Below are 115343 nucleotides of genomic sequence, written 5' to 3' on the forward strand. Positions count from 1 at the left end.
TCTCGCACGCCGTGTCGGCGGGCGGGTACACCCTCGTGCCGTTGAAGCTCTACTTCTCGGACGGCCGGGCCAAGGTGGAGATCGCGGTCGCGAAGGGCAAGCGCGAGTACGACAAGCGCCAGACGCTTCGCGAGCGTCAGGACAAGCGCGAGGCCGAGCGGGCGATGCGCACGAAGAACCGCCTCGGCGACTGAGCGTCAGCGACGCGGCGCGTCAGCTCGCGGGCCCGTGACTCGCGTCGCACAGCGTCTGCACGCGCGAGACGAGGTCGGCCGGCACGAACGGCTTCGTGAGGACGTCGTCGTAGCCGGTCGCGCGCGCGAGGGCGTGGTCGGCGGGGTTGCTCCTCGCCGTGAGCATGAGCAGCTTGGTGTCGTGGATGTCGATCGCGGCGCGCACCGCGCGGGCGAGCTCGATGCCGTCCATGCCCGGCATCATCCAGTCGACGACCGCGACCTCAGGGTGGTTCGCGTGGATGGCGGAGAGCCCGCTGGCGCCGTCGGAACGCGAGTCGACGTCGAAGCCGGCGCGGGCGAGTCTGATCGTGAGCAGGCGGGCGATGTCCTGATCGTCGTCGATGACGAGAACGTGGGTCATGGGACACCTGCAATCATGACGGGGGATCCGTCGGCTCATCGCAAGTGTACGCGGGCCGCTATCGTGGCACCCGATGTCTCGCCCCAGCATGATCGTCCGGATCCGCAGGCTCCCGGTCGGCCCGCGCCTTCTCACGGTGATCGCGCTGCTCGGTCTGAGCCTGGCGCTCGGCGTCGTGTTCGCGACCGCGCAGTCGGGTGCGAACGCGATGGCGTGGTGGTGGCCGGCCGCGGGGATCGGTGCCGTCGCCGCTCTGTGCGCGCCGCGCGACCAGGCGGGGTGGGTGATCGGAGTGGCCGCGTTGCTCACCGGTGCGGCCTCGACGCTCGCCGGCCGGCCTGCCGTCGTGATCGTCGCGGGCGTCGTCGGCACGGTCATCGAGATGGCGGTCGTGGTGTGGGGGCTCTCCCGTCGCGGCGATCCCCTGCCGCAGCTGCAGTCGACGCGCGACGTCGGCAGGCTCCTGCTCGTCATGACGCTGGCCGCCGCGGCGATCGGGCTGCTGTCCGGTGCCGCGGCCTCGGTCGTCGGCGGGGACTTCTTCGCGAGGCTCGTCGCCGTCACCGCATCCCACCTCTCCGCCCTGCTGCTGCTCGTCCCCCTTGCGCTCGTGCCGCTTCCCCGCGTCAGCGGCGTCATCCTCGGAAGAGCGGTGATCCTCGCCGTCGCTGTGTTCGGGTCGGTCTTCGTCGCGTTCGGACCCTGGCTGATGGCACCGCTCGCCTTCCTGCCGGTGCCGTTGCTGGCGTGGGCGGCGTTCTCCGCGTCGACTCTCGCGGCGCTGGCCCATGTGCTGCTGGCCGTCACGACGGCGGGGGTGCTGACGGCGGTCGGATGGGGGCCGTTCGCGCACCAGACGGGGGTCATCACGACGGGCGCGCTGCTGCAGATCTACGCCATCGCGATCGGCGTCACCTGCCTGTTGATCTCGGCGGAGCGCTCGGAGCGGCGGCGTCTTCAAGACCGGCATCAGGCGTTCACGCTGTTGCTCAGAGACTCGTTCGAACGCTCGCGCAACGGCGTCGTCATCGTGCAGGAGTCCGCTCCCGGCAGCTGGGGGGTGTGGGAGATAAACGCCGCGGCCGTGTCGTTGCTCGACCCCGACTTCCGCCCGGACGAGCAGGGGCGCTGGCAGCTGGACCCGAGGTCGCGTCTGAGCACGAGGCTGTCCGAGGTCGGTGACGTCGCGTCGCGCTTCGACGGCGATGAGCTCGGTGAGGGGCGGCCGCCGACGTCGATCTCGGTCGAGCCGGTGCGCAATGACGAACTCGGCCGTGTGCTGCTGCTGTCGGTCGAAGACCTGCGACCGGTGCGAGAGGCCGAGGCCGCGATGCGGGAGCAGCTCGATCGGGAGCGGCGCATCAGCGAGGCGCTGCGTGCGCTCAACGACCAGCAGGATGCGTTCGTGGCCAGCGTGTCGCACGAACTGCGGACCCCGATCACCTCCATCGTCGGGTACGCGCAGGAGCTGGAGTTCGAACTCGAGGATCCGCATCTGCGTGAGTACGCCGAAGTGATCACGCGGAACGCCGATCGCCTGACCGGGCTGGTCGACAACGTGCTGCGGGCGGCGACGATGCCCTCCTCGACGGCGTCGGGCGGCGTAGCGGTCGAGATGGACCTCGCGGACCTCGTTACCCGATGCGTCGCCGACCTGCGCTACCGCACCGCGGAGCGTTCGCTGCAGACGGTCGTGCGAGCGGAGCCGGGAATCGTGGTGCGCGTGGACGAGGCGGAGCTGGCACGCGTGCTCACGAATCTGCTGACCAACGCGATCAAGTTCTCGCCGGTCGGTGCCGCCATCGACGTCGAGGTGTCGACGGATGCGGATGCGGCCGTCGTTCGTATCGCGGACGAGGGCCCCGGCATCCCCGAGGGCGACCGGGAGCGCATCTTCGAGCGCTTCTACCGCAGTCCGCAGGCGGTTCGGGACGGGATTCCCGGCACCGGCATCGGCCTGTCGATCGCCCAGCAGCTCATGGTGACGATGGGCGGCTCGATCCTGCTGGAGCCGCGGCAGCCGCACGGCACGGTCGCCGTCGTGCGCCTGCCGCTCGCGGAGGCGTAGGCAGGCCAGTGACGCTCACCCGAGGAGCGTCTGCTCGACGAGGGTGAGGAACGCATCCTGTCCGCTGGGCGAGCCGAAGGTCATCTCGATGTCGTAGCCGTGGATCCGGTCCTCCTGCACGAACGGCAGGCTCGTCCAGAGGGCGTTCTGCTGCAGAGCAGCGTCCTGCTCCACGACCACGGCGCCGTCGCGCTGAACCGAGAACACGACGTCGATGCCGTCCAGCCGGCCGAGCTGTTCGGTGCTCAGGGGCGTGGCGTCACCCGATGGCAGACCGTCCTCGCCCGCGTTCGTGATCGGTGCGATGCGCAGGCCCAGGTCGGCGAAGACGAGGCACGGCACGCCGCGGTACTGCGCGGTCGCTTGGCTCTCGTACCAGGCGAGGTCGGCGACGACCGGGTCGATTCCGGCGTCGTCGAGGCGGGCGCGGATGTCGGCGATGCGCGCGTCGTAGGCATCGACCCACTGCTGCCACCGGTCCTCGCAGCCGAGATCGCGCGCCGCCTGCGTCACGCTGTCGCGCCAGTCGCTGCCATCGAAGGCGTTGTACGTGTAGGTCGGGGCGATCTTCTGCAGTTCGCCGTCGAGGTCCTCCTCGTATCCGAGTCCGTTGAGGATGAAGTCGGGCTCTGCCGCCAGCACGGCCTCGAGGCTGTACTCGGGGAAGTTGCCGAAGGTCTCCAGAGCCTTGACCTCGGCGGGGAAGAAGTCGGGGAAGGCGGTGTAGTCGTCGCGGATGGGCTGCGTGCCGGCGAGGCTGAATCCGAGTGTTGCGAGGATGTCGACATCGGTCGTGTAGAAGCCGAGGGCAGCCTGGGGTTCGGCGGGAGCGGAGATCTCGCTGCCCACCGGAGTGGTGATCTCGATCGTCTCCTCCGGGGCCCCGCTGTCGCTCCCCTCGGAGGGACTCGTGCAGGCGGTCAGGAGGAGACCGGTCGCGGCGAGGACGACCAGCGGGAGGGAACGGGAACGCATGGGATAGGTCTTCCGTCGGGAGGGTGAGATATCGCGCCGGATTAGGTGTGGCTTACCTATTGTGTCGTGGCCGTTTGTCACCAGTCGGACGTCATATGTCGCCTAAGCGCCAATCTTTCGCATTTTGGACTGGCCCGACGCGAACTCGCCCGGTGTCACTCCGATCTCGCGTCGGAATGCCTGCACGAAGGCGCTCGGTGTAGCGTAACCGGCCCGGCGGGCGACGTTCGTCACGCTCTGGTCGGCCGCAAGCCATTCGATGGAGCGGCGCATACGGGCACGCGTGCGCCAGCGGGTGAAGCTGAGGCCGGTCTCGGCCGTGAACAGCCGTGAGAGGTTCCGGGGACTCGAACCGACGATGCGCCCCCAGTCGTCGAGGCCGCGTCCCTCGGCGGGATCCGCCAGGATGGCCTCGGCGACCGCGCGGATGCGGCTGTCCGTCGGGAGCGGCAGATCGACGGTTGCGATCTCGACCGGATCGATCAGCTCGAACACGAGTTCCTCCGCGTGCAGCCGAGCGGTGTCCGTGAGGTGGGGAGCCGACTCGAGCCGCTCGAGCAGTGCGCGCACCACATCCGGGATCGCGACGGCGGTCACGGCAGGGGCGACGGCATCGACGGTGCGGAGCATGAACGTGCACCGGAAGGTTGTGCCGGCCGCAGCGACGACGCGATGCCTGACGGCAGCCGGGATCCACAGACCGAGCAGGCTCGGAATCGCGAAGTATCCCTCGTCGGTCTCGACCGTCAGCGCTCCGCTGCAGCCCCACACCAGTTCGTGCAACTCGGGATGCACGTGCGGCTCCCACTCGACCCGGTCACCGACCGAGAAACGATTCGTGCCGATGCGCCACGTCGAGCGATCAGGTTCACTCCGCGACATTGACGGCCCATCTGTTGCATCTCGGCTCACTACGCGCACAACCGTAACGTCTCCCGGTCGCAGCAGCCTCTCTGGCAGCCGGACGAGACAAGACACTGCGCAGCCCCTGACGTCGTCTCGGCATTCGGTGAGCGATCAGCGGATGCCGACATCGGGGCCGGCCCGCATCGTGGCCCATGCTCGGAACGCGGAGCGCCCTCCGGGTCGCCATGTGCGCGTCGGATCGATCCATCCCGGTGGTCGTACTCATGGCACTCCGCGCCGCATCTCGATCGTCCATCCGCCGATGTCGATCGTGCGATGGGGATGCCAGCACAAAGCCACGCCGTTGCTCGTATGGGTCGGTCCGCCTCGTGGATGTTCGATGACATGGTGGATCTCGCACCACGATGCGGGCACGTGGCACCCGGGAATCACACATTCTCCGTCGTGCACCGTGATCGCGCGTCCCTGGTGGGCGGTGAAGATGCGTTGCGGGCCGCCGAGCTCGACGATGCGCCCCGATCCGTCGATCCCGAGCCGTTGCACGGCTCCCGCGCACGCTGTCTGGCGAGCGACGGATGCGGACACCGCCGCGCCGTCCTGCGCGCCACCCTGCAGAAACGCGACGCCGTGCGAGTCGTCGAGCTGGTCAGGGGTCCGGGACGAACCGCGGACCCTCTCCGGCCTTCGGGTTCGTGTACGCGTCGAGCAGGAGCTGGAGTTGCGCTGCGACCTCGGGCAGCAGCGCGCCGTTGAACGGGACGACTCCGTCGCGCTGACGCCCCAGGTGGATCCCCCGCTTGCGCTGCGCGCGTTCCTCGTCCGGGAGGGCGCCGTCGGGGTCGAGGAACAGCGCCCGCGTCTGCGCCATCATGCGGACGTCATCGCACGGCTCGCCGGCCTGCGCGGCCGCGACGAGCTCGTGCTCGGCGGCGTGGACGCCGTCGACTCCCTCGATCGCGTCGATCACGCTGCCCCGATCGAGAACCGGCCCGAGCTCACCGACGATCGCGGCGGCGGCATCGGTCGAGAGCGTGCCGTCGGCGAGGGCAGCTCGAACACGGGGGAACGCGCCCGGAAGAAGCTCGCCGGTGAGCGTGACGGCTGGCCGGATCCGTTCGGCAAGCCGCACTCGCGCGCGGGCGGTACGCCCGGACACGAGCGCCGTGCGCTCGATCACCTCGGCCGGGGTACGGCATCCGAGCCGTGTCGAGAGATGCCCCGGACCGAGGTCGGGCCGGGAACGATCGGCGATCTCGCCCGCAGCGAGCACCCGCACGCCGTCTATCGACCGTCCCAGTCGTTCGGTCTCGCGGAGGAGCGTGAGGAGGTCCTGGTCTCCCAAGGCGGCCAGCGCTCCCGGCTCGGTGAACACCGCCAGGGTGCTGCGCAGCGTCGCGGCCGCCTCATCGAGGGAGGTCTGCGATGCTGTCGCCGTCATACCTCCATTATGAAGAGGGCCTCCGACATCGCTGCCACATGAAAATCCAGGTCACAGCCCTAAAAGCTGTGGATAACCGCGGTGGTCTGGATCGCTGTGGAGGACAGGATGCGGCAGGGCGACCACGATGCGTCGGGCTTCTCAGCGGGCGGTGAACCGTGCGTCGACGGACGCGCTCACGACCACGTCGTCGGGCCGCAGATCGATGCCTGCACCGCCCGCCTCCGCCGCCATCGCCCGCATCATCCGGGGAGCGGACGGCGTGGACTCGGGTGAGAGCAGTCCGGTGTCGGCGACGGCGATCGGGGTCACGGTGCTGAGCCCCAAAGCCGACGCATAGGCTGCTGCGCGCGTGACGGCGTCGAGCACCGCGGCCGCGGCGACACGGTCGCGGGCGGCCGCGGCGGTGCGTTCGCTCAGCTCCCAGGCGACGTTTTCGACCTGGGCGCCGTCGTGGCGGGCGAGGTCGTCGACCCACGCCGACAGGGCGGCGGGATCGGCGAAGGTCGCGACGAGCTCCACGCTCGCGTGGTGCACGGGGGCGAGCCGGGTTCCCTCCGGCGCCCAAGGGCGCTCGGTCCAGACGTTCGCACGCGAACTCGTCCAGCGCACGAGAGATCCCGCCTCATGGCGTGCATCGAGATCGGCACGGATGGGTGTCGCGGTGGCGGCGAGCTGTTCGACCACCGCCCCGCGTTCGCGTCCCTCGGCGCGCACGGTGACGCGGACGATCCCGTGTTCGGCGGGAAGGCGTTCTTCGTGGTCGCCGCGGACCGTGATGGTGACCTCACTCATGGTGGCGACTCTACGCGGCGCTCCGGAGCGATCGCTGGGTGCGGGCGAAGGATGTCAGGCCGGGAAGATCTGCCCGACGGGGAGCCGCTTCTCGGCCTGGAAGGCGTCCTCGGTGCGACCCGCGGCCCAGTACGCCGACAGCGACAGATCGGCGCGTTGCACGCCGCGCGTGGCGAGGAGCGGCCGGAGCGTCTTCATGGCGCCGCGTTCGCCGTGCGCGAAGACCTGCACGCGCCCTTCGGGCCAGGGGAGCGCCTCGACGGCGGCGACGAGCTCGGCGCCCGGCTCGTCGTGGTTCTCGTCGACCCAGGTCACCTGGCCGGATGCGGGCAGTTCGAGGCGGTGCTCAGCCGAACGCGTCTCGACGATGGCCGTCGCGGTTCTGCCTTCCGGCAGTGCCTCGAGGGCAGAGGCGATGGCCGGGATGGCGGACTCGTCGCCGATCAGCACGATATGGTCCGCGGTGAGATCGGGGGAGTAGCCGCCGCCGGGAGGCGAGATCGTCAGCCGGTCGCCGGGCTGGGCGGATGCGGCCCAGGGGCCTGCGACTCCCGTGTCGCCGTGCACGACGAAATCGATGTCCAGGGTGCCCCGCCCGGGGTCGACGCCGCGGATCGTGTACGTGCGGATGGCTGGCAGCTGGTCGAAGGTCAGCTCGTCGCGCAGCGTCGCGAGGTCGTACGGAGGCTGGAGGGCGCTTCCCGCCGGCGGGAAGTAGAGCTTCGCGTACTTGTCGGTCTCGGGCCGGTCGGAGAAGTCGGCGAAGCCGGGGCCGCCCAGCGTGATGCGCACGAGCCCGGGGGTGGGCCAGGTGGTGCCGATGACCTCGAGGGTCGCTTGAGTGGAGGGGCGTCGAGGTGAGGTCACCCTTAGATCGTACCGGGGCTGCCGAGGCGGGGCCCCGCGCACGGATGCGGAATGGTGCGGGCGCCGCATCCGTTGTAGTCTGTACTGCTCGGGTGTCTTGACCTCCGAGATGACAACTCCACAGTGCGACAGTGGCCCCTTCGCAAGAAGGATCACGGGGATGATCGGTTTCGACATCGCCTGCGAATCTGCGAGAAGCGGGCCGAGGATGCGGGGTTATCTCGTTAACGCTCCCTGCAAAACCAATAAGTGCCGAATCCAAGCGCACTGACTTCGCCCTCGCTGCATAAGCGAGCCCGATAGTCCGTCAGACCGTGTGTGATCCCGCCACGGAGCCTGGCGTCATCTAGGGATCTTGCTGTGCGACGGTGTCTGGACGTCGTGCGGGACTCTTTCCAGGCTGGGCTTGTCGACTTAGGTGTCTGTGACAAAGGTCGGAGCCGAGCAGAACGTCTGCACAGACTGCGCCCGGAGAAGACGCCGTATCTCAGCGATGGACGGGGGTTCGATTCCCCCCATCTCCACCAAGGCCGTTGTCGCACGAGGAAGTCCCTCGATCCCAGATGAACACTGGGATCGAGGGGCTTTCGTCGTTCCTGGAGTCGGGCGCCGCGTTCTGGCCGTGCGAGAGTGCGCTCCGCTCGTGGATTCATCGGTCCTCCTGCGCGGCGGCGAAGGCCGCGTCGAGGCGTTCCAGCGGCCCGGGCCCATCGTGCGGCTTCGGCTCGGCGCCAAGGTGCCGAACGCGGAGCTCGTCCATGAACGCCTCGATGAACGCCGGCCCCTCGACCCTCATGAGCTCTTGCCGTGTTCGCAGCTCGACGCTGCCGCGGCGCCAGTCGAGGCCCCAGTCGCCGAGGGCGACGATGATCGGGAGGGTCTGGATGCCGGCCTCGGTGAGGCTGTATCGCGCGCGCTGCCCCCGGGCCGCGTCCTCGCGGGTGAGGATGCCCGCGCCGACGAGACGCTTCAGGCGGTCCGCGAGGATGTTCGATGCGATCCCCTCGATCGAGCCGGTGAGCAGTTCCCTGAAGTAGCGGCGGTCGCCGAAGATCACGTCGCGCAGCACCAGGAAGGACCACTGGTCGCCGAGGGCTTCGACGGCGGCGTTGATCGGACATCCGGAACGCGGATCCACGGCTCCTCCTTGACTGCTCTCGAGGCGTCACTATAGTGATTGCAAGTCACAATCACTTGGAAGGACCGCCCATGGCCGTGCGTGTCGACCTCGACGTCTCTCTCGACGGATTCGCGACCGCTGCCGACCAGATCCTCGAGAACCCGATGTGCCCGGACTGGTCGCGACCGGTGTCGGCCTACGCGGCGACGCGCACGGTCGGGATTCCAGGTCACGGGCGAGACCGCCGAGAGCGGCACGATCCATCTGACGTTCCGGAGATGAGGGCATGACCGGTCGATTCGTGTACTGGATGAACGTCTCCCTCGACCTCAGGATCGAACGCGACCTCGATGAGGAGGGCGGCGGCGACTGGATGCGGATCGGGGAGTCCCTGCACCGTGAGTTCAACGCACGGGCACGTGCGATGACGTGCTTCGTGGAGGGTCGCGTGGTCTACGAGACCATGGAGGCGTTCTGGCCGAGCGCGCAGGACGACGAGTCCCTGCCCGGCTTTCTGCGCGAGTACGGCGAGATCTGGACCACGATGCCCAAGGTGCTCGTCTCTCGCACCCGCGACAGCGCCGAGCACAACACCCGGATCATCGGCGGCGACGACGCGATCGAGCAGCTCGCCGCTCTGCGCGCGGAGGGTGACGGTGACATCGGCGTCGGCGGCGCTACCCTCGCCACTCTCCTGCTCCGGGCGAAACTGCTCGACGAGCTGCTGCTCTTCACCCATCCCGTCGTCCTCGGGCGCGGGCGGCCGCTGTTCGACGCGCACGACGAGCTGATCGAGCTCGACCTCCTCGAGCAGGCCTCGTTCGAGGACGGCGTGACGTTGCATCGCTACGCGATCCGCGGCACCGGCACGGACGAGGCGCGCTGACAACGGTCTAGGAGACCCCGGGCGGACGATCGCCACGACGTGAGGACTGTTCGCGAGCGTGCTGGAGGTGGATTCCGATGTGCCCGATGCCGAGGATCACGACCGCGGCGATCAGCCAGATGGCGCGCCCGTAGATGCCGAGCAGCAGGAACGCCGCGACGGGCAGGGTGGCGAGCGGTACAGGTACGCCGAGCAGCCTGCGGGTGAAGTCCGCCATCGTCCGGGCGCTCGCGAAGTAGCGCACCCAGCCGGCCTCGTAGGCGACCAGACACGTGATCGCGGCGATCAGCCACCAGGACCACGGAGTCCAGGGAGTCAGGTTCGTGCCGGCCGACAGCAGCGCGGCGGTCGTCGCGGCGACCTGCCCGACGCGCTCCAGCACGCGGAGCCCCCGGTTCTCCGAGCTCGGGTCGTAGTCCTTTGTCCTCGCGGCCAGAGCCCAGATCAGGTTCGGCACGAACAGGGCGAGCAGGAACGCGAGCCCCATGAACGAGAACCCGAACCCGCTCATCTGCCTGCCCCGTCGCGCGAGGCCGCAAGCGGCCGCAAGCGCGACGTCTCGAAACGGCGGAACCCGCCGTCCGTCGCCGGCCAGGTCTCGGCGGCGGGCGCGGTCATCGCGGTACCTCTCGGCCCGTCGTCCCGGTGCTGCCCGATGCGCGGCGCCTCATCCACGCGGAGCGAACGACAGGTCGACGTACGGCAGGTCGTCCCGGGACACGACGACCGTCAGCACCCCGCCGGTCGGCAGGCTCGCGCCGAGTGCGTACACGAACGGACTCGTGTCGATCGCCAGGCCCGCCACGCTGCGACCGTCGACGACGATCTGCGCATCGCGGCGGATCGAGCGCGGAGACGTCAGCGCGGGGGAGTCCCACTCGTGCAGGCCCCGTCCGAGCTCCTCTCGGAACCTGTTCATCAGAATGTGGTTCGTGTGCTCGATCAACACGTTCTGCAGGGACGACAGGGGCGACTCTTCGCGATACCAGGTCGTGCGCACCGCTTCCCACAGCGTCGGGTAGCGCATCCGCTCGACGCCCCCGATCAGCCAGGCGGGGCGCGGCCACGGTGGAACTTCATCGAGCGAACGTCGTGTCGCCTCATCCAGGTCGGCGAGGTTCGCCGGGTCCGAGCGGTCAGCCGGATTGCGCCACAGCGTGTAGTTCACGCTGACGCTCATCATGCTGACGTCGTAGCCGGCACGAGTGACGGTCGTGCTTGGGCCATCGTCCTCCAGTGCCGGCTGGGGGACGAACCCCATCACGGGGACCGGCATCTGCTCGATCAGCTTCTCGCGCTCGATACGTGGATCAGGTGCATCCTCGGGAAGAAGTCCGGTGAACCGCATCTCCCGATTGTCCGCCGACCGTGATCGAGCGACAAGAGGCGCGACGGCTGCTCAGCGCGCCATCGTCAGCGCCGTCAGCTCGGCGCGGGTGCTCGCGCCCGTCTTCCGCAGCAGATTCGACACATGGAACTTGACGGTGTTGCTGCTGATCCCGAGCTCCTCCGCGATCGCCCGATTCCGCGCCCCCGAGGTGACGAGCCGGAGGACTTCGCGCTCGCGGCCGGTCAGTGGTGCGCCATCGGACACCGGCTCGATCGCAGCCCGCGGGTCGAGGGGGAGCCGCACCTCGAGCGACGAGCCCCATCCCGGTGTCGATTCGACGGCCAATGCTCCGTCGAGCGCGGAGACCGTCTCCGCGATCGGGCGCAGCGCGTCATCGTGGACCGTCAGGTCGCCGCTCCCGTCGTCGCGCACCCCGATCAGGAGGTTCAGTCCGTCGCAGTCCCACTGGATGCGCACGCGGTGGGTGTCGCCGCGGTCGACGAGCGTCAGCACCGCCGTGCGGACGATGGCCCGCGCCGCGTGCGCGACCTCTCCGGGCAGGGCTCGACCGGTGGCGGGCGGCTCGACGAACTGCAGGTCGAGATCGCCGAAGCGGTCGAGCGGACGAAGGTCGTCGCGCAGTCGGGCGAAGGCGTCTCCCACCGCTTCGAGCACGAAGCTGCGCTGATGGTCGGTCTCCGTCCGGATGCCGATCAGCGCGGTGGTCGCGGTATCGATCGCGACGGTGCGCGCCGTGCGATCGTCGAGCCGGGGCGATCGCAGGATCGCCAGGAGCGACTCCAGTGTCACCGCGTGCCGATCGGCCTGCTCGGCGACCGTCCGGTCGATCTCGACCAACATCCGTCGCGACCCCATCGAGGCTTCGTCGCCGCTCATATCCCCAACCTAGGCGAGTTCGGCCCCCGCCCATATGGGTGGGGGCCACACACCCGTGTCGGAGTTCGTCACGCGAGCGCCGCGGCGCCCGCTTCGGCGACCGTCTGATCCTGCTCGCCTGAGCCGCCGCTCACCCCGACCGCCCCGACGACGACGCCGTCGACGGTCACCGGTACGCCGCCGGCGAAGATCGCGACCTTGCCGCCGTTGGTGGTGTGGATGCCGAAGAACTGCTGCGTCGGCTGCGAGTTGTCGCCGAGGTCCTTGGTCTGGATGTCGAAGGCCCGCGAGGTCCACGCCTTGCTGATCGAGATGTCGATGCTGCCGATCCACGCGCCGTCCTGACGGACGTGCGCGATCAGGTTCCCGCCGGCGTCGACGACGGCGATGTTCACGGGCTGGCCGATCTCGTCGGCGCGCTTCTCGGCGGCGGCGATGATCGTACGGGCGTCTGCGAGGGTCAAAGCGGACATGGCATGTCTCCTTCTGGGGTGGATGTGGTGCGGTTGCTGAGGCCGGGTGGGATGCGGCCGATCAGGCCGCGAGGTAGCCGTTGGGGTCGAGCACGTACTTCGTCGCGGCGCCGGCGTCGAACTCCGCATAGCCGCGGGGAGCGTCCGTCAGCGGGATCGCGGTGGCGTTCACGGCCTTCGCGATGGGCGCCCGATCGTGCAGGATCGCCATCATCAGCTGGCGGTTGTAGCGCATCACGGGACACTGTCCGGTCGTGAACGACAGCGACTTCGCCCAGCCGGTGCCCAGGCTGATCGAGAGCGCCCCGACCTTCGCCGCGTCGTCCACCGCGCCCGGGTCTCCCGTGACGTAGAGTCCGGGGATGCCGATGGCACCGCCCGCGGCCGTCACGCCCATGAGCGAGTTCAGAACCGTGGCGGGTGCCTCTTTCGCATCGGCACCGTGCCCTTCGCTGCGTGCCTCGAACCCGACGGCGTCGATCGCGGAATCCACCTCGGGGATCCCGAGGATCTGCTCGAGCTGATCGGGGATGGTGCCGGCCCCGACGTTCACGGTCTCGCAGCCGAAACTGCGCGCCTGCGCGAGACGATCCTCGTTCAGATCGCCGACCACCACGACGGCGGCGCCGAGCAGCTGTGCGCCGAGGGCGGCGGCGAGACCCACGGGCCCCGCGCCGGCGACGTACACGGTCGATCCCACCCCGACGCCCGCCGTCACCGCGCCGTGGAAGCCGGTGGGGAAGATGTCGGAGAGCATCGTCAGGTCGAGGATCTTCTCGAGGGCCTGTTCTCGGTCCGGGAACTGGAGCACGTTCCAGTCCGCGTAGGGAACGAGCACGTACTCGGCCTGCCCGCCGACCCAGCCGCCCATGTCGACGTAGCCGTAGGCGCTGCCGGGGCGATCCGGGTTCACGTTGAGGCAGATGCCGGTCTTGCCCTCCTTGCAGTTGCGGCATCGACCGCACGAGATGTTGAAGGGCACCGAGACGATGTCTCCGACCTTCACGAACTCGACGTCCGGACCCGCCTCCACGACCTCGCCCGTGATCTCGTGACCGAGCACCAGTCCTTGGGGAGCGGTGGTCCGTCCGCGCACCATGTGTTGGTCGGATCCGCAGATGTTGGTCGCGACGGTGCGGAGGATCACGGCGTGCGGCAGTTTGCGCCCCACGTTCGCCGGGTTGACGCCGGGACCGTCCTTGAGCTCGAAGGCCGGGTAGTCGGTGTCGATGACCTCCACGACACCCGGGCCCTGGTATGCGACGGCTCGATTTCCGGACATCTTGGTCCCCTTTCCCGCAGAACATCTCTGCTCGTCTCAGCCTCGTCGCCCGAGCCGGCGCGCGGATCATGCTGCGGAAGCGTTTCCCCCTACCCGAACGGGCAGTGCTGCTCGATCCGCGACACCGCGACGGAGAGGTGGTGAGGGCGGGGTATGCCTCATCCGTGTCACGGCGGTGTCGTGTCCGTCCGGGGCGGAGCGTGTCGTGATGCGACCACGTAAAGTGGATGCGCGTTTCCGCGGACTCGGAGGCGTGGAAAGGCGTGGGTGCCCGCGCGGAAGGACGAGGATCCCCTGAGCGGCGAATCGATGCACGGCGGTCCGTCCGTCGAGGAGCGACGGCGACTCGACCGATGCGCCCGAGAGCCGATCCACGCTCCGGGAGCGATCCAGCCGCACGGCGCCCTGATGGGCATCGATCCGGCCACGTTCGTCGTCACGATCGGGAGTGAGAACGTCGCCGACCTGCTCGGAGTGCCCTCGCCGGTCCTCGGCCGCACGCTCGCCGAGGTGCTCGGAGCGGAATTCGCGGACGACGTGCAGGTGGCGGTCTCCGACGCGGACGTCGAGGCGAACCCGCTCGACCTCGTCGTGGGGGAGCGCGCCTTCGACGCGATCGTGCATCAGCTCGACGACGTGATCATCGTGGAGCTCGAACCCGTGCTGTCGACCTCTCTGCAGCATTCGACCTCGTCGTTGTACGTCCTGCTGCATCGGATCGCCAAGAGCTCCGACATCGAGGAGCTGCGCGCGGGCACGGCCCGGGGGCTGCGCGCACTCACCGGGTTCGACCGCGTGATGATCTATCACTTCCATCCGGACGGACATGGCGAGATCGTCGCAGAGGACCGCGCCTCCGACATGGAGCCGTATCTCGGTCTGCACTTCCCGGCATCGGACATCCCGGCCCAGGCTCGTCAGCTCTACCTGGCCAAGCTGTCCCGCGCGATCGTGGGGACCGCCGGCGACAGCGTCGGGCTGCTCACGCTCCGCGAGGATCGGGGCACGGCGCTCGATCTGAGCTGCGCGGAGCTTCGCAGCGTGTCGCCGCACCATCTGCAGTTCATGCGCAACATGGGTCAGGACTCCACGCTCTCGTTCTCGCTGGTGCGCGACGGCGTGCTGATCGGCATGATCACGTGCGCCCACCGTTCGCAGCGTCGGCTGCCGTTCATCCTGCGTCGCGGCATCGAGGTGCTGGCCAACCAGGTCGCGCTGCAGCTGAGCGCCCTCGATCAGGTCGCGCACCTGCGTCGGCAGGTGTCGGTGCGCAAATGGCGTGCGCTCCTGATGGCGCAGATCAGCGTCACCGACGACATCGCCGAATCCCTGCTGCGCGGCGGGGTCACCGTGCGCGACCTCATCGAATCCGATGGGGCCGCAGTCCGGATCGGGGGAAGAACCCGGACGACGGGAGACGTTCCGGCGACGGCGGGGCTCGAGGCACTGTTCGCGCACGTCGAGCAGACCCCGGGCGGCGGGCCGTTCGTCAGCGACGCCCTCTCCGACGAACACCCGGCGCTGTCGGCCCTCGCTCCCACGGTCACGGGTGTGCTGATCGTTCTCGTGGGCGGAGCGGGGGACTACCTCGCGTTCTTCCGGAACGAAGTGCTGCGCAGCGTCGACTGGCTGGGCGATCAGACCGATGCGAACCGCGCGACTCCGCTCTCGCCGCGGACATCCTTCTCGGCGTGGACCGACAGCGTGGCGGGGACCTCGTCGCCTTGGGGCGAACTCGTCTCGGACGCCGCGGAGCTCGCGCGCGACCTCGAAGGAACCCTGTTCCGAAAGGCCGAGTCCGAGCTGGCGCACCTCGCCATGCAGGACCCGCTCACCGGCCTGCCGAATCGGCGTCGCCTCATCGACGAACTCGACGTCGCCCTGGGCGCGGGTGACGCGCACACGCGGGTGTCGATGCTGTTCATCGATCTGGACGGGTTCAAGGACGTCAACGACTCGTACGGCCACGACGTCGGCGATGCGCTGATCGTCACGGTCGCCGGGCGACTCCTCGCCGCCACCCGCGCCTCCGACACCGTCGCCCGCATCGGAGGCGACGAGTTCGTGGTGCTGTGCACCGATACCGATCCGTCGGATGCCGACCTCGTGGCCGCGCGCGTGCTCAGCGCGATCAGCGAGCCGGTGCGGATCGGCGGCGACGCCGTCACGGTCACCGCGTCGGTCGGTGCGGCCACGAGCAGCGGGGACGTCAGGACGATGGATCTCCTCCGGCAGGCGGACGAGGCGATGTACCGAGCGAAAGCCGCGGGAAAGAACGCCGTGTCGCGCTGACCGCCGGCCCGTGCGGACGCGGGTTCCGGCGTCTCGTCAACCCCCGAAGGGGCGCTCTCGCGGCTCGTAGGGTGGTCCGTATGGACACGACGAACGACATGACGGATGACGAGAAGCGCCACGATCAGCTGACGACCGCGCCGAACGCGACCGAAGACGACGCGAAGCCGCGCATCGTGGTCAGCGAGCACGACGGAGTGAAGCGGGTCGACATCGCAGAAGACGCGGCCGTCCGCCCGAGCGATCCGCGCGACTGACCCGCGCGGTGGCGATCAGGAGTCGGGACGCTCGATGAGCAGCAGGCTCTGCTTGGTGTCGGCGAGGATGACCCAGCCGTCGCCGAACTGGTAGGTCAGGCCGTACCCGTCCTTGGTCTGTACGGCCGTCTCGGGCGCCTCGGTGATGAAATCCCCCGAGGTGTCGTCGATCCTCTGCCATCCGGCGGCGAGCAGCTCGGCGCGAGCGTCGGCGGCGGCCGCCGCCGAGATCGGGGCCCAGCCGAAGATCTGCACGTAGTCGCTCGCCACGCTGTAGTCGCCCCACACGCATTCGATGCCCTCGTCGATGACCAGACTGCCCACTCGGAAGACGTTCTGCCGGTATGTCCAGTCATGGGCGTCGAACTCGTCGATGACCGATTGGGGGATGAGGGTCTCGCAGGTCGGGGAGGTCGCATCCGGGGTCGGGGACGTCGTCGCCGTCGAGGCGGGGCTCGGCTCGGCGGCTTCCACGGGAGTCGTCGCCGTCGCCGACGCCGACGACTCCTGTTCCGTGCCGCCGGCGCAGCCGGCGAGCAGCAGGGCGGACATCGCCGCGAGGGCGGTGAGGGCGACGGCGCGCGGGGTGCGGAACGTCATGCGGCGGACTCCGTTGCGGTATCGGGCGAGAAGAAATCGAGGAAGGGCGTGTGCAGCGTGCCGTTGGTCGCGAGCACAGAGCGCTCGGAGAGCGACTCGGCGCCGCTGAACGCGGTCAGACGCCCGCCCGCCTCGGTGATGATCGGATGGTGTGCGGCGATGTCGTACTCCTTCACGCCGAACTCGGCAACCATCTCGAGCCGCCCCTCGGCCAGCAGCATGAACGGCCATGCGTCGCCGTAGCCGCGGTCGCGCCACACCGTGCGCGAGAGGCGCACCAGATCGTCGAGCCTTCCGACCTCGTCCCACTGGGAGATGCTCTGGAAGCTCACGCTCGCCTCTTCGAGGCTCGACACGTCGGAGACGTGCAGGCGGCGCGGAACGCCGCCGATCGTGGTCCATGCGCCGTCGCCCTCGGACGCCCACCAGCGGCGGCCGATCGCGGGCTGGCTGACGACCCCGACACGGGGGATCCCGTCGACCGCGAGCGCGATCAGGGTCGCCCACATCGGCACGCCCTTCAGATAGTTCGCGGTGCCGTCGATGGGATCGATGATCCACTGCCGCCGGCTGTCGCCCTCCACGCCGAACTCTTCGCCGAAGATCGCGTCATCCGGGCGTTCCGCCGAGAGGATCTCCCGGATGGCGCGCTCGGTGGCGAGATCGGCCTCCGTGACGTACGAGGCATCGGCCTTCGTGCGGATATCGAGGTCCGCCGCGTCGAAGCGCGCCATCGAGTGCGCGTCGGCCGCGTCGGCCAGACGGAGGGCGAGCGCGAGATCGTCTCGGAAGGCTCCCCGTGCATTCGACTCCGAACCGGCGGCGCGGGAGTCGGGGGTCATGGGGCAAGGATACCGGGCGGAGAAACTGCCCCCCGTATGCGGAGGAAACGGCGCCGGCCCGAGAACGGTCGTGCACCGACCGGTTCGGCCCGCCTCCGCGTCTCCACACGTCAGGGCTCGAGGTCGAGGGCGGCGGCGAGCGCGAGCGCGATCGGGGGCCTCGGCTCGTCCGAGAGCTGCGCGAGGGCGATCGGCAGGATCACGGCGGGCTCGACCAGTCGCAGCGCACGCATGCGGGGAGCGGCGCCCTCCGCGGACAGGGCGGATCGCGGCACGACGGCGGCCCATCGTCCGGTGCGGGCCAGGGCGAGCAGCCCTTCGATCGAATCGCTCTCGATGCGCGGCGCGAGCGTGATCCCCTGCTGCCGGAGCACGGCGTCGAGCAGCTGCCGGGCACGCATGTGGGGCTCGAGCAGGCAGAGCGGGAGCGCGGACAGCTCGCGCCCGGGCAGGTCGCTTCGATCGGCGGGGATGATCTCCGGCGCTCCCACGACGACCATGCTCTCCTCGTAGAGGGGTGTGACGACGAGGCCTTCGGTGTCCTCGATGGAGGGGTGGATGAGTCCCGCGTCCAGTTCATAGCGACGGAGACGGCGTGCGATCTCCTCGCTCGTCAGGCCCGTCAGCATCCTCACCCGTGTCAGCGGATGCCGGGTCGCCAGCGCGGTGAGCAGCGTTGCGGCGCGGGGGAGCGCGGAGGGGATGACGCCGAACCGGACCTCGGCCCTGAGACGGTCTCGGGCGGCGTCCAGCTCGTCACGGAGGGCGCGATCGTCGGCGAGGACCCGTCTGGACCACACGAGCGCGAGTTCGCCCTCCGGTGTGAGCCCCTCGAAGACCCGGCCGCGGCGCACCAGGGGCACACCGAGCTCTGCTTCGAGCTTGCGGATCGCCTCGGAGAGCGCCGAGGGCGAGACGTAGCAGGCGGCCGCGGCCCGGCCGAAGTGCTGCTCGCGCGCGACGGCGACGAAGTACTCGAGCTGGGTCAGCTGCATCCTTGCCCCTTCCCGGTGCGGGCATCGTCGCCGCCCGCACCGGAGAGGAACGGTCCATCGACCCCGTGGCGCGAGCCTCAGTCCTTCTTAGCGTAGGAGTGCGCGCCCGTCCCGGCGTAGGCGCCGCCCGCGACGATCAGGTACTCGGCCCGGATCGGACGCTCCTCGAAGAACGACTCCAGGATCTCCCGCGTGCCCGCCGCATACCGCGTCTGCGCCGTCAGCGAGGTGCCGGAGGTGTGCGGAGTCATGCCGTGATGCGGCATGGTCCGCCACGGGTGGTCGGCGGGCGCCGGCTGCGGGAACCACACGTCGCCGGCGTACCCGGCGAGCCGACCGCTCTCCAGCGCCCGCACGATCGCGTCCCGATCCGCGATGGCGCCCCGTGCGGGGTTCACGATGTACGAGCCGCGGCGCATGGTGGACAGCAGCTCGTCGTCCAGGAGGCCCTGGGTCTCTGCCGTGAGCGGGGCGTGCACGGTGAGCACGTCGACCGCCGTGACGAGCGAGCGGATGTCCTCGTGGAAGGTGAGTCCGAGCCTCTCCTCGACGTCGGCGGGGAGACGGTGGCGGTCGGTGTAGTGCAGTCGCACGTCGAACGGCGCGAGGCGCTCCAGGACCGCGCGGCCGATACGACCGGCTGCGAACACGCCCACGTCCATGCCCTCCAGGTCATACGACCGGGAGATCGCATCGGCGATGTCCCACCCGCCGTCGACGACGATCTTGTGCTGCGGGATGTAGTCCCGCACGAGGGCGAGCACCTGCATCACGGTGTGCTCGGCGACGCTGATCGAGTTGCAGTACGTCACCTCCGCCACGGTGATGCCCTTCTCGATCGCCGCCGGCAGGTCCACATGGTCGGAGCCGATGCCCGCGGTGATCGCGATCTGCAGCCTCTCCGCCTTCGCCAGCCGCTCGGGGGTGAGGTAGGCGGGCCAGAACGGCTGGGAGATGACGACGTCGGCGTCCGGCAGCTCGCGGTCGAGGACCGAGTCATCGCCCTCCTTGCTGTCGGTGACGACCACCTCGTGCCCGAGGCCTTCGAGCCAGCCCACCAGACCCAGGCCGCCGGAGACCGAGCCGAGCAGCTCGCCCGGAGTGAAGTCGATCGCGCTCGGCGTCGGGAGGGTCTGCCCGTTCGGGTAGCGCTCGATCACCGGCAGCGAGTCGCGAGCGTATTGGGGCGGGTATCCGCCGGTGGGGTCCGGGTAGAGAACGATCAGCACCTTTGCCATGTCTTGACCTCCGCGTCGACGATCGCGCGCATGCGCCCGGCCAGTATCAGCCGTGCGTCCGCTGCGATTCCATCCTGCGATGCCGCACGAGCGATCGGCCATGGCGAACACGGGGAAGAGGGAGCGGGGTCCGGGAAAGGCAAAAGCCCCGAATACTGGCGAGAGTATGCGGGGCTTCCGTGCACCCCCAGGGACTTGAACCCTGAACCCACTGATTAAGAGTCAGTTGCTCTGCCGATTGAGCTAGAGGTGCGTGTGGATCAGAGCCCAACGACGACTCCCGAACCGAGGGTCAACGTTAGCATTCCCGGCGGGCCCTCCGCCAATCGAGCCGACCGCTGGGAGCGGTGCCGTTCACGTGCCCGCGGCTCGCCATCCCTCGCCGGGCCCGACGAGCATCCGCCACAGCCACTCGCCGGCGGTGTCGAGTGGCGGAACGGGGTCGCGCATGAGCCACGCCGTGATCACGCCGATGGCGGTGCCGGCGATCCCCGCGGCGACCACGTCGAGGGGGAGTCCGGTGAAGCTCTCGGGATTCGCGGTGGCGACCGCATCCCGCACGATGTGCTCGATCTGCCCACGGAGCCGCGCGGCCACGAGCGCCGAGCCGTGATCGCCGAGCACGCGGCGGTATACGGCGGCGTTGTCGGCGATGTGCGCCAGGTAGAGGCGGAGCTCCGCGGGCGCGCCGTCCACGCCGCTCGGCGGCGAGGAGCGCAACGTGCCGGACAGGTCGTCGACGGCCGCCTCCAGCGCCTCCGCGAGGAGGGTCTCCTTGTCGGAGTAGTGCTGATAGAAGCTGCTGCGGTTGACCTCTGCCCGCTCCACGATGTCGGAGACGGTGATCTCGTCGAGCTCGCGCTCGCGCGCCAGAGACAGGAGCGCAGCCTGCAGGCTCACGCGGGTGCGCACCACGCGGGGGTCCATCCGCCGATTCTCGCAGGTGTCCGGCGAGATGTCTGAGAGTTCTCCGACATGTGTCGGATCAACGACATGTGTCGGATATGTTGAGTGCGGTCCGGTGTGGTGCCGGCTCACCTCCCCTCGGAAAGGCATCACGTGGCACAGCTCCTGTACCGGATCGGTCGCTTCTCGGCGCGACGAGCCTGGATCGTCCTCAGCGGATGGCTCCTCGTCCTCGCGCTCGCGGGCGGCGCGTTTCTCGCTTTCGGAGGATCGCTGGCGTCGAGCTTCAACATCCCCGGCACGGAGACCGAGCGCGTCAACGACCGCCTCGCCGACGCGCTGCCCGACCTCACCGGCGCGAGCGCGTCGGTCGTCTTCGAGGCCGAGGACGGGGCGTTCAGCGAGACGCAGAAGGCCGACGTCGTCGCGCTTCTCGAGGAGGTCGGGGAGATCGACGGCGTGGCGGGAACGCTCGACCCGTTCGCCACCGAGGAGCAGCGGGCCGCGCAGGCCGACCAGCTCGCGGACGCCCAGCAGCAGCTCGACGACGCGCGGGCGCAACTCGATGCCGGACAGGAGCAGATCGAGGCCGGGCAGTCGCAGCTCGACGCCGCGATCGCGCAGGCCCAGGCTGCCGGCGTCTACGAGCAGGCAGCCGCGCAGTTCGACGCGCAGCAGGCCCAGATCGACGCGGGCCTCGCCCAGATCGACGACGGTCGCGCGCAGCTCGAGGAGCAGGCGCCGCTGATCGAGGATGGGCGCACGTTGCTCGACGCGGCCGCCCAGATCCGCACGGTCTCCGAAGACGGAACGACCGCCGTGGCCAACGTCTCGTTCGACGAGGACGTGTTCTCCCTCCCCGAGGACATCAAGTCGGAGGTCGCGGAGGCGCTCACGGCCGCCGACATCGAGGGCGTGAGCGTCGACTACTCCTCGACCATCGCGGCGACGACCGAGGGGCTCATCGGGGCGGGCGAGGTGGTCGGCGTCATCATCGCCGCCCTCGTCCTGCTGATCATGATGCGCGCGTTGCTTCCCGCGGTCACACCTCTCCTCAGCTCGATCGTCGGCGTCGGCGTCGGCGTCGCCGGCTCGCTCTCCTTCTCCGGCGTCGTCGACATGGCCGCCGTCACCCCCGTGCTCGGCGTGATGCTCGGGCTCGCGGTCGGCATCGACTACTCGCTGTTCATCCTCAACCGGCACCGCGCGCAGCTGCTCGCCGGCATGGACCTGCACGAGTCGATCGGTCTTGCGAACGGCACGGCAGGAAACGCCGTCGTCTTCGCCGGCTCCACGGTCATCGTCGCGCTCGTCGCCCTGCTGGTGACCGGCATCCCGTTCCTGGGCGTCATGGGCATCGTCGGCGCGGTCTGCGTCGCGATCGCCGTGCTGGTGTCGATCACCGTGACCCCGGCTCTGCTGGGGCTGATGAAGGCACGCGTGCTGCGCCGCGGGCTGCGCTCGCGCATCGGACACCCCGACCACGCCGCGCCCGAGCCCCGCGCCATGCGCACCCCGCGCGCGCTCGGCGCGGCCGCGCTCGCCATCGTCGCCCTGCTCGTGATCGCCATCCCCGCGCTGTCGATGCGTCTGGGCCTGCCCGACGGCTCGTCCGAGGCGACCGACACGACGCAGTACCGCTCGTACGCCGCGATCGCCGAGAAGTTCGGCGCCGGACAGAACGGCCCGCTGCTGGTCGTCGCGACGATGCCGGATGCGGTCGCCGACGAGGACGAGGTCTCGACCCAGGCCGAGATCGTCATGACCCTCATGGCCGACGAGGACGTCGTCGCCGTCGCACCCGCCGCGGTGTCGGCGGACCGCACCGTGTTCGCGTTCCAGGTCGTGCCGGAGGAGGGCCCGTCCAGCGAGTCCACCGAGACGCTCGTCCGAGACCTGCGCGCGATGTCACCACTCGACGGCGACGTCGAGCTCGGCGTCGCCGGGCAGGCGTCCGGAAACATCGACGTCTCGGAGAAGCTGGCCGACGCGCTGCCGGTCTACCTGCTGGTGGTGGTGGGGCTGTCGCTGCTCATCATGATCCTCGTGTTCCGCTCGATCCTGGTGCCGCTGATCGCCACCGCCGGCTACGTGCTGTCGCTGTTCGCCGCCCTCGGCGCCGTCACCGCGATCTACCAGTGGGGATGGCTGTCGGCGATCTTCGGCGTGCACGATCCCGGGCCCGTGCTGAGCTTCGCGCCGATCATCATCATGGGTGTGCTGTTCGGCCTCGCGATGGACTACCAGCTGTTCCTCGTCTCGGGAATGCGGGAGGCCTACGTCCACGGCACGCCCGCTCGGCAGGCCGTCGTGGCGGGGCTCCGCAACGGCCGTGCCGTCGTGACCGCGGCGGCGATCATCATGATCTCGGTGTTCGGCGGATTCGTCTTCAGCCACCTGGGGATGGTGCGACCCCTCGGGTTCGGCCTCGCGATCGGCGTGCTCTTCGACGCGTTCGTGGTGCGCATGGTCATCGTGCCCGCGCTCATGCACGTGCTGGGCGACAGGGCGTGGTGGCTGCCGCGCTGGCTGGACCGCATCCTGCCCGACGTCGATGTGGAGGGCGCGGCGCTCGAGCGGGCGCATCCGGTCCACGCGGCGGATGCGGCGCCGAAGGGCCCCGCCCCGCGCTGAGCCCGGCGCGCCGAGCGGTCTGTTGCGCCGTTCCCGACCGGCGCGCTGCTCAGGTCGCGTCGCCGAGAAGGACGGCGGCGCCCTCCTCGGCAGGATCCGCCTCCCGGTCGTCGATGCGGCCGAGGGCACGCCGGCCGAGGGCGATCGTCAGCGCCGCGAGCAGCACGGCCGCCGCGGCGACCAGGTACGGCACGGTCGCGCCATAGGCGTGCCAGAGGAGCGCCGCGAGGGGCGGGGCCGCCGCGCCGCCGAGGAAGCGGACGGCGGAGTACGCCGAGGACGCGACCGAGCGGGGCAGGTCGGTCGCCTCCATGACGGCCTCGGTCAGCACGGTGTTCATGACGCCGAGCAGCAGTCCGCCGACGACGATGCTGGCCACCAGCGCGGCCGGATCGGCGACGAGGATCCCGCCGGCGGCGAGATCGACGGCCAGCAGCGGCAGCACCGCGAGCATCACGCTCGACCGGCGGAAGCGGCGCAGCAGCAGCGGCGCCACCCATACGCTCGTGACGGCGAGGGCCACACCCCATCCGAAGAACGTGACGCCGATGCCGAGCGCGCCGAACCCGAGCGGGAAGGGGGAGAATGCCAGCAGGATGAAGAAGCCGATGTTGTAGAAGAACGCGGCGGTCGCGAGGATCGCGAGCGCGGGCCGGCCCAGAGCGCGGAACGGCGCCGAGAGCGGCACCGGGCGACGCTGCTCGCGGGGGCCGCGCAGCAGCACGAGCACGGCGACGAACCCGATCGCCATGAGGGCGACGACGCCGAAGAACGGACCGCGCCAGCTGACCTCGCCGAGGAGTCCGCCGAGGAGCGGTCCCACGGCGATGCCGACGCCGAGCGCGGCCTCGTACAGCACGATCGCCGCGCCGCGGCCGCCCGCGGCCGAGCCGACGATCGTCGCGAGCGCGGTGGAGATGAACAGGGCGTTGCCGAGTCCCCAGCCGGCCCGGAACCCGATGATCGCATCGACACTGCCGCTGAGCGCGCACAGCAGCGCGAAGACGACGATGAGCGCCAGTCCGATCAGCAGCGTCGCCTTGGCGCCGATGCGACTGGAGATCCAGCTCGTCACGAGCATGGCGAGACCGGTGACGAGCAGGTAGCTCGTGAAGAGCAGCTCGGTCTCGACGGGGGTCGCCTCGAGCGACTCGGCGATCGCGGGCAGGATCGGATCGACCAGACCGATGCCCATGAACGCCACGACGCACGCGAACGCCACGGCCCAGACCTGTGCCGGCTGCCGCCGGATGGCGGCGGTCCCGCCGTGCGCGCTCACCGGCCCGCTCCCGTGGCGACGGCCGCGCGCGAGGCGAGGATGCGGGAGGCCTGCTCCAACGCGGACCACTCGTCGTCGTCGAGGTCGGCGAACAGGGGCGCGAGGGCCTCACCGAGCTGCGCGCGCCAGGCGTCGATCGCCGCAGCGCCCGCATCCGTGATGGTGACGAGGGTCACGCGCGAGTCCTCGGGATCGCCGTCCCGCCGCACGAGACCCGCCTCGTCGAGCTGTCCGACGAGGCGGGTGACGCCGGGCTGTGTCGTGCGGCTCGCGCGGGCGAGCTCGCCGATCCGCTGCGGACCCTCGTTCTGCAGGATGCTGAGCGCACGCCACTGGGTGGCGGGCGCGTCGTTGCGGGTCGCGACAGCGGCGACGCGGGTGAGCGCGTGCGCGGCGATGACGATCCCGGCGATGTCCTCGGCTCGTGTCATGCCGTAAGTATATACCTAAGGTATATAAATGGCGGAGGGCTCGATGCGTTCTGATCGCTCAGCGGCCGCCGGCGGCGATGCGGGCTCGTGCTCGTCGAGGCGGCGCCCGGTGTGGACGTCGCCGCGACCGAGCCCCCGCTGACCGTTCCCGACGCGCTTAGGGTTGACTCATGAACATCGACGACGTCGTCATCGTTGCTGCAGCACGCACCCCGCAGGGCCGGCTGAACGGACAGCTCTCGTCCTTCACCGCGCCGCAGCTCGGCGCGCTCGCGATCAAGGGCGCGCTCGCGCAGGGCGGCATCCCCGCCGACGCGGTCGACGCGGTGCTCGTGGGGCAGGTGCTCCCGGCGGGATCGGGACAGAACCCGGCGCGCCAGGCGGCGATCGGGGCGGGACTCGGCTGGGACGTGCACGCCGCGTCGGTCAACAAGGTATGCCTGTCGGGACTGACCGCGATCATCGACGGAGCCCGGATGCTGCGCCTGGGCGATGCGACCGTCGTCGTGGCCGCGGGCATGGAGTCGATGACGCGCGCGCCGCACCTGCTCATGGGGTCGCGCGAGGGCTGGTCGTACGGCAGCGTCGAGGTTCTCGACCACATGGCCCACGACGGCCTGACCGATGCCTTCGACCGCGAGAGCATGGGCGCCTCGACCGAACGGCTGAACGCCGCGTTCGAGGTCACCCGCTCGCAGCAGGACGCGGTCGCCGCCCGGTCGCACCGGCGAGCGGCGGAGGCGGCGGAGGCGGGCGTGTTCGACGCCGAGATCGTGACCGTCGAGGTGCCGCAGCGCAAGGGCGGACCGATCCTCGTGACGAAGGACGAGGGCATCCGTCCCGACACGACCGAGGAGTCGCTCGCGACGCTGCGCCCGGCCTTCGCCGAGGGCGGCACGATCACCGCCGGCAACGCGTCGCAGATCTCCGACGGCGCATCCGCGGTCGTGCTCACCACCCGCAGCCACGCCGACGAGCGGGGATGGTCCGTGCTCGCCGCGCTGGGGACGGCCGGACAGGTCGCCGGTCCCGACAACTCGCTGCACGCGCAGCCGGCCCGCGCGATCGCCCAGGCCCTCGACAAGCAGGGCATCGCCGCCTCCGACCTCGACCTGATCGAGATCAACGAGGCGTTCGCCGCGGTCGTCGCCCGGTCGCAACGGGAGCTCGGCGTCGGCGACGAGGTCGTGAACATCCACGGCGGCGGGATCGCGATCGGTCACCCGATCGGTGTCTCGGGGAACCGGCTCGTCGTCCACGCCGTGCACGAGCTGCTGCGGCGCGGAACGGGGACGGCGGCGGTCGCCCTGTGCGGCGGCGGCGGTCAGGGCGACGCCCTCATCCTGCTGCGCTGAGGCGCTCAGCCGCGCAGGTGCTTCTTCAACAGCTTCTGCTCGTCGCCGGAGGCGGGGGAGTCGCCCGCGACGAGGTGTCCGCGGCCGGCGCGGAACGTGTCGACGATCGCACCGATCGCGAGGGCGAGCGTGATGCCCCAGCTCGCCCACGCCAGAGCGGTGCGCCAGGTGAACCTCTCGTCGCTGTCGCGCAGACCCCGCAACAGGGTCACGCCGCCGATCAGAGCACTGAACAGGCCCGAGCCGAAGAGGTACTTGCGCATGAGGACACGCTATCGCGCGCGGGTGGCGGCGCATCCCTCTTGACGCCACCGGCGGGAACGTGCCACCCCTCGCGGTAGCCTGAGTGCACCCCGCGAACCGAGGAGTTGCCGCGTGTCCCAGGCCGAATTCGTCGTCGTCGCCAATCGTCTGCCCGTCGATCGCGACGGAGACGGCGGGTGGCGGAGGTCTCCCGGCGGCCTCGTCACCGCCCTCGAGCCGGTGATGCGGGGGAGCGAGGGGGCGTGGGTCGGCTGGCCCGGTCAGGCGGACCTCGAGATCGAGCCGTTCGACTTCGAGGGGACGCACCTCGTTCCGGTCGTGCTCTCGGCCGACGACGTCGAGCTCTACTACGAGGGCTTCTCCAACGACACCATCTGGCCGCTCTATCACGACGTGATCGCCGCCCCCCGGTACAGCCGGGAGTGGTGGAACGCGTACGTCGAGGTCAACCGTCGTTTTGCCGAGGCCGCCGCCGCGGCCGCCGCGGAAGGGGCGACCGTCTGGGTGCAGGACTACCAGCTGCAGCTGGTGCCCAGGTTCCTCCGCGAGGCGCGTCCCGACCTCACGATCGGATACTTCCACCACATCCCGTTCCCCGCCTACGGCCTCTTCTCCCAGCTGCCGTGGCGGCGTCAGGTGCTCGAGGGGCTGCTGGGCGCTGACGTGATCGGATTCCAGCGGGTGGCGGATGCGGGCAACTTCGCCCGAGCCGTGCGCCGCCAGCTGCGTTACGAGACGAAGGCCTCCGGGATCCGGGTGCCGCGCGAGGACGGGTCCGTCCGGATCGCGCTCGCCAAGGCCTTCCCCATCTCGATCGACGCGGAATCGTACGTCGAGCTCGCGCAGCGCCCCGAGATCCAGGCGCGTGCGAAGGAGATCCGCGCGGAGCTCGGCAACCCGAAGAAGGTGCTGCTCGGCGTCGATCGGCTCGACTACACGAAGGGGATCCGACACCGGATCAAGGCCTTCGGCGAACTCCTCCAGGACCAGCGCATCAGCGTCGAGGACGTCACGCTCGTGCAGGTGGCGAGCCCCAGCCGCGAGCGCGTCGAGGCGTATGTGCAGCTGCGCGACGAGATCGAGCTGGCCGTCGGCCGCATCAACGGCGACTTCGACACGACCAGCCACACCGCCATCCGCTATCTCCACCAGGCCTATCCCCGCGAGGAGATGGTCGCCCTCTATCTCGCTGCCGATGTGATGCTGGTCACCGCGCTCCGCGACGGCATGAACCTCGTCGCGAAGGAGTACGTCGCCAGTCGCATCGACAACCGCGGTGTGCTGGTGCTCAGCGAGTTCGCCGGCGCCGCCGACGAGCTGGGCAGCGCACTGCTGATCAACCCGCACGACATCCAGGGACTGAAGGACGCGATATCGCGGGCGATCGAGATGCAGCCCGCGGAACAGGGGCGTCGGATGCGGACCCTCCGCAGGCGCGTGCGCGACCACGACGTGGAGGACTGGTCGCGGGAGTTCCTCGCCGCCCTCGCCTCGATCCACACCGCGAAGGAAGGGGGCTCGTGAACGACACGACCGTCGAGCTTGACCGGATCGCCGGCACCGCGCACCATCTCGTCGCGTTCGCGGCACGGGTGCGGGTGCCGGATACAGCCGCTCTCGCGACGCTTGTCGCCGACCTCGCCGAGCGGCGATCCGCGGCGCGCGCCGCGGCGTAGATCCGAGGCGCGCGGAGCGCCCGCCGCGGCGAGAGCGGGCGTCGACGGGAATAGACTGCAACGGTGAGCCACCCCGACGAGACGATCGACATCAAACCCCGGAGCCGGGCCGTCACCGACGGCATCGAGGCCACGACCTCCCGCGGCATGCTCCGCGCGGTGGGGATGGGCGACGAGGACTGGGACAAGCCGCAGATCGGCATCGCGTCGAGCTGGAACGAGATCACCCCCTGCAACCTGAGCCTGGACCGGCTCGCCCAGGGCGCCAAGGAGGGCGTGCACGCCGGTGGCGGCTACCCGCTGCAGTTCGGCACGATCTCGGTGTCCGACGGCATCTCGATGGGCCACGAGGGCATGCACTTCTCCCTCGTCTCGCGCGAGGTCATCGCCGACTCGGTCGAGACCGTGATCATGGCCGAACGCCTCGACGGCAGCGTGCTGCTCGCTGGCTGCGACAAGTCGATCCCCGGGATGCTGATGGCGTCCGCCCGCCTCGACCTCTCCAGCGTCTTCCTCTACGCCGGCTCCATCGCCCCCGGATGGGTCAAGCTCAGCGACGGCACCGAGAAGGACATCACGATCGTCGACTCGTTCGAGGGCGTCGGCGCATGTCTCGCGGGGCGCATGACCGAGGCGGACCTGAAGCGCATCGAGTGCGCGTTCGCCCCCGGCGAGGGCGCCTGCGGCGGCATGTACACCGCGAACACCATGGCCTCCGTCGCCGAGGCCCTGGGCCTGAGCCTTCCCGGCTCCGCCGCGCCGCCCTCGGCCGACCGCCGCCGCGACTACTTCGCGCACCGTTCGGGCGAGGCCGTGGTCAACCTGCTGAAGCAAGGCATCACGACGCGCGACATCCTGACCCCCGAGGCGTTCGAGAACGCGATCGCCCTGGCGATGGCGCTCGGCGGCTCGACCAACGTCGTCCTGCACCTGCTCGCGATCGCCCGCGAGGCGGAGGTCGAGCTCAACCTGCACGACTTCAACCGGATCGGCGACAAGGTGCCCCACGTGGCCGACATGAAGCCGTTCGGCAAGTTCGTGATGAACGACGTCGATCGTCACGGCGGCATCCCGGTCATCATGAAGGCGATGCTCGACGAGGGACTGCTGCACGGCGACGCCCTGACCGTCACCGGCAAGACGCTCGCCGAGAACCTGCGCGAGCTCGACCCCGACCCGGTCGACGGCACCGTCATCCATCGTTTCGACGACCCCATCCATGCCACCGGCGGCCTCACCGTCCTGCACGGATCACTGGCGCCCGAGGGGGCTGTGGTGAAATCCGCGGGGTTCGACGCGAACGTGTTCGAGGGCCCCGCCCGGGTGTTCGAGCGCGAGCGCGCGGCGATGGACGCGCTCGAAGCCGGGCAGATCGATGCCGGCGACGTCGTCGTCATCCGCTACGAGGGCCCGAAGGGCGGTCCCGGCATGCGCGAGATGCTCGCGATCACGGCGGCCATCAAGGGCGCGGGCCTCGGCAAAGATGTACTACTCTTGACGGACGGACGATTCTCGGGCGGCACAACCGGCCTGTGCATCGGCCACATAGCACCCGAAGCGGTGGACGCTGGTCCCATCGCCTTCGTGCGCGATGGTGATCTGATACGGGTCGATATCGCGGCTCGCACTCTCGACCTACTCGTCGACGAGGCAGAGCTGAACTCCCGCCGCTCTGGCTGGGAGCCCCTTCCTCCGCGCTATACCCGTGGCGTCCTGGCCAAGTACTCGAAGCTCGTGCGCTCCGCCGCGGAGGGCGCGGTCACCGGGTAGCGAGGCCCTCGACATCCATCTCTTTCCTCCCCGAGGTTGATCCCCCATGTCATCCGACATCACTGCGGCCGTGCCACGGCCGCCCGCACGCTCCGCGTCCTCGCCCGTGCTCACGGGTGCCCAGGCGGTGGTCCGCTCGCTCGGTCTGCTCGGCGTCACCGACGTCTTCGGCCTGCCGGGCGGAGCGATCATGCCCGTCTACGACCCGCTGATGGACGACGAGTCCGTCCGGCACATCCTCGTGCGCCACGAGCAGGGCGCGGGCCACGCCGCGGAGGGCTACGCCGCCGCGACCGGTCGGATCGGCGTGGCCCTCGCGACGTCGGGCCCCGGCGCGACGAACCTCGTGACGGCGATCGCCGACGCGTACATGGACTCCGTGCCGCTGGTCTGCATCACCGGCCAGGTCTTCTCCACCCTCATGGGCACGGACGCCTTCCAGGAGGCGGACATCGTCGGCATCACGATGCCGATCACCAAGCACTCGTTCCTCGTCAAGCGCGCCGAGGACATCCCCGGTGCGATCGCGGCCGCGTTCGAGATCGCGGGAACGGGCCGTCCGGGGCCCGTGCTCGTGGACATCACCAAGGACGCGCAGCAGAACTCGGCGCCGTTCGTCTGGCCGCCCAAGATCGACCTGCCCGGGTACCGACCGGTGACGAAGGCGCACGGCAAGCAGATCCAGGCGGCGGCGCAGCTGCTGGCCGAGGCGAAGCAACCGGTGCTGTACGTCGGCGGCGGCGTCATCCGGGCGCGTGCGTCTGCCGAGCTCGTGACGCTCGCCGACGCGACGGGCGCACCGGTGGTCACCACGCTGATGGCCCGCGGCGCGTTCCCCGACTCGCACCCCCATCACCTCGGCATGCCCGGCATGCACGGCACGGTCCCGGCCGTGCTCGCCCTGCAGGAGGCCGACCTCATCGTCGCGCTCGGTGCGCGCTTCGACGACCGCGTGACCGGCAAGGCCGCGCTGTTCGCGCCGAACGCGAAGGTGGTGCACGTCGACATCGACCCGGCCGAGATCTCCAAGATCCGCTTCGCGGACGTGCCGATCGTGGGAGACGTGCGCGACGTGCTCGTCGACCTCGAGGCGGCGTTCCGCGGCGCCGCCGAGGGTGCGACGCCCGACATCGACCAGTGGTGGGCCTACCTGAACGGCCTGCGCGAGGAGTTCCCGCTCGGCTTCGCCCCGACCACCGACGGCCTGCTGGCACCCCAGCACGTCATCCAGCGCATCGGCGAGCTCACCGGCCCGGAGGGCGTCTACGCCGCCGGCGTCGGGCAGCACCAGATGTGGGCGGCGCAGTTCATCAAGTACGAGCGTCCGAACTCGTGGCTGAACTCCGGCGGCGCCGGCACGATGGGCTACGCGGTCCCCGCGGCGATGGGCGCCAAGGTGGCCGAGCCCGACCGCGTCGTCTGGGCGATCGACGGCGACGGCTGCTTCCAGATGACCAACCAGGAGCTAGCCACCTGCGTCATCAACGAGATCCCGATCAAGGTCGCGATCATCAACAACTCGTCGCTCGGCATGGTGCGGCAGTGGCAGACCCTGTTCTTCGAGGGGCGCCATTCCCACACCGACCTGCACACCGGTCACGGCACCGCCCGCGTCCCGGACTTCGTGAAGCTCGCCGAGGCGTACGGCTGCCTCGCCATCCGGGTCGAGCGCGAGGACGAGGTGGATGCCGCCATCGAACTGGCCCTCGCGACGAACGACCGCCCGGTCGTGATCGACTTCGTCGTGTCTGCGGACTCCATGGTGTGGCCGATGGTCCCGCAGGGCGTCAGCAACAGCGAGGTCCAGTACGCGCGCCAGCACGCCCCTGCATTCGACGAGGAGGACTGAGATGACCAGTCATGTGCTGAGCCTCCTCGTGGAGGACAAACCGGGTCTGCTGACACGCGTCGCGGGACTCTTCGCGCGGCGCGGCTTCAACATCGAGTCGCTCGCCGTGGGCGTCACCGAGGTGCCCGGGCTCTCCCGCATCACCGTCGTGGTCGACGTCGACGAACTGCCGCTCGAGCAGGTGACCAAGCAGCTCAACAAGCTGATCAACGTCATCAAGATCGTCGAGCTCGACCCGTCCACGTCCGTGCAGCGCGAGCACGTCCTCGTGAAGGTCAGAGCCGACAACGCCAACCGGTCGCACGTGCTCGAGGTGGTCAGCCTCTTCCGTGCGTCGGTCGTCGACTATGCCTCCGACGCGCTGGTCGTCGAGGCGACCGGCGACAAGGGCAAGGTCGATGCGCTGCTGCGCGCGCTCGAGCCGTTCGGCATCAAGGAGCTCGCCCAGTCGGGGCTCCTCGCGATCGGCCGCGGCGGCAAGAGCATCACCGAGCGGGTGCTGCGCGGCTGAGCACCTCTCCGCCCGAGTGTCCACGACACGCGATCACCGGGCGGTCCGACACCGCGTGTCCTGGACACCCACCACCTCAGAACAAGGGAAAGAGAAAGACGAACATGGCTGAGATCTTCTACGACCACGACGCCGACCTGTCGCTCATCCAGAGCAAGAAGGTCGCGATCGTCGGCTACGGCTCGCAGGGCCACGCCCACGCCCAGAACCTCCGCGACTCCGGCGTCGAGGTCGCCATCGCGCTGAAGGACGGCTCCACGTCCGCCGCCAAGGCGCAGGAGGACGGCTTCGCGGTGCTCTCCGTCGCCGACGCCACCGAATGGGCCGACGTCATCATGATCCTCGCTCCCGACCAGCACCAGCGCTCGATCTACAACGACCAGATCAAGGACAAGCTGACCCCCGGCAAGGCCCTCGCGTTCGCGCACGGCTTCAACATCCGCTTCGGCTACATCGACGCGCCCGAGGGCGTCGATGTGATCCTCATCGCCCCGAAGGCCCCGGGCCACACCGTGCGTCGAGAGTTCGTCGCCGGTCGTGGCATCCCCGACATCATCGCCGTCGAGCGCGACGCGTCGGGTCAGGCCTGGGACCTCGCGAAGTCGTACGCGAAGGCGATCGGCGGCACCCGCGCCGGCGTCATCAAGACGACCTTCACCGAGGAGACCGAGACCGACCTGTTCGGCGAGCAGGCCGTGCTCTGCGGCGGCGTCTCGCAGCTCGTGCAGTACGGCTTCGAGACCCTGGCCGAGGCCGGCTACCAGCCGCAGATCGCCTACTTCGAGGTGCTCCACGAGCTGAAGCTCATCGTCGACCTCATGTGGGAGGGCGGCATCGCCAAGCAGCGCTGGTCGATCTCCGACACGGCCGAGTACGGCGACTACGTCTCGGGCCCGCGCGTCATCGACCCGCGCGTCAAGGAGAACATGCAGAGCGTCCTCGCGGACATCCGGTCGGGTGCCTTCGCCGAGCGCTTCATCGCCGACCAGGATGCCGGCGCCCCCGAGTTCCTGGCCCTGCGCGAGAAGGCCGCCGGCCACCCGATCGAGGCCACCGGCAAGGAACTGCGCTCGCTGTTCGCATGGAAGCAGCAGGACGCGGACTACACGGAGGGCAGCGCGGCACGCTGACCTGCGCCCCCACCTGACCAGCCGTCCGATCCGGTTCGGCTCCCGCCCGCCCGCCGGCGTCTCACACCCGAGACGCCGACGGGCGGGTTCTCTCGTTCTCCCGACGCCGCCGCGGCGGGCGCATTACGCTGGATGCATGGCTGGACGCGACGACGACGCCCTGAGCTGGGGCGGGGACGACGATCCGACTCTCGACGTCGGCGTTCCGGCATCCGCCCCCGAGACGACGCCGCGGGCCGATACCGCGCCGGACGGCCATGCAGCCGCGACGGGGTCCCGCGCCGAACCGGCGTCGACGACCGGGACGCCGGCGGATGCCGCGCCCGCGGCGCCCATGGACAACGTCACGCTCGTCTCTCTCGGCGTGCTCGGCGGGGTCTACCTGCTGCTGGCGATCGGCTGGTTCATCGGCGGATCCCGATTGCAGCTCATCGCGCAGCTCTTCCTCGAGCCGAACGGCTATCTCGTGGCGTGGCTGCTCGCGGTCGTCGCTCCCGCGATCTGGTTCGGCACGATCCTGCTGACCACGCGGGGCTCGCGCACGTGGCTGCGCATCCTGCTGCTCGTCGTCGGCGCGGTGCTCCTGCTGCCCTGGCCGTTCCTGATGGTGGGGGTGGGCGGCTGATGGCGGCGAAGACCGATGCCACGGCCCCACGGCGGACGGTGCTGCCGGTCTGGCTGGTCGTCACGATCGCCGGGGCGTTCGGGCTGTTCTACGCGTACGCGGTCTGGACCGCGCTGGGGTTCCTCGGCCAGCAGGCCTCTGGCACCGAGGGCCTCACCGGGTACGGCTGGTTCGTGCTGCTGCTGCCGGTCGTCTTCCCCCTCGCGGTGTTCGGGGGAGCGTTCGCCCTCGGATGGCGTCGCCGGGCGCTGCCGTTCGCCCTCGTCATGCTCAGCGGATTGACGCTCGTCGCCGTCTTCTGGCTCGATGTGCTCGCCTACGCCTCCGTGACGAGCTCCCTCTACGGCGGCTGAGCGGCGCGGCCCTGCATCGGCCGGCCGGCGTCACGCGGTGCGCGACGTCGTCCGCGGCGCGCTAGGCTGGACACACTCCGCCGTGCCTCCCGTGGCGTGCGGCGGCAGCATCCCACCCTCGCCGTCGTGCCCTGCACGCCGTGCCGCACGCCTAAGGACATCCGTGACCAAGCCCGTCGTCCTCATCGCCGAAGAGCTCTCGCCCGCCACGATCGACGCGCTCGGTCCGGACTTCGAGATCCGCCACGTGGACGGTGCCGACCGCGCGGCGCTCCTGCCCGCGCTGGCCGACGCCCACGCGGTGCTGATCCGCTCGGCGACCAAGATGAACGCCGAGGCCCTCGCGGCGGCACCCGTCCTGAAGGTCATCGCCCGCGCCGGCGTCGGCCTCGACAACGTCGACATCAAGTCGGCGACCACCGCGGGTGTCATGGTCGTCAACGCGCCGACCTCCAACATCGTCTCCGCTGCCGAGCTCACCGTCGGGCACATCCTGAGCCTCGCGCGGCACATCCCCGCCGCGCACGCCTCGCTCGCCGCCGGACAGTGGAAGCGCAGCTCGTTCACCGGCACCGAGCTGTTCGAGAAGACGGTCGGCATCATCGGCCTCGGCCGCATCGGCGCTCTGATCGCCGCGCGTCTGCAGGCCTTCGAGGTGCGCGTCGTCGCGTACGACCCCTACGTCACGAGCGCCCGCGCCCAGCAGCTGGGCGTCGAGCTGCTCCCGCTCGACGAGCTGCTCGCGCAGAGCGACTTCATCTCCATCCACATGCCGAAGACGCCGGAGACGACCGGAATGATCGGCGTCGAGCAGCTGCGCCGCATGAAGCCCACCGCCTTCGTGGTCAACGTCGCACGCGGCGGCCTGATCGACGAGGAGGCACTGTTCGAGGCTCTCACGACGGGGGAGATCGCCGGCGCGGGGCTCGACGTCTTCACGAGCGAGCCGCCGGCCGAGGGCGGCACCGCGGCCCGGCTGCTCGGTCTGCCGAACGTCGTCGTCACCCCGCACCTCGGGGCGTCGACCGACGAGGCGCAGGAGAAGGCCGGCGTCTCGGTGGCCAGATCGGTCAGGCTCGCCCTCGAAGGCGATCTCGTACCGGATGCGGTCAACGTCGCCGGTGGCGTCATCGACCCGTTCGTGCGCCCCGGCATCGCGCTCGTCGAGATGCTCGGCCAGTTCTTCACCGGACTCGCACAGGGTGCGCTCACCAACCTCGACATCGAGGTGCGCGGCGAGCTCGCCGGCTACGACGTGAGCGTCTACCGTCTCGCGGCGCTCAAAGGGATCCTCGCCAACATCGTCAGCGAGAGCGTCTCGTACGTGAACGCCCCGCTGTTCGCCGAGCAGCGGGGGATCGAGACCCGGCTGATCGTGGAGGCCGACAGCCCCCTGTACCGCAACATCACGATCCTGCGCGGCACGCTGTCGGACGGCACGGTCCTCACCGTCTCGGGCACGCTCGCCGGCACCCGGATGGTGCCGAAGATCGTCGGCATCAATGGGTACGAGATCGAGGTCCCGATCGAGCGGTACCACGTGATCATGCGCTACGCGGACCGGCCGGGGATCGTCGCGATCTACGCGCAGAAGCTCGGCGACGCGAACATCAACATCGAGGGGCTCCAGGTCGCCCACCCGGACGCCTCCGGCCGGGCCCTGTCGGTGCTGACGGTCGACTCGCCGGTGCCGGACGACCTCCTCGACGAGATGGGCGCGGCCGTCGGCGCGAGCCTTTTCCGTCAGATCGAGATCACCGAGTCCTGAGGAGCGCCGCTCACGCCCTCGTCGCGCGCTCGACGAGGGCGATGAGAGTGTCCATCGCGGCGCCCTCGGGGATGGGACCCGCGACGCCTCCGGCCCCGAGCGCGTTGTTGTAGTACAGGCCGTCGCTCACGAGCATCACGAGGTCGAGGGCGGTGTCGTCGGCCGTGTGCGGACGCAGGGCATCGGCCCATCGCTCGCGCACGGTGCGTAGAGCCGCGCTCGCGGCGGCGTGGCCGCCCTGAGCGAGACGCGACACGGCGATGATGGTGCGGTCGAGCGGGTCGTCGGTCATCACGGACGTTCGCACGAAGTAGGCGACTGCGCCGTCGGGCGAGGCCGCCATCTCCGCGATGTCCGTGTCGACCAGCGCGTCCAGCCGCTGGATGAGCCCGGCCTCGAGGGCGTCCTTCGATCCGAAGTGGTAGAGCAGGCCGCCCTTGGAGACGCCGGCGGCACGCGCCGTGGCATCCATCGTGGCCGCCCGCTCGCCGTCGTCGATGAGCAGCGCCTCGAAGGCGTCGAGCACCAGCTCGCGGGCGCGGGGCGGACGGCTCATGGGCTCGATCGTATCGGCGCGGTCGGAGAACATCTGTTACTATACCATCTGGACGGTATAGAAAACATGACTACTCTGACAGAAGACATCGCCATCGCCGAGGCGAACGGGCGGCGGGTGGGCTGGCGCGGCTGGGCCGCGCTGGTCGTGCTCATGCTGCCGGTGCTGCTCGTGTCGGTGGACAACACGGTGCTGAGCTTCGCCCTGCCCGAGATCGCCCTCGACCTCCGGCCGACCAGCGCGCAGCAACTCTGGATCATCGACGCGTATCCGCTGGTGCTTGCGGGGCTGCTGGTCACCATGGGAACGCTCGGCGACCGCTTCGGGCGCCGACGGATGCTGCTGATCGGCGCGACGGGATTCGCCGCCGTGTCCGCGCTCGCGGCGTTCGCGCCGACGGCGGAGCTGCTGATCGCCGGGCGCGCGCTCATGGGCGTGTTCGGCGCCATGCTGATGCCCTCGACCCTGTCGTTGCTGCGCAGCATCTTCACGGAACGCAACCAGCGTCGGCTCGCGATCGCCGTCTGGGCGTCGATGTTCTCCGCCGGTGCCGCGCTCGGCCCGATCGTCGGCGGCATCCTGCTCGAGCACTTCGCCTGGGGCGCGGTCTTCCTCATGGCCGTGCCCGTGCTCGTGCCGCTCCTCCTGCTGGCGCCCCTGCTGGTCCCGGAGAGCAGGGATCCGAGGCCGGGCCGCATCGATCCGTTCAGCATCCTGCTCTCGATGGCGACCATGGTCCCGGTCGTCTACGCGATCAAGGAGATCGCGGTGCACGGGCCGACCACGGCGGTGGCGGTGCTGTTCGCGGTGGGTGTCGGATTCGGCGTGCTGTTCGTTCGCCGTCAGCTGCGCGCCGAGACACCCATGCTCGACATGCGCCTGTTCCGGCGCGGCACGTTCAGCGGCGCATTGCTCGTGAACCTCCTGAGCGTGCTCGCGCTCGTGGGCTTCCTGTACTTCGTCGCCCAGCACCTGCAGCTCATCGTGGGCCTCTCGCCGCTCCAGGCGGGCCTCGCGCTCGTTCCGGGGCTGATCGCGATGATCGTGGCGGGGCTCGTGGTCGTGCCGATCGCGAAGCGGCTGTCGGCGCGGATCATCGTGCCCGCGGCGCTCGCATTCTCGGTCGTCGGATACATCGCCATCGCGCTGTCGACCGACCCGGACGCGGTCGGCGTGCTGGTCGGGGCCTTCGTCTCGCTCGGCATCGGCATCGGCATGGCCGAGACGGTGTCGAACGAGCTCATCCTCTCCAGTGCGCCGCCGGAGAAGGCGGGCGCCGCGAGCGCGGTGTCGGAGACCGCGTACGAGCTGGGCGCCGTGCTCGGCACATCGGTGCTCGGGGGCCTGCTGACCGCGCTCTACCGGGCGAACCTCGTTCTGCCCGCAGGGGTGCCGGCGGATGCGGCGGACGCCGTGCGCGAGACGTTGGCGGGGGCCGTCGCGGTCTCGGGCGACCTCGAGCCCGCCGTCGGCGAGGCACTCCGTTCCGCCGCCGCGGAGGCGTTCGACGCGGGCGTCGGCGCCACCTCGATGATCGGCGCAGGGCTCGTCGTCGTCGCCGCGATCATCGCTGCCGCTACGCTGGGACGCACCCGTCACACGCCGCGACGCTGAGCTCGTACGCGGCCGTCCCCTGCGAGGAGAGCAATGCCGCGCGTCGTGAAGCTGGCCGTCATCCCCGGTGACGGCATCGGCCCCGAGGTGGTCGCCGAAGCCGAGAAGGTGCTCGATGCGGTCACCGCCGCATCCGCGGTGACCTTCGACAAGACCAGGTTCTCGCTGGGCGCCGCGCGCTACCTCGAGACCGGCGACACGCTCACCGACGACGACCTCGCGGCGATCGCAGGCCACGACGCGATCCTGCTGGGCGCGGTCGGGGGAGTGCCCGGCGACCCGCGGCTGAACGACGCCAACATCGAGCGGGGGCTGCTCCTCAGGCTGCGGTTCGCCCTCGACCACTACGTGAACCTGCGCCCCTCGAAGCTGTACCCCGGTGCGCCCGGTCCGCTGTCGGCGGCCGGCGACATCGACTTCGTCGTGGTGCGCGAGGGCACCGAGGGGCCCTACGTCGGCAACGGGGGAGCGATCCGGGTCGGCACGCCGCACGAGATCGCCAACGAGACCTCGGTCAACACGGCGTTCGGCGTCGAACGCGTCGTGCGCTTCGCGTTCGTGCAGGCCGAGCGGCGTCGGAAGAGGCTCACGCTCGTGCACAAGACCAACGTCCTCGTGCACGCGGGCGGAATCTGGAAGCGGATCGTCGACGAGGTCGCGAGCGAGCACCCGGAGGTGGCCGTAGACTATCTGCACGTCGACGCGGCGACGATCTTCCTGGTCACGAACCCGGGCCGCTTCGACGTGATCGTCACCGACAACCTCTTCGGCGACATCCTGACCGACCTGGCCGGCGCCGTCACCGGTGGCATCGGCCTCGCCGCATCCGGCAACATCAACCCGGACGGCGCGTTCCCCTCGATGTTCGAGCCCGTCCACGGTTCGGCTCCCGACATCGCGGGTCAGCAGAAGGCCGACCCCACCGCGGCGATCCTGTCCGTCGCACTGCTGCTCGATCACCTCGGGCTGCACGACGAGTCCGCGCGCGTCACCCGCGCCGTGGAGGACGACATCGCCGCCCGGGGACCCGAGGGCCGGCCCACCGCACAGATCGGCGACGCGATCGTCGCGCGCCTGCAGGCGTAACCTGAAGGCGCAGCATCCGTCGCCGCACCGAACACCGCGCACCCCGTGCGCAGACGAAGCGAGACTCCTATGACACTTCTCGACACCGATCCCGACGCGGGCCTCGAGCCGCTGGAGTTCGCGGTCACGAAGAACCTGACCGCGCGCAGCGCCGCCGAGCGGGAGCAGATCCTGCAGAGCCCCGGTTTCGGCACCCACTTCACCGACCACATGGTCGACATCTGCTGGTCGGTCCGGGGCGGCTGGCACCGTCCGCGCGTGCAGCCCTACGGGCCGATCGCGCTCGACCCCGCGGCCGCGGTGCTGCACTACGGCCAGGAGATCTTCGAGGGCATCAAGGCCTACCGTCACGCGGACGGCTCGGTGCACACGTTCCGTCCCGACCAGAACGGTCGTCGTCTGCAGCGTTCGGCCCGTCGGCTGGCGCTGCCCGAGCTGCCGGTCGCCTACTTCATCCAGTCGCTCCGCGAGCTGATCGCCGTCGACGGGGACTGGGTGCCGGGCGGCGAGGACCAGAGTCTGTACCTGCGGCCCTTCATGTTCGCCAAAGAGGCCTTCCTGGGCGTGCGGCCCGCGCACAAGGTGAACTACTACGTGATCGCGAGCCCGGCGGGCGCCTACTTCAAGGGCGGCGTCCAGCCCGTGTCGATCTGGCTCAGCGAGGACTACGCGCGTGCCGGCAAGGGCGGGACGGGTGCCGCCAAGACCGGCGGCAACTACGCGGCGAGCCTGCTGCCGCAGTCCGAGGCGTACGAGAACGAGTGCGACCAGGTCGTGTTCCTCGACCAGGACGGCAACGTCGAGGAGCTCGGCGGCATGAACATCGTCTTCGTGTTGAAGGACGGCACGCTGGTCACCCCGCAGTCCGACTCGATCCTCGAGGGCATCACCCGCGACTCGATCCTGCAGCTCGCGATCGATCGCGGGCACAAGGTCGAAGGGCGCGACGTCTCGCTCGCGCAGTGGCGCGAGGGCGTCGCATCGGGTGAGATCGTAGAGGTGTTCGCCTGCGGCACGGCGGCGGTGGTCACCCCGATCGGCGTGCTGAAGGGCAAGGGGTTCTTCGACCAGCAGCCCTCGGGATCGCTCGCCCTGTCGTTGCGCGAGGAGCTCACCGACATCCAGTACGGGCGTCGCGAAGACACGCACGGCTGGCTGCACCGGCTCGACGCCTGATCGGATGGCCGCGGTGGTGCCTGGGTAGGCTGGGCGCGTGAGAATCGCGCGCTTCAGCCACCAGGACGCCATCACCTACGGCATCGTCGACGGGAAAGAGCTCGTCGTGCTCGCCGGCGACCCGATGTTCGCGGGCTACGAGACCACGGGCACGCGCGTGCCGGTCGCCGACGTCGCGCTGCTCGCGCCGGTGATCCCGCGCTCGAAGGTCGTGGCCATCGGCCGCAACTATCGAGACCACGCCGCCGAGCTCGGCAACGAGGTGCCGGCGGAGCCGCTGATGTTCCTGAAGCCGAACACGTCTGTCATCGGCCCGGGCGACGCGATCGTGCGGCCGCCGCAGTCGGAGCGCACGGACTTCGAGGGCGAGCTCGCGGTCGTCATCGGCCGGATCGCGAAGAACGTGCCGGCCGAGCGCGCTCTCGACTACGTCTTCGGCTACACGATCGCCAACGACGTCACCGCGCGGGATCTGCAGCGCTCGGACGGACAGTGGTCGCGCGCCAAGGGGTTCGACACGTTCTGCCCGCTCGGCCCCGCGATCGAGACGGAGTTCGACCTCGACGGCGGCGCCCGCATCGTGACGCGGGTCAACGGCGAGGTCCGCCAGGACGGTCCGATCTCCGACATGGTGCACCCGGTGCGGGACCTCATCGCATACGCGTCGGCGGCGTTCACGCTGCTGCCGGGCGATGTGATCCTCACCGGCACGCCCGCCGGGATCGGCGAGTTCCACGCGGGCGACGTCGTCGAGGTCGAGATCACCGGACTCGGGATCCTGCGCAACACCGTCCGGAACGCGTGACCTCGACTCCGGCGGGTGCTGCGCCGGACGCAGGAGCCGTCGTGTTCGCGCTGTGGGCGCGGGCTGCTGCTGCCGCCGGACCGTTCGGGCGGGGCACGCGAGAGTAGGCTGAGAGCCTATGGCTTCCGCACCCGATCCCCGTACCACCACCGCGACCGGCGCCGACGTGCGCGTGCGGTTCTGCCCGTCGCCGACGGGTCTGCCGCACGTCGGTCTGATCCGCACGGCGTTGTTCAACTGGGCCTACGCTCGGCACAACGGCGGCAAGCTCGTGTTCCGGATCGAGGACACGGATGCGGCGCGAGACAGCGAGGAGAGCTACCTGCAGCTGCTCGACGCGCTGCGCTGGCTGCGCATCGACTGGGACGAGGGCGTCGAGGTCGGCGGTCCGCACGCGCCGTACCGGCAGTCGCAGCGGCACGAGCTGTACCGCGAGGTGCTCGAGAGGCTGAAGTCGAGCGGCGCGGTCTACGAGAGCTACTCGACGGCCGAGGAGATCGACGCGCGCAACGCGGCCAACGGGCGCGCGAAGCAGCTCGGGTACGACAACCACGATCGGGATCTGACGGACGAGCAGCGAGCCGCGTTCCGTGCCGAGGGCCGCGAGCCGGCCTGGCGCCTGCGCGTGCCCGATGAGGACCTCACCTACGTCGACCTGATCCGCGGCGAGGTCACCTTCCCTGCGGGCTCGTTCCCCGACTTCGTCATCGTGCGGGCCGGCGGTGTTCCGCTGTACACGTTCGTGAACCCGGTGGACGACGCGCTGATGGGCATCACGCATGTGATCCGCGGCGAGGACCTCATGCCGTCGACGGCGCGCCAGCTCGCCCTGTACCGGGCTCTGGTCGACGCGGGTGTCACCGACTTCGTGCCGCGGTTCGGCCACATGCCGCTCGTGCTGGGGGAGGTGGGCAACAAGAAGCTCTCCAAGCGCGACCCGAAGGCGGACCTCTTCCTACAGCGCGAGAAGGGCTTCATCCACGAGGGGCTGCTGAACTATCTCTCCCTGCTCGGCTGGTCGCTCGCGTCCGACCGCGACGTCTTCTCCCTCGACGAGCTCGTCGCCGCGTTCGACATCGCCGATGTGAACCCGAACCCGGCCCGCTTCGACCAGAAGAAGGCCGAGTCCATCAACGGAGACCACATCCGGATGCTGGCCCCCGCCGACTTCGAGGCGCGCATCGTGCCGTACCTCGCACAGGCGGGCCTCGTGCAGACGCCGCCGACCGACGCCGAGCAGGCGCTGATCGCCGCATCCGCCCCGCTCGTGCAGGAGCGCGTGCAGCTGCTCGGCGAGGTGCCCGGGCTTCTCGGCTTCCTCTTCCGCGACGAGGTGCAGTACGACGAGGACGCCCTGTCGGGCCTGCCCGCGAACGCCGGCGAGGTGCTCGTCGCGTCGGTGGGCGCCCTCGAGCTCGTGCCGGAGAGCGAGTTCACCGCTGCGGCCGTGCAGGAGGCCCTGCAGGGCGCCCTGATCGACGGGCTGGGACTGAAGCCGCGGGTCGCGTACGGGCCGTTGCGGGTCGCCGCGAGCGGGCGGCGTGTGTCACCACCGCTGTTCGAGTCGCTGGAGCTCCTCGGCAAGGCCGAGAGCATCCGGCGGCTCGGCGCGCTCGTGCAGCGCGTCGGCTGAGGCGCCGGTCGCCTCGACGCGCCCGAGCCGGCCCGGTTTGGCGAGTGCGCGGAGGTCGTCTAGACTAAATCCTCGGCACCGCTTCTTGCGAGTCGGTGGGGTATGGTGTAATTGGCAACACGGCGGTTTCTGGTTCCGTTGTTCTTGGTTCGAGTCCAGGTACCCCAGCCATAAGGCCCGGAAATCTGCGGGAAAGCAGATCATCCCCTGGCCATCATCCAGGCGATACCCCGTCAGCAGAGGCGCTTTTTGGGCAACTTATTGCCGACGGAACAGCCTGATTCGTTGACCCGCCCTTTGTCGTCCCGGCCTTCCCCGTGATGGCCGCGGCGGCTCCGTGCCGCCGGTTCGCACCTTGCTGTCATGAGCGAGCACGACAGAGAAATCCTCACCCCAGCGCAGGTCGTCGAACTTCTCCACGCGTCCCCGCGGACGATGGAGGAGTGGCGGCGAACCCGCAGCGGACCTCCGTGGCGTCGGATGGGCAACCCGCCGAAGGCGCGTGTGGGTACGCGTCGCCGCGTACGGCGCACGCTGCCAGAGTGGATGGAGCTGGAGAACCGGCCTGACGTGCCCGATGAGGATCTCACTCACTACGACGGCGTCCCGGCGACGACCGTTCGACGGGCGCTGGAGGACACGCTGGATCGGATGCCGCCCGATCGACGGGAAGCCCTGGTCGTTCATGCGCTGCGACGAGAGCTGATCGGCGAGCAGGACAACGACACGCGAAGGGGGCTCCATCCGGAAGCTGTTGACCAGAGCGAGAAGAGCGCGTGACCAGAGGTGGATAAAAACCACACATCATTGATCGTCCTGTGCGAGGATTGTATCCATGAAGGAGTTGGATGAGTCGCTCCCGTCGACGTTCACGACGGAGACCTCGCGGGCGCACGGTGTGCATCCGCGAGACCTGTATGCCTGGCGAGACGGCGGGCGGATCATCGAACTCTCGCGCGGGGTCTTCCGCCGAGCAGACGCGCCCCCGGCGTCGTACCCCGACATGATCGCCGTGGCGCACCGCGCTCCTCGCGCGATCGTGTGCTGTATCTCGGCGGCAGCGATCCATGACCTGACGGACGAGATGCCGGCGTCTGTGCAGATCGCGGTTCCCCAACGGTCGCATACGCCGGCGATCGCTTACCCGCCCGTGACGGTCTTTCGCTTCGAGGAGGGCACGTTTGGACTCGGCTTGACCGCGTTCGAGGCGGGGCCGGGGGAGCCGGTCCGCATCTACGACGCGGCGAGGACGGTGGTGGATCTCATGAGATTTCGGAGACGCCTTGGCGAGCCGATTGCGCACGCCGCGCTTCACCGATACCTGGCAGCGCCGAACTCGAAACCGGCACTGCTGCTGGACTACGCGGAGGCGCTGGGGACGTTCGGGCCGATGCGCGCTGCGCTCGATGTTGCGAGTGCCCGATGAGTCGGCCCACGCGAGAGAGCGCCGCAGGGCGCGCATACCTCGACTTGCAGAACCAGGCTCGCCGCCAGAAGCGTGGCACGCAGGAACTGCTCACGATGTACATCGTCGAGCGCTGGCTGTCGCGGATGTCGCGCTCACCGTACGCCGAGGACTTCATCCTGAAGGGCGGGATGCTGCTGGCTTCCTTCGGCACCCGCCGTCCCACGGTCGACGCCGACGCCCTCGCGCGCAACATGGCCTCCGACGAAGAGACCGTCGCTCGCCGCGTCGCTGACATCGCCGCGATCGAAGACCCAGACGACGGCGTGGAGTTCCTGCCCGACACGGTCACCACTGCGGTGATTCGTGATGACGCGCTGTATTCCGGCGTGCGGGTGACGATGACGGCACGGCTCGCAACAGCGCAGGTCAAGCTGCGGCTTGACATCAACTTCGGCGACCCCGTCACTCCGGCCCCACAAACCGTCGAGCTGCCGTCGCTGCGGCCAGACGCTCCGCCGATCCGCATCCTGGGCTACCCGATCGAGACGGTACTCGCAGAGAAACTCGTCACCGCGATCGAACTGGGACGAGCGAACACGCGCGTGCGTGACTTCGCGGACATCCACCTCTTGACCGGCACACAGGCTCTACAGTGCGGAGCACTGCGTGAAGCGCTCACGGCGACCGCAGGTTTCCGCGGAACCACGTTGATTCGGTTAGCGCAGGCCGCCGAGGGGCTCGCAGTGCTGCGCAACTCGACCTATGTCGCCTACCGGAAGGGACTCGGCGAGGCGGGCGCGAGTCTGCCGGAGACGTTCTCCGACACCGTTGCTGCCGTTGCTGTCTTCGTCGATCCGGTGCTCGATGGGCTCGACGCCAAAGCCGTCTGGAGCCCCGCCGAACGGAACTGGAACACGGCGCCCGTCACGCCATCCGAGCCGACAGAATCCGCTACAGGTGGGACGGACCTGTGACGGTTTCTGCTGGACCTGGCCGCACTTGATGCGGTGACCAGATTGGTGACCAGAAACCCTCCCGCGGTGCCACCTTGCGGTCAGGCCCGTATGGCGGCCCGGGCGATGGCTGCGACAGCCGTGTTCACACCCTGAGGTCTCCAGTTCGCGCGCATCGCCCCCGCGAGTAGGTGGAGCGCGTCGAGCGTGGGACTGTCGGGTGAGGGGGCGCGGTAGGGGTCCTCGCGGTCGCGCCAGCCGAGGTCGAACAGGAGTTCGCTGATGCTCTCTTCCCACAGTTCAGCGGGTGTCTCGTTCGCGACGGCGGCGAGTGCCATCCACCCGGCGTGCCGCTCGGCGGGGGTTGTTCCGAGCGGGAGCCGACCGGTGATGTGTCGCAGGATCGCTTGCGGGTCGTCTCTGTGTTTTGCGATGGCCTGAGTCGGAGCGATGCGGCCTTTGCGCACCGACACGAGTCCCAGCGCTCGCGCCGTGGCGCGGAGTTCCCAGACGGGCCAGGTGAGGTCTTCGCGGTTGGCCTTGCCGATCCACCATTCGGTGATGCCGGTGCGGTGCGCGATCTGCTCGACAGCGGCGGGCTTCAGATACCCGGCGCCGGTGAGCGTCACGCCGTCCCCGACGACGTCGAGCAGCACACGGAACGGCTCGGTGAGGTCGGCAGCCTCGTCGGTGGTGACATCGGTTCCACCGGAAGCGGCCGGATGCGCAAGCGCGTTGCGCAGGCCGCGTGCGCCGCGGCTCCGTGCCAGCTCGAGCAGCGACTCGAGTTCCTCGACGACCGGGATCGGCTCCGCGGTGACTGCGGCGATGAGCTCGTTCGTCTTGTCGATGTCGAAGGCGGCGGGATGCCAGCCGTCGGGCAGCCAGGCGCGCCCTTCCTCGGCGCTGTCGAACACCTCGGGTCTGAGTGCGTCTTCGTAGTCGTTGCGCACCCAGTCGGCGAGTTCGCTGTAGCCCCAGACGCCGCCGCAGTCCTCTGGCGGGCAGGCGAGCTTCCCGCCGACGCACACCGGAGCCGGGGGAGGCGTGGCGAGGATCTTCTCGACATGCAGCACATGCTGCCAGTTGTCGCCGAAGTCGTAGTCGTACCAGAGGCGGTCGCCCTCGTCGGCGATGACCTGATCGAGACGCACGGCGTCTTCGAGCGTCCCCTCGTCGCCTTCATCGAGGTCGAACTGGGTGAGGAACTCGGGCGCGTTCCGGTCACTGCTCGTGCGGAAGCGGTGCAGGTGGCTGTCGGTCCATCCCATCGCTGTCTGGATCACCTCGTGCAACTGCGGGAGGAGGATGTCGCCGGGAACCTCGATGCGTCGCCACACTGGCGGCTTCGTGCGCTGCAGGTCGATGCGGATGCGGAAACCCCGCACCGTTGCGGGGACGGGGAGGAGTTGCGGCTCGGGACGCCGCCAAGTATCGTTCAGGCCTGCACCGTCGAACATGTCGCCAGGCTGAGCTGACATCGCGCTTGCACGGATGTGGTCAATGAACTTCTGAATGTCTGCCGCCTCGAAGCTCTCAGCCGCCATACGTGCTCTCCCGGTTCCGTGCGCCTCGATTGACGACGCAGCATCACGAACAATTCTGGCTCAGCGGATGCTGCCCTCCCAACTGCTGGGGGAAGGACGCGTCTACCGGTGCGCGCACCCCACCTCGCCAGGCGAGAGGCGGCGCGATAGAATCGAGCCGATCCCGATCGCCGGAGGTGAGCACATGAAGCGCAAGGATGTCACTCTTGAGGCTCTTCGTCATGCCGCTATGCGCTCCACGCGGGCATCGGCGGCGTTGGAGAACAGGTCGGTGCCGGTCGGTGTCACTCGCTCTGAGCGGGTTGAGCGCGTCCTCGCCGCGCGCAAGCAGCGCGGTTGACGGGTATCGGGCCTGGCTACGGCGAGACGCCGTTGGAGTTCGATGAACTGCTGAGGAGCTGAGGAATCAGTTCTGCACGATGCGTGCGATGAATTCGTTGACCCAGATGATGGCGTCATCGACAGTTGCCAGGACATCGAGGCCGTCGGCTGCTTCTTCGTAGAGGGTGGCCCAACGATCTCCGGCGGCTATGCGTGGCGGCCATGTCTGCTGACGTCGATATTCGAGAGCCTCGTACACGTCGCCTTGGTCAACAACAGATCCACCGGTTCGCCAGCCTCAGAGAATCTGAAGATCGACCAGGTCGTGTGCCCGCTCACTTCCCGTCGCGGAGAGCGCATGAAGCTTCTGCGCGACCTGGTGATCTGCGCGCAGCACAGGAATCGGCCGGGGCGCTTCCAGGCCGACCTCGGTAAAGAGATCCGCGAGGTCGCGCGCAAGCCGGTACTCGGGTTCTTCCGCGTCACCGATCTCGTTGTGACCCAGCTCGAGCTTGCTTTTCGATGAGTCGGCCGCTGAATCCCGCCCATCCTGCGGCGAGGGACTCCTCAAGATCGCTGCGGAACTGACTCAGAGGCCCACGTCTGGCCGCATCGAGGTCCCTCGTGAATCGAGTGCCTCGACCGAAACGCACTGCCATCGCGCTTCCGCCTTTGACAGCGCCGCCGGGGAGCATCTGCCCGACGACGACCAGCGCCATACCGACGCGACGGCGAGAAGCGAGCCCTTCGTCTCCTTCGAGATTGCGGATCCGCTGCTCCAGAGAACGGAGGTTCGGCGGCGGCGTGTCATAGATCATCGCTGGAGTTCCTTTCGTACGCGGTGCCACTCGGACGTCGTCAGGAGTCCCTCGGCTCTCGCCTGCTTGGCTGCCGTCAGAAGCCTTTCGTCCTGGATACGACCGCGGCACTCGGTGAGAGCGTCGGCAACCGGCTGTGCCCGCAGCCCCTCATAGAGGGTGGTGCGTGCGCCAGGGGTGGCCTGAGTCAGCTCGATGTAGGCAGGAAGCCGCGGCCTGGCACGGCGCGGGACGGCGACCTTCACCTGCCGCGGATTCACGTCGACAAGACCGAACAGCGCCAAGACCGACTCGCCGTGCAGATACGCATCCTCTCCGACCCGGAGCAGCGCTTCTGCGTACTGGTCATAGGGTGTCGGAGGGATACCTGCCACCCGGTACAGTCCATAGGCGATGTTCTCTATCCCGCCCCGTGCCGCGAGCTTGGGAAGCTCGACCGGCGGGACCCCCGCCTCCGCTGCTTGCCTCGTGGTGACGTATCCATAGTGGTCGAGCGCGATCGCGCGCACGACTTCCCGGTACCTCGCTTCAGCCGCCATGTCGCAACTATACCGAAGACGGTAGTGTTGTGACGGTATGCACGGTGGTCATGCAGCTGTCCGGCGAGGTCGACGGGAACCAATCCGGTGACCAGATTGGTGACCAGAAACCCTCCCCGACCGACTCACAACCAGCCTGACAAAGAGGGAACTCCACCGATTCGGAGCTTCGCCCGGACGGGCCAGACGGCTCTCAGTTGTTCTTGGTTCGAGTCCAGGTACCCCAGCAACGAATCGCTAGAGTTCCCTAGGAAGTCCGGCCCCCTCCTCACCTCGTCGAATGGTGCGATCTGGCGTCTAGTGACCAGATTGGTGACCAGAAACCCCCGTGGGGCACGCCTCACGGTGGTCTCTGCTGATGAGGTACGCACTCGGCCCCGCCCGTCCGCGTGGGTACGCGCTACGCACCTGTCTGGCATGGAAGCTCATGTACACATCGAGGTCGAGCCCGCGTTCCTGACCCAGGCGGAGGTCGCCGTGTTGCTGGGCGTGCCCGAGCGCACGCTCGAAGGCTGGCGACTCACGAAGTCGGGGCCGCCGTGGCTGAAGCTCGGCCGGCACGTCAAGTACGACCGCGACGACGTACTCACGTGGGCACGGGAGCAGCGTCATGGCTAGGCCGAAGATCGCCGCGGGCGAGATCGGCCAGGTGCAGGTGACACAGCTCGCGAACGGCAAATGGCGCGCACGCGCCCGGATGCGCAGCGACTCCGGCGAGCTGGTGCAGCTCCGCGCCGAAGGCGCCACCGAAGCTGAGGCCCGCGAGGAGCTAATGTCTCGCGCGAAGGCACAGACGACGCACACGAAGGCCATCGTCACCGCCGGATCGACCATCGCGGAGGCGGCGGAGGCATGGCTACCGACGGTGAAAGTGCGCGCCGAGAACGGCACGCTGTCCTGGTCGACGTATGAGAACTACGAGACCACCGTTCGCCTCACGCTCGTCCCAGTCTGTGGCGGCGTCACGCTGCAGGCGCTCACGGTCGGCCGCTGCGACCGCATCATCCAGAATCTCCTCGCCGATCGCGGCGTGTCCGCAGCACGAAAAGCGCGCTCGGTGCTCTCGCTCATCTGCGGATTCGCCGTGCGCGACGACGCTATCCCGACCAACCCGGTGCGCGACGTCACGCGGCTGCCGACACCGGAGAAGAAGACCGCGATGCTCACCCCGCTGCAGATCGAGGCCATCCGAGACCTCATGACCCACTGGCGCGAGACGGAAGGCATGGGGCCACGCCCGAACTGGCGGGCGCTCGTGGACGGCATGGACATCATGCTCGGCACATCCGCCCGCGTCGGGGAGTGCATCGGCCTGCGCCGCTGCGACGTGGACATGACCACAGCCCCACCGACGATCCTGATCGACGGCACCGTCATCCAGAACAAAGCGCAGGGCATTCAGCGGAAGAACGCCCCGAAGCGCACCCGCCAACGTCGTCGCGTCGCGCTCCCCGCTCTTGCGGCCGATGCAGTGCGACGCCGGCTCGCACGCGCGGAGAAGGGGCCCGAGGCTCTGCTGTTCCCGACGAAGACCGGCAAGCCGATGAGCGTCTCGAACTACGAGCGTCTACTGCGCTCGTTCATCGACGACAACCGTGATGAGCTCGTGCGCCTCGGTGTCGAGGTGGATGAGTACTCGACGCACATCTATCGCCGCACCACCGCGACGCTCGTGGAGCGCGCGGCCGGGCTCACCATCGCGTCACGGCTGCTCGGGCACGCGAACGAGATGGTCACCCGCAACAGCTACGTCATCACGGCCGAGCAAGTCGACGTCGTCACCGCCGACATCCTCGACACGATCCTTGGCACGTGAGTCATGCGGCTCGCTGGTCGCGTGGGACGTGCCGCGTACCTTCTCACCGAAGCCTTGCGCCTCTGCGAGAGGAGAGGTAGCGTACCTGCACCACAAGTCCACGAGCGTGCGGTGGCGGTGTGGAATCTCAACCACCGTAGGTCGGCCGGAGATGGCTGCACCGCGGTGCCGGGTCGAGGCTCGGCGACGGGGGTGTCGATTCGGCACCCCCGTGAAAGACCTCCGGTTGTGCCGAATCGACACCACCGTGGTGGCGCAAATCTTGCACCACCACGAAGCCCGAGCCCCGGGATTGCAGGCGGTGTCAACTTGCCACCACCGTACGAGGTCTCGGCCAGCCAGACTCTGGGAAGCCGGACGGTTCCGTCAATTTGGCGGCACCGTGGACGACGCGGATAAGCGTGCTGGACGGCGCGCGCGCCCCTCGCTGACGGTCCCGGAAAATTGCCGGGACTGTCGCATCGGAGCCTGAAGCGGTCGCATCCGCACCTCGTGGCGTTGCGAACGACCGCTTGGCGCTGTCCAATCGTGCTGCCGGTTCGCGTCCGCAAACGGATGAGTCCCTGAGGTCGTCGTAGAGCTGCTCGGCTTCATCGTTCGGCTCAACGACGCCCGCGCGTCACCAGCGCTGCGCGACCATGTACGGCGCTCCAGGAACCACCGTCGCCACTCTGCCCCAACCGTCTCGGCCGCTCATCTGCGCCCCCGGCCCAGACGCTCGCACCACGCGTATCTCCTCAGATTCATTCATGGACGTATGCCACCGCGGGTGGGGCGTGCGCACCTCCCTCATGAGACGACTCGTGAGGAGGCCCGGGGTGAAGGGCGGTGTGATCCTGTTCCGCGGTATCGGCGCGGCCGCGCGCCGATACCTGGAGTCGGACAGATCCACCGCGGACGAGTATTACCTGGAGGGCGGCACCGCGCTCGCGGACTTTACCGTCACCGACTCCGCGGGCGAGGTCATCGAGGCACGGAAGCTCGACCCGGTGCAGTACGCCGCATGGGTGGACTGGACGGACCCGATCAGTGGCACCTCGATGGGAACCCCGCGCGGCGCGGGCGAGGGCATGCGGGGTTCGCCCCGGTTTGCGGAGATGGTGATCAACGCCCCGAAGTCTCTCTCCATCGCCGCCGCACTGCACCCGGAGGTTTCCGACGCGCTCGACGCCGCGCAACAGGATGCGGCGGCGGAGATCCGCCGGTGGCTCGCCCAGCACTCGGTCACCCGAATCGGGCCTCGGCACGCACGGGAGGTCGTGCCGGTGCAGCAGTTGCAGACCGTCGCCGTCACGCACAAGACCAGCCGTGCGGGTGACCCGCACCGGCACATCCACTTCCAGATCGGCACCCGCGTCTACGCCGCGGGGAAGTGGCGCGGTCTGGACACCGCGGCGCTGTTCAAGCAGCAGGGAGCTATCCGCGCTCTCGGCACCGCGATCATCGCCGCGCACCCGCGGCTTGCGGCCGTGCTCGACAAGCACGGGCTCACGCTCGACCCGTTGACGGGAGAAGTCGCAGAGCTGGAGCCGTTCAACGCGGCCCTGTCGAAGCGCGGTGCGCAGGTCGAACGCAATCTCGCCACCTTCGAGGCCGAATGGGAAGCTGCGCATCCCGGCGAGGAACCGGGGCTGGTCGTGCGGGCGCGGCTGAAAGCGAAGGCGTGGGAGCACGAACGCCCGGGGAAGAAGCCCACGGTGCTCGGCAGCGAGGCCGGTTGGCGCGCGGAGCTTGAAGACGCCGGCTACAGCGCGGATGAACCACGGGCGTACAGGCCTGCACCGGTTGCACTCGACGAGCTGCCCATCGAGGAAGTCGCATCTCGTGCACTTGACCGTGCGGCGGCTGGCGCATCGGCGTGGACGGTGCACACGCTGCGCGAGCACGTCACCCGCATCACCACCGAGCACGGCGTGCAAGCCACACCCGAGGGGCTGCGGGAGTTCGTTCAACTGGCGACGCAGCTCGCAGCATCGGATTGCCTCTCCGTCCTCCCACCCGGTGCGCCGACGCCGGAGCACGTCGCGCATCTGACATCGTTGCGCGTCGTCGCTGCCGAGACGGAACTGCGCGACCTGCTCATCGCACGGGCTGAGGAGTCCAACCAGCGCATCCCGGACGTACACGAGCTTGCGGTGCGGGCGGGCCTGGATGATGACCAGGAGCGAGCGGCCGCAGTCGTCGCATCCGCCAACCCGCTCGTCGTGGTCGAAGGCGCTGCGGGGTCGGGTAAGACCACGATGCTCGAGACGGCCATCGAAGCCGCAGCAGCCGAGGGCCGTGGAATGAGGGTCGTCACGCCGACGAAGAAGGCCGCCGACGTCGCTGCCCAGGATCTCGGCATCCCGGCTGACTCCGTGGCCGCGCTCGTGTACGCGCATGGGTTCCGGTGGAACAGCGACGGCGTGTGGACACGCCTGCGACCCGGGGACGCCGATACCGAAACCGGAGGCATCTATCGGGGGCCGGTGCAGGAGGCGCGTCTCGCGCGAGGTGAGCGGATCGTCGTCGACGAGGCAGGGATGCTCGACCAAGACTCCGCCCTCGCCCTGTTGCAAGTCGCGGACGAGGCCGGGGCGACTGTCGCGCTCGTCGGAGACCGGGCGCAACTCCCCGCGGTCGGACGCGGAGGCGTTCTCGACATCGCCACCCAACTCACCCCAGCAGTCGTCGATATGACGAGCCTGCACCGCTTCACCGACCCCGCCTATGCGGCGCTCACGCTCGAGCTGCGGCATGCCCGCAACCCCACCGCGATCTTCGATCGGCTGAACGAGCACGGACTGATCGTCCTGCACGACACCGACCACGACGTGCGGGAGAACATTGCGAGGACGACGCACTCGGCGGATGCGATCACCGCCGCGACGAACGACGAGGCCCGGGCGTTGAACGAACGCATCCGTGCCGAGCGGGTCGACTGCGGCGAGGTCGACGACGCGCGGACGGTGTTCGGCAGCGACCGGCTCCCCATCGGTGCCGGGGACGTGATCCAGACTCGCCGCAACGAGTCCACGCTCGGCGTTGCCAACCGGCAGACCTGGACGGTGCAGCACGTCGGCGAAGACGGCGCGCTGAGCGTCGTAGAGGCCGGCAACGGCCGTAAGCAGCAGCGCACCGTAACCTTGCCCGCGGAGTACGTGACCGAAGACGCGCACCTGGCCTACGCGGTCACCGCGTATGGCGTCCAGGGCTCGACCGTGAACGCCGCACACACGTTGCTCTCCGACGCGCTTGATGCAGCAGGCGTCTATGTCGGCATGACCCGCGGGCGCGAGACGAACAGGCTGCACATCGTCGCCAGCGATCTTGCAGACGCGAAGCAGCAGTTCGTCGATGCGCTCGCCCGAGACCGCGCAGACCGCGGCCTGGAAGACGCCACCGAACGCGCCCGTGAGGCCGTCACCGACCTGATCGCGGACGGGCCCATGTCCATCGTGAGCGCGGAGCGCGACCGGATCGTCGAGCGGATTGTGAAGGCTGATGCGGAGCGGGAGAACTGGGCGTCGGCAGCCGCCAGATTGCACGACCAGTCCGAGCGACACAAGGCCGAGTACGAGCCGCAGCGCGAACTGGCGGAAGCCGCGGACGCGAAGGCAGCTGCCGTGCTCACGGACGTTGTGGAGTCGCTGACACAGGAAGCAGTCGCGGATGGCGCCGCGTTCCTGGCTGCGCAGCGGGATGCCATCGCGGCACGCCGGGCCAAGGAGAGAGCATCTCGGTTCCGCAAGCGCTCTGCCACCCGCACCGCGAACAACGCCGACGCCCGCCGTGCGGAGACAGAGCGGGTTGTGCGCGGCCGGTGGCAGAGCGTCCCCGGCAGCGAGAGTAATCTGCCCGCGTGGTCCGAGTCAGTCGCCCAGCACGAAGCCAGCCACGTGCCCGCCGTCGTCGAAGCACGCGCGGAAGCCACGCAGACGCGCCAGATCGTCAGCGAGACCCGCGCAAGGCAGTCGCGGGAGCACCTGGCTCTGTACGAGCGGGTACTCGGAAACCGACGTCCGAGCGCGGTTGCCGCTCGGGTGAACGCCCTGCGTGAGCAGGCGGCGCAGGATCGCCGCTACCTTGCCCAGCTCGATGCGCTTCTGCCAGATGAAGCGGTCAAGCTCGTCCACGAGCGTGCTGCCCAAGACGCGGCTCAGCGTCTCGCCGCCGAGGAATCCCACAGAGCGGCGGAAGCGCGCGCCGCAGAACTCCGTCAGAGCGTTCCGCGATGGGAACCCGAACGGAGGAAGCCCGGGCGAAATACGAGTCCTGGGCGTGCGATGTAGTCCCGACCGAAGCTCAAGAGCTTGCAGACCATATCTTCATCAGCCATGAAATCATACGTCTCCGGCTGCCTCCATTGACACGGAAGGGAGCATCGACCCGTTGTACGCGGCGTCAAGATGTCCAGCAACGTCGGTGCCCGTCGGTAGTCTCGAAGTCGAGTTTCGAGTCGGAAGGGTCGCCGTGCGGCTAGAGGACATCGCCGCGACCGCGCGGCTGGCGGGCATCGTGCCGGGTCGTGCCGTCACGGTGCTGGCAGCGCAGATGCACGGTGCGAACGCCGTCGAGGTGACCTACCAGGACGACAACGGCGCGCTCGGGCAGGTGGTGCTGTTCCGCGCCGACGAGGAGAAGATCGCGCCGCACCTGGAGTCCGGCCGTCCCTTCGATGCCGACCCGCGCAACTTCCGGCTGGCTGCCGAGGCGCAGCGCATCGTGCTCGCGGGGCTGCACGATCCAATGCTTGCTGTGGCGACGAGCGATGTGCAGCCGCTGCCGCATCAGATTCGCGCGGTCTATGGCGAGTTGCTGCCGCGCACGCCGCTGCGGTTCCTGCTGGCCGATGACCCCGGTGCGGGCAAGACGATCATGGCCGGGCTCTACATCAAGGAGCTGATCCTCCGGGACGATGTGCGCACCTGTCTTGTGGTGGCCCCTGGCGGGCTGGTGGAGCAGTGGCAGGACGAGCTGGCGCTGAAGTTTGGACTGGAGTTCGAGATTCTCGCGCCTGGCGCGGAGGACACCGTGCCGGGCAAGAGTGTGTTCGAGCAGAAGCGGCTGCTCATCGCTCGGATGGATCAGCTCGCTCGCAATGAGGTGCTGCTGGAGCAGGTGGAGCAGGCCGAGTTCGACCTCGTGGTCGTGGATGAGGCGCACCGCATGAGCGCGTCCTGGTTCAGCGGCGAGCTGAAGGCGTCGAAGCGGTTCCAGCTCGGCGAGCTGCTGAGCGAGCGCGCCCGGCACTTCCTGCTGATGACGGCGACCCCGCACAACGGCAAGGAGGAGGACTTCCAGACCTTCCTCTCGCTGCTCGACCGCGACCGCTTCGCCGGTCCCGGCGACCGGCACGCGCAGACCGGCACCGCCGACGGGCTGATGCGGCGCATGGTGAAGGAGAAGCTCGTCACCTTCGAGGGGCGGCCGCTGTTCCCCGAGCGAATCGCGGAGACCGCCTCCTACCGGCTGTCCCCGGACGAGCAGTTCCTCTACGAAGAAGTCACCGAGTACGTCCGCAACGGGATGAACCTCGCCGACCGGCTGGAGGGCAAGCGGAAGAACACGGTCGGCTTCGCGCTCACGGTTCTCCAGCGTCGTCTCGCGTCCAGCCCGGAGGCGATCTTCCAGTCGCTGCGCCGCCGCACAGACCGGCTGGAGCGCACCCGCGACGACCTGCTCGACGGCATCCTCGACGCCCCGCCGCGGGAAGCCCCGGCGTCCCTGATCGATGACGACAGCGGCTACGTCGATACGGACGAGCTGGACGCAGCAGAGCTGGAGGAAGCCGAGGAGGAACTGGTCGACGCGGCGACCGCGGCGCGCACCGCGGCCGAGCTGGAGACCGAGATCGCCGACTTGCGCCGATTGACCGAGCACGCCCGCAGGCTGCTGGACTCGCAGCAGGACGTGAAGTGGCGCGAGCTGCGCGGGGTGATCGAGAGCCAGGTGCTCACGACCCCCGACGGCAAGCCGCGCAAGCTGATCGTGTTCACCGAGCACCGCGACACCCTGAACTACCTGGAGCGGCGCATCACCCAGCTCCTCGGCAAGCGCGAGGCCGTGGTCACCATCCACGGTGCGGTGCCCCGCCACGAGCGCCGTCGCATCACGGCCGAGTTCACCTCGAACCCCGAGGTGCAGATCCTTATCGCTACCGACGCCGCGGGGGAGGGTCTGAACCTCCAGGCCGCGCACCTGATGGTCAACTACGACCTGCCGTGGAACCCGAACCGGATCGAGCAGCGATTCGGCCGCATCCACCGCATCGGCCAGACCGAGGTGTGCCGACTGTGGAACCTCGTCGCGGAGGACACGCGCGAGGGCGAGGTGTTCATCCGCCTGCTCGACAAGATCGAGGAGCAGCGCGCCGCCTACGCCGGCGAGATCTTCAACGTGCTCGGCACCTCTCTCGGCGACCTGTCGCTGACGCGAGTGCTGCGCGACGCGATCCGCTATGGCGAGCAGCCGGACGTGAAGGCGAAGATGTGGGAGGTCATCGACGAGGGCGTCTCCGCTGGCCTCCAGGAACTGCTCGACGACGAGGCCCTCGCCAGCGAAGCCCTCGCACCCACCGAGCTCGAGGTGCTGCGCCGCCAGATGGAGGACGCGAAGGCCAAGCGTCTCCAGCCGCACTTCATCCGCGACGCCTTCCTGGAAGCTTTCGACCGCGCGGGCGGGCGCATCGAGCGGCGCGAGAAGGGCCGCTACGAGATCACGCACGTCCCCGCGAGCATCCGCGAACGAGCCGGGCGCGCACCCGTCGCCCGCCGCTACGAGCGCATCACCTTCGATGCCGCCACCATCGACCTGCAGGGCGCGCCCCGCGCCGAACTGCTCGCACCCGGCCACCCGCTGCACGACGCCGCGCTGCAGCTCGTGATCGACCAGTACGGCCCGGTGCTCGACCGCGGCACAGTGCTCACCTCCGACGCGGTGACCGAGCCAACCCTGATGGTCGGCGTGCTCAACGAAGTGCGCGACTCCACCGGGCAGACCGTCAGCAAGCGGTTCGGGTACTCCGTCGTCGGCGCCGACGGCGTTGTGCGCGAGGCCGGCCCCGCGCCGTACCTCGACTACGCGCCCGCAGACGAGCCGCAACGTATGACGGGTACGAGCCTGCCGTGGCTCACGCAGCGCGAGAAGGACGCCGTCTCCTGGGTGATCGCCAAGCAGCTCCCGGCGTTCGCCGCCGACGTGACGACCCGCCGTACACAGGAGTACGAGCGCGTCCGCGAGCGCGTCGCCACCCGCCTGACCCGCGAAGTCAACCGCCTCTACACCGAGGCGCTGAAGACCGACGCGGACGCGGCCGTAGGCAAGAAGGTCCGCTACTCCGCCGAGACGCTACGCCGCCGCGCCGAGGAACTGGAGCAGCGCCGCGAGTCCCGCCTCGCACTCATCGACCGTCAGCTCGCCATGTCGCCCGTGACACCTCGTATCACCGCCATCGCCCTGGTCATGCCCGCAGTCGCCGAGCCGGGCGCACCTGGCGACGTGCCCGTGAGTGCGCTTGCCCGCGCCGAGGTCGAGCGCCGCGGCGTCGACGCCGTGCTCGCCGCCGAGCGAACGCTCGGCCGCACGCCCGAGGAACAGGCCCACAACAACCCCGGCTTCGACGTGCTCTCTCGTCCTGCGGAAGGCGCGGGCATCCGCATCGAGGTCAAGGGCCGCATCGAGGGTGCCGATACCTTCACCATCACCCGCACCGAGGTGCTCACCGCGCTCAACGCCGCACCTGACCATCGACTCTCGCTCGTGCGCGTCAGCGCCAGCGGCGCGCAGCACGACGAGGTGCGCTACATCGGCAACGCCTTCCAAGGCGTCGAACCCGCCTGGCTCACCGACTTCGATGTCGTCTCGCAGAACCTCTCCTGGGACGACTGGTGGGCGCGCGGCGACAAGCCGTTCTGACGCAGAGAGCCCGTCCACCTCGATCCGGGGCGAAGATTCTTTCGAATTCCCGCGTGTCGCGCGCCCGGGGTCGTAGGCCAGCCATACGTTGATCTACTACCCAAAACGCCGCCGGGTGCAACCGGCGGCGTTCTCGGGCCTCGCGGACGAGGGCGGAACCTGGAAAGTTCACCCGACTCTAGCGAGACAAGCGGCAATGTGCCCAAACGGACACGCCGAATGTCGAGCAGCGAGGCCCCCGACCGCCGGACCCGAATTCGGCAGAAAGGAGCCGACGATGACGCTCTTGGACATCCCGACCCGCACCAGCACCGTGGAGCACGCGCTCAACGAAGCGCGCTCGCGCATCCAGGTCACCCCCAAGGAACTCGCCGAGGCACGGCGACGGCGAGACGCACTCGCCGCAGCCCTCAAGCGCGAGTTCGGCGGGCGCACCTACGTCAACGGCAGCATCGCCCACGGCGACGCGCTCAACCCGCTGACCGACGTCGACCTCGGCATCGTCATCCCCGACCCCGATGGACTCTACGGGCCGGGGCTGCGTGGCCCCGGCGCACTCCAGGAGCGCGCGGCCGAAGCGATCCGGCGCGAGCTGAAGGACGAGTACCCGAAGCTGCGGGTGGAGCACCTCAACCGCCGTCGCTCGATTCTGGTCCGGTTCGGCGACCCGGTGACCCCCGGACAGGACGACTTCACCGCCGATGTCATCACCGCGATCGACAACCGCACGGGAGCCGGGCTCTACATCCCGAACTACCGCACCTGGGACCGCAGCCACCCCGAGCGCCACACGGACATGGTCAGGGAGGCGAACGCCGTCAGCCGCTCGACGTTTGCGCGCGGCACCCGGCTGATGAAGCACTGGAACCGCAAGCACGACCGGCCGATCTGCTCCTGGAACATCAAGGCCCTCGCGCTCGGCTGCATCACCGGGCCGGTGACCATGACGGACTACATCAGCACCTGGCTGAACCACGCCATCGAGCAGCTCAGCATCGGCGAGACCCCCGATCCCGCTGGCGTCGCCGGGCCGATCAAGATCAACGAGAAGTTCACGATGACCCAGGTGATCGCGGAGTTCAAGGAAGCCAAGGCGATCTTCGACCGTGCGCTCATGCTGGAGGACGAGGGGTATCCGATCCTCGCACTCAACGAGCTCGCGAAGTTCTTCGCCGACGAGGAGATGATGCCGCGACCCGACCAGTCCGCAGTCCGGGCTGCGGAGGCAGCGCGCTTCAAAGCCAAGACCTTCTCCGCACCGGCGCGCGTCGCGGCGACCTCGTCGACGACGGCGCTCGCCGACCGCATCAACACCCGCTCCTGGTCCTGCTGATGTCTCGGGGGCCGTGGTACGGCGACGACCCCGAGTGGTACGGGCCGTTCGACGCCGACGCATTCGGCTCCCTCGGTCGGCACCTCAGCGTCCGGCGCGCTTCCCGGATGCTGACGTATGGCGATGCTGCCGCGGTGCGGATGGACTGCGGCCGTGTCGTACCGCTGGGCCGACTCCCGCTCGGCTACGCCGAGGAACCAGCTCGGGTGTACCGGCACGAAGGAATCGACGTCCAAGGGCGAACCGAGCGCGTCGCCGTCACCGTCGTCTTCCGACCGACGCGCTGGTATCCGGGCGAGCTGCGGCTGCTCGACGGCCGGAACTTCCCGTCCGTCTATGCGGGACAGTTGGATGAGGCACCACATCGCTTCGCGGACGGTTCCCTCTGCCTCTACTTCCCACGCGATCCGGTACAGCGCCGCTGGACGGCGCAGAACGGGCTACGCACGCTGCTGTCGCTCGCCGCGGATCACCTCTTCTTCGAGGATGTCTACCGCGACACCGGAGAGTGGATCGCGCCGCAGGCAGAGCATGGGTTCCCTGCTGATCGGAGGCGAGCAGCGTGAACTGGCTCCTCTCGCTCTTTCCGCCCGCGCCGATCACCTGGGACGGGGTCGCCACCATCGCTGCCGCGATCCTCGCCGCGGGGATCGTCGCGCTCGGCTTCCTCCACGAGCGCCGCCAGCACGCGCGTTCGCGCCGCGCGGAGGCATACGCGGGCGCGCTCCAGGCCGTCAGCGACTACCTCGAAGCGCCTTACCGTGTTCGCCGACGGTCGGGCACCGCGGCGGATCGGTTCGCGCTCACCGCGCACGTCAGCGAGATCCAGTCCCGCCTCGACTTCTACACGGCCCATCTCGCGCTCATCGCCCCCAAGGTGCTCGACGCCTACGCCGCGCTGGTCACGGCGGCGAAGGCGGAGGCGGGGCCGCAGATGAGCGCCGCATGGAAGGCGCGTCCGACTCGCCGCGACCGCGACGTGCCGCTCGTGGTGGCGTACCCGCATCCTCGCGCCGACGCCTCGCGCTCGGTAGTGCTCGCCGTGATGAAGGATCACCCGTGAGCACCCGCCACGAACCGTCGCCTCCCGGCCTCGTCCGACCCCGCAGGTAGGCTCGAAAGTCGCAGTTACCAGGCGCGAGAGCGCACCCGAGAGGAACCCAGTGGCAGTCAAGCGCAAGCTGATCGAGGTCTCGATCCCGCTCGACGAAATCAACAAGCAGTCGGCGCGCGAGAAGCAGCCCTTCACGCGAGATCATCCGCGTTCACTGCATATCTGGTGGGCGCGGCGTCCGCTCGTGGCCGCGCGAGCGGTGCTCTTCGCGCAGCTCATCGACGATCCTTCTTCCTCACCAGACTTGTTCCCGACCGAGTCCGCCCAGCGCGTGGAGAGAGAACGTCTCCACAACCTCATCAAGCGCATGGTGGTGTGGGAGTCGTCCAATGACCCGCGTCTTCTTGATGAGGTGCGAGCAGAGCTTTCCAAGCAGTTTGCAGGGGCTCCTCCCAAAATTCTTGACCCCTTCGCGGGCGGCGGAACTATTCCACTGGAGGCTCAACGTCTTGGGTTGGAGGCGCATGCGAGTGACCTGAACCCGGTTGCTGTTCTCATCAATCGAGCGTTGATTGAGATTCCGCCTCGTTTCGAGGGTATCGAGCCTATTCATCCCGGACTGGCGGGTACGCGGAACACCTGGCCAGATGCAACTGGTCTCGCGGAGGACATGCGGCACTACGGAGCGTGGCTTCGGGATGAGGCCGAGCAGCGTCTCGCGGCGGCGTATCCCAAGGTTGCGTTGCCGCAGGGCGGTGAAGCGACCGCTGTTGCTTGGATCTGGGCTCGAACTGTCAGGTGCCCTAACCCCGCTTGTGGCATCGATCTCCCGCTTGTGCGGACGTGGTGGCTGAGCAAGCGAAGGGGAAAGGAAGCGATCCTGGTTCCTGGAGTCTTGGACGGCCGTGCGGTGTTTTCGGTCTCGAACGATGCCAAGTCCGTGCCGTCCGAAGACGGCACGGTTGGTCGCACAGGGGCTGTTTGCATCTCCTGCCAGACGCCCGTTGGCCTTGCTTACATCCGAGCGGAAGGCCAATCGGGCCGGATCGGCTCTCAACTAATGGCGACGGTGGCGGAGGGCGATCGGGCGAGAGTGTACGTTGCCGCGGACGAGACGCAGGAAGCAGCGGCTCTCGTCAACCGTCCGTCGGACCTTCCGCCAGGCGACATACCTGACCAGGCGCTCAGCTTCCGAGTGCGCGCCTATGGCATGGACCAGTACGTCGACCTGTTCTCCACGCGCCAGTCGCTCGCTCTGGCAACTTTGAGTGACCTAGTAGCTGACGCACGAGCACAGGTGAGAGCGGACGCGCTGGCCGCGGGACTTCCCGAAGGAGAGCCTCTCGCGGAGGGCGGTGGGGGTGCAACGGCTTACGCCGACGCCGTGGCCACATACCTGGGTCTTGCTGTCTCACGGTACGCGGACATGTCAAATGCCCTTTGTTCTTGGAACGCGACCAATCAGAACGTTCGTGCGCTCTTCTCCCGGCAGGCGATTCCGATGGCCTGGGACTTCGCCGAAGTCAATCCATTCGGAGCAATCTCAATCACGGGAACCGTCGAGGCTGCCGCCAACTCGATACGGACGTGGAGTTCGCCGGTTGGGGTGGCTCGGCAGCAAGATGCAGCCACCGCCGACTACACCGGATATGTGGTCTCCACTGATCCTCCGTACTACGACAACATCGGTTACTCGGATCTGTCGGATTTTTTCTATGTCTGGCTGCGTCGAAGCCTGCAGGAAGTGCATCCCGACTTGCTCTCCACAATCCTTGTCCCGAAGGCGGAGGAGTTGGTCGCCAACCCATACCGGCATGGCGGAAGAGACGGCGCACGCACGTTCTTTGAAGCAGGCTTCGAGCATGTCTTTGAGCGCGCCCGCAGCGTGGCGGGAAACGAGTTCCCGATCACGGTCTATTATGCCTTCAAGCAGTCAGAGGATGATGAGTCAGGAGAGGCTTCGACGGGCTGGGAGACAATTCTTGCCAGCATGGTCCGAGCCGGGTGGCAAATCACCGCAACCTGGCCGATCCGCTCAGAGCGGACTGGCCGGGCAGTCGGACTGAACACCAACGCGCTGGCCTCCTCGGTCGTCTTGTCACTACGCCCGCGTCCGGACGATGCACCAGTGACTGACCGTCGTGGATTCATCGCAGCCATGAAGCGCGAACTTGGCCCGGCGCTGCGTGAGTTGCAGCAAGGGGGGATCGCGCCGGTTGATCTTCCGCAGTCCGCCATTGGGCCAGGCATGGCGGTGTTCTCGCGGTACGCAAATGTGATTGAGTCCGATGGCTCGGAGATGGCAGTGCGCTCGGCACTCGCGCGCATCAACGAGGTGCTGGACGAGCTGCTGACCGAGCAGGAGGGTGACTTCGACCCGACCACCCGTTTTGCCATCGCCTGGTACCGCAGTAACGGCTACGACGCGGGGGCATTCGGCGACGCTGAGAACTTGGCACGAGCGCGCGCAACGGCGGTCTCGGCGATGGAGCGCGGCGGCATCCTGAGTGCCCGCGCGGGCAAGGTGCAGCTCTACCGTCCAACCGATCTACCGGACGACTACGACGTGACCTCCGACCAGCACACGTCCGCGTGGGAGGCACTCCAGCACACGATCCGCATCCAGGAGTCGAAGGGCATCCCGGCCGCGGGAGCGTTCCTGCACGACGCGAGCCGCCGATCCGACGGCGCGGTCGACCTCGACCTCGTGAAGGAGCTGGCCTACCTGGTGTTCCAGGTAGCCGAGAAGAACGGTTGGACGAAGGACGCCATCTCGTTCAACGGCATCGCTACGTCCTGGTCGGAGCTGCTCGACTCCGGACGGACTGCTGCCCCAGTGAGCACCGCGGCGACGCTCGACTTCGACGCGCTCGACGAGTAGCGATGGCGATACGCGACGCAGACCGAAAGCTCCTCTGGGGACGGGCTCACAATCGGTGTGCAATGTGCAAGCGGCCGCTCACAGCGCAGGCTGAGTCGCCGCACCTAGGTGGGGTCGTGCTCGGTGTCGAGGCGCACATCATCGCGCAAAGCGAAGCAGGGCCTCGAGGTGCCGCTGGCCCGCGGGACGCTATCGATGCCTACCCAAATCTCATCCTTCTATGCCCGGAGGATCACAAGCGGGTTGACGATCAACCTGATGTCTACCCCGCTGACCGTCTACGCGAGATCAAGAGCGCGCACGAGCGTTGGGCAGAGGATCGGCTCGACGGAGTGCCGGGTTTTCAGCCGATCAAGGTAGTCCGTGGAGACGACGAAGACTCGATCCCGTTTACACCTCTGCTGTCTGGCACTCAGGTGTGGAACACCGTCGCCGGTGCCGGATTCTTCAACCTCATTCCAATCGATGACATCCATGCGACTGACCGCGTTGATGCCGGAGACGAGTTTCTCGACGCGATAAAGGACTGGGGAGAGATTGCGAACGAGATCGACTCCCTGACGCAGCGGCGGGGCGCTCTCCGCAGCATGACCGAGCTTCTCGAAGGGCTTTGGGCTCTCGACGTCTTCGCGTGGGGTCGACGCCTGACGCGGACGATCACAGGAGGAGTCCTCCCACCGAGCCCGGCCTTTGTCGCTGAGGTCATGCTCCTCACCAAGGAGGACTTTCTTGCTCGCTACGGCTCGGACGGAGAGGAAAAGGAGTACGAGCCTGCTCCCGAACACTCAGAGGACGGTCAGCAGTCAACGGCGGTCAGTCTCGATGACTGAGCCTCGCAACCTACTGAAAGGCTGGTGCCCTGTCGGCCGGTCGTTCCCGGACGGCTTGCGGGCCTTCGGAGACGAATCGCGCATCCAAAGTCTCGACGCCCACCTCAAGTCGCTCACCGGGCTACGCTCCGGTGAGCTCGGTGCGGCATGGGCACTCGCCGCGCACACCGGGCTTTGGCCGGAACCGCGCGACGGTGCCGAGGCAGGCCAGCGGCTGGTCGACCTTGTCCTGCAGGGGGAGGGCGACTACCTGGAGGTCGCCGAAGTCATGCAGACGACAGACGCGGAGTTCATCCGGCGGCTCAGGACGATGAGCGATCGCATCGTTCCTGCCGTCAACGCGGCGTACAACGGAGCCCACTCCTGGGGACTTGAGTTCGAGCGGTTCGTCGAGCTCCCGCCGAACCAGCGCGACCTTCAGCGGCGGGCGTCAGCCTGGGCGGAGGTGCTCGGGAGCGCCGACCCGGAGGCGGGAACCGTGGAGCTGGGGCCAGGGCTGAGTGCCTGGCCGTTCAGCGATGAGAGACCTCCCGGGGTCCACTTCAGCAGCGCCAACGCAGAGATCGCCGAGCGCCCCGAGACGCCCTACCTGGAGCGGCTCTCCGAGTACCTCGCTACCGACGGCAACATCGTTCGACACATCGAGAAGCTGCGCGCCGAGAAGGCGACGCTCAATGCTCGCCGGAGCCACTTGTATCTCCCCGTCGCCGCGAACGGCGAGAACGGTGACCTACTCGCGCTGTCGCCGAGTCTCTTCACCTGGGGCACGTTCACGCCGATTGAGGGTGTCACCGACCTCTGGCTCGCGAACGGGCTCGACATATTCCGCTGGTCGGCCGAGACAGGCTGGGTCTATCACCCCGATACCGACGAGCGTGCCGAAAGCGCTCGCGCGCACGTCGCCGGGCCGAACTCGTAGTCCTACGGGTGGGGCGGCGTTCGCTGCCTAATATAGTCTCGATTCTGGGAAGCCTGTTCGAGCGAAGCGGATTTCTGTATGCCCGAAGGTACTGGGCGAACGCCCAAGTACGGTGAAAGGTGAGCCAGTGAGCACTAGCGTCTTTCCCGTTTCAGACGGATGCGCAGGATGACACCTTCGCCTTCCCCCATTGTGGATCAAGGTGGTGCTGCGCTCGATCTGGGCACCTTGTTGGGTTGGGTGAGTTCAACCGCGATAGCTGCAGTCATCGCTACGGTCATCACCGCTTTGATCACCAGCTATTGGGAACGAAAGAAGTTGGCCCGCGCTGAGAGAGTCGCTGCGTACACGGGCTATCTGTCCGCTGACAGTGACCGATGGCGAGCGTTTGCTACACGCGACGGTCTCGCCAAGACGCTTGGTCGGACTGCACCTGAGATCGCCGCACTCGATGATGATATCCGGCGACTTCGCGCAGAGATGTGGCGTGCGTACAGCCAGACACAGCTTGTTGGAAGCAAGGGGGTCGTTGCCGCCATGTTCCAGTGCCTCAAACTCTCGGACCAGCGTCAACGCTCATGGGGAGGCCGTGGCGCGTCCCCACCAAATCCTGAGCGGGCGAGAGCAATCGGAGCCCTTATCGCGGCAGCGCGATCTGATCTGTCGTTGAAGCCACTGGACCGATCAATCTTCAGCGTCGAAGACTGACCAGCGTTCACGGCGTTGTCGGCCGCTGTGGTTGTCGCAGGCCCCAGGTAGCCTGGGAAGTCAGGAGGCTTTCTAGTGGCGACATCAAATCGTGACCGCATCGGGCGGATGTTCGAGATCCTTGCGGAGGCGCTCGACCCGTTCATCGCGGAGGTGCTGGAGCCGCAGATCGGGGACTCCGATTGGGCGCTGGTGGTCAAGCTCGCTGACGAGGAGAAGGGCATTACCGACAAGGCATACAGCCGGGAAGACCCTGCCGTGCAGCTTCGGATGCTGACGGAGGGCCTCACGGGTCGTGTGAAGAAGGGCTGGTACCCGTTCAAGGGCGTCGTCACGCGCGAGCACGAGGCGTATGCGAGCTTGCTGCGCGAGACGCGGAACCAGTGGGCGCACAACGCCTCCTTTGATGACGACGCGGCGCTGCGGGCGCTCGACTACGCACGGCTATTGCTGGCCGCGGTGGGACAGGCGTATGCGGCCGACAAGGTGGACGCGATCCGCCTCGACCTACGCCGCATCGCCACGGGCAAGCAGGACTCGCGGGCGCTGAAGTCGTCGACGGTGGTGCCCGGCGCGTCGGGGCTGGCTCCGTGGCGGCAGGTGTTGAAGCCGCGCGACGAGGTGGCGACGGGCAACTTCCAGTCGAGCGAGTTCGCGGCCGACCTCTACAAGGTAGCCCGCGACCCCGCGGCGACGAGCGGGGAGTATTCCGACCCGGCGCAGTTCTTCGCCCGCACCTACCTCACGGAGGGGCTGCGCGACCTCATCGGCCGCGCGGTCAAGCGTCTGGCCGGGAACACGAACGCCTCGCCCGTGGTGAACCTCCAGACCAACTTCGGTGGCGGCAAGTCGCACTCGATGCTCGCACTGTGGCACCTGGCCGGCGGTCTTCCGCTCGCCAAGTTCCCGCAGGAGGCGCAGGAGCTGCTGACGGCCAACGGCTATCCGTCGGAGGGCATCACTGCGAGCCGGGTGGCGCTCGTCGGCAACCACTTCGCACCGCAGGGCGAGACCAAGGACGACGGCACCCGCGTGAACACGCTGTGGGGCGAGCTGGCCTGGCAGCTCGGCGGGCGCGAGGCGTATGAGATCGTGCGGGAGCACGACGAGAAGCGCACCAACCCCGGCGGCGACCTGCACGTCCTGCTGGCGAAGTACGCGCCCGCGGTGATCCTGATTGACGAGTGGGTGGCCTATGCCCGGCAGCTCTACGGGCGCGAGGATCTCGCGGGCGGCACCTTCGACACGCAGTTCACGTTCGCGCAGTCGCTGACGGAGGCGGCGAAGTCGATTCCCGGTGTGCTGCTGGCGATCTCGATCCCGGCCTCGCACGACGGCGACGACCGGGGTGAGGTTGCGGGCGCCGCCGAGGAAGTCGGCGGGTCGAACGGCATGGAGGCCCTGAAGCGCCTCCAGAACGTCGTGCGACGTGTTGCTGACCAGTGGCGTCCGGCCTCCAGCGACGAGGCGTACCGGATCGTGAAACAGCGCCTGTTCGAGTCGGAGGACGCGCAGGCGCTCGCGCAGATCGCGGCGACCGCGAAGGCGTTCAGCGACTTTTACCAGGCCAATGCGGGTGAGTTCCCGAAGGAGGCGCGCGACCCGCAGTACGGGCGACGCATCCAGCAGACCTACCCGCTGCATCCTGAGCTGTTCGACAGGCTCTACGAGGACTGGTCATCGTTGGAGCGGTTCCAGCGCACCCGCGGCGTGCTGCGACTGATGAACGCCGTCATCCATGCACTGTGGGTCGGCGAAGACCAGGGGCCGCTCATCCTGCCCGGCTCGATCCCGCTGTCGGTCGCCTCGGTGAACGCCGAGCTGACGCAGTACCTCCAGGACTCGTGGAAGGCCGTCATCGACGCCGATGTGGACGGGACCAACTCCGAGCCTGCTCGCATTGACAGCGACAAGCCGGTGCTCGGCCAGCGGTCGGTGACCAAGCGGCTGGCGCGCACCGTGTTCTTCGGCGCGGCGCCGACCATCGGCACCGCGCACAAGGGCATCGACACGCAGCGGGTGTTCATCGGTACAGCCGTCCCCGGCGATGTCGTCGGCAACTTCCACTCCGCGCTGACCCAGCTCGGCGACCGCACGACCTATTACTACTCGTCAGCGGGCAAGCACTGGTATGACACCCAGGCCAACATCACCCGCCGTGCGAAGGACGCCGCCGACGCGCTGCACCCCGAGGACGTATGGGCCGAGATCGTGAGGCGGCTGCGCGGCGAGGAGCGCGCCCGTTCGGACTTCGCGGGTGTCCACGTCGGCCCGACCGACTCGGGCGACATCCCTGACACCGACCAGGCCCGGCTCGTCATCCTGCACCCGAAGTTCCCGCACCGCCGCAAGAAGGGCGACTCGCCCGCGCACGACTTCGCGCGAGCCGCGACCGAGCGGCGCGGCACCGCGAACCGTGCGAACCGCAACATGGTCGTGTTCCTCGCGCCCGATGAGGAGCGCCTGGCCGAACTCGACCGGGCCGCGCGGTCGTTCCTGGCGTGGAAGGAGATCGCGGAGAAGGCGAACGAGCTGAACCTGACGCCTCAGCAGCTCGCGCAGGCCACCGACAAGCGCGATCAGTTCGGGCGCACAGTAGACGACCGGCTGGCGCTGACCTACCAGTGGGTGCTGAACCCTGTGGCTCCCGATCCCGGCTCGCCGTTCGAGCTGGAAGAGGGCAAGGCCGACGGGCAGGCAGGCTCGCTTGCCGACCGCGTCGCCAAGAAGCTCGGCAGCGCGGGCGCCTACTCGACCCAGCACGCCGCCCGCTCGATCCGGCTCGCACTCGACACGAAGGTGCCCGCCGCATGGTCGGCCGGGCACATCGCCGTCGGCGACCTCTGGAGCCTCTACGCGCAGTACCCATACATGCCGCGCCTGCGCTCCCGCGAGGTGCTCGTCGACGCCATCGACAACCAGCCGCTGCTCTGGCAGAGCGAGAGCTTCGCCCTCGCCGACGGCTACGACGAAGCAACCGAGCGATACCGAGGACTCTGGCTGCCCGGCGACACCGGACGCGCGCCGGTCACCGACGTCACCCTCATCGTCAAGCCGGCACCGGCCGAAGCGCAGCGCGCCGAGGACGTGGCCGCCACCTCGGGCAGCGCCGCGCCCGAGCCGGGCACGGATGCACCGATCGCTGGAGCACCCGCAGCCGTGCCGGGGGGAGCGACGACGGCCGCGCCCGCGCCCGTGAAGAAGGCTGCGACGACCCGGTACGTCGGCAGCGCACCGATCAACGCAGAACGCTACTCGGCGGACTTCGCCAAGATCGCCACCGAAGTGCTCGCCAACCTCGCCGCGTCCGGCGCGAAGCTCACCATCTCGCTCTCCATCGACGCCGTTCACCCCGACGGCTTCAACGAGCAGCAGCTCCGCACCATCCGCGAGAACGCCAGCACCCTGAAGTTCACCACCAACGAGTTCGAGGTGGAGTAGAGCGGGCGACTACGCGCTGCTTGTCTTCGTGTTCGACTTGTGCTTACCGATGTACCCTATGTAAATCCGCCCGCTGTTCGCAGAGTCATTGAAGTAGTACATGCGTGGTGCGATGGTGTTCTGCTGGTCGATCTTGAAGTGAGCAGTCATCTCGACGACTCCTCGGGGGTCAAGACTCACAGATACTGGTAGGACGCGCTCGTCACCGAACTGATCCATCGTGAGCTTCGATTCCCCACCTGCATGGCGTTTGGGCGTGACTTTGTACCCAGCGTGTTCACTGCTGAGTAAGTACTCGTTCACGGAGCCGCGAAACTCACCCGTACTGACGCATCGCGCGTAGTCGTAGAGCGCATGCGTGAACTCCCAACACCGCGTGAGGTAGAGAGACGCGGCATGCTGGCGCTCGAGATCGTCGATCGGATCCAGCGCCCGCTCGTCCATCTGTACGTATCTGCGGATTGCCCGTGCGTGGTCATTGTCATCGGAAGACAGCCAGATTCCGAGTGCGGTGAGGTCGTCGGGTGGCGAGTCCCAGAGCGCATCACCGCTCGCATACGCATCCGCTGCTCGATCTAGTTCGACAAAGCGTCGCCGCAAGCGGAGAACCTCGTTCTGTAAACGAGCCGTAGTCGCCTCAGCGTCGGCGACTTCGCCGTCTCTTCGATCGAGGTGACGTTGCAGCTCCTCGTTTGCATCATGAAGAATGTGCATTCGACGTTGGACTTGTCGGAGTTCGTCGTCGAGCCTAGAGGTGCGGACCTCAGCAGACTCGAGGTGCTCGTCGATGAGATCTAGTGCCTCTTCGGTAACCGCGTTATCGGGACCAACCCAACGCTGGACGAACTTGCGTAGCCGGTCGAACAGTGTGCGGGGTGCTGAGGTCGTCGCCGGCACGCTGTCGACCCCGGGTTCGTAGTTGGTCGCGGGCGGCTGGGCAGCGTCTACAGTGCGTTGAGTGGTAACGGTGCGCCCAATCGCTTCCTCTCGAACAAGCGCGTCGAGCGCATCGACTAAATCGACTTGTACCCTCCGAACGCGATTAGGCACTTCGGCTATGAGCATCGGCTTCCGGGTCTCAGCAGCGAATACGCTGACAAGCGGCGAGCTTTTCGGCAGGCGTCCACGCCGGAGTGCTCGGGATAGTCGTTCTGGGCTCAGAATGCGATGACGGCGCGGCTCGCTCGGCAGCGTCGGGTCTACCTGCGCCAGGTAGGTCCGGATGCGTCCTGGTTCAAGGCCAAATCCCTCCGGCATCGCATCGTTGAATGCGTCGAAGGCGGACTGCTTTAGAACAGCGACCGAGGAGACACCGCGAACTTTCGAGGTAAGCGCATCGACAATGCCGATGTAACTGGCATGTACCTGAGGATCGAACACATGGCCGACGATGACGGAGACAGATCGCTTGGGATCGAGGATGGCTTCAACGAGTTCGGCGACATCATCGGTGTCGACCAGACGAGGCTGTTCGGTGACCAGTGCGCGGCTGTCGTATACAGCTCCGCGGCCGAGCAGGGTCGTGATGAAACCCGGTGGGTCGACCTGCCCGTCGGCATCCGGAGCATCGAGGCGGGTTCCATTTACGAGAAGAATGCCATCGCGGCCGTCACCCGGTTCATTGATTGCGATGATCTCAACTTGATAGTGGCCGTTCGGGGTCTGCTCCAGAAAACGGAACCCCGCGCTCTGACGTCCGCTGCGTTCGTCGCGCAGCGCAACAGCCAGAGTTGCGCTAGAGCTGAGTTCGTGGAGCCCGGGCTCGAAGAATGACCCAGTAAGGAAGCCCGCTCGGCGACTCGGATCCACCTTACTTCGATCCGTGAGCCATCGTTCGAGTTCCTGCTTGGCGACGTTGATCGCGTTGGACCCGTCACCAAGGTGCAGCAATGTGCGGTAAGGCAGTGGCATACGTTCTCTCCGCGATCTCTATTAACACCTGTGTTAGTCCAGACTGGCAGTGAAGTCAGCTGCTGTACGGGAGACACTACGACGGTATCGTTCGACAGCGACAGCGACAGCGACAGCGACAGCGACAGCGACAGCGACAGCGACAGTGGTCGGGTCGCTCGCCGAGGCCGAGGACGCGGGTGTGCCCGCCGTCGACGTGCGGAAGCTCGCCGCCTGTGATGCGCTCCGCGGACACGGCAGGTTGTCTACACCCACCGCGACGTACCGACGATCCCGTTCACCGAGTCGGCGATTGCCGTCGTCCTGGCTGGGGAAGGCGTGTTCCTGGACTGCGAATCCGTGCTCAATCTGCTCGGCCCCGGCCAGTTCAGTCCGCCAAGGGTACGAGTGGGCACGCACTGCCGCGTACAGCGCACGCTGCCGGAGTAGACGGAGCTTGAGAACCAGGCTGCGTGTCTGATGAGGACCTCACCCGCTAGAGCGGTGGGAAGCCCTGGTCGATGATGCGTTCCGGCGACGCGTGATCGGCGAGTAGGACATCGACACGTGGAGGGGGCTTCATCCCGAGGTTGGTCACCAGAGTGGGAAGAACGCGTGACCAGGTGTGGATAAAAACCGCACATACTTGAGCGGTTTGTGCGAGGATTGTGTCCATGAAGGAGTTGGATGAGTCGCTCCCGTCGACGTTCACGACGGAGACCTCGCGGGCGCACGGTGTGCATCCGCGAGACCTGTATGCGTGGCGAGATGGCGGGAGGATCATCGAACTCTCGCGCGGGGTCTTCCGTCGAGCAGACGCGCCCCCGGCGTCGTACCCCGACATGATCGCAGTGGCGCACCGCGCTCCTCGCGCGATCGTGTGCTGCGTCTCGGCGGCAGCGATCCATGACCTGACGGACGAGATGCCGGCGTTGGTGCAGATCGCGGTTCCCAAACGGTCGCATACGCCGGCGATCACTTACCCGCCTGTGACGGTGTTTCGCTTCGATGAGGCCACGTTCGAACTTGGTTTGACCGCGTTCGAGGCGGGGCCGGGGGAGCCCGTGCGCATCTACGATGCGGCGAGGACGGTGGTGGATCTCATGAGATTTCGGAGACGCCTTGGTGAGCCGATTGCGCATGCCGCGCTTCACCGATATCTGGCAGCACCGAACTCGAAACCGGCACTGCTGCTGGACTACGCGCAGGCGCTGGGGACGTTCGGGCCGATGCGTGCTGCGCTCGATGTTGCGAGTGCCCGATGAGTCGCCCCACGCGAGAGAGCGCCGCAGGGCGCGCGTACCTCGACCTGCAGAATCAGGCTCGTCGCCAAAAGCGTGGCACGCAGGAGCTGCTCACGATGTACATCGTCGAGCGATGGCTGTCGCGTATGTCGCGCTCACCGTACGCCGAGGACTTCATCCTGAAGGGCGGGATGCTGCTCGCTTCCTTCGGCACCCGCCGTCCCACGGTCGACGCCGACGCCCTCGCTCGTAACATGGCCTCTGATCAAGAGACCGTGGCCCGTCGTGTGGCCGAGATTGCCGCGATCGAAGACCCAGACGACGGCGTGGAGTTCCTGTCCGACACAGTCACCACTGCGGTGATTCGTGACGACGCGCTGTATTCCGGCGTGCGGGTGACGATGACGGCACAGCTCGCAACAGCGCAGGTCAAGCTGCGGCTTGACATCAACTTCGGCGACCCCGTCACTCCGGCCCCGCGAACAGTTGAGCTGCCGTCGCTGCGGCCGGACGCTCCGCCGATCCGCATCCTGGGCTACCCGATCGAGACGGTACTCGCAGAGAAACTCGTCACCGCGATCGAACTGGGACGAGCGAACACGCGCGTGCGTGACTTCGCGGACATCCACCTCTTGACCGGCACACAGGCTCTCCAGTGCGGGGAACTGCGTGACGCGCTCACGGCGACCGCAACTTTCCGCGGGACCACGTTGATTCCGTTAGCGCAGGCCACCGAGGGGCTCGCAGTGCTGCGAAACTCGACCTATGTCGCCTACCGGAAGGGGCTCGGCGAGGCGGGCGCGAGTCTGCCGGAGAGGTTCTCCGACACCGTTGCTGCGGCTGCCGACTTCGTCGACCCGGTGCTGGACGGGCTCGACGGCAAAGCCGTCTGGAGCCCCGCCGAACGGAGCTGGAGCACTGCGCCCGTCACGCCGTCCGAGCCGACAGAATCCACTACAGGTAAGACCGACCTGTGACGGCTTTCGTCGGATCTGGCCCTATCCGATCTGGTGACCAGATTGGTGACCAAGAACCCTCCCGAGTGGCGCAAATCAGCCCGAATCACTGCGTAGCTGTCGGTAGCCCGCGGTAGAATCGACCCCATGAGATCCTTGAAATTACGGGGAACTCCACTGATTCGGGGCTTCGCGCGGACGGGCCAGGCGGCTCTCAGTTGTTCTTGGTTCGAGTCCAGGTACCCCAGCTTTGATTCCGGCGAGATTCCGCGATGCGAGACCCTCATCGCCTTCAAGGTTGCGAATGCGTTGCTCCAGCGAGCGGACGCTCGTCGGTGGAGCGTCGTAGCTCAGCGCTGGAGATCCTTTCTTGCACGATCTCCCGGCATTTCGTCTCCACGGCCATGTCCAGCAGGCCCCCGAACACGCTCGCGAAGACTCGCCCCGGGACGGGAGGATCCTCCCAAGACGGGGGTGGATCTTCCCCATCAGAGGTGCTCGCCCGGCAGGTGCTGGAGCGCTCGCTGTCCGACATCTCACGATGCAAGCAGGGATCGACATCAGCGGTCCCGACCAGCGTCGTCTGCAGAAGCCGATCCGGAGGCGATTTCCTTGCGAGAGCTCGCACGCCGCAGCGGCGTGTCGCACTCCGCGCCCGTGCACCATTTCGGCACGCGGCAGGGGCTGCTCACCGCCCTCGCGGCGGAAGGCTTCGCGGGACTGAACGAAGCGTTGTCGGCACACACGGATGATCTCGGGGAGATGGGGGTCGCGTACGTGACCTGGGCGCTCGCGCATCCCGGGCACGACGCGGTGATGTGGCGACCGCGACTACTCAACGATTCCAGCGAAGAACTCGCGCTCGCGCGCCAACGCGCCTGGACACTGTTGTCCACGACCGCAACAGACGATGCGGCGGACAGCAGCGATGCGAAGGCCGACTCCTACGCAGCGTTCGCAATCGTGCACGGCCCCGCCAGTCTCTGGCTGACCGATGCCCTGCCACTACCGGAGGATCCCGTCGTCCTCGTCCGGCAGATCACGCAGCGTCTGGCCACGGGCTGAAGTCGGCACTGACAGGACCCTCAGCGCTGCCGTCCGTCGGCTCGTCAGATGAGGCGCTCTTCGAAGAGGTCGATAGCGGCGACGTCGGGTGACCGACTCGCGGCATCTGTAGCGGAGTGTCATTGCGAGAGCGAGCGGGACTGCGACCCGTCGTCGAGAACCTCGTGCCGGCCGACGTGCGCCCACGGTAGCGTCTCGCATCCCGACGGTTCACCCGTTGGCCTCCGATCGGTCATCGACCGGTCACGCGGCGTCGATTGGATGAGGCTCCCGATTCGACTCCGAGGAGCCCCATGTTCCGACCACGTCGCACTCTTGCGGCACTCACCGTCTGCGCGATCGCCGCCGCCGGCGCGGTTGCCGTTCCCACGACGGCCCTGGCCGCCGAGACCGGTGTGCGCATCAACGAAGTCGAGTCGTCGGGCGGTCGGCCGGGGGACTGGATCGAGCTCTTCAACCCGACGTCCGAGAGCGTCGTGCTCGACGGCCATGTCGTCACGGACGCGGAGGACGACCATGTCTACGCGTTCCCCGAGGGCTCGGTGATCGAGGCCGGCGGATTCCTCGTGCTGGACGAACTCGTCTCCGGCATCGGCGACTTCGACTTCGGGCTGGGCAAGGACGACAGCGTGCGGCTGTTCACGCCCGAGGGAGCGCTCGCGGACGAGCAGTCCTGGACGGCGCACGCCCCCACCACCTGGGGAGTCGACGACGCGGGCGCATGGGCACCGACCGGCGAGCCGACCAAGGGCGCCACCAACGTCTTCCCGACACCGTCTGTGCCGGACTCCGCCGTCGTGCTCAACGAGATCGTCTACGACGAGGTCTCGGGATTCACCGACCGCGTCGAGATCTACAACGCGGGGACCGAGCCGGCCGATGTCACCGGATGGCGTATCTCGGACGATAAGCGTGACCGCTTCGGCGACGTACCCGCGGCCACGATCCCCCCGGGCGAGTTCGTCGTGCTCGTGACCGACGTCGACTTCTCGTTCGGCCTCGGCAAGAGCGACGAGGTCGTGCTCTACGACGCTGCCGGAGGCGAGGTGGACAGCTACGCCTACGAGAACACGGCACCGATCGCCGTGTGGGCGCGCTGCCCGGACGGCACCGGCGAGTGGGCGCACGCGACCGCGGCGACCCCCGGTGCGGCCAACGACTGCGAGCCCGAGAGCGTCGTGGGCTCGGTCGTCATCAACGAGGTCGACTCGCAGCCGGCCGACTGGATCGAGTTCCACAACCCGGGCACCGAGGCGTTCGACGTCTCCGGGTACGAGATCCGTGACAACTCCGACGACCACCGTTGGACGTTCCGTGCGGGTAGCGTCATCCCCGCGGGCGGTTACCTCGTCGTCGACGAGGCCTCGGTCGGCTTCGTCGATGGGCTGGAGACGGCATTCCGCGATCCGATCGGCATCGGCGGCGCCGACCGCATCCGTCTGTTCGACCCGACCGGCGCGCTCATCGACGACACGCTGCCGTGGACGACGCACGCCGCGATTGACGGCGACGTGGCAGCGGCGACCCTGTCGCGCTGCCCCGACGGACAGGGCGAGTTCCGTCTGTCGTATGCGACGCCCGGGGCGACCAACAGCTGCGTGCTGCCGGAGATCGCGATCAACGAGATCGAGTCCAACGGCGACGCGACCGACTGGGTGGAGGTCATCAACCTCTCCGACAGCGTCGTGGACGTCTCGGGGTGGACGGTGGTGGACAACGACCCGATCGGTCACGCCGCCGAGACGTTCCCGCTCCCGAAGGGCACGACGATCGAGCCGGGGGGCCTGTTCGTGTTCGACCAGCCGGGTGAGTTCTCGTTCGGACTGGGCAACGGAGACACCGTCACCCTGCGGGACGCGCAGGGGATCGCCGTCGACGAGCACGTCTACGCCGCGCACGCCGACGGCGTCTGGGCGCGCTGTCCGGACGGCATCGGCGACTTCGCCGACGTCGCGATCTCTACCAAGAGCCTGCGCAACGCGTGCGGCAGCCCGGTGCGCGTCAACGAGGTCGAATCCAGCGGGGGCGAGCCCGGCGACTGGGTGGAGCTGGTGAACCCGACGACCGGCGTGCTGGACGTGTCGGGTCTGGTCGTACGCGACGACGATGATTCCCACGGCTATGAGATCCCCGCCGGGACGACGATCGCCGCCGGCGGTCACCACGTGATCGAGGAGGCGCAGCTGGGCTTCGGCCTCGGCTCCGGCGACAGCGTGCGGGTCTTCGAGGGCGACGTGCTCGTGGACTCGACGACCTGGACCGCGCACGCTGCGACGACGTGGGGGCGCTGCCCCGACACGACGGGGACCTTCGCAGAGACGGCCGAGTCCACCAAGAGCGCCGCGAACGTCTGCGTCGGCGACATCGTCGTGGAGACCTGGCCGGGCTCCGGGTCCGTGCGCGTCGTGGACGAGGCCGCGATGTTCCTCGAGGACAGTTCGGGCCTCGACGTGCAGGAGACCGCTGACGGCGTGTTCCTGTGGGCCGTCGACAATGGGACGGGTCGCTTCTGGAAGCTCGTGGCATCCGCCGACGGCTCGGTGGGCTTCGCCGAGGGGTGGGAGCTGGGCAGGCGTGCCCGGTTCCAGAAGGATGCCGGTGACGCCGGGGCCGCGGGTCCGGACGCCGAGGGCATCACGGTCGACGACGACGGCTGGGTGTACATCGCCTCCGAGCGTGACAACAACGCGAAGGGCGTCAACCAGAACATCGTCCTGAAGGTCGATCCGGGCGCCCCGGGCACCGATGTCATCGCGACGACGGAATGGGACCTGACCGCGCTCCTGCCGCAGGTCGGCGCGAACGTCGGCATGGAGGCGGTCGAGTGGGTCCCCGACGCGGACCTCGCCGGTCGCGTCCTCGCGGCGGGCGGCACGGCCTACGACCCGGCCGCCTACCCCGGTCACGGCGACGGCCTGTTCTTCGTCGCGATCGAGGACGACGGTCGTGTGTTCGCCGTCGCATTGCGCGAGGACGGCACGGCCGACATCGTCGCGGAGGTCGCTTCGGGCCTCGGCGGAGTGATGGCTCTGGACTACGACGTGACCGAGGGCGTGCTGTGGGCCGTGTGCGACGACGGTTGCGGCGGAACGGCCGCGCGCATCGTCTTCGGCGCGGATGCCGATCCGGCCGTCACCCACGTGGCGCGCCCGGCCGGAATGCCCGATCTCAACAACGAGGGGTTCGCCATCGCGCCGGCGAGCTTCACGGTCGATGGGCATCGTGCCGCCTGGTGGTTCGCCGACGGCATCCGACCCGGGGCACTGCGGACCGGGACGCTTGCGACGGTCGTGGATCCGGTGGACCCGACGAACCCGGTGGACACGACGACGCCGACGAACCCGGCCCGGCCCGGCGCCGGTGGTGCCGCCGGCGCCGGCGGCACCGACGTGCGTCTGCCCGCCACGGGCGGGGTGCCGTCGATCGGGCTGGGGATCCTCGCGGTGGGGATGCTCGCGGCCGGCATCCTGCTGACGGCGCGTCGCCGCGGAGCCTGACGCGACGTGGGGCGGACGTCATCCGCACGGCCCCCTCGGTGGACGGCTACGGGACGGACGCCGGGTGCGTCGCCGCAGCCGAGCCCCGGGGCCAGGCCAGGCACGTCATGAGGGCGGCGATCGCTCCGACGGCGGCGAGGACGAGTGCGGTGGCGGAGAGGCCGAGGAGGGTGCCGAGGACCCCTGCGGCCGGATAGGTGAGGATGAAGCAGGCGTGGGAGAGCGAGAACTGCGCGGCGAACACCGCGGGCCGGTCGCTCTCCTCACCCCCTCGGCGCAGCAGGCGCGCCGAGGGGGTGAGGATGAGCGAGGTCGCCGCGCCCAGCACCAGCCAGACGACGACGAGTCCGGTCCACGTCCCGGTGGTCGGCTCCAGACCCGCTGTGACGCCTGCGGCGACGAGGGTGACCGGCAGGGCGGCGGCGCCGGCGAGCATCACCGTTCGGTCCGGGAGCGCGTCGAGCACGGCCGGCAGGACGAGGGCCACGACCATCGACCCGGCCCCGTAGGCGCCGAGCAGCAGCGCGACGTCGGTCTGCGGACGCCCGAGATCGCCCTGGACGAGGACCACGGTGTTGACGATGACCATCGCGCCGGCGGTCGCCACGATGAGGTTCATCGCGAGCAGGCCCCGCAGCTCTCGTACTCGCCAGAACACGCGGATGCCGCGGGTGAGGCGTTCGAGGAACGGACGGGGCGGGGCGGGGCGGATCGGCGGGAACCGGGTGGCGAGCACCAGCAGCGCGGAGCCCGTGAAGCCGATCACGGTGCCGATGAACAGGTCGTGGTAGCCGATCACCGTGAGCAGCGCCGCCGCCAGGACCGGGCTGGCCAGGGACTCCAGATCGTAGGCGAGACGCGACAGCGACAGGGCGCGGGTGTACTGGCGTTCGTCAGGGAGGATCTCGGGGATGACGGCCTGGAACGCCGGGGTGAAGGTGGCGGAGGCGGACTGGAGGATGAAGATCAGGACGTAGATCTGCCACGCCTCGGTGACGAACGGGAGGCTCACCGCGACGCCCGCGCGCAGCACGTCGGCGGTCACCAGCAGCGCCTTCCGCGGGACGTTCCCGGTGACCGCGGAGACGATGGGGGCGACGGCGACGTAGGCGACCATCTTGATCGTCAGCGCCGTGCCGAGCACGACCCCCGCGTCGCCGCCGGCGATGTCGAACGCGAGCAGTCCGAGGGCGATGGTGAGCAGTCCGGTGCCGAGCAGGGCGACGACCTGCGCGGAGAACAGCCTCGCATACGCGCCGTTGCGCAGGACCTCGATCACGGGCGGTCGCGCGCGGCCACCGTCGTGGGGGACTCCTCGCGGTGGTGCGCCGGGTCGGCGTCGACGGTGTGCTGAGCCTGGAAGATCGCGTCGGCGACGAGCTGGCGGGCGTGCTCGTTCGCGAGTCGGTAGAACACCCGCTGCCGGTCCTGTCGGGTCACCACGATCCGAGCCAGTCGCAGTTTCGCCAGATGCTGGGAGACCGCGGCCGGTGACTTGTCCACGATGTCGGCCAGATGGTTCACCGACAGCTCCGTGTCCCGAAGCGCGAGGATGATCCGCACCCTCGTCGCGTCTGCGAGCATCGAGAACACCTCGACCGCGAGTTCCACGTAGGGGCTCTCGACCGTCAGCCCATACTTCGTATCTGCATGCATACGCAGATACTCTCATCACGACGGCCTGATCTCCACCCGTGCCGGCCGGCTGTCGGCGCGAACACGCCGCGGTGCTCGGTAGCCTGCGGAGGTGGGGTTCTCGTCGTGGGATCTGGCCGTCGCCGGCACGGTGACGAGCATGCCATGACCGAGAGCCGGGCGGACCTGTGGTGGTTGCCGGTCGGAGCCGGCGGGCACGTGGTCGTGCACACCAGCCGATGGTGGGAGCGCATCCTCGCCCGTCTCGAGCACCGGCCGCCGCAGCCGCTGTTCCACGCCGCCCTGGAAGTGTTCGTCGACGGCGGCCGGCACCTGATCGAGATGACGCCGGCGTGGGGGCAGCCCGCCGGACCCCGCGGGGTCGTCGCCGTCGGCCCGGTCGGGCTCCGTCTCCTGGGCCGATCGCGGTTCTTCCGATACGAGATCCGCTGCTGGCCCGACGGCATCCTTCCCGATCGCGGATACGCGATCGATTCGCCGGTCTCGATCCCTCTCGGCGCCGAGGACGTGCACGCCCTCCTCGATCGCGTCGCGGCCGTCCCGACGCTCACCTGGGGACGCGACGTGCCGCGCTCCGGCGATATGTGGAACTCGAACTCCGTCGTCTCCTGGCTGCTCACCACCAGCGGAGTCGACGCGTCCCGGTTCGCCCCGCCCGCAGGCGGAAGAGCGCCGGGCTGGAACGCAGGCATCGCCTGCGCAACGCGTCCGCGGGACGGATGACCCGCGCTCGCGTCGTCGAGCGCCGCCGGGCGCACGGCAGGATCGGGAGCGCCGCGCCGGGCGCGATGAGGACCGCTCGGGATCACGCCCGGTCGGGAACCACCAGACGCAGGCCCGCGGGATGCACGGTGATCCGGGCGCTCGTGATGGAGCCGAAGTCGTCGCCGTCGAGCTCGATCGCGTGCGCGGTGTCGAAGCGCACCTCGAACTGTCGTCCCTGCGCGTAGGCGAGCGCCGGGAGTGCGCGCGCACGCTGGAACATGCGCCGGCCGGCCCGGGATCGGTGGGCGATGCCCTGGAGCGTGAGGCGTGTGCCGATCTGCGCCCAGCCGAACCCGTTGCCGGGGCGCATCATGACGACATCCAGCAGCCCGTCATCGACGACCGCGGCCGGGATGAGCAGCATGTTGCCGGTGAGCATGCCGCAGTTGCCGACGATGACGGTGTGCGCGCGGGTCGATCGAGCGTGCCCGCCGTCCACGCGGTACCGCAGATGGAACTGGCGGTTGCGGATGATGGAGCGTGCGATGGGCGTCACGTACGCCAGCCATCCGATCCGCTTCTTGACGACGGGGTTCGTGTCGCGCGCCATCTCGGCGTCGAGCCCGATCCCCGCCATGACCACGAACGCATGCCGGCTCCGCTCTCCGTCGAGCTCCATGTCGGCCACGGCGATGTCGACCGCGCGGATGCCGCCCGTGAAGGCGACGCGAACCGAGCGCTCCAGGTCGTTCACGGCCAGGCCGAGGTTGCGGGCCAGCAGGTTGCCGGTGCCGGTGGGAACCAGTGCCAGCGGGATCGAGCCTTCGTGCGCGAGCTCTGCGACCGCGCGCAGGGTGCCGTCACCGCCTGCGACGATCACGACGGCCGGCTCTCCGCGGAGCGCGTCCTCCGCCGCCCGCCGCCCGGCGTCCTCGCCGCTGCTCGGAAACCAGCGGGACTCCTCCCATCCCTGCCGCAGCTGCTCGGCGTCGACCGCGCGGCGAAGGCGGTCCAGGGGGCTCTTGACCGGGTTGTACACGACCGCCGCGTGCCTGCGCTCCATGTCCCGAGCATAGGTTCTCCGCATCCGTCTCCGGCACGTGGGAGAGGCGTCCGCCGGCCCCCGCCAACCTGTGAGGCTTACATGTTGGGGGCGTACCGTCCAGTCATGGACACACATGTCACCACGACCGGTCAGAGCTCCGGTCTGCTGGGCCTCGGGGAGGTGTTGGTCGGGTCGCTCCCGGCCGCCCTGCTCACCGAGTCCGCGCCCGATCGCTACACCGTCGCCGCGGTGTTCAGTCGGAAGCCCGATCGCGACGAGGTCGAAGAGATCCTCGGCAGCGACACCCGCTCCTACCTCTCGCGTCAGGGGTATCCGACCGTCGAGGTGACCGTCTCCGACCGCCGCCTCGAGATCGCCAACACCAACCTCGAAGAACTGCGCGACGGCCTGGCCGGCGTCCTCGCCGAGCGACTCGCCGACATCAGCGCTGACGTGCAGGCTCGTCGCGGGTTCGCCGCCGCCCGCTTCGAGGAGGCGTCCCACCGCGAGCAGCAACGCGCCGCCGCCGTCGCGGCGCTCGCCGAGTCGGTCTCCTTCGTCCGCCGCGTCGGGGCGGGCGCAGCGCCCGGCGCCACGCGGAGACAGAACACCCCGGAAGACCGCTCCGGCGCCTCCGACTGGATCGGCGAGGGCGGCGCTGCCCGCCGCTGAAGCGGCGCAACGCCGAGGATGCCTCCCATGGACGCCATCCGCACCACCGTTCCCCGGTCGGCGGGCCCGGGCCGCCGCGCGAGCGAGTTCACCTCCCTGGCCCAGGTCGTGCGCGACAGCGGCCTGCTCCGCCGACGTTACGGCTACTACTGGGCCAAGCTCATCCTGACGCCCCTCGTGCTCGCCGGCTGTCTGGTCGCCTTCGTCTGGATCGGCGACACCTGGTGGCAGCTGTTCACCGCCGCGGTCCTCGCGGTCGTGTTCACCCAGATCGCGTTCCTCGGGCACGATGCCGCCCACCGGCAGATCTTCGTGTCGGGACGATGGAACGACTGGATCAGCCTCATCCTCGGAGACCTGTTCGTCGGGATGAGCTACGGATGGTGGCAGCACAAGCACACGCGCCACCATGCCAACCCGAACAAGCTGGGGTCCGACCCCGACATCGAGCTGCCGGTGATCGCGGTGACGGCGGAGAAGGCCGAACGGCGCACCAATCGAGCCGTCGCCTGGCTGCGCGCGCACCAGGGCCTGTTCTTCTTCCCGATCCTCCTGCTCGAAGGAGTCTCCCTCCACGCCTCGGGCGTCAAACGGGTGGCGACGCCTGGGCGACTCGACCGGCGCTGGGTCGAGATCGGCTTCATGAGCGTGCGCCTCATCGGCTTCACGACCCTCGTCTTCCTCGTCCTGTCGCCGGGGATCGCCGCGGTCTTCCTCGCGGTGCAGCTCGGGCTCTTCGGGTTCTACATGGGAGTCTCGTTCGCCCCGAACCACAAGGGGATGCCGGTCGTGCCGCGCGAGGTCACGCTGGACTTCCTCCGCCGGCAGGTCATGATGAGCCGCAACATCCGCGGCAACCGGGTGCTCGACGTGGCGATGGGCGGGCTGAACTATCAGATCGAGCACCATCTCTTCCCCTCGATGCCGCGACCGCACCTGCGCCGCGCGGCACCGATCATCGCGGCCTACTGCCGCGAGCACGGTGTTCCGTACACGCAGACCGGGCTGTTCGCCTCGTACGCGATCGTGGTGCGCTACATCAACCGCGTGGGGCTCGGCGAACGCGACGTCTTCACCTGTCCGTTGGCGGAGCAGCGCCTGCACCTGACGGCGTGACGTACGGCGGCCGGGCGCGCACAGACCTCACCGCGACGCCCGGCCCCTCCGCGCCGGCCCGCCCCGTGGGCCGAGCGCGCGTCAGCCCCGCTTGCTGTCGTCGATGGTCGACAGGTCCCCGCCGACACGGTAGCGGCTTCCCCGATGCGAGTCGGGGAGCCGGTCGCCGCGTCCGAACAGCTTGTGTCGCAGCGTGCCCTCCGTGTACGAGGTGGGGTAGACCCCCCGGGACTGGAGCTCGGGGACCACATGCTCGGCGATGTCCTCGAGCGTTCCGGGAATGATCGCCTGCGCGCAGTTGAAGCCATCGACGCCGGTGGTCTCTTGGAACTCCTGGAGCGCATCGGCGACCTCGGCGGGAGAGCCCACCATCACGGGGCCGACGCCGCCGACCGCGCCCCAGGCGGCGATGTCGCGGATGCGCCAGATGTCGCCCGACGCCGTGCGGTTCTGGAACGCGGCGAGGTGCGACTGCACGGCGTTGCTCTGGACGTCGCCCAGCGGCTGGTCGAGGTCGTAGCCGGACAGATCGACGCCCATCCACCCCGACATCAGTGCCAGCGCGCCCTCGGTCGTCGAGTGCGCCACGTAGTCCTCGTACTTCGCACGTGCCTCCTCGCCGGTGGGCGCGGTCACGATCGTGGCCATCGCATAGATCACGACCGAATCCGCCGGCCGGCCGGCATCCGTCACCGCGGCACGGATGCGGCGCACCTGGTCGGCGACGACGGCAGCGGTCGGCGCGGCGACGAACACCGCCTCGGCGTTCCCCGCCGCGAACGCGATGCCGCGCGGCGAGGCGCCCGCCTGGAACACGACGGGGGTGCGCTGGGGGGACGGCTGCGAGACGTGGATGCCGGGCACGTCGAAGTGCTCGCCGTGGTGCCCGATGTGATGCACCTTGTCGGGGTCGGCGAACACGCCCCGCTCGCGGTCGAGCACGACGGCGTCGTCCTCCCACGAGCCCTCCCACAGCTTGTACGCGACCTCGAGATACTCGTCGGCGCGGTCGTAGCGCTCGTCGTGGGCGAGCGGCGTCGTGCGCCCCATGTTGCGCTCGGCGGAGGGCAGGTAGCCCGTGACGACGTTCCAGCCCACGCGACCCTTGGTCAGGTGATCGAGCGTCGTGAACCGCCGTGCGTGCGGGACGGGGTGCTCGGCCTCGGTGTTCGTCGTGATGCCGAACCCGACGTGCTCGGTGGCGGCGGCCATCGCGGAGACCGCGAGGATCGGGTCGCCGACCGGGGTCTGCGTGCCGCGGCGGAGGGCCTCCCGGTCGTCCCCGCCGTACACGTCGTAGGTTCCGAGGACGTCCGCGATGAACACCGCGTCGAAGTAGGCGCTCTCGGCGATGCGGGCGATCTCGATCCAGTAGTCGAGGTCCGTGTAGTCCGGCGTCCTGTCGTCCGGGTGGCGCCACAGTCCGGGCGAGAGGTGGCTGACGGTGTTCATCACGAACGCGTTGAAGCGCATGGCAGGTCCTTCGGGCGGGAGAGGGTTACGAGGTCAGATCAGGGTCACTTCACGACGTCACTTCACGACGTCGCCGCGACGCCCCGCGAGCGTGAACGCGGCGGCGAGCACGATGACCGCGCCCTTGATCATGTTCTGGGTGAAGTCGGGCACACCGAGCTGGTTGAGGCCGCTGGAGAGGACGGTCAGGATGAGCACGCCGACGAAGGTCCGCTCGACGCCACCGCTCCCGCCCGCGAGCGAGGTGCCGCCGATCGCGATCGCCGCGATCGCGTCGAGCAGGATCGACGTGCCGAGCGCCGGGCTCGCGGCCTGGAGCTGCGAGACGGAGAGCAGGCCCGCGATCGCCGCCCCCGCTCCGGAGACGGCGAAGACCACGAGCTTCACGCGCAGCACGTTGATGCCCGCGAGGCGCGATGCGCGCTCGTTGGCGCCCATCGCGTAGAGGTGCAGCCCGAAGCGGGTGCGCCGCATGACGAACCAGGACACGGCGAACACGACGAGACCGATGGCGAACGTCCCGCGGATGCCGGGGAGCACGGGCTGGTTGACGAGCGCGAGCAGGCCGTTGCTGATGAACCCGCGGGCCTGACCGCCGGTGAGGGTGAGTGCGAGGCCGGCGAAGAAGGACAGGGTCCCCAGGGTGACGATGAACGACGGCACCCGGGCGAGCGCGACGACGGCGCCGTTGAGCAGCCCCGCGACCGCGCCGATCGCGAGCGCCGCCACGACGGCGAGCCATGCCTGATCGCCGATCCCGGCGACCAGCAGTGCGACGGCCGTCCCCGTGAGGAGAGCCACCGAGCCGATCGACAGGTCGATGCCGCCGGCGACGACGACGAAGGTCAGCCCGATCGCGGCCGCGAGCAGGATGCCGGCCTGCGATCCCATCGTCGCGATCGACTGCAGTGAGCCGAACGTGGGGCTGGCGAGGCTGAAGAAGACGATCAGCGCGATGAGCACGAGCGGCGGCACGTACGCGATCCACCGTCCGAGGGCCGATTCGCGGGTGTGCTGCGGCTTCTCCTCGGTGTCGGCGGCCTCGGTGGCGGCCGCGGGGATGTGCTCAGACATCGTGACGTGCAACTCCGTTCACATCATGCGGCCGAGGATCTCGGCCTCTTCGGGCTTGGCAGGGGCGGGCGCGTCGATGATCGCCTGGATCGTCCCGCGTCTGAGGACGGCGACGCGATCCGACAGGCCGATCACCTCGGTGAGGTCCTCGCTGAGAAGGACGATCGCCGCCCCCGCGGCGGCCGCGTTGCGGATCTCGCGGTAGATGGCGGCGCGAGCGCCGGTGTCGACGCCCTGGGTGGGGGAGTCCAGCACGATGACGGACGGGTCGCGGGAGAGCCATCGTGCGAGCACGACCTTCTGCTGGTTGCCGCCGGAGAGCTCGCCGACCGGCTGCCGCTCGCCCCGTGCGACGATCCCGAACGTGTCGATGAGCCGGCGCGCGGCGGCGCGGGATACGCCGGCTCGGACGATCCCCGCCCGGTTCGCATAGCGATCGTGCAACGAGCCGACCTGGATGTTCCGCTCGATGGATGCCTCGCGGATGACGCCGAGCTCGGGACGGTCGGCCGGGACGTACACGATGCCGGCGTCGATCGCGGCGCGCGTCGTGCGGGGAGTGCTCGGCGACCCGTCGACCCGGACGGTTCCGGCCGCGGGCTCGGCACCCGCGAGCGCGCGGCCCAGCTCCGTCTTCCCCGAGTCCTCGAGCCCGGCGAATCCGAGCACCTCTCCCGCCCGCACGTCGAACGACACCGACGTCCCGAGTGCCGGCAGCACGAGCCCGTCGACGACCAGCCGGGGCGGCGCGGAGGCGTCCTCCCGGTGAGCGCCCTGCCGGTCCTCGAGATAGTAGTTCGCCAGGCGCTCACGGCCGACCATGTGCCTGTGCAGCTCGGTCTCGTCGGTCTGGTCGGCGCTCAGCTGCGCAGTGACCGATCCGTCCTTCAGCACGATCACGCGAGAGGTGGCGGCGAGCACCTCCTGGAGAAGGTGCGAGACGAGGAAGATCGTGGCGCCGGCCGCACGGAGCTCCTCGACCACGGCGAGGAATCGGTGCTCCGCCGCCGAGTCGAGGCTCGTGGTCGGCTCGTCCAGCAGGATGATCGGCTGCGCCGTGCCGAGCGTCTCGATGGCGGAGAGCGCTTTCGCGAAGGCGAGGAGCTGCCGCGTCCCCTGGCCGAGCGTACCCGCGCGGGCGCCGGAGAGGCGCTGCGGCAGCCCGACGCGCTCGAGGGCGCGGCGTGCCGCCGCTCGGCGCCGGCGTCCGTCGATCGTGCCGAGCGGGCGGGTGAAGCGGTCCTCCCAGCCCAGCAACAGGTTCTCCTCGACGGTCAGGCTCGGGATGAGGACGCTGTCCTGGTAGACGCGGAAGATCCCGCGTTCGTTCGCCCGGCGGTATCCGGAGGGGGCGAACGCCTCGCCGTCGAGCAGGATGTCGCCGGAGTCGTGGGTGAGGACGCCGCTCAGGATGTTCAGGAGTGTGCTCTTGCCGGCGCCGTTCTCCCCGACGAGGCCGATGACCTCGCCGGGGAGAGCGGCGAACGAGACCGGGCCGAGAACGCGCCGGCCCGCGAAGGACCGGGTGATGCCACGGACCTCGAGCCGCGGCGCCGTCGACGGCTCATCGGCAGCGGTCATCGATCCTCCGTGATGCTGTCGTCGTGGATGGGCGCGTCACTCGGGAAGCGGCGCGAAGGGCGCGATCTCGTTGTGCTCGGCGATCTCGGCGGCCGCCTTCTCGAACGCTCCCGAGTCGAGCAGCTCGGTGAACTGCGCGGGCGCGTCGAAGTCGGCGGGCTGGGGCACTCCCGGCCACAGCTCGGCGAGGTCGGTGACGGGGCGGAAGCCGCCCTGGTAGTCCCAGTCCTCGGGGGTGAGGTAGCGCGAGAAGAGGGCGGTGTCGAACTGCTCGCCGAGCGGCTTCCCGTAGCGTGCGAGGTAGTCGTCGACGTTCTCGGCGTTGACGACCGGCATGTCGAGCCAGAGCTGTTGCAGCGCGGGGTCCGGGGTGACCCCGTTCAGCTGATCGAACAGCACCGCCGCGTCGTAGTTGGCCACGAGCGCCGCCGGGAGGGAGGCTCCCGCGAGGACGGTTCCGCTCTGCACCAGCTCGCCGACGGTTCCGGCGTCGTCGGCGGAGACGACGAGGACGTCCGTGCCCGGCTCGAGGCCGGCCTCGCGGATCGCGGCGACCGCGCCCTCGGCGGAGGCGCCGTCCGTGGCCAGCACGGCCTTCGCATCGGGGAAGCGCGAGAGCAGGTCGGCGGTCTTCTGCTTGCCGCCCTCCGCGGTGTAGTCGGTCTCGAGGTTGCCGACGAGGGTGAGCTCGGGGTTCGCCGCGAGCCCGGCCTCGAACCCGGTCCACGCCTGGTTGGAGAGCGTCGCCGACAGACTCGCGGAGCCGCCGATGGCGATCACGTCGCCGCCGTCGGGCAGCGCCGCGGCGAGCTCGTCGACGACCGCTTCGGCCGAACCCGGGTAGTCGGGCGAGATGTATGTGAGGTAGTGGCCGTCGCTCGCGTACGTGGTGTTCCACTGGGTCAGTTCGAAGACGGTCGTGTAGTAGGCGTCGTTCTCGGCGAACAGGGTGTTCAGCTGGCCGACGCTCAGCCCGCCGACGAGGTTGATCGCGATGCCCTTGTACCCCTGGTCGAGGAGGGTCTGCACCTGGCTCAGCTGCTTCTGCGGGTCAGCCTCCGCGTTGAGCACGGAGACCTCATCGACACCGAGCTTCTTGGCGGCGATCTCGAACGCCTCGCCGTACTCCTTGTTCCAGGGGTTCGAGGTGTACAAGATGATGCCGAGCTTGTCGACGGCGGAGTCCTCCGCACCGGCGATGACCTCCGTGGCCGCCGGTGCGGCGCAGGACGCGAGGAGGACCGCGGACGCGAGTGCGATCGCGGCGCTGGCGCGACGGCGCAGGGAAGAACGGTGCGTGGATCGGGATGTCATGTGCGTGAGGGCCTTCTCGGTGCGGGACGGGGGCGCTGTGCCCGAGGAGCCACGCTAGTGGCTCGCCCGGATCCGGCCCGCCTTGTGTTTCCCCGCGTTGCACCCCCGCCGCCGTCCGCGGTCGATAGAGTTCCGGGATGGTCGAGATCGAGATGGCGGAGATCGCGGCGGGCACCGTCATCCTGAACGACGCACGCCGACGCACGCGCCGTCAAGTGGAGCTCGAGCCCTTCGAGATCGCCGTGTACCCGGTGACGCAGGACCTGTTCGCGGAGCTCCTCGGCATCGCGGTCGTGCACGCCCGCCGCCCGGTCGCGGACGTCAGCTGGCTGCGGGCGATCCGATTCTGCAACGCGCTCTCGGAGTGGGAGGGGCTGGACCCCGCGTACGCGTTCGACGGCCCCGAGGTCACCTGGCACACGGATGCGGACGGTTACCGCCTCCCGACCGAGGCGGAGTGGGAGTTCGCCTGCAGGGCGGGATCGAGCGCGCCGCACTACGGTCCGCTGCCGGAGGTCGCGTGGACCGCGATCGACGGAGTGCGCTCGCCGCAGGACGTGGGCGGCAGGATACCGAACCTCAACGGACTGTTCGACACGCTCGGGAACGTCTGGGAGTGGTGCTGGGACCACCTCGACCCCGCGCGCTACGGCGATTACCGCGTCTTCCGGGGCGGGGGCTTCGCCGACGACGCGTGGAGCGTGAGGGCATCCGTGCGCCGGGGAGGCGCACCCGGCACCGAGCTCGAGGACGTCGGCTTCCGGGTCGCGCGCGGCGGCTTCGACGACGAGGATGCGGCGCAGGGCTGGTCCGCATCCGCCGACCGGGAGCGGGCCCTCGGCGACGAGCCGCGGCCCGTGGGCTGGACGCCGCTGCGCGGCCGCTCGTCGCGCTGAGGCGCCCGGGGCTGGGCGCGCGGCAGGTGATCTCAGTCGCGCATCGCGTTGCCGATGTAGGAGTACTTGACGAACACCTCGGAGGCGAGACCGGATTCCTCGAGAAGGCCCTGCACGGCGGTGAGCATGTATCGCGAGTCCCAGCCCATGTAGAGGAACGCGCCCTCGCCGAGGGCGTCCCACTGCCCGTTCCAGGCCATGGTGTCGTACACCGGTCCGCCGCGGCGCTCGCTGAACGCGACGACGTCGGCACGGGAGTCCGCCCAGAGCCGTTTGAACACGCGGTTGAAGAGGTACTTGACGTCGGGCACCACCCAGTGCTCACCGCGGTACTCCACGTACGACCATTCGCGTTGCCATCCGGGCGGGAAGCCGCGGCGTTGCTTCGCGTCGAGGATGGGGGTGAGGTCGTCGTCGTCGATGAGCACATCACTCGGTCGGCGCCAGATCGAGAGGAAGGCCTCCGTCAGCTGCGCCGTGCGGGCGGCGATCGCGGCCGTGCCCCACGCCTCGAGGTCGGCGAGCCGCGCGGTCGAGTCGATCTCGCTCTTCGCGTAGACGGCGCGCTTGTCGGGGAACGACCGATCGATGACGCGTTCGGCGAGGGGATCCTCGAGCAGCGCCAGGTTGCCGAGGGTCTGCGCGAGCGCACGGTGACTGTTCTGCTCGTCGTCGGAGTAGTCCGCCCACGCTCGCGCGCCGTCGCCGCTCCATCCGTCGGCGGGTGCCAGGGGAAACACGTGCTCGACGCCGAGGTCGGCGAGCGATCCCGCACCCGTGATCCGGTTCAGCACGTACCCCGCGTGCGGCACGTCGACGTACTTCAGCGCCGCTCGGACGCGCTCGTCGGACGGCGTGATCCGGCCGAAGGCGCGGGCGAGCTCCTCGACGCTCTCGGAGCGCGCCCGGCACAGGCGCGCGACGAGACGCTCGTTCTTCAGCCCCGAGACCGTGCGGCGGAGCAGAAGCGACTGGATGCTCTCGAGGATGCCGACGAGGCTCGCCCGGTCGGCGGCACCGTGCACCCAGTCGTGGTACGCGCGCAGCACCAGCGGATACATTCCGCGACCGAAGGTGTTGACGTACCCGAGCTGTCGGGACACCTCTTCGTCGGGGGCATGGGCGGGCTCCAGCAGCACGCGGTAGATCTCGGAGTACCGTCTCCACTCCGCCGCGTGCGCGTGCAACGAGGTCGGATCGAGGAGCGGGAACTCGTGGCGGAACGCCTCGTAGACGCCGCGACCGGCCGCCCCCGCGAGCTCGCGGCCCGTGCGCATCACGAGATAGTGGCGCCAGAAGTCGGCGATCGACTCGCCCGTGTTCTGCTCGATCGGCACCCAGAAGCTCTCCTCGATCGTCGTCTGCTCGGCGTGCGAGAGCCCCATGAGCATGTAGTTGTGGATCAGTTCGTGATCGCGCAGCGGCTCTCCGGTCGAGTTGAGGCTCTCGAAGATCTGCTGGGCGTTGGCGTCGGCGCCGAGGGCGATCGCGACGTGCTCGAGCCGCCGCAGTCCGCGCCAGATGCGCGGAGCCTCGTCGGCGCGGATCTGGCTGCGGAAGAACGCGTAGTTGTCGTCGAAGCGGGACACCCGGTCGGCGTCGGCGGGGGAGCGGCGCTCCAGCACCACGCTCTCGAACACATCGGCCCAGGCGCGGTGCGGCCGGAGCCTCGTGCGCTGCGGGTCGCTCTCGCGCACGAGCACTCGCTGTAGGTCGGTGGCGAGGGCCGGATCGGTCGCACGCACCGTGTGCTGGAGCGCGGCGATCAGGAGCATGAGGGTGGTGATGCGCTGCTGTCCGTCGATCAGCACGAGCTCGCCCGCATCCGCCTCGCTGCCGCGCGAGGACAGGATCGAGGCGAGGAAGTGCGTGTGGCCCTCGTCGAGATCGGCGACCGCGCGGATGTCGCCCAGCAGCTGCTCGCAGGCGCCGATGTCCCATCGGTACTGCCGCTGGTACACCGGGACGACGATGCTGGTCTCGGGGGCCGACAGCCACGCGATCGTGCTGACGGCGGTGGCATCGACGTTGGTGGCGCTGACCATGTTCCTCGTTCTCGTCCCTCGCAGAGCGGATTCCCGGGCGGCGCGAGCCGCCGACCCTCCACTCTAGGTGGATGCCCCGACGGGCCGGTGGCGACCCACGGGTCTGCCAGGAGGCCGATGTAGGCTGACCTTACCTGGGCCTGTAAAAACTTCGCTGGCCCCGTATGAAAGGCATCATCCGTCATGGGTTACATCAAGTCCGCCGCGCTCGAAGAGACCGGCTACGTCGTGCTCGACCGCTACAACCAGGAACTCGACCCCAAGGAATGGCTCGACATCGAGTACGTCGACTGGAAGTCCTCGGGCGACACCCGATTCGCGCCGCTCGCCTCTCGCGACGGCGACGTCGAGTGCGCGGGCTTCTGGACCGGGACGAACCCCCGCACCGACAAGGACGGCGTCTGGATCGACTCGCAGACCGAGAAGGCCCCGAACCTGACCCGTCGTGCGCAGGAGCCGGGCGCGAACGTCGGTCGCTGCCGCGTGATCGAGCTGCAGCCGAACACCTACGGCGAATGCCTCTACAACCTGCACCAGGACGACAACAACCGCCTGAACCCGGATGGCACCGGCTGGGTCGTGCGCGGCTTCTTCAACCTGAGCGACGACGCCGAGAGCTTCTTCGTGCTGCGCGAGAACCGCACGGACCCGAGCGGCGAGACCCGCATCGCCCTGCCCGCCGGCGCGCAGCTGATCATCGACACGCAGCGTTTGTGGCACGCCGCGACGCACGTCGGCGACGACCCCCGCTACTGCCTCATCACCTCGTGGACCAGCGGTCCCGAGCTCGACGCGTACATCGAGAAGCACAACGGCGTGAACAAGATCGAGAGCGTCGAGGTGCCGCAGGACGTGCTCGAGGCGGGCTACGCCGAGCAGGCCCGCAAGGACGCGGCACGTGCCGCCTACTACGCGGCGAAGGGCCAGGCCGAGGTCCAGGCCATGAGCGAGGCCTGACCAGGGCTTGTCGAAGGGGCCCCGATCCGTCGCGGATCGGGGCCCCTTCTCGTTGCGCACACGTCCCCCGGCGGTCGTGTGCTGCGGGAGCCTCCAGCCGCGCGCGACGTGATCCCGCGTCGCTTGTAGGCAGATCACAACGTTTGGCGCCTTTTCTGCACGACGATCGAGCATGATCTTCATGTATGTGGGTTTCTGTTGTATTCTGTGGGAATCACGGAGGGATTCCATGTACGCAACGGAGCGATACGACGCCATCGAGCGGATTCTGCACGCCGACGGCCGGCTCGCCGTGGTGGATCTCGCGCAGCGCTTCGATGTGACCACCGAGACGGTACGACGGGATCTCGCCGAGCTCGAGCGTCGCGGCGCCCTCACGCGGGTGCACGGCGGGGCCGTCGCCGCGGCGCGCTCCAGCATCCGTGAGACCGCCATCGGCGACCGCGTCCGGGAGCACAGCGAGGCGAAGCGTTCGATCGCCGCACGCGCCGTCGCGACCCTCGGCCCCGGCTTCCGCGGGTCGGTGTTCGTCGATGCGGGCTCCACGACCGCCGCCGTGGCCGCCGCCCTCCCCCTGCACCTGCGCGACACGGCGGGCAGCGCGCGGGTCGTCACCCACTCGATCGCACTGGCGCCGACCCTGGCGGACGCCGACGGCATCGACCTGTCGATCATCGGCGGCCACATCCGCGGGGTGACCGCCGCCGCCGTGGGAGCCGCCACCGTCGCCGCCGTCTCGGGGCTTCGACCCGATGTCGCCTTCGTCGGAACGAACGGGCTCTCCGCCGGATTCGGTCTCAGCACTCCCGACCCCGAAGAGGCCGCGGTGAAGACCGCGATCGTCGAGGCGGCGCGGCGGGTCGTGATCGTCTGCGACGCATCGAAGTTCGAGCGCGAGCTGCTCGTCGGGTTCGCCCCGCTCAGCGCGATCGATGCTCTGGTCACGGATGCGCCGCCCCCCGAACCGCTCGCCGGCGCCCTCGCCGACGCCGAAGTGGAGGTTCTGATCGCATGATCGTGACCCTGACAGCGAACCCCTCGCTCGATCGCTCCATCACCCTCGCCGCCCCTCTGCGCCACGGCGAGGTCCAGTCGGCGGCCGCGGCCCGCGAAGACGCCGGCGGCAAGGGCATCAACGTGGCCCGCGTCGTCTCGGGCGCCGGCGTCGCGACTCGCGCGGTACTGCCGCTGGCGGTGGACGACCCGTTCGCCGCCGCCCTCGAGGCCACCGGGATCGAGACGGTCGGCGTGCCGATCGTCGGGCACGCCCGCGCCAACCTCACCATCCTCGATCCCGATGGGACCACGACGAAGCTCAATCTCGCCGGACCCGTGCTGGGCGCGGACGACGTGCAGGGACTCATCGACGCCGTGGTGACGGCCTCGGAGGACGCACGGTGGCTCGTGCTCGCCGGATCGGTGCCCCCGGGCGCGGGCCCGGATCTCTACGTCCGTGTGATCGCCGCGGTGCGCGACCGATGGGGGGATGCTGCCCCGCGCATCGCCGTCGACACGTCCGGCGAGGCACTCCACGAGGCCGTCGCGCACGCCCATCCCGACCTCATCAAGCCGAACGAGCACGAGCTCGCCGAGCTGACGGGAAGCCCCGCCGATCCGTCCGACGTGGAAGCGATCGCGCGGCTCGCGGCCACCCTCGTCCCCTTACGTGTCGGCACGGCGCTGGTCACCCTCGGCGCGACCGGGGCCCTGCTCGTGACGGAGGCTGCTGTCTGGTCGGGCATCGCGCCGCGAATCGTGCCGGTCAGCACCGTCGGCGCCGGCGACAGCTCGCTCGCGGGCTACCTGCTCGCCGAGAGCGCCGGGCGTCCCCCCGAGGAGTCCCTCCGTCACGCGATGCGCTACGGCGCGGCCGCGGCGACGCTCCCTGGCACCCAAGCCCCCACCCCGGAGGACCTCATCACCGCCGACATCCCCGTCCAGCGGATTCCCCGCTAAGCACCACCGACCACTGGAGGTCACTGTGTCCGACACCATCACTCCATCCCTCGTCAGTCTCGACGAGGATCTCGGCTCCGACAAAGCCGCCGTCGTCCGTTCGCTCGCCGCGCGCGTCGCCGCCACGGGCCGCGCGCGCGACGCCGAGGCGCTGTTCGCCGACGCGTGGGCGCGCGAGCAGAAGGACGAGACCGGTCTTCCCGGCGGCATCGCCATCCCGCACGCCAAGAGCTCCGCGGTCACGGAGGCGTCGCTCGCGTTCGCGCGCCTTGCGCCCGGCGTCGACTTCGGCGCCGACGACGGACCGGCCGATCTCGTGTTCCTGATCGCCGCGCCGGAGGGGGCGGCCGAGGAGCACCTGGCGGTGCTGTCGAAGCTCGCGCGCAGCCTCATGCAGGACGACTTCACGTCGTCGTTGCGTGCTGCGGCGTCCGCGGAGGAGGTCGTGCGGATCGTGCGCGCCGCGATCGGCGAAGCCCCCGCAGGCACCGCGCCCGCAGCCGCCCCGGCAGCGGCGGCTCCGGCCGCATCCGCCGACACACGTCTGCAGATCGACGGCCGTCCCGCCCGCATCGTCGCGGTGACCGCCTGCGCCACCGGCATCGCGCACACCTTCATGGCCGCCGACGCGCTGACCGCGGCGGGGGCGGAGGAAGGCATCGAGCTGACTGTCGAGCCGCAGGGCTCGAGCGGGTACAAGGCGCTTCCGCAAGATGTCATCGACAACGCGGACGCCGTCATCTTCGCCGTCGACGTCGATGTGCGCGAGCCGCAGCGGTTCGGCGGCAAGCCCGTCGTCCGCTCCGGCGTGAAGCGCGGCATCGAGGCGCCTGCGGCGCTGATCTCCGAGGCCGTCGCCGCCGCGCGCGACTCGAAGTCGGCGCGGGTGAGCGCCGCGGCCGCCTCGTCGGAGGGCAGCTCTGCGGCCCCGCCGACGTCGTGGCCCGCCCGCATCCAGCGGATCCTGCTCACCGGCGTCAGCTACATGATCCCGTTCGTCGCCGGCGGTGGTCTGCTCATCGCACTGGGCTTCCTGTTGGGCGGCTACAACGTCACCGACAACGCCGGGACCGTCATCATCCAGAACTCGCTCTGGAACCTGCCGACCGACGACATCACCTCGCCGCTCGGGCCGCTCGGGCAGTATCTCGGCTCGGTCGCGTTCATGATCGGTTCCACGTCGATGGGCTTCCTCGTCTCGGCCCTCGCCGGCTACATCGCCTTCGCGATCGCCGACCGGCCCGGCATCGCCCCCGGCTTCGTCGCCGGTGCGGTCGCCGTGCTGATGAACGCGGGCTTCATCGGCGGCATCATCGGCGGTCTTCTCGCCGGATTCATCGCCTGGTGGCTAGGACGGCTCAACCCGCCGCGCTGGCTGCGCGGACTCATGCCGGTGGTCATCATCCCGCTGCTCGGGTCGATCGTCGCCTCGGGGCTCATGCTCCTGTTCCTCGGCCGCCCGATCGCCTCGCTCATGGAGCTGCTGAACGACGGACTGACGAACCTCGCCGGAACCTCGGGCATCGTGCTCGTCGGCGTGATCCTGGGACTCATGATGTGCTTCGACCTGGGCGGCCCGGTCAACAAGGTCGCCTATGCGTTCGCCACCGCCGGCCTCGCGAGCGCCTCGACCGGTGACATCCACGCGGTGCCCTTCCTCATCATGGGTGCGGTCATGGCGGCGGGCATGGTGCCGCCGCTCGCGATGGCGCTCGCCTCGACCGTCCTCGCGAAGAACGCCTTCACCCCGGTCGAGCGGGAGAACGGCAAGGCGGCCTGGCTGCTCGGTGCCGCGTTCATCAGCGAGGGTGCGATCCCCTTCGCCGCGGCCGACCCGCTGCGGGTCATCCCTGCCTCGATGGTGGGCGGCGCGGTCACGGGCGGGCTCAGCATGGCGCTCGGCGTGTCGTCGCTGGCTCCGCACGGCGGGATCTTCGTGCTGTTCGCGATCGACCCGTGGTGGGGCTTCGTGCTCGCCGTCCTGGCGGGCACGGTCGCCACGGCCCTGGTCGTGATCGCTCTGAAGAAGTGGGTGGGTCGCAAGGAGCTCGCCGAGGCCGAGGCGCCCGTCCCCGTCGCGGCCTGAGACGATAGAAGGACAGACGAGAGGAATCACTCATGGCAGAACGTCAGGCCACCATCGCCAGCAGCTCCGGGCTGCACGCCCGCCCCGCGAAGCTCTTCGTGCAGGCGGTGCAGGAGAAGAAGCTGCCGATCACGATCGCCGCCGCCGGCGGCCCGGACCTCAACGCGGGAAGCATCCTCTCGCTCATCGGTCTCGGCGCCTCGAAGGGCACGGTCGTCACGCTGAAGGCCGAGGGCGACGGCGCCGACCAGGCGCTCGACGAGCTCGTCGAGCTTCTCGAGACCGACCTGGACGCTCAGTAGTCCCGAGACTCGACACGACGACGGATGCCGCGGCCCCAGGGTCGCGGCATCCGTCGTCGTATGGCCGCCGCCGGTGAGACCTTTCGTCGATCTTCGTCTCGGAGCTGTGCTCCTCGCTCAGGGACCGGGAAGACGAGACTTCCGCATCATAGCTCCGTGCTGTCGCCCGGGTCGAGGGTGAGCAGTTCCCCGCCGCCCTGCTCGACGGCCCAGCGCAGTCGTGCGCGGCCCATGTCGCGTCCGGCGACCGACAGGGTCATGTCGTGCGTGCCGAAGACCTGCCGGGGCGCGACGGCGAGGACGAAGTCCATCGCGTCGCCGATCTTCAGCCACGGCGCGCCCACCGGGGCGGCGAGCAGCGTGACGGATGCGCCCTTGGGCACGGCGTAGGAGTCACCGGGGTAGTAAAGCGCGTCGTCGACGAGCACACCGACGTTGTCGACGATCGGGATGCTCTCGTGGATGACCGCGTGGCGCCCGCCGAAGAACTCGAGGTGGAAGGGGTCGATGTCGATCGAGTCTCCGGGGGAGACGACCGTGATGTCGTAGCCGGGGGCCGCGTGTGCGACGCCCTCCGGCGCGACGATCGGAATGCCGGGGTTCGTGGCCAGTAGACGGTCGAGGTGCTCGGCGGTCCAGTGGTCGGGATGCTCGTGTGTGATGACAATGCCGACGACGTGCTCGGCGTCGTCGAGGGGGCTGGTGAAGGACCCCGGGTCGACGATCAGTCGCCGGCCCTGCTTCTCGAGGGTCAACGCGGCGTGCTCGTGCTTGGTGACTCGCATGCGCCGAGTCAACTCTCCTCGGGGCGGATCCGGCAACCCGGTTCGTCGTCCGTGCCTCGATTTGTCTCCCTCGTGAGACTCGTGGCATAATCGAACGGTTGCCTGATCGGCCCCATCGTATAGCGGCCTAGTACGCCGCCCTCTCACGGCGGTAACGCGGGTTCGAATCCCGCTGGGGTCACCAACACAGAGAAAGCCCGTCCAATGGACGGGCTTTCTCTGTTCCCACCCCGCATCCTCCCCCATCCGCCGAACCCACACATCCGCGTCGAACCCACACGAATCGGGCGCCTTCAGCATGTGGGTTCGGCAGTTGGATGTGGGTTCGGGTGACGTGGGCGGGCGACGGTCGCGCTCGCGGGTTCGGGCCTGAGAGGGGTGGAGGGCATGAGCCGTCTCCCGGATGCGGGCACGTACGATCTCGACGCGCTGCGCGACCGGGTGCGCGCGGAGCACGGGGGAGCGGTGGACGACAGCATCCCCCAGCTCGCGGATGCCGACGCGGAGTTGTGCGGGATCGCGATCGCGCTGCCGGACGGCCGTGTGCGCGCCAGCGCGCAGGCCGACGTGCTCTTCAGCGTGCAGTCGGCCGTCAAGCCGTTCCTGTTCGCCCTCGCGCTTCTCGACACCGACGGCGCGGCGCTCGACCGCATCGGCATCGAACCCACCGGCGAGGCGTTTGACGCCATCAAGCTCGAGAGCGGCACGGGCAAGCCGCCGAACCCCGTGGTGAACGCCGGCGCGCTGCTGACGGCTGCTCTGGTCGACGGGGGAGACGTCGAGGGACGCAACGACCGGATCCGGCGTGGTCTGGCAGCCTTCGCGGGCCGGGACCTCGACGTCGACGAGGGGATCGCCCGCAGCGAGCACCTGCTCGGCGACCGCAACCATGCCCTCGCGCATCTCATGCGCGCCGAGGGCACCCTGCATGTCGGAGCCGACGACGCGGTCTCCGTCTACGCGCGAGCCTGCGCCACGCATCGTAGATGCCGAGGCTCTCGCCGTCATGGGAGCCACCCTCGCGTGCGGCGGCGTGAACCCGATGTCGGGGGAGCGTGTGGTGCCGACCGAGGTCGCCCGCGATGTCGTGGCGGTCATGGCCGCCTGCGGCGTGTACGACGGCTCGGGCCGGTGGATGCGAAGCGTCGGGGTGCCCGCGAAGTCGAGCGTCTCGGGGGCGATCGTGCTCTCCGTGGCCGACACGCTCGGTGCCGCCGTCGTCAGCCCTCCGCTCGACGAGCGGGGCACGAGCGTCCGGGGCCGCATCGCCAGCGAGATCCTCAGCGTGGACCTCGACCTGCACGTGTTCGGCTCCCGCACCCGCGACTGATCCGACAGCGTCCATCCTGCGGTAGCTGGATCCTCCCGGGTGCTCGTCGACCGAGGTCGCTCTCCATGTCTCATTTGTGCAGGCGTAGAGCATCGTTGCGCTGCACAACTGAGACACGGAGCGGGTGGGTGGGACGAACGTCCGCGTGCCTACGCCGGGGCGGTCGCCCCGCCCTCACCGGACGAGGATACGGCCGCCCCGGCGAGCAGCTGTTCGCGCACCTGCCGGCGCAGCACCTTGCCGATGAGCGATCTCGGAAGGTCCTCGACGGCCACGATGCGCCGGGGCACCTTGTACGCCGCGAGCCGGGTGCGGCAGTGGTCGCGGAGCCCGTCGACGTCGAGAGCGGCGCCGTCGCGCAGCACGACCGCGGCGGCCACGTCCTCGCCACCGCTCGAACGGGGCAGCGCGACGACCGCCGCCGCCACGACGTCGGGGTGGGTCTCCAGCGCATCCTCGACCTCGGTGGGCGACACGTTGAAGCCCCCGGTGATGATGAGCTCCTTCAGCCGGTCGACGATCGTCACGAAACCGTCGGACGAGACGGTCGCGATGTCGCCGGTGCGCAGCCAGCCATCCGGGAGCAGGGTCTCGGCGCTCTCGGCGGAGCGGTTCCAGTACCCCTGGAAGACCTGTGGTCCGCGGATGAGCAGCTCGCCGGCCTCGCCGAGCGGGCGGTCGGCGGCCGGATCGTCGGGGTCGACCACGCGGATCTCGGTGCTGGGAAAGGGCACACCCACGGTGCCGGGCCGACGCGTCGGCCCGATCGGGTTCCCGAGCGCGACCGGGGAGGTCTCGGTCATGCCGTATCCCTCGACGAGGAGGCCGCCCGTCGCCTCCTCCCAGCGGGCCACCGTCGCGACCGGCAGGCTCATCGCTCCGGAGATCGCGAACCGGATGGTGGAGAGTTCGATCGTGCCACGCGATGCGGCGCGGGCGAGCTGGTCGTAGATTGGAGGCACGGCCGGGAAGAAGGTCGGAGGGCTCGAGCGGGCCGCATCCGTCACGAGTCCCAGGTCGAACTTCGGGAAGAGCACGAGCTTCGCGCCGATGCTCATCGCGAACGTGAGGCACAGCGTCATGCCGTACGCATGGAACAGCGGCAGCACCCCGTAGAAGGTCTCCTCGCCCTCCACGAGTCCCGGCACCCACGCGCGCCCCTGCATGGCGTTCGCGCGCAGGTTCGCGTGGGTCAGGATCGCGCCCTTCGGCGTGCCCGTGGTGCCGCTCGTGTACTGGAGCAGGGCGATGTCGTCGAGCGCGGGGCCGGCGACGCGGGAGGAGAGCCGGCGGTGATCGATCAGCTTCTTCCAGCTGATCGGATGCTTCGCGGTCGGTGTGCTCGTCAGCTGCGCCCGTGAGGCGCGGGCCTTGGGGATCGGCAGGCGCAGGAGCAGACGCTTGCCGAACGGCAGCGCCTCGGTGATGTCGACGCTGACGATGCGTTCGACGTGGAGATCCGCCGGAAAATCGGCGACGGTGTCGACCGTCTTGTCCCAGACGATCGCGAAGCGTGCACCGTGATCCTCGAACTGATGCCGGAGCTCACGCGCCGTGTAGAGCGGGTTGTGCTCGACGACGATCGCGCCGAGGCGGAGCGCTGCGTAGAAGGCCACGACGTGCTGCGGGCAGTTCGGGAGCACGATGGCGACGCGGTCGCCCTTCTCCACGCCGAGGCGGCGCAATCCCTCGGCGGCTCGGTCGATCTGGTCTCCCAGCGTCCGGTAGCTCGTCACCGCACCGAAGAACTCGAGCGCAGGACGCCGTCCGTACGCGGCGACGCTCTCGGCGATCATCTCCGGAAGGGTCTGCGTGGGCGCATCGATCTCGGCGGAGACGCCCTCGGCGTAGGCGTCCAGCCACATCTTCGACTCGTATGGATTGCTCGACATGCTCTCATCCTGCCTGCAAGCGCCTCCGTCTGCTCGACGCGCGCGGGGTCGGACGGGGATCAGCGCGTGTGCGCGACGCGCAGCCGGGCCAGATCTCCCAGGCCGACGATCGCGGCAAGCGGCTTCAGCAGGGCGATCTCTCCGACGCGGTGCTCCCGGGCACGTCGGAGACGACGGGCGAGATCCGGGCGAAGCCTCCACAAGCAGGCTCGCCCTTTCTCTGCGTGCAGGGAGTTGGACACGATCTTGATCGTGCCCGCGTCTTCGACGAGCGGGATCGCGTTCCGGATGTTCTCCCACGTGGTGGTGCTCTCCGCCTCGAGCCGGATCGGCCCGGTGTAGCCGCGCTCGCGCGCGTAGGCGGCCATCAGCTCCGCTTCCGCGACGACCCCGGCGACCCGGCCGCCGCAGAGCACCAGGACTCGTTCGGCGGCATCGGAGTCGAACGAGCGCAGGCCTGCTCGTACCCGATAGCGGTTCACGTAGTTGGCGCGCCTGCCGCGATTCCGGTAGCCGAGAACGACGACCGCCTCGGTCGTGGTCGGTGCGATGTCGGAACTGTCGCCCAGGCGACGTCCGCTCGCCCGCCGATGCACGAACTCGGCCCAGGCGAGAACGCACGCGGCGACCGCCGGAGCGACGAGGAGGGCACGCAACCACATCCGGTGAGCGTACCCTCGACGATCCGGACCGCCACGGCTCAGGGCGTAGGCTCGGACGCTATGGCCCTCGGCGCGACGATCCACACCTTCGCGGTGCAGCTGGCCGACGTCGACCGCGGCGTCTACGACGAGGTCCTGCTCCGGGTGGCGCGGCATCCGTCGGAGACCGACTCCTACATGATGACGCGCGTGCTGGCGTACTGCCTCGAGTACGCAGAGGGGATCGCCTTCAGCGAGGGGATATCGTCGACCGACGAACCGGCGGTGCTGGTGCGCGACCCCACCGGCAGCATCGTCTCCTGGATCGAAGTGGGAGCGCCCGACGCCGCCCGCCTGCATCACGGCAGCAAGCTCGCGGAGCGCACCGTGGTCTACACGCACCGCGACCCCGCGAAGGTGATGGCACCCTGGGCCGGCAAGCGCATCCACCGTGCCGATGAGATCGTCGTGCACAGCTTCGAGCCCGGTTTCGTCGACGCCGCCGTGGCGGCGCTCGAACGCCGCAACACGATGACCCTGTCGATCACGGAGCGCCGGCTCTATCTCGATCTGAACGACACGACGCTGAGCTCGGCGATCCACGAGCACCGCATCGGCTAGTGCGGTCGTCGTACCCGGGCGGAGGCCGGGATCATCCTCTCGACGGATGCGGATGATCCCTTCGGTGGATGCGCGCCGCGGGAGTGCTCCGTAGCGTCGAGACCGTGATCGACACCACCGTTACGCCCACCGCATCCGATGGATCCGCGACGCGCCGTGCACTGCCGCCGCTGGCCGCGGCACTCCTCGCGATCGCCGGCAACGTTCTCGTCCTGACGATCCTCTTCGCCGCTGTCGCCACGGTGCTCGTCGCCGGGATCGTCGTCTTCGCTCCGGTGCTCGCCGGGGTCTGATGCGGACGACGATCCGAACCCCGGCCGCTGAGCCGCGGTCAGCCGGTCGCGTGGGGGACTCCGCGCGCGCGAGCGCACGGGCGGCGTGCGGTGCGTCGACCATCTCCGGGCTGTCGGCGGCCAACTCCAGAAAACCCGACAACGCCATCAACGGGTTCCGCAGGTCGTGACTGACCTGACCGGCGAAGTGGGCGAGGCCCCAGGATATCGATCGCGACGGACCTCAGTCGTCGACGTCGGCGACGACGGGACGCGCGGCGCGGCGCGCGCGGCGGCGCAGGACCAGTCGGCGAACACCCCACCCCACCGCCGCGGCGACGCCCACCACGACCAGCCACGGGAGCAGGAATCCGAGGGCGACCACGGTGCCGTTGAGCGTCGCCACCAGACCGTTCCATCCTGCGGCCAGTCCGTCGGCGAAGCCCGCGGGGTCGGCCTGTGTCGGCTCGACCGCGCGGGTGAGCGACACGGTCAGTGACGACAGGGCGACCTGACCCTCGAGCAGCTCGAGCTGCTGACGGTCCGCATCCAACGCCGCCTGGCGGTCGGACAGCGCACTCTCCGCGGTGATGAGATCGCCGACCGAGCCCGCCTGCGCCATGAGCTCGGTGAGTCGCGCGACGGACGCCTCCTGCGCCGCGATCCGCGCGCGCAGATCCACCGCCTGGTCCGTGACGTCGCTGCGGTCGATCGACGACGAGGTCACCTCGCCGAACCCGCCGACCTCGGCCACGACCGCGTCGAGGCGGTCGGCAGGCACGCGCACGCTGATCCAGCTGTCGCCCGGGACGGGCGTCGACGTGTCGTCGTAGGGCTGCACGCCGCTGTTGCCGATGCTCACCGATTCGACATAGCCGCCCTCGGCCTCCGCCAGGGCGGTGACCTGCGAGGTCGCATCGCGCACGTCGTCGACAGTGACCTGCATCCATCCGCTCGTGATGACGTCGCGGCCCGCTGTGTCCAGGTCGCCCGTGACGCTCTCCGCGCCCGCTGCGTCGAGCGACTCGGCCGCGTCCTCCACCGACTGCGCATCGCCCTGCCGGAACGGCTCGGCCGCGGGCGCGACGGCACTCTGATCGACGGCCGAGACCGCGCCGTCCGCGCCGGAGATGCTCGAGGTCACGGCAGGCGAGATCAACGCCGCCAGCGCGACGACGGCGACGGCCGCCGCGGTCCCGCTCCAGATCCGCACGCGGCGGATGCGCCGTCGGGCGGACTCGCCGTGCACGCGGCCGATGACGGCGTTCTCCATACGGGTGACCTGTTCCGCGGTCGGCGGCTCCGGCAGCGTCCGGTCGGGTTCCGATGGCATCCGGTCGATCGAGTCGTTCACGATGGGGTTCCCTCCTGCACGGTGTTCCGCAGCCGTCCCCGGACGCGGGAGAGACGATTCCTGACCGCGCCGTGGCTGAGCCCGAGCTCCGCCGCGGCCGCGTCGTACGCGTATCCGCGCGCGACGCACAGCACGAAGATCTCGCGGTCGAGGTCGGCCAGCTCGGCGACCTCCCGGGCGAGCCGCTCGGCGAGATCGGCGCTCACGACGTGCTGCTCCACGTCGATTGGCGCGGGTGTTCGCTCGTCGATCGGCGCCGCGGCGTGCGCGAGCTCCCGCCGCCGGGCGCGCAGGCGGTTCGCGCACGTGTACCGGCAGATGGTCGCGAGCCACGGGAGGGCCGACTCGCCCTCCAGCTGCAGCCCCCCGAGCTTTCGCCACGCCGTCACGAACGCGTCCTGGGTCGCGTCCTCGGCATCTGCCTGGTTCTCGAGCAGGATCGATGCGATGCGGTACATCGCATCGACATGTCGCCGGTACAGACGGCGGAACGCATCCTCGTCGCCGACCGCTGCTCGCGCGATCAGTTCGGCATCCGTCGCCATCGGCTCTTCCCCTCCGTGCCGGCCCGTGCGATCACGTGCCTCCGGTCGATGTCTCTCACTTCCTGGTGTCCGGACGGCGGTGATCGTCTCACCCGTGTCATCATCATCGCCCTCGTGCCCCGTCGCGTCTCCATCGTGCTCGGGGCGGTCCTGATCGACGGTGCGAAGCGCCGTACGGTGACCGACGGTGCGCGCGGTGGCGGAGCCACCCGCATCCGACCGGGACCGACCGGGCCCGGCGAGGGCTCAGAACGAGCGCAGGTTCGCGCGCAGACCCCCGCCCGCGTACGAGTCGCGCAGCACGCCGCGGCGGCGCAGGATCGGGACGAGATCGTCGAGCATCCGGTGGACGGTGACCGGATGCAGGTCGCCCCACAGCAGCACACCGTCGTTGTCCCAGTCGCCGAGCTGCTCGATGCGGTCCGCGAGCTCTGCCGCCGTGCCGACGAATCCGGAGCCGTCGGAGAGGCGACCGAGCCGGGCGTGCGCGGCGAGGACCGTGCGCAGGGGCGTCGAAGGGTCGTGGTCGCCGACGAGGCGACGGATGCTGCCGTGCGACACGTGCTCGGCGAAGATCCCGCGGGGGAGCGGCGCGTCGAGATCGAGGCTCGTGAGGTCGGTCTCGAGATCGGAGGACTGCCGCCGCGCGATGGTCCGCAGCGTCTCGTCGTCGGGGGTGCGCGAGGCGGCGACCAGACGGTCGGCCTCCTCGGGCGAGGAGACGAGGGTCGGCTGGATGGCGAAGAGCACCGAGACGTCGGTCTCCGCACGGCCCCGCGCGCGTGCCGCGTCGTGGACCGCGGCCCGGTACGCGCGGATGCTCGCCTCGTCGAGCGGCGCGAGCGCCAGCTGCACATCGGAGTTCGCGCCCGCGAAGCCGAGCCCGCGACCGGAGCCGCCGGGGGAGACGATGACGGGCTCGCCCTCCTCGAAGGGGATCGCGTTCAGCGGTCCGTCGAAGGAGAAGTACTCGCCGCGCCGGGCGGTCTGCCGCATCCGCGTGCCGTCCGCGTAGCGGCCGCTGTCGATGTCGCGCACGAGGGCGCCCTCGTCCCAGCTGCGCCAGAGCGAGCGGATGCCGCCGAGCCACTCCTCGGCCCGGTCGTAGGCCGCGTCGTGCCCGAGCGGCGGGGCGGTGCCGAAGTGCCGGGCGCTCCCGGTGTCGGTGACGACGTTGAGGCCGAGCCGGTCGCCGCTGAGATGCTGGAGCGAGGCGAACTGCCGGGCCGCCGTGTAGGGCAGGTACGCCGCAGGGTTCACCGTCGGCACGACGCCGAGGTGCTCCGTCGCGTCGAAGAGGTACGGGGCGAGCATGAGCGGGTCGTGCTTGGGGCCGCCGAACGCGTGCCGCACCCGCAGATCGATCGTGTCGGCAGAGCCGAGCGAGGGAGCGTCCTCGATGATCAGCAGGTCGAACCCCGCCTGCTCGAGGGCGCGTGCGGACTCCTGGTAGAGCCGGGGCCCGGTCCAGCGGTAGTTCCAGTCGAGATACGGGTGGCCCCAGCCGTGCGGTCCGAATCCGCGTGCGAGGAACCAGCCGAAGTGCTGGAGTCCGCTCACACGAGCACCTCGAGCACCCGTTCGCCCGTGCCCGCTGCGGTGGCGGCCGTGAGCGCCCGCTCGAGATCCGCGGTGAGGTCGTCGACGTCCTCGATGCCGATCGACAGGCGCAGGGTGCCCGGGTGCACTCCGAGGGCGAGGCGGTTCTGCTCGGAGTGATGCGCGTGGCTCGTCGTGCCGGGGTGCAGCACCAGCGAGCGCACGTCGCCCAGATGGGTCATGTGCGTGATCACGCGCACCGACTCGACGAAGGCGCGCGCGGCCGGTTCGCCCCCGCGGAGGGTGAAGGTGAACACCGAGCCGAAGCCGCGCGGCAGGTAGCGCAGCGCGACGTCGTGCGAGGGGTGCGCGGCGAGCCCGGCATAGTCGACGGACTCGACCGCGGGATGCGCGGCGAGCCAGGTCGCCACGGCCAGGGCGTTGCCCGACTGCTCGCGCACGCGGAGGCTCAGCGTCTCGATGCCCTGCGCGACGAGGAACGCGTTGAGAGGCGAAGGGGTGGGCCCCAGGCGGGGCGCCGTCGACTCGCGGATGTAGGCGATCCTCGCACGTGCGCCGTGCCGCTCCCAGACGCTCGGCGCGCCGCTGCGATCGGCCGACACCAGGTGCGGGAACAGCGCGCCGGAGCGTGCCGCGTCGAAGCGGCCGTCGTCGACGAGGGCTCCGCCGAGCGCGGCGCCGTGCCCGGCGAGGAACTTGCTCGCGGAGTGCACGACCACGGCTGCGCCGTGCTCGATCGGGCGCAGGAGGTAGGGCGTCGCGAACGTGTTGTCGATCACGAGCGGCAGTGCACGTTCGTCGGCCACGGCGGCGATCGCCGCGATGTCGAGCACGTCGTTGCGCGCGTTGGAGATCGACTCCGCGAAGTAGGCGCGCGTGTTCTCCCGCGTGGCGAGACGCCAGGCGTCCGGGTCTGCGATGTCGTCGACGAAGTCGACCTCGATGCCCAGCCGGCCGAGGTTGTCGAGCAGGAGCCCGCGGGTGCCCTCGTAGATGTGCGTCGAGCAGACGAGGTGGTCACCGGCCGAGAGCAGCCCCAGCAGCGCGATCGACACCGCTGCCTGTCCGCTGGCCACGAAGACGGCATCCGCCCCGCCCTCGAGGCCGGCCAGCCGCCTCTCCAGCGCCTCGATCGTCGGGTTGCCGGTGCGCGTGTAGCCGAAGCCTGCTCCGGTCTGGAAGTGGTGCGCCGCGTGGTCGAAATCGTCGAACCGGAACCCCGCCGTCAGATAGATGGGGAGCGCACGGGCCGGGGCGTCGTGCCATTCGGCACCGGAGTGCACCTGGCGGGTGCTGAAGCCGACGGCGTCGGAGGCGTCGAGAAGATCGGTCATCGCAAGGTCCTGTCGGGGATCGGGTCTGCTCTTCAGATTCGCACGATCCGCCGTCGGGGCGGACCTCCCGCGAAACAGGGGGACACCCGCCGACGACCGTCGTGCGGCGCGCGATGGTAGTCTGGGCGGGTGCGGATCGCTTGCCTTCTCCTTAGCGGCCGCGACGAGTCCTAGTTCCAGGCCTCCCTCGTCGCGGAGTTCGTCGCGGGCTTGATCCACCGTCATCCTCAGGAGAACGACAGAGCATGAGCGAATCCGAGCAGTCTGCGGCGCCCCGCACCCTGGCCGAGAAGGTCTGGGACAACCATCTGGTCGTGAAGGGCGAGGGCGGCCAGCCCGACCTCATCTACATCGACCTGCACCTCGTCCACGAGGTCACGAGCCCCCAGGCCTTCGACGGCCTGCGCGCGGAGAGCCGGCCCCTGCGCCGCCTCGACCTCACGATCGCGACCGAGGACCACAACACCCCGACACTCGAGATCGACCGGCCGATAGCCGACCCGACGAGCCGGCTGCAGATCCAGACGCTCCGCGACAACGCCGAGGAGTTCGGCGTCCGCATCCACTCGCTCGGCGACGCCGAGCAGGGGATCGTGCACGTCGTCGGCCCTCAGCTGGGGCTGACGATGCCGGGGATCACCGTCGTCTGCGGCGACTCGCACACCTCGACCCACGGCGCCTTCGGCGCGATGGCGTTCGGCATCGGCACCAGCGAGGTCGAGCACGTCATGGCCACGCAGACCCTGCCGCTGAAGCCCTTCAAGACGATGGCGATCACGGTGGACGGCGAGCTGCGCCCCGGCGTCACCGCGAAGGACGTCATCCTCGCGGTGATCGCCAAGATCGGCACCAACGGGGGCCAGGGCTACGTTCTCGAGTTCCGCGGCAGCGCCATCCGCTCGCTCTCGATGGAGGGCCGGATGACGATGTGCAACATGTCGATCGAGGCCGGCGCGCGCGCCGGCATGGTCGCGCCCGACGAGACGACCTTCGCCTACCTGAAGGGGCGCCCGCACGCCCCTCAGGGGCAGGACTGGGAGGATGCGGTCGACTACTGGCGCACCCTGCCGAGCGACGCCGGCGCCGTCTACGACGCGGAGGTGTTCCTGGACGCCGACGAGCTCGAGCCCTTCGTCACCTGGGGGACCAACCCCGGTCAGGGCGTGTCGCTGAGCGACGTCGTGCCGACCCCCGCCGACATCACCGACCCGAACGAGCGCGTCGCGGCCGAGCGTGCGCTGGACTACATGGATCTCCTCCCCGGGACCAGGCTCAAGGACGTCCCGGTGGATGCGGTGTTCATGGGCTCGTGCACGAACAGCCGCATCGAGGATCTGCGCGCCTTCGCCTCCGTCGTGAAGGGCCGGCGCAAGGCCGAGGGCGTCCGGGTGATGGTCGTGCCGGGCTCGGCGCGCGTGCGTCTCGAGGCGGAGGCGGAGGGGCTCGACAAGGTCTTCCGGGAGTTCGGCGCGGAGTGGCGTTTCGCCGGCTGCTCGATGTGCCTGGGCATGAACCCGGACCAGCTCGCTCCGGGCGAGCGGTGCGCGTCGACGTCGAACCGCAACTTCGAGGGACGCCAGGGCAAGGGCGGGCGCACGCATCTGGTGTCACCGCTCGTCGCCGCGGCGACGGCCGTGCGCGGCACGCTGTCGAGTCCGAGCGATCTGGAGCCGGCCGCCGAACCGGTCGCCGTCGGGGCGGGGGTCTGAGATGGAGAAGTTCACCGTGCACACCGGCGTCGCCGCTCCGCTGAAGCGCTCCGCCGTCGACACCGACCAGATCATCCCCGCGGTCTACCTCAAGCGCGTCACCAAGACGGGCTTCGAGGACGCCCTGTTCGCCAACTGGCGCCAGGACCCCGACTTCGTGCTCAACCAGCCCCTCTACGAGCGCGCCTCGATCCTCGTGGCGGGATCGGACTTCGGCACCGGCTCGAGTCGCGAGCACGCCGTCTGGGCGCTGCGCGACTACGGCTTCAAGGTCGTGCTCAGCACGAAGTTCGCCGACATCTTCCGCGGGAACGCAGGCAAGCAGGGTCTTGTCGCCGGCGTCGTCACCGAGGCGGACCTCGAGGCGATCTGGGCGGCGATCGAGGCGGCGCCGGGCGTGGAGATGACGGTCGATCTGGAACGACGCGACGCGGTGATCGGCGATGTCCGGGTCCCGTTCGACATCGACGATTACACTAGGTGGCGGCTCCTCGAGGGACTCGACGACATCGGTCTGACCCTCCGGAACGAAGACAAGATCGCCGCCTACGAGGCGCGACGCGAATCCTGGAAGCCGCGGACTCTACCGGTGCCGCCCCTTCCCGCACAGTGAGGCACCGCATATGACACTCCTCGGCGAAACCGCGACCACGGGCGGTCGGAAGGGCGGGGAGGGCGAGGTCCTCGCGATCCGCGGCGGGCGCGCCCTCCGCGGCACCGTTGAGGTGCTGGGTGCCAAGAACCTCGTCACCAAGGCGATGGTCGCCGCGCTCCTCGGCGAGAGCCCGAGCGTCCTGCGCGACGTGCCCGACATCAGCGACGTCGCCGTCGTGCGCTCGCTGCTCGAGGTGCACGGCGTGCGCGTCGAGGAGGCGGGCGAGCGCGGCGCGCTGCTGCTGGACCCGCGCGACGTCGAGAGCGCACACATGGAGGAGATCGATGCCCATGCCGGCGCCTCCCGCATCCCGATCCTGTTCTGCGGCCCGCTGCTGCACCGCCTCGGCCAGGCCTTCATCCCCGACCTCGGCGGATGCCGCATCGGCGACCGGCCCATCGACTTCCACCTCGACGCGCTCCGCAAGTTCGGCGCGGTGGTCGAGAAGCTCCCGAGCGGGATCCGCCTGTCGGCGCCGCGCGGACTCCACGGGGCGAACATCCACCTGCCGTACCCGAGCGTGGGCGCGACCGAGCAGGTTCTGCTGACGGCGGTGCGCGCCGAGGGCACCACCGAGCTGCGCAACGCGGCGATCGAGCCCGAGATCATGGACCTCATCGCCGTCCTGCAGAAGATGGGCGCGATCATCTCCTACGAGCCCAACCGCGTCGTCCTCATCGAGGGCGTGCCGCGGCTCGAGGGCTACGACCACCGCGCGATCTTCGACCGCAACGAGGCCGCGAGCTGGGCCAGCGCCGCGATCGCGACCGACGGCGAGATCTTCGTCGCGGGGGCGCAGCAGCAGGAGATGCTGACGTTCCTGAACGTGCTGCGCAAGACCGGCGCCGGCTTCGAGATCCGCGAGGACGGCATCCTGTTCCGCCGGGGCGGAGACCTTCGCGGCGTGACGGTCGAGACCGACGTCCACCCCGGTTTCATGACCGACTGGCAGCAGCCGCTGATCGTCGCCCTCACGCAGGCACAGGGCCGCTCGGTCGTGCACGAGACGGTGTACGAGAACCGGTTCGGCTTCACCCAGGCGCTCGTGCAGATGGGGGCCGACATCACTGTGTATCCGCACGGCCTGCAGGAGGGACCCCGTCGTGTTCCGCGCCGCTCGCTCGAGCAGGCCGCGGTGATCACCGGCCCCACGTCGTTGCGCGGCGCCGACATCACGGTGCCGGATCTGCGCGGCGGCTACAGCCACGTGATCGCGGCGCTCACGGCAGAGGGCGAGTCCACCGTCCGCAACATCGGCATCATCCGTCGCGGCTACGCGGACTTCCTCGACAAGCTGTCCGCTCTCGGCGCCGACTTCGACGTCGTCGGCTGATGGCGTCGAGCGGATCGCGACGCCGTCGCGCGTCGGCCGAGAAGACGCGTCCGAGCGTCTTCTGGGTGCTCGGTGCGATCGTGGTGCCGCTGGTCGGGCTGATCGCGAAGATCGAGATCGAGGGCGAGGAGAACCTCCCGGAGGAGGGGCCGTACGTGCTGGCCCCGAACCACTACAGCGAGATCGACCCGGTGCTGGTGGCCGCAGCCGTCTGGAGGCTCGGCCGCGCGCCGAGGTTCATGGCGAAGGAGAGCCTCTTCCGCGTCCCGGTGCTCGGCTGGGCGCTGCGCGCGACGGGCATGATCCCGGTGGCACGCGCATCCTCCGCCGCGGCGGCGAAGCAGGCGATCGAGACGGCGGAGAGCCTCGCCGCGCGTCGGGCCGGCGTCATCGTGTACCCGGAGGGCACGCTCACCCGCGACCCGGATCTCTGGCCCATGCGGGGCAAGACCGGCGCAGCGCGGCTGGCGCTGGCCGGCGGCATCCCGCTCATCCCGATGGCGCACTGGGGCGTCGAGCGCATCTTCCCGCGCTACGGCAGGCTGAGCCTCTGGCCGCTGCGAAAGCGCGTGCGCGTCGTGATCGGCCCGGCGCTCGACCTCGAGGGGTTCTCCGACCGCTCGCAGCACCCGGGTGCGCAGCTGGAGGCCACCGGCATCCTGATGGACGACATCGCGGGCCTCCTCGGCGGCCTGCGGGGCGAGCAGGCCCCGGCGGAGCGCTGGAACCCCGGCGCCCACGGGCAGAGCGAGACGGGCCGACTCGCCGGGGACGCGGACGCGTGAGCCGGCGGACGGAGACGCGTCCGCCCCGGGTCGCCGTGCTCGGCGCCGGGAGCTGGGGGACGACGTTCGGCAAGGTCCTCGCCGACGGCGGCGCCGATGTCGTGATGTGGGCGCGACGACCCGAGCTCGCGCACGAGATCCAGACCGGCAAGCGCAACACCAAATACCTTCCGGGCATCAACCTGCCCCGGTCGATGTCCGCGACCGCCGACCTCTCGGAGGCGATCGCGGGCGCCGAGCAGATCTACCTGTCGATCCCCAGCCAGTCGCTGCGCGAGAACCTGAAGGGCCTGCGCCCCCTCCTGGCCGACGCCGTCGGGGACGCGCCGATCGTGTCGCTCATGAAGGGCGTCGAGAAGCGGACGGGCCTGCGGATGAGCCAGGTCATCGAGGCGGAGCTCGCCTGCGACCCCGGGCGGATCGCCGTCGCCTCGGGCCCCAACCTCGCGCTCGAGATCGCACAGGAGCAGCCGACGGCCGCGGTGATCTCCTCGATCAGCGCGGAGACCGCGGAGTCGGTCGCGCGACGTGCCCGCAACGGCTACTTCCGCACGTTCGTGAACGCCGACGTCATCGGCACCGAGTTCGGCGGGGTGCTGAAGAACCTCATCGCCGTCGCGATCGGCATCGTCGACGGGGTCGGCTACGGCGAGAACACGAAGGCGTCCATCATCACCCGCGGGCTCGTGGAGATGACCGACTTCGCCGTCGCGCAGGGCGCGCAGCCCGAGACCCTGCAGGGCCTCGCCGGGCTCGGCGACCTGATCGCGACCTGCCAGTCGCCGCTCAGCCGCAACAACACGGCCGGACGCCTGCTCGGCCAGGGATACAGCTTCCAGGACGTCGTGACGCAGATGCAGCAGACGGCAGAGGGCCTGGCCTCCGTGGCGCCGATCCTGCAGCTGGCCCGCGCGAGCCGGGTCGAGATGCCGATCGTCGAGCAGGTCAAGCGCGTGCTCGACGGCGCCATGAACCCGCGCGAGATCGCGCCGCACCTGACGACCGACGACGACACGCCCAAGGGTGAGAGGACGCAGCATGGACAAGCCGGTGGTGGCGGTGCTCTTCGGCGGTCGTTCCAGCGAGCATTCGATCAGTTCCGCCACGGCGGGCGGAATGCTCCGGGCGATCGATCGTGAGCGCTATCGTGTGATCCCGGTCGGTGTCACGCGCACCGGGGCGTTCGTCCTGGAGGACGACGACCCCGACAAGTTCGCCCTGGATCCCGAGCACCTTCCCGAGGTCGCCGACAACGGGACTCGGATCGTCTGGCCCGACTCGACGCTGACACGCGAGTTGAAGGTGACGGATGCCGCCGGCACCCGCTCGCTCGGAGACGTCGACGTCGTGCTCCCGATCCTCCATGGCCGCTTCGGCGAGGACGGCACGATCCAGGGTCATCTCGAGCTGCTCGGCATCCCCTACGCGGGTGGCGGAGTGCTGATGTCGGCGCTCGGCATGAACAAGCACGTCGCCAAGCGGGTGCTGAAGGCGGCAGGGGTGCCGGTCGTGCCGTGGGTGGCCGTCAGGCGTGCGGACCTCGCTCGACAGCGGGATCTGTGGGAGCGCCGCATCCGCTCTCTCGGGCTTCCGGTCTTCGTGAAGCCCAACCAGGCGGGCTCGAGCGTCGGCGTGTCGAAGGTGTCGGCGTGGGACGAGCTGGACTCCGCCCTGGACGTCGCCTTCGCGGAGGACTCCACCGTGCTCGTCGAGCAGGCGATCGTCGGTCGCGAGGTCGAGTGCGGCGTGCTGCAGGGACGCGACGGTGCTCCGCCACGGGTGAGCGTCGCCGGTGAGATCGTGGTGTCCGGGCGGGAGTTCTACGACTTCGAGGCGAAGTACCTGGACGCGCCGGGCGTCGACCTCGTCTGCCCCGCGGTCCTCCATGAGGGAGAGCTCGCCGAGATGCAGCGGATCGCGGCACAGGCGTTCGAGGCGATCGGCGGCGAAGGACTCGCCCGCGTCGACTTCTTCTTCACGGGCACCGAGTTCTATGTGAATGAGGTCAACACGATGCCCGGCTTCACGCCCATATCGATGTTCCCGAAGTGCTGGATCGCCTCGGGGATGACCTATCCCGAGCTCATCTCCGAGCTGATCGACACCGCGCTCGCGCGCGGTTGAGGCCGACTACTCGGTTCCCGGACGGGCGGTGCACTCGCCGTCCTGGGGGAGCTTGCCCACGAGCGGGCCGAGCAGCCGCAGCGCGTCGCCGCTGGAGACGGACTCGTAGTCGAGGTAGACCTGGACCGCCGGTGTGCGACCGAAGCTCGTGAACCGGTAGTTCGGCGCCTCGCTGTCGTCGACGACCCAGTCGACGCCTCCCGCGCTCTGGCAGGGGAGCGTCGTCGGCCCGAGGGGCGTCACCCCGCAGGTGAGGATGATCGTCGCGGGATCTCCCCACGCTCCCGTCGCCTGCGCGTCCGTCCAGCGGCGCTCCTGGCCGGCGACGGTCTGCGGGAGGTAGGCGGTGACCTCTGCGCAGAGCGGATCGTTCGCATCCTGGGCCGCGTCGAGCGAGACGGTGGAGGCGCATCCGGTCAGGGCGAGGGCGAGGGCGCCGAGCACGGCGAGACGACGAGGACGCGGGCGGGGCACGTGTTCCAGGCTAACCCGTGCGCGCCGCGCGTCGGCTCCGCGTCGGGCCTCTCTCGAACCCGCGGGGACGGACGGTCGGGCGCCGGGCGGACCCGATGCGGATCACCGCTAGCGTGGAGGGGTGAGCACGCCCGAGCCGGATCCGACCGTGGGGCGGCTGAGCGAGGGGGCGATCCTCCGCCGTATCCTCGACCGCCTCGCTCCGAGCCGCGCCGAGGTGGGCCCGGGCGACGACGCCGCGGTGATCGCCGTGGACGGCGGACCGGTGGTCGCCACCGTCGACACGCTCGTGCACGGACCCGACTTCCGGCTCGCCTGGTCGAGCGGATACGACCTCGGCTGGAAGGCCGCCGCCGTGAACCTCGCCGACGTGGCCGCGATGGGTGCGCGCCCCGTCGCGTTGCTCGTCGCCCTGGCGATGCCCGACGACACCCGCGTCTCGTTCGTCGAGGCGGTCGCCGACGGCCTCCGGGCGGCGTGCGAGGCGTTGGCGCCGGGCTGTGCGGTCGAGGGCGGGGACCTCACGGTCTCGGACACCCTCACGATCGCGGTGACGGCGCTCGGCGCCCTCGAGACGGCGCCCGTGCGCCGCTCCGGGGCGCGGCCGGGCGACGTCGTCGCCCTCGCGGGAGCGGCGGGCGAGGCCGCGCGGGGGCTGGGGCTGCTCTTCGCGCGCTTCCGTGATCCCGAGGGGA

General features: G+C 69.3%; 100 protein-coding genes, 3 tRNA genes, 1 other RNA gene and 3 pseudogenes (2 of these 107 running past the window's edge). 63 read left to right on the forward strand and 44 right to left on the reverse strand.

Features of this window, described 5'->3' with window-relative positions:
• Nucleotides 1-194 carry the 3' portion of an SsrA-binding protein SmpB gene (smpB, locus tag GVL03_RS00530; protein ID WP_159498396.1) on the forward strand. Its footprint begins 283 nt before the window's first position, so 194 of the gene's 477 nt are visible here — the last part of the coding sequence; the start codon falls outside the window, past its left edge; it ends in the stop codon at nt 192-194.
• Nucleotides 195-213: 19 nt separating this feature from the next.
• Here smpB and GVL03_RS00535 read toward each other — a convergent pair whose 3' ends face one another.
• The gene (locus GVL03_RS00535; RefSeq protein ID WP_159498398.1) at nt 214-597 is read right to left on the reverse strand and encodes a response regulator transcription factor; all 384 of its coding nucleotides are present in this window, start codon (nt 595-597) and stop codon (nt 214-216) included.
• Nucleotides 598-670: 73 nt separating this feature from the next.
• Between GVL03_RS00535 and GVL03_RS00540 the strand changes: the two genes are divergently transcribed.
• Nucleotides 671-2665 (forward strand): ATP-binding protein, encoded by a 1995-nt coding sequence (locus tag GVL03_RS00540; protein WP_159498400.1) that lies wholly within the window; start codon nt 671-673, stop codon nt 2663-2665.
• 15 nt (nt 2666-2680) lie between these two features.
• On the opposite strand, the gene GVL03_RS00545 is transcribed toward GVL03_RS00540, so the two are convergent.
• The 5 genes from GVL03_RS00545 to GVL03_RS00565 form a co-directional block, all read right to left on the reverse strand.
• The gene (locus tag GVL03_RS00545) at nt 2681-3640 is read right to left on the reverse strand and encodes an ABC transporter substrate-binding protein (RefSeq protein WP_159498402.1); all 960 of its coding nucleotides are present in this window, start codon (nt 3638-3640) and stop codon (nt 2681-2683) included.
• Nucleotides 3641-3742: 102 nt separating this feature from the next.
• A complete protein-coding gene (locus tag GVL03_RS00550) occupies nt 3743-4435 on the reverse strand; it encodes an AraC family transcriptional regulator (RefSeq protein ID WP_159498404.1) in 693 nt (230 codons plus the stop codon).
• Nucleotides 4436-5153: 718 nt separating this feature from the next.
• Nucleotides 5154-5945, reverse strand: coding sequence for a DUF222 domain-containing protein (locus tag GVL03_RS00555; protein ID WP_159498406.1), 792 nt, complete (start codon nt 5943-5945; stop codon nt 5154-5156).
• Between the two features lie 141 nt (nt 5946-6086).
• Nucleotides 6087-6740 carry an SIMPL domain-containing protein gene (locus tag GVL03_RS00560; RefSeq protein WP_159498408.1) on the reverse strand — a complete coding sequence of 218 codons (654 nt, stop codon included), beginning with the start codon at nt 6738-6740 and terminating at the stop codon, nt 6087-6089.
• A gap of 54 nt (nt 6741-6794) precedes the next feature.
• Complete coding sequence (locus GVL03_RS00565; protein ID WP_235037958.1) at nt 6795-7607, reverse strand: siderophore-interacting protein; 813 nt, start codon at nt 7605-7607, stop codon at nt 6795-6797.
• A 156-nt stretch (nt 7608-7763) separates the two neighbouring features.
• On the opposite strand from GVL03_RS00565, the gene ssrA reads away from it, so the two are divergent.
• Nucleotides 7764-8134, forward strand: a transfer-messenger RNA (tmRNA) gene (gene ssrA, locus GVL03_RS00570).
• Nucleotides 8135-8256: 122 nt separating this feature from the next.
• Here ssrA and GVL03_RS00575 read toward each other — a convergent pair.
• Nucleotides 8257-8745 (reverse strand): helix-turn-helix domain-containing protein, encoded by a 489-nt coding sequence (locus GVL03_RS00575; RefSeq protein WP_159498412.1) that lies wholly within the window; start codon nt 8743-8745, stop codon nt 8257-8259.
• 71 nt (nt 8746-8816) lie between these two features.
• Here GVL03_RS00575 and GVL03_RS00580 point away from each other — a divergent pair, with 71 nt between their 5' ends.
• Together GVL03_RS00580 and GVL03_RS00585 are read left to right on the forward strand one after the other, a co-directional pair.
• Nucleotides 8817-9017, forward strand: a complete 201-nt coding sequence (locus GVL03_RS00580; protein ID WP_159498414.1) for a hypothetical protein — start codon at nt 8817-8819, stop codon at nt 9015-9017.
• Nucleotides 9014-9613 (forward strand): dihydrofolate reductase family protein, encoded by a 600-nt coding sequence (locus GVL03_RS00585; protein ID WP_159498416.1) that lies wholly within the window; start codon nt 9014-9016, stop codon nt 9611-9613. Before GVL03_RS00580 ends, GVL03_RS00585 begins: the two co-directional genes overlap by 4 nt.
• Before the next feature lie 7 nt (nt 9614-9620).
• Here the strand turns inward: GVL03_RS00585 and GVL03_RS00590 are convergent, their stop codons facing one another.
• The 5 genes from GVL03_RS00590 to fdhA all read right to left on the reverse strand — a co-directional run bounded on the left by GVL03_RS00590 (nt 9621) and on the right by fdhA (nt 13595).
• Nucleotides 9621-10124: a hypothetical protein gene (locus tag GVL03_RS00590; protein WP_159498418.1), complete on the reverse strand. Its 504-nt coding sequence runs from the start codon at nt 10122-10124 to the stop codon at nt 9621-9623.
• Nucleotides 10125-10280: 156 nt separating this feature from the next.
• A complete protein-coding gene (locus GVL03_RS00595; protein WP_159498420.1) occupies nt 10281-10961 on the reverse strand; it encodes a hypothetical protein in 681 nt (226 codons plus the stop codon).
• A 51-nt stretch (nt 10962-11012) separates the two neighbouring features.
• The gene (locus GVL03_RS00600; protein ID WP_159498422.1) at nt 11013-11840 is read right to left on the reverse strand and encodes a LuxR C-terminal-related transcriptional regulator; all 828 of its coding nucleotides are present in this window, start codon (nt 11838-11840) and stop codon (nt 11013-11015) included.
• Nucleotides 11841-11908: 68 nt separating this feature from the next.
• The gene (locus tag GVL03_RS00605; protein ID WP_159498424.1) at nt 11909-12313 is read right to left on the reverse strand and encodes a heme-binding protein; all 405 of its coding nucleotides are present in this window, start codon (nt 12311-12313) and stop codon (nt 11909-11911) included.
• Between the two features lie 61 nt (nt 12314-12374).
• Entirely contained in the window at nt 12375-13595 is a 1221-nt protein-coding gene (gene fdhA / locus GVL03_RS00610; protein ID WP_159498426.1) for a formaldehyde dehydrogenase, glutathione-independent, read from the reverse strand.
• Between the two features lie 267 nt (nt 13596-13862).
• Between fdhA and GVL03_RS00615 the strand changes: the two genes are divergently transcribed.
• Together GVL03_RS00615 and GVL03_RS00620 are read left to right on the forward strand one after the other, a co-directional pair.
• Complete coding sequence (locus GVL03_RS00615; RefSeq protein ID WP_159498428.1) at nt 13863-15887, forward strand: sensor domain-containing diguanylate cyclase; 2025 nt, start codon at nt 13863-13865, stop codon at nt 15885-15887.
• An 80-nt stretch (nt 15888-15967) separates the two neighbouring features.
• The gene (locus GVL03_RS00620) at nt 15968-16144 is read left to right on the forward strand and encodes a multidrug transporter (RefSeq protein ID WP_159498430.1); all 177 of its coding nucleotides are present in this window, start codon (nt 15968-15970) and stop codon (nt 16142-16144) included.
• Between the two features lie 15 nt (nt 16145-16159).
• Here the strand turns inward: GVL03_RS00620 and GVL03_RS00625 are convergent, their stop codons facing one another.
• From GVL03_RS00625 to GVL03_RS00650, 6 genes are all read right to left on the reverse strand, one after another.
• Complete coding sequence (locus tag GVL03_RS00625; protein WP_159498432.1) at nt 16160-16744, reverse strand: hypothetical protein; 585 nt, start codon at nt 16742-16744, stop codon at nt 16160-16162.
• Entirely contained in the window at nt 16741-17586 is an 846-nt protein-coding gene (locus GVL03_RS00630; protein WP_159498434.1) for an inositol monophosphatase family protein, read from the reverse strand. The genes GVL03_RS00625 and GVL03_RS00630 overlap by 4 nt, the downstream gene beginning before the upstream one ends.
• Nucleotides 17587-17696: 110 nt before the next feature.
• Nucleotides 17697-18581, reverse strand: a complete 885-nt coding sequence (locus GVL03_RS00635) for a LysR family transcriptional regulator (RefSeq protein ID WP_159498436.1) — start codon at nt 18579-18581, stop codon at nt 17697-17699.
• Nucleotides 18582-18658: 77 nt separating this feature from the next.
• Nucleotides 18659-19819, reverse strand: coding sequence for an NAD-dependent formate dehydrogenase (locus tag GVL03_RS00640; RefSeq protein WP_159498438.1), 1161 nt, complete (start codon nt 19817-19819; stop codon nt 18659-18661).
• 180 nt (nt 19820-19999) lie between these two features.
• Nucleotides 20000-20072 (reverse strand) — tRNA-Lys (locus GVL03_RS00645).
• 101 nt (nt 20073-20173) lie between these two features.
• Nucleotides 20174-20746, reverse strand: coding sequence for a TetR/AcrR family transcriptional regulator (locus GVL03_RS00650; RefSeq protein WP_159498440.1), 573 nt, complete (start codon nt 20744-20746; stop codon nt 20174-20176).
• 132 nt (nt 20747-20878) lie between these two features.
• Between GVL03_RS00650 and GVL03_RS00655 the strand changes: the two genes are divergently transcribed.
• Complete coding sequence (locus GVL03_RS00655) at nt 20879-23359, forward strand: MMPL family transporter (protein ID WP_159498442.1); 2481 nt, start codon at nt 20879-20881, stop codon at nt 23357-23359.
• Between the two features lie 49 nt (nt 23360-23408).
• Here the strand turns inward: GVL03_RS00655 and GVL03_RS00660 are convergent, their stop codons facing one another.
• Entirely contained in the window at nt 23409-24638 is a 1230-nt protein-coding gene (locus GVL03_RS00660) for an MFS transporter (protein ID WP_159498444.1), read from the reverse strand.
• Complete coding sequence (locus tag GVL03_RS00665; RefSeq protein WP_159498446.1) at nt 24635-25069, reverse strand: MarR family winged helix-turn-helix transcriptional regulator; 435 nt, start codon at nt 25067-25069, stop codon at nt 24635-24637. Before GVL03_RS00665 ends, GVL03_RS00660 begins: the two co-directional genes overlap by 4 nt.
• A gap of 170 nt (nt 25070-25239) precedes the next feature.
• Here GVL03_RS00665 and GVL03_RS00670 point away from each other — a divergent pair, with 170 nt between their 5' ends.
• Complete coding sequence (locus GVL03_RS00670) at nt 25240-26424, forward strand: acetyl-CoA C-acetyltransferase (RefSeq protein ID WP_159498448.1); 1185 nt, start codon at nt 25240-25242, stop codon at nt 26422-26424.
• A 5-nt stretch (nt 26425-26429) separates the two neighbouring features.
• Here the strand turns inward: GVL03_RS00670 and GVL03_RS00675 are convergent, their stop codons facing one another.
• Nucleotides 26430-26687, reverse strand: a complete 258-nt coding sequence (locus tag GVL03_RS00675; RefSeq protein WP_159498450.1) for a hypothetical protein — start codon at nt 26685-26687, stop codon at nt 26430-26432.
• A gap of 112 nt (nt 26688-26799) precedes the next feature.
• Here GVL03_RS00675 and GVL03_RS00680 point away from each other — a divergent pair, with 112 nt between their 5' ends.
• The 9 genes from GVL03_RS00680 (at nt 26800) to serA (ending at nt 36370) form a co-directional block, all read left to right on the forward strand.
• Entirely contained in the window at nt 26800-28212 is a 1413-nt protein-coding gene (locus tag GVL03_RS00680; RefSeq protein ID WP_159498452.1) for a trehalose-6-phosphate synthase, read from the forward strand.
• On the forward strand, nt 28209-28364 hold the full coding sequence (locus tag GVL03_RS00685; protein WP_159498454.1) for a hypothetical protein: 156 nt from the start codon (nt 28209-28211) through the stop codon (nt 28362-28364). Before GVL03_RS00680 ends, GVL03_RS00685 begins: the two co-directional genes overlap by 4 nt.
• A gap of 63 nt (nt 28365-28427) precedes the next feature.
• Nucleotides 28428-30134, forward strand: coding sequence for a dihydroxy-acid dehydratase (gene ilvD / locus GVL03_RS00690; protein WP_159498456.1), 1707 nt, complete (start codon nt 28428-28430; stop codon nt 30132-30134).
• Nucleotides 30135-30180: 46 nt separating this feature from the next.
• Nucleotides 30181-31983 carry an acetolactate synthase large subunit gene (locus tag GVL03_RS00695; protein ID WP_159498458.1) on the forward strand — a complete coding sequence of 601 codons (1803 nt, stop codon included), beginning with the start codon at nt 30181-30183 and terminating at the stop codon, nt 31981-31983.
• Nucleotide 31984: 1 nt separating this feature from the next.
• Nucleotides 31985-32494 carry an acetolactate synthase small subunit gene (gene ilvN, locus GVL03_RS00700; protein WP_159498460.1) on the forward strand — a complete coding sequence of 170 codons (510 nt, stop codon included), beginning with the start codon at nt 31985-31987 and terminating at the stop codon, nt 32492-32494.
• A 104-nt stretch (nt 32495-32598) separates the two neighbouring features.
• The gene (gene ilvC, locus GVL03_RS00705; protein WP_159498462.1) at nt 32599-33624 is read left to right on the forward strand and encodes a ketol-acid reductoisomerase; all 1026 of its coding nucleotides are present in this window, start codon (nt 32599-32601) and stop codon (nt 33622-33624) included.
• Nucleotides 33625-33760: 136 nt separating this feature from the next.
• On the forward strand, nt 33761-34249 hold the full coding sequence (locus GVL03_RS00710; RefSeq protein ID WP_159498464.1) for a DNA polymerase III subunit gamma/tau: 489 nt from the start codon (nt 33761-33763) through the stop codon (nt 34247-34249).
• Entirely contained in the window at nt 34249-34602 is a 354-nt protein-coding gene (locus GVL03_RS00715; RefSeq protein ID WP_159498466.1) for a bacitracin resistance protein, read from the forward strand. The genes GVL03_RS00710 and GVL03_RS00715 overlap by 1 nt, the downstream gene beginning before the upstream one ends.
• A gap of 163 nt (nt 34603-34765) precedes the next feature.
• The gene (gene serA / locus GVL03_RS00720) at nt 34766-36370 is read left to right on the forward strand and encodes a phosphoglycerate dehydrogenase (protein ID WP_159498468.1); all 1605 of its coding nucleotides are present in this window, start codon (nt 34766-34768) and stop codon (nt 36368-36370) included.
• A 10-nt stretch (nt 36371-36380) separates the two neighbouring features.
• On the opposite strand, the gene GVL03_RS00725 is transcribed toward serA, so the two are convergent.
• A complete protein-coding gene (locus tag GVL03_RS00725) occupies nt 36381-36926 on the reverse strand; it encodes a TetR/AcrR family transcriptional regulator (RefSeq protein ID WP_159498470.1) in 546 nt (181 codons plus the stop codon).
• 66 nt (nt 36927-36992) lie between these two features.
• Here GVL03_RS00725 and GVL03_RS00730 point away from each other — a divergent pair, with 66 nt between their 5' ends.
• The 9 genes from GVL03_RS00730 (at nt 36993) to GVL03_RS00770 (ending at nt 45622) form a co-directional block, all read left to right on the forward strand.
• Nucleotides 36993-38540 carry an MFS transporter gene (locus GVL03_RS00730; RefSeq protein ID WP_159498472.1) on the forward strand — a complete coding sequence of 516 codons (1548 nt, stop codon included), beginning with the start codon at nt 36993-36995 and terminating at the stop codon, nt 38538-38540.
• A 33-nt stretch (nt 38541-38573) separates the two neighbouring features.
• Nucleotides 38574-39626 (forward strand): 3-isopropylmalate dehydrogenase, encoded by a 1053-nt coding sequence (locus GVL03_RS00735; RefSeq protein WP_159498474.1) that lies wholly within the window; start codon nt 38574-38576, stop codon nt 39624-39626.
• Between the two features lie 69 nt (nt 39627-39695).
• Nucleotides 39696-40802, forward strand: a complete 1107-nt coding sequence (locus GVL03_RS00740; RefSeq protein ID WP_159498476.1) for a branched-chain amino acid aminotransferase — start codon at nt 39696-39698, stop codon at nt 40800-40802.
• A 37-nt stretch (nt 40803-40839) separates the two neighbouring features.
• Nucleotides 40840-41607: a fumarylacetoacetate hydrolase family protein gene (locus GVL03_RS00745; RefSeq protein ID WP_159498478.1), complete on the forward strand. Its 768-nt coding sequence runs from the start codon at nt 40840-40842 to the stop codon at nt 41605-41607.
• Between the two features lie 118 nt (nt 41608-41725).
• Entirely contained in the window at nt 41726-43240 is a 1515-nt protein-coding gene (gene gltX / locus GVL03_RS00750; RefSeq protein WP_159498480.1) for a glutamate--tRNA ligase, read from the forward strand.
• Nucleotides 43241-43336: 96 nt separating this feature from the next.
• Nucleotides 43337-43411, forward strand: a tRNA-Gln gene (locus GVL03_RS00755).
• 192 nt (nt 43412-43603) lie between these two features.
• Nucleotides 43604-44020: a hypothetical protein gene (locus tag GVL03_RS00760; RefSeq protein WP_159498482.1), complete on the forward strand. Its 417-nt coding sequence runs from the start codon at nt 43604-43606 to the stop codon at nt 44018-44020.
• A gap of 223 nt (nt 44021-44243) precedes the next feature.
• Nucleotides 44244-44666, forward strand: coding sequence for a hypothetical protein (locus GVL03_RS00765; RefSeq protein WP_235037959.1), 423 nt, complete (start codon nt 44244-44246; stop codon nt 44664-44666).
• A 95-nt stretch (nt 44667-44761) separates the two neighbouring features.
• Nucleotides 44762-45622: a nucleotidyl transferase AbiEii/AbiGii toxin family protein gene (locus tag GVL03_RS00770; RefSeq protein ID WP_235037960.1), complete on the forward strand. Its 861-nt coding sequence runs from the start codon at nt 44762-44764 to the stop codon at nt 45620-45622.
• A gap of 80 nt (nt 45623-45702) precedes the next feature.
• Here the strand turns inward: GVL03_RS00770 and GVL03_RS00775 are convergent, their stop codons facing one another.
• The 4 genes and pseudogenes from GVL03_RS00775 to GVL03_RS00795 form a co-directional block, all read right to left on the reverse strand.
• Nucleotides 45703-47061 (reverse strand): plasmid pRiA4b ORF-3 family protein, encoded by a 1359-nt coding sequence (locus GVL03_RS00775; protein ID WP_159498488.1) that lies wholly within the window; start codon nt 47059-47061, stop codon nt 45703-45705.
• Between the two features lie 493 nt (nt 47062-47554).
• Complete coding sequence (locus tag GVL03_RS00780; protein ID WP_159498490.1) at nt 47555-47728, reverse strand: hypothetical protein; 174 nt, start codon at nt 47726-47728, stop codon at nt 47555-47557.
• A gap of 39 nt (nt 47729-47767) precedes the next feature.
• Nucleotides 47768-48287 (reverse strand): annotated as a pseudogene (locus tag GVL03_RS22690) (nucleotidyl transferase AbiEii/AbiGii toxin family protein).
• Nucleotides 48284-48826: a type IV toxin-antitoxin system AbiEi family antitoxin domain-containing protein gene (locus GVL03_RS00795; protein ID WP_159498496.1), complete on the reverse strand. Its 543-nt coding sequence runs from the start codon at nt 48824-48826 to the stop codon at nt 48284-48286. Before GVL03_RS00795 ends, GVL03_RS22690 begins: the two are co-directional and overlap by 4 nt.
• Before the next feature lie 417 nt (nt 48827-49243).
• Between GVL03_RS00795 and GVL03_RS00800 the strand changes: the two genes are divergently transcribed.
• The 11 genes from GVL03_RS00800 to GVL03_RS00850 all read left to right on the forward strand — a co-directional run bounded on the left by GVL03_RS00800 (nt 49244) and on the right by GVL03_RS00850 (nt 69704).
• The gene (locus GVL03_RS00800; RefSeq protein WP_159498498.1) at nt 49244-49444 is read left to right on the forward strand and encodes a helix-turn-helix domain-containing protein; all 201 of its coding nucleotides are present in this window, start codon (nt 49244-49246) and stop codon (nt 49442-49444) included.
• Complete coding sequence (locus GVL03_RS00805; RefSeq protein WP_159498500.1) at nt 49437-50642, forward strand: tyrosine-type recombinase/integrase; 1206 nt, start codon at nt 49437-49439, stop codon at nt 50640-50642. Before GVL03_RS00800 ends, GVL03_RS00805 begins: the two co-directional genes overlap by 8 nt.
• A gap of 818 nt (nt 50643-51460) precedes the next feature.
• A complete protein-coding gene (gene mobF, locus GVL03_RS00810) occupies nt 51461-54913 on the forward strand; it encodes a MobF family relaxase (RefSeq protein ID WP_159498502.1) in 3453 nt (1150 codons plus the stop codon).
• Nucleotides 54914-55094: 181 nt separating this feature from the next.
• Nucleotides 55095-58538 (forward strand): helicase-related protein, encoded by a 3444-nt coding sequence (locus tag GVL03_RS00815; RefSeq protein ID WP_159498504.1) that lies wholly within the window; start codon nt 55095-55097, stop codon nt 58536-58538.
• 277 nt (nt 58539-58815) lie between these two features.
• Nucleotides 58816-59871 carry a nucleotidyltransferase gene (locus tag GVL03_RS00820; RefSeq protein ID WP_159498506.1) on the forward strand — a complete coding sequence of 352 codons (1056 nt, stop codon included), beginning with the start codon at nt 58816-58818 and terminating at the stop codon, nt 59869-59871.
• A complete protein-coding gene (locus GVL03_RS00825) occupies nt 59871-60437 on the forward strand; it encodes a hypothetical protein (RefSeq protein ID WP_159498508.1) in 567 nt (188 codons plus the stop codon). Before GVL03_RS00820 ends, GVL03_RS00825 begins: the two co-directional genes overlap by 1 nt.
• Complete coding sequence (locus GVL03_RS00830) at nt 60434-60934, forward strand: hypothetical protein (protein WP_159498510.1); 501 nt, start codon at nt 60434-60436, stop codon at nt 60932-60934. Before GVL03_RS00825 ends, GVL03_RS00830 begins: the two co-directional genes overlap by 4 nt.
• A gap of 100 nt (nt 60935-61034) precedes the next feature.
• The gene (locus GVL03_RS00835) at nt 61035-63806 is read left to right on the forward strand and encodes a DUF1156 domain-containing protein (RefSeq protein WP_159498512.1); all 2772 of its coding nucleotides are present in this window, start codon (nt 61035-61037) and stop codon (nt 63804-63806) included.
• Between the two features lie 116 nt (nt 63807-63922).
• Nucleotides 63923-64636, forward strand: coding sequence for a hypothetical protein (locus tag GVL03_RS00840; RefSeq protein WP_159498514.1), 714 nt, complete (start codon nt 63923-63925; stop codon nt 64634-64636).
• Nucleotides 64629-65555: a hypothetical protein gene (locus GVL03_RS00845; RefSeq protein WP_159498516.1), complete on the forward strand. Its 927-nt coding sequence runs from the start codon at nt 64629-64631 to the stop codon at nt 65553-65555. The genes GVL03_RS00840 and GVL03_RS00845 overlap by 8 nt, the downstream gene beginning before the upstream one ends.
• 816 nt (nt 65556-66371) lie before the next feature.
• Nucleotides 66372-69704: a Swt1 family HEPN domain-containing protein gene (locus GVL03_RS00850; RefSeq protein ID WP_235037961.1), complete on the forward strand. Its 3333-nt coding sequence runs from the start codon at nt 66372-66374 to the stop codon at nt 69702-69704.
• 9 nt (nt 69705-69713) lie between these two features.
• On the opposite strand, the gene GVL03_RS00855 is transcribed toward GVL03_RS00850, so the two are convergent.
• Entirely contained in the window at nt 69714-71615 is a 1902-nt protein-coding gene (locus GVL03_RS00855) for a hypothetical protein (RefSeq protein WP_159498520.1), read from the reverse strand.
• A 653-nt stretch (nt 71616-72268) separates the two neighbouring features.
• Between GVL03_RS00855 and GVL03_RS00865 the strand changes: the two genes are divergently transcribed.
• The 4 genes from GVL03_RS00865 (at nt 72269) to GVL03_RS00880 (ending at nt 78356) form a co-directional block, all read left to right on the forward strand.
• On the forward strand, nt 72269-72859 hold the full coding sequence (locus tag GVL03_RS00865; RefSeq protein ID WP_159498524.1) for a type IV toxin-antitoxin system AbiEi family antitoxin domain-containing protein: 591 nt from the start codon (nt 72269-72271) through the stop codon (nt 72857-72859).
• A gap of 95 nt (nt 72860-72954) precedes the next feature.
• A complete protein-coding gene (locus GVL03_RS00870) occupies nt 72955-73815 on the forward strand; it encodes a nucleotidyl transferase AbiEii/AbiGii toxin family protein (protein ID WP_235037962.1) in 861 nt (286 codons plus the stop codon).
• A 591-nt stretch (nt 73816-74406) separates the two neighbouring features.
• Nucleotides 74407-74859 carry a TetR/AcrR family transcriptional regulator gene (locus GVL03_RS22185; RefSeq protein WP_235037963.1) on the forward strand — a complete coding sequence of 151 codons (453 nt, stop codon included), beginning with the start codon at nt 74407-74409 and terminating at the stop codon, nt 74857-74859.
• 293 nt (nt 74860-75152) lie between these two features.
• Nucleotides 75153-78356 (forward strand): lamin tail domain-containing protein, encoded by a 3204-nt coding sequence (locus tag GVL03_RS00880; RefSeq protein ID WP_235037964.1) that lies wholly within the window; start codon nt 75153-75155, stop codon nt 78354-78356.
• A 46-nt stretch (nt 78357-78402) separates the two neighbouring features.
• Here GVL03_RS00880 and GVL03_RS00885 read toward each other — a convergent pair whose 3' ends face one another.
• Both GVL03_RS00885 and GVL03_RS00890 read right to left on the reverse strand, forming a co-directional pair.
• The gene (locus GVL03_RS00885; protein ID WP_159498530.1) at nt 78403-79635 is read right to left on the reverse strand and encodes an MFS transporter; all 1233 of its coding nucleotides are present in this window, start codon (nt 79633-79635) and stop codon (nt 78403-78405) included.
• Complete coding sequence (locus GVL03_RS00890) at nt 79632-80012, reverse strand: metalloregulator ArsR/SmtB family transcription factor (protein WP_159498532.1); 381 nt, start codon at nt 80010-80012, stop codon at nt 79632-79634. Before GVL03_RS00890 ends, GVL03_RS00885 begins: the two co-directional genes overlap by 4 nt.
• A gap of 144 nt (nt 80013-80156) precedes the next feature.
• Here GVL03_RS00890 and GVL03_RS00895 point away from each other — a divergent pair, with 144 nt between their 5' ends.
• A complete protein-coding gene (locus GVL03_RS00895; protein ID WP_159498534.1) occupies nt 80157-80735 on the forward strand; it encodes a hypothetical protein in 579 nt (192 codons plus the stop codon).
• A gap of 82 nt (nt 80736-80817) precedes the next feature.
• Here GVL03_RS00895 and GVL03_RS00900 read toward each other — a convergent pair whose 3' ends face one another.
• Entirely contained in the window at nt 80818-81780 is a 963-nt protein-coding gene (locus GVL03_RS00900; protein WP_235037965.1) for a diacylglycerol kinase family protein, read from the reverse strand.
• 105 nt (nt 81781-81885) lie between these two features.
• Between GVL03_RS00900 and GVL03_RS00905 the strand changes: the two genes are divergently transcribed.
• Nucleotides 81886-82434 (forward strand): hypothetical protein, encoded by a 549-nt coding sequence (locus GVL03_RS00905; protein WP_159498538.1) that lies wholly within the window; start codon nt 81886-81888, stop codon nt 82432-82434.
• 27 nt (nt 82435-82461) lie between these two features.
• Entirely contained in the window at nt 82462-83550 is a 1089-nt protein-coding gene (locus tag GVL03_RS00910; RefSeq protein ID WP_159498540.1) for an acyl-CoA desaturase, read from the forward strand.
• Nucleotides 83551-83631: 81 nt separating this feature from the next.
• Here GVL03_RS00910 and GVL03_RS00915 read toward each other — a convergent pair whose 3' ends face one another.
• From GVL03_RS00915 to GVL03_RS00930, 4 genes are read right to left on the reverse strand one after another with little or no spacing between them, the layout of a single operon-like run.
• The gene (locus tag GVL03_RS00915; RefSeq protein WP_159498542.1) at nt 83632-85023 is read right to left on the reverse strand and encodes an LLM class flavin-dependent oxidoreductase; all 1392 of its coding nucleotides are present in this window, start codon (nt 85021-85023) and stop codon (nt 83632-83634) included.
• Nucleotides 85024-85080: 57 nt separating this feature from the next.
• A complete protein-coding gene (locus GVL03_RS00920; protein ID WP_159498544.1) occupies nt 85081-86097 on the reverse strand; it encodes an ABC transporter permease in 1017 nt (338 codons plus the stop codon).
• An 18-nt stretch (nt 86098-86115) separates the two neighbouring features.
• Nucleotides 86116-87678: a sugar ABC transporter ATP-binding protein gene (locus GVL03_RS00925; protein WP_159498546.1), complete on the reverse strand. Its 1563-nt coding sequence runs from the start codon at nt 87676-87678 to the stop codon at nt 86116-86118.
• Nucleotides 87679-87714: 36 nt separating this feature from the next.
• Nucleotides 87715-88992 carry a sugar ABC transporter substrate-binding protein gene (locus tag GVL03_RS00930; protein WP_159498548.1) on the reverse strand — a complete coding sequence of 426 codons (1278 nt, stop codon included), beginning with the start codon at nt 88990-88992 and terminating at the stop codon, nt 87715-87717.
• A gap of 137 nt (nt 88993-89129) precedes the next feature.
• On the opposite strand from GVL03_RS00930, the gene GVL03_RS00935 reads away from it, so the two are divergent.
• Nucleotides 89130-89888 (forward strand): formylglycine-generating enzyme family protein, encoded by a 759-nt coding sequence (locus GVL03_RS00935; protein ID WP_159498550.1) that lies wholly within the window; start codon nt 89130-89132, stop codon nt 89886-89888.
• Between the two features lie 32 nt (nt 89889-89920).
• Here GVL03_RS00935 and GVL03_RS00940 read toward each other — a convergent pair whose 3' ends face one another.
• Complete coding sequence (locus GVL03_RS00940; RefSeq protein WP_159498552.1) at nt 89921-91933, reverse strand: DUF262 domain-containing protein; 2013 nt, start codon at nt 91931-91933, stop codon at nt 89921-89923.
• A 183-nt stretch (nt 91934-92116) separates the two neighbouring features.
• Between GVL03_RS00940 and GVL03_RS00945 the strand changes: the two genes are divergently transcribed.
• The 5 genes from GVL03_RS00945 (at nt 92117) to GVL03_RS00965 (ending at nt 97234) form a co-directional block, all read left to right on the forward strand.
• Nucleotides 92117-92890, forward strand: coding sequence for a hypothetical protein (locus tag GVL03_RS00945; protein WP_159498554.1), 774 nt, complete (start codon nt 92117-92119; stop codon nt 92888-92890).
• Nucleotides 92891-93119: 229 nt separating this feature from the next.
• Nucleotides 93120-93905 carry a DeoR/GlpR family DNA-binding transcription regulator gene (locus tag GVL03_RS00950; protein ID WP_159498556.1) on the forward strand — a complete coding sequence of 262 codons (786 nt, stop codon included), beginning with the start codon at nt 93120-93122 and terminating at the stop codon, nt 93903-93905.
• On the forward strand, nt 93902-94846 hold the full coding sequence (locus tag GVL03_RS00955; RefSeq protein WP_159498558.1) for a 1-phosphofructokinase family hexose kinase: 945 nt from the start codon (nt 93902-93904) through the stop codon (nt 94844-94846). The genes GVL03_RS00950 and GVL03_RS00955 overlap by 4 nt, the downstream gene beginning before the upstream one ends.
• Before the next feature lie 25 nt (nt 94847-94871).
• Nucleotides 94872-96932, forward strand: coding sequence for a fructose-specific PTS transporter subunit EIIC (locus GVL03_RS00960; protein WP_159498560.1), 2061 nt, complete (start codon nt 94872-94874; stop codon nt 96930-96932).
• A gap of 32 nt (nt 96933-96964) precedes the next feature.
• Nucleotides 96965-97234, forward strand: coding sequence for an HPr family phosphocarrier protein (locus tag GVL03_RS00965; protein ID WP_159498562.1), 270 nt, complete (start codon nt 96965-96967; stop codon nt 97232-97234).
• A 146-nt stretch (nt 97235-97380) separates the two neighbouring features.
• Here GVL03_RS00965 and GVL03_RS00970 read toward each other — a convergent pair whose 3' ends face one another.
• Entirely contained in the window at nt 97381-98019 is a 639-nt protein-coding gene (locus GVL03_RS00970; protein ID WP_159498564.1) for an MBL fold metallo-hydrolase, read from the reverse strand.
• 108 nt (nt 98020-98127) lie between these two features.
• On the opposite strand from GVL03_RS00970, the gene GVL03_RS00975 reads away from it, so the two are divergent.
• From GVL03_RS00975 to GVL03_RS22550, 3 genes and pseudogenes are all read left to right on the forward strand, one after another.
• A tRNA-Glu gene (locus GVL03_RS00975) sits at nt 98128-98203 on the forward strand.
• A 203-nt stretch (nt 98204-98406) separates the two neighbouring features.
• Nucleotides 98407-98940, forward strand: a pseudogene (locus tag GVL03_RS22545) (glutaminase); the annotation flags it as partial.
• An 85-nt stretch (nt 98941-99025) separates the two neighbouring features.
• Complete coding sequence (locus GVL03_RS22550) at nt 99026-99349, forward strand: glutaminase (RefSeq protein ID WP_306770300.1); 324 nt, start codon at nt 99026-99028, stop codon at nt 99347-99349.
• Between the two features lie 149 nt (nt 99350-99498).
• On the opposite strand, the gene GVL03_RS00985 is transcribed toward GVL03_RS22550, so the two are convergent.
• Both GVL03_RS00985 and GVL03_RS00990 read right to left on the reverse strand, forming a co-directional pair.
• Entirely contained in the window at nt 99499-101241 is a 1743-nt protein-coding gene (locus tag GVL03_RS00985) for a long-chain-fatty-acid--CoA ligase (protein WP_159498566.1), read from the reverse strand.
• 59 nt (nt 101242-101300) lie between these two features.
• Nucleotides 101301-101903 carry a YdcF family protein gene (locus GVL03_RS00990; protein WP_159498568.1) on the reverse strand — a complete coding sequence of 201 codons (603 nt, stop codon included), beginning with the start codon at nt 101901-101903 and terminating at the stop codon, nt 101301-101303.
• 60 nt (nt 101904-101963) lie between these two features.
• Between GVL03_RS00990 and GVL03_RS00995 the strand changes: the two genes are divergently transcribed.
• Nucleotides 101964-102503, forward strand: coding sequence for a YaeQ family protein (locus GVL03_RS00995; RefSeq protein WP_159498570.1), 540 nt, complete (start codon nt 101964-101966; stop codon nt 102501-102503).
• Nucleotides 102504-102607: 104 nt separating this feature from the next.
• Nucleotides 102608-102796: a hypothetical protein gene (locus tag GVL03_RS01000; protein WP_235037966.1), complete on the forward strand. Its 189-nt coding sequence runs from the start codon at nt 102608-102610 to the stop codon at nt 102794-102796.
• A gap of 91 nt (nt 102797-102887) precedes the next feature.
• Here GVL03_RS01000 and GVL03_RS22555 read toward each other — a convergent pair.
• From GVL03_RS22555 to GVL03_RS01025, 5 genes and pseudogenes are all read right to left on the reverse strand, one after another.
• A pseudogene (locus GVL03_RS22555) lies at nt 102888-103004 on the reverse strand (histidine kinase dimerization/phospho-acceptor domain-containing protein); the annotation flags it as partial.
• 15 nt (nt 103005-103019) lie between these two features.
• Entirely contained in the window at nt 103020-104129 is a 1110-nt protein-coding gene (locus GVL03_RS01010) for a DUF4349 domain-containing protein (RefSeq protein ID WP_235037967.1), read from the reverse strand.
• Complete coding sequence (locus GVL03_RS01015) at nt 104126-104674, reverse strand: RNA polymerase sigma factor (protein ID WP_159498572.1); 549 nt, start codon at nt 104672-104674, stop codon at nt 104126-104128. Before GVL03_RS01015 ends, GVL03_RS01010 begins: the two co-directional genes overlap by 4 nt.
• Nucleotides 104675-104920: 246 nt before the next feature.
• A complete protein-coding gene (locus GVL03_RS01020; RefSeq protein WP_159498574.1) occupies nt 104921-106234 on the reverse strand; it encodes an LLM class flavin-dependent oxidoreductase in 1314 nt (437 codons plus the stop codon).
• A complete protein-coding gene (locus GVL03_RS01025; RefSeq protein ID WP_159498576.1) occupies nt 106231-107568 on the reverse strand; it encodes an O-acetylhomoserine aminocarboxypropyltransferase/cysteine synthase family protein in 1338 nt (445 codons plus the stop codon). The genes GVL03_RS01020 and GVL03_RS01025 overlap by 4 nt, the downstream gene beginning before the upstream one ends.
• Nucleotides 107569-107813: 245 nt before the next feature.
• Between GVL03_RS01025 and leuC the strand changes: the two genes are divergently transcribed.
• From leuC to GVL03_RS01055, 6 genes are read left to right on the forward strand one after another with little or no spacing between them, the layout of a single operon-like run.
• Nucleotides 107814-109277: a 3-isopropylmalate dehydratase large subunit gene (gene leuC / locus GVL03_RS01030; RefSeq protein WP_159498578.1), complete on the forward strand. Its 1464-nt coding sequence runs from the start codon at nt 107814-107816 to the stop codon at nt 109275-109277.
• A 1-nt stretch (nt 109278) separates the two neighbouring features.
• A complete protein-coding gene (gene leuD / locus GVL03_RS01035; RefSeq protein ID WP_159498580.1) occupies nt 109279-109890 on the forward strand; it encodes a 3-isopropylmalate dehydratase small subunit in 612 nt (203 codons plus the stop codon).
• A gap of 10 nt (nt 109891-109900) precedes the next feature.
• Complete coding sequence (gene murA / locus GVL03_RS01040; RefSeq protein WP_159498582.1) at nt 109901-111265, forward strand: UDP-N-acetylglucosamine 1-carboxyvinyltransferase; 1365 nt, start codon at nt 109901-109903, stop codon at nt 111263-111265.
• Entirely contained in the window at nt 111265-112050 is a 786-nt protein-coding gene (locus GVL03_RS01045; protein WP_159498584.1) for a 1-acyl-sn-glycerol-3-phosphate acyltransferase, read from the forward strand. Before murA ends, GVL03_RS01045 begins: the two co-directional genes overlap by 1 nt.
• Nucleotides 112047-113189, forward strand: coding sequence for an NAD(P)H-dependent glycerol-3-phosphate dehydrogenase (locus GVL03_RS01050; RefSeq protein WP_159498586.1), 1143 nt, complete (start codon nt 112047-112049; stop codon nt 113187-113189). Before GVL03_RS01045 ends, GVL03_RS01050 begins: the two co-directional genes overlap by 4 nt.
• Nucleotides 113089-114174, forward strand: a complete 1086-nt coding sequence (locus GVL03_RS01055) for a D-alanine--D-alanine ligase family protein (RefSeq protein WP_159498588.1) — start codon at nt 113089-113091, stop codon at nt 114172-114174. Before GVL03_RS01050 ends, GVL03_RS01055 begins: the two co-directional genes overlap by 101 nt.
• Before the next feature lie 6 nt (nt 114175-114180).
• Here GVL03_RS01055 and GVL03_RS01060 read toward each other — a convergent pair whose 3' ends face one another.
• Nucleotides 114181-114648 (reverse strand): DUF3515 family protein, encoded by a 468-nt coding sequence (locus GVL03_RS01060; protein WP_159498590.1) that lies wholly within the window; start codon nt 114646-114648, stop codon nt 114181-114183.
• Nucleotides 114649-114769: 121 nt separating this feature from the next.
• Here GVL03_RS01060 and thiL point away from each other — a divergent pair, with 121 nt between their 5' ends.
• A protein-coding gene (thiL, locus tag GVL03_RS01065; RefSeq protein WP_159498592.1) for a thiamine-phosphate kinase crosses the window boundary here: on the forward strand, nt 114770-115343 show its 5' portion. Its footprint extends 416 nt past the window's final position; 574 of the gene's 990 nt are visible here — the first part of the coding sequence; its start codon is at nt 114770-114772; its stop codon lies beyond the right edge, outside the window.

Origin of the sequence: Microbacterium sp. 18062 (assembly GCF_902706225.1) — a bacterium.
Classification (GTDB): domain Bacteria; phylum Actinomycetota; class Actinomycetes; order Actinomycetales; family Microbacteriaceae; genus Microbacterium.

What these genes read in the sequence shown, in the direction of transcription:
- GVL03_RS00535 (WP_159498398.1), bottom strand. Translation starts at nt 597, where the DNA reads ATGACCCACGTTCTCGTCATCGACGACGATCAGGACATCGCCCGCCTG.
- GVL03_RS00540 (WP_159498400.1), top strand. Translation starts at nt 671, where the DNA reads ATGTCTCGCCCCAGCATGATCGTCCGGATCCGCAGGCTCCCGGTCGGC.
- GVL03_RS00545 (WP_159498402.1), bottom strand. Translation starts at nt 3,640, where the DNA reads ATGCGTTCCCGTTCCCTCCCGCTGGTCGTCCTCGCCGCGACCGGTCTC.
- GVL03_RS00555 (WP_159498406.1), bottom strand. Translation starts at nt 5,945, where the DNA reads ATGACGGCGACAGCATCGCAGACCTCCCTCGATGAGGCGGCCGCGACG.
- GVL03_RS00560 (WP_159498408.1), bottom strand. Translation starts at nt 6,740, where the DNA reads ATGAGTGAGGTCACCATCACGGTCCGCGGCGACCACGAAGAACGCCTT.
- GVL03_RS00580 (WP_159498414.1), top strand. Translation starts at nt 8,817, where the DNA reads ATGGCCGTGCGTGTCGACCTCGACGTCTCTCTCGACGGATTCGCGACC.
- GVL03_RS00585 (WP_159498416.1), top strand. Translation starts at nt 9,014, where the DNA reads ATGACCGGTCGATTCGTGTACTGGATGAACGTCTCCCTCGACCTCAGG.
- GVL03_RS00590 (WP_159498418.1), bottom strand. Translation starts at nt 10,124, where the DNA reads ATGAGCGGGTTCGGGTTCTCGTTCATGGGGCTCGCGTTCCTGCTCGCC.
- GVL03_RS00595 (WP_159498420.1), bottom strand. Translation starts at nt 10,961, where the DNA reads ATGCGGTTCACCGGACTTCTTCCCGAGGATGCACCTGATCCACGTATC.
- GVL03_RS00600 (WP_159498422.1), bottom strand. Translation starts at nt 11,840, where the DNA reads ATGAGCGGCGACGAAGCCTCGATGGGGTCGCGACGGATGTTGGTCGAG.
- GVL03_RS00605 (WP_159498424.1), bottom strand. Translation starts at nt 12,313, where the DNA reads ATGTCCGCTTTGACCCTCGCAGACGCCCGTACGATCATCGCCGCCGCC.
- fdhA (WP_159498426.1), bottom strand. Translation starts at nt 13,595, where the DNA reads ATGTCCGGAAATCGAGCCGTCGCATACCAGGGCCCGGGTGTCGTGGAG.
- GVL03_RS00620 (WP_159498430.1), top strand. Translation starts at nt 15,968, where the DNA reads ATGGACACGACGAACGACATGACGGATGACGAGAAGCGCCACGATCAG.
- GVL03_RS00625 (WP_159498432.1), bottom strand. Translation starts at nt 16,744, where the DNA reads ATGACGTTCCGCACCCCGCGCGCCGTCGCCCTCACCGCCCTCGCGGCG.
- GVL03_RS00630 (WP_159498434.1), bottom strand. Translation starts at nt 17,586, where the DNA reads ATGACCCCCGACTCCCGCGCCGCCGGTTCGGAGTCGAATGCACGGGGA.
- GVL03_RS00635 (WP_159498436.1), bottom strand. Translation starts at nt 18,581, where the DNA reads ATGCAGCTGACCCAGCTCGAGTACTTCGTCGCCGTCGCGCGCGAGCAG.
- GVL03_RS00640 (WP_159498438.1), bottom strand. Translation starts at nt 19,819, where the DNA reads ATGGCAAAGGTGCTGATCGTTCTCTACCCGGACCCCACCGGCGGATAC.
- GVL03_RS00650 (WP_159498440.1), bottom strand. Translation starts at nt 20,746, where the DNA reads ATGGACCCCCGCGTGGTGCGCACCCGCGTGAGCCTGCAGGCTGCGCTC.
- GVL03_RS00665 (WP_159498446.1), bottom strand. Translation starts at nt 25,069, where the DNA reads ATGACACGAGCCGAGGACATCGCCGGGATCGTCATCGCCGCGCACGCG.
- GVL03_RS00670 (WP_159498448.1), top strand. Translation starts at nt 25,240, where the DNA reads ATGAACATCGACGACGTCGTCATCGTTGCTGCAGCACGCACCCCGCAG.
- GVL03_RS00675 (WP_159498450.1), bottom strand. Translation starts at nt 26,687, where the DNA reads ATGCGCAAGTACCTCTTCGGCTCGGGCCTGTTCAGTGCTCTGATCGGC.
- GVL03_RS00695 (WP_159498458.1), top strand. Translation starts at nt 30,181, where the DNA reads ATGTCATCCGACATCACTGCGGCCGTGCCACGGCCGCCCGCACGCTCC.
- ilvN (WP_159498460.1), top strand. Translation starts at nt 31,985, where the DNA reads ATGACCAGTCATGTGCTGAGCCTCCTCGTGGAGGACAAACCGGGTCTG.
- ilvC (WP_159498462.1), top strand. Translation starts at nt 32,599, where the DNA reads ATGGCTGAGATCTTCTACGACCACGACGCCGACCTGTCGCTCATCCAG.
- GVL03_RS00710 (WP_159498464.1), top strand. Translation starts at nt 33,761, where the DNA reads ATGGCTGGACGCGACGACGACGCCCTGAGCTGGGGCGGGGACGACGAT.
- GVL03_RS00715 (WP_159498466.1), top strand. Translation starts at nt 34,249, where the DNA reads ATGGCGGCGAAGACCGATGCCACGGCCCCACGGCGGACGGTGCTGCCG.
- GVL03_RS00725 (WP_159498470.1), bottom strand. Translation starts at nt 36,926, where the DNA reads ATGAGCCGTCCGCCCCGCGCCCGCGAGCTGGTGCTCGACGCCTTCGAG.
- GVL03_RS00730 (WP_159498472.1), top strand. Translation starts at nt 36,993, where the DNA reads ATGACTACTCTGACAGAAGACATCGCCATCGCCGAGGCGAACGGGCGG.
- GVL03_RS00735 (WP_159498474.1), top strand. Translation starts at nt 38,574, where the DNA reads ATGCCGCGCGTCGTGAAGCTGGCCGTCATCCCCGGTGACGGCATCGGC.
- GVL03_RS00740 (WP_159498476.1), top strand. Translation starts at nt 39,696, where the DNA reads ATGACACTTCTCGACACCGATCCCGACGCGGGCCTCGAGCCGCTGGAG.
- gltX (WP_159498480.1), top strand. Translation starts at nt 41,726, where the DNA reads ATGGCTTCCGCACCCGATCCCCGTACCACCACCGCGACCGGCGCCGAC.
- GVL03_RS00760 (WP_159498482.1), top strand. Translation starts at nt 43,604, where the DNA reads ATGAGCGAGCACGACAGAGAAATCCTCACCCCAGCGCAGGTCGTCGAA.
- GVL03_RS00765 (WP_235037959.1), top strand. Translation starts at nt 44,244, where the DNA reads ATGATCGCCGTGGCGCACCGCGCTCCTCGCGCGATCGTGTGCTGTATC.
- GVL03_RS00770 (WP_235037960.1), top strand. Translation starts at nt 44,762, where the DNA reads ATGTACATCGTCGAGCGCTGGCTGTCGCGGATGTCGCGCTCACCGTAC.
- GVL03_RS00775 (WP_159498488.1), bottom strand. Translation starts at nt 47,061, where the DNA reads ATGTTCGACGGTGCAGGCCTGAACGATACTTGGCGGCGTCCCGAGCCG.
- GVL03_RS00795 (WP_159498496.1), bottom strand. Translation starts at nt 48,826, where the DNA reads ATGGCGGCTGAAGCGAGGTACCGGGAAGTCGTGCGCGCGATCGCGCTC.
- GVL03_RS00800 (WP_159498498.1), top strand. Translation starts at nt 49,244, where the DNA reads ATGGAAGCTCATGTACACATCGAGGTCGAGCCCGCGTTCCTGACCCAG.
- GVL03_RS00805 (WP_159498500.1), top strand. Translation starts at nt 49,437, where the DNA reads ATGGCTAGGCCGAAGATCGCCGCGGGCGAGATCGGCCAGGTGCAGGTG.
- GVL03_RS00820 (WP_159498506.1), top strand. Translation starts at nt 58,816, where the DNA reads ATGACGCTCTTGGACATCCCGACCCGCACCAGCACCGTGGAGCACGCG.
- GVL03_RS00825 (WP_159498508.1), top strand. Translation starts at nt 59,871, where the DNA reads ATGTCTCGGGGGCCGTGGTACGGCGACGACCCCGAGTGGTACGGGCCG.
- GVL03_RS00845 (WP_159498516.1), top strand. Translation starts at nt 64,629, where the DNA reads ATGACTGAGCCTCGCAACCTACTGAAAGGCTGGTGCCCTGTCGGCCGG.
- GVL03_RS00850 (WP_235037961.1), top strand. Translation starts at nt 66,372, where the DNA reads ATGTTCGAGATCCTTGCGGAGGCGCTCGACCCGTTCATCGCGGAGGTG.
- GVL03_RS00855 (WP_159498520.1), bottom strand. Translation starts at nt 71,615, where the DNA reads ATGCCACTGCCTTACCGCACATTGCTGCACCTTGGTGACGGGTCCAAC.
- GVL03_RS00865 (WP_159498524.1), top strand. Translation starts at nt 72,269, where the DNA reads ATGAAGGAGTTGGATGAGTCGCTCCCGTCGACGTTCACGACGGAGACC.
- GVL03_RS00870 (WP_235037962.1), top strand. Translation starts at nt 72,955, where the DNA reads ATGTACATCGTCGAGCGATGGCTGTCGCGTATGTCGCGCTCACCGTAC.
- GVL03_RS00880 (WP_235037964.1), top strand. Translation starts at nt 75,153, where the DNA reads ATGTTCCGACCACGTCGCACTCTTGCGGCACTCACCGTCTGCGCGATC.
- GVL03_RS00890 (WP_159498532.1), bottom strand. Translation starts at nt 80,012, where the DNA reads ATGCATGCAGATACGAAGTATGGGCTGACGGTCGAGAGCCCCTACGTG.
- GVL03_RS00895 (WP_159498534.1), top strand. Translation starts at nt 80,157, where the DNA reads ATGACCGAGAGCCGGGCGGACCTGTGGTGGTTGCCGGTCGGAGCCGGC.
- GVL03_RS00900 (WP_235037965.1), bottom strand. Translation starts at nt 81,780, where the DNA reads ATGGAGCGCAGGCACGCGGCGGTCGTGTACAACCCGGTCAAGAGCCCC.
- GVL03_RS00905 (WP_159498538.1), top strand. Translation starts at nt 81,886, where the DNA reads ATGGACACACATGTCACCACGACCGGTCAGAGCTCCGGTCTGCTGGGC.
- GVL03_RS00910 (WP_159498540.1), top strand. Translation starts at nt 82,462, where the DNA reads ATGGACGCCATCCGCACCACCGTTCCCCGGTCGGCGGGCCCGGGCCGC.
- GVL03_RS00915 (WP_159498542.1), bottom strand. Translation starts at nt 85,023, where the DNA reads ATGCGCTTCAACGCGTTCGTGATGAACACCGTCAGCCACCTCTCGCCC.
- GVL03_RS00920 (WP_159498544.1), bottom strand. Translation starts at nt 86,097, where the DNA reads ATGTCTGAGCACATCCCCGCGGCCGCCACCGAGGCCGCCGACACCGAG.
- GVL03_RS00925 (WP_159498546.1), bottom strand. Translation starts at nt 87,678, where the DNA reads ATGACCGCTGCCGATGAGCCGTCGACGGCGCCGCGGCTCGAGGTCCGT.
- GVL03_RS00930 (WP_159498548.1), bottom strand. Translation starts at nt 88,992, where the DNA reads ATGACATCCCGATCCACGCACCGTTCTTCCCTGCGCCGTCGCGCCAGC.
- GVL03_RS00935 (WP_159498550.1), top strand. Translation starts at nt 89,130, where the DNA reads ATGGTCGAGATCGAGATGGCGGAGATCGCGGCGGGCACCGTCATCCTG.
- GVL03_RS00940 (WP_159498552.1), bottom strand. Translation starts at nt 91,933, where the DNA reads ATGGTCAGCGCCACCAACGTCGATGCCACCGCCGTCAGCACGATCGCG.
- GVL03_RS00945 (WP_159498554.1), top strand. Translation starts at nt 92,117, where the DNA reads ATGGGTTACATCAAGTCCGCCGCGCTCGAAGAGACCGGCTACGTCGTG.
- GVL03_RS00950 (WP_159498556.1), top strand. Translation starts at nt 93,120, where the DNA reads ATGTACGCAACGGAGCGATACGACGCCATCGAGCGGATTCTGCACGCC.
- GVL03_RS00955 (WP_159498558.1), top strand. Translation starts at nt 93,902, where the DNA reads ATGATCGTGACCCTGACAGCGAACCCCTCGCTCGATCGCTCCATCACC.
- GVL03_RS00965 (WP_159498562.1), top strand. Translation starts at nt 96,965, where the DNA reads ATGGCAGAACGTCAGGCCACCATCGCCAGCAGCTCCGGGCTGCACGCC.
- GVL03_RS00970 (WP_159498564.1), bottom strand. Translation starts at nt 98,019, where the DNA reads ATGCGAGTCACCAAGCACGAGCACGCCGCGTTGACCCTCGAGAAGCAG.
- GVL03_RS22550 (WP_306770300.1), top strand. Translation starts at nt 99,026, where the DNA reads ATGGGAGCCACCCTCGCGTGCGGCGGCGTGAACCCGATGTCGGGGGAG.
- GVL03_RS00985 (WP_159498566.1), bottom strand. Translation starts at nt 101,241, where the DNA reads ATGTCGAGCAATCCATACGAGTCGAAGATGTGGCTGGACGCCTACGCC.
- GVL03_RS00990 (WP_159498568.1), bottom strand. Translation starts at nt 101,903, where the DNA reads ATGTGGTTGCGTGCCCTCCTCGTCGCTCCGGCGGTCGCCGCGTGCGTT.
- GVL03_RS00995 (WP_159498570.1), top strand. Translation starts at nt 101,964, where the DNA reads ATGGCCCTCGGCGCGACGATCCACACCTTCGCGGTGCAGCTGGCCGAC.
- GVL03_RS01015 (WP_159498572.1), bottom strand. Translation starts at nt 104,674, where the DNA reads ATGGCGACGGATGCCGAACTGATCGCGCGAGCAGCGGTCGGCGACGAG.
- GVL03_RS01025 (WP_159498576.1), bottom strand. Translation starts at nt 107,568, where the DNA reads ATGACCGATCTTCTCGACGCCTCCGACGCCGTCGGCTTCAGCACCCGC.
- leuC (WP_159498578.1), top strand. Translation starts at nt 107,814, where the DNA reads ATGAGCGAATCCGAGCAGTCTGCGGCGCCCCGCACCCTGGCCGAGAAG.
- leuD (WP_159498580.1), top strand. Translation starts at nt 109,279, where the DNA reads ATGGAGAAGTTCACCGTGCACACCGGCGTCGCCGCTCCGCTGAAGCGC.
- murA (WP_159498582.1), top strand. Translation starts at nt 109,901, where the DNA reads ATGACACTCCTCGGCGAAACCGCGACCACGGGCGGTCGGAAGGGCGGG.
- GVL03_RS01045 (WP_159498584.1), top strand. Translation starts at nt 111,265, where the DNA reads ATGGCGTCGAGCGGATCGCGACGCCGTCGCGCGTCGGCCGAGAAGACG.
- GVL03_RS01055 (WP_159498588.1), top strand. Translation starts at nt 113,089, where the DNA reads ATGGACAAGCCGGTGGTGGCGGTGCTCTTCGGCGGTCGTTCCAGCGAG.